Source organism: Vibrio sp. 779(2023) (genome assembly GCF_033344285.1).
GTDB lineage: Bacteria > Pseudomonadota > Gammaproteobacteria > Enterobacterales > Vibrionaceae > Vibrio > Vibrio alginolyticus.
Map to the genome: position 1 here is coordinate 229,842 of NZ_JAWPOM010000003.1, position 115,343 is coordinate 345,184.

General features: G+C 44.3%; 74 protein-coding genes and 1 pseudogene (1 of these 75 only partly in view). 44 read left to right on the forward strand and 31 right to left on the reverse strand.

The window, feature by feature from the left end; all coding sequences use genetic code 11:
* The 4 genes from R8O70_RS06165 to phaC form a co-directional block, all read left to right on the forward strand.
* Positions 1-196, forward strand: the 3' end of a protein-coding gene (locus R8O70_RS06165) for an SDR family oxidoreductase (protein ID WP_005373555.1). It extends 545 nt beyond the left edge of the window; the window shows 196 of its 741 coding nt (coding positions 546-741); the start codon falls outside the window, past its left edge; the stop codon is at positions 194-196.
* A 12-nt stretch (positions 197-208) separates the two neighbouring features.
* Complete coding sequence (locus tag R8O70_RS06170; protein WP_042522695.1) at positions 209-1,417, forward strand: acetyl-CoA C-acetyltransferase; 1,209 nt, start codon at positions 209-211, stop codon at positions 1,415-1,417.
* Positions 1,418-1,461: 44 nt separating this feature from the next.
* Complete coding sequence (locus tag R8O70_RS06175; protein WP_005373550.1) at positions 1,462-1,809, forward strand: phasin family protein; 348 nt, start codon at positions 1,462-1,464, stop codon at positions 1,807-1,809.
* Positions 1,810-1,875: 66 nt separating this feature from the next.
* A complete protein-coding gene (gene phaC / locus R8O70_RS06180) occupies positions 1,876-3,651 on the forward strand; it encodes a class I poly(R)-hydroxyalkanoic acid synthase (protein ID WP_017819891.1) in 1,776 nt (591 codons plus the stop codon).
* Positions 3,652-3,821: 170 nt separating this feature from the next.
* On the opposite strand, the gene R8O70_RS06185 is transcribed toward phaC, so the two are convergent.
* The 6 genes from R8O70_RS06185 to napF form a co-directional block, all read right to left on the reverse strand.
* Entirely contained in the window at positions 3,822-3,956 is a 135-nt protein-coding gene (locus tag R8O70_RS06185) for a TIGR02808 family protein (RefSeq protein ID WP_005373546.1), read from the reverse strand.
* An 11-nt stretch (positions 3,957-3,967) separates the two neighbouring features.
* Complete coding sequence (locus R8O70_RS06190) at positions 3,968-4,546, reverse strand: NapC/NirT family cytochrome c (protein WP_005373542.1); 579 nt, start codon at positions 4,544-4,546, stop codon at positions 3,968-3,970.
* Positions 4,547-4,574: 28 nt separating this feature from the next.
* Positions 4,575-5,030: a nitrate reductase cytochrome c-type subunit gene (locus tag R8O70_RS06195; RefSeq protein WP_005389061.1), complete on the reverse strand. Its 456-nt coding sequence runs from the start codon at positions 5,028-5,030 to the stop codon at positions 4,575-4,577.
* Between the two features lie 78 nt (positions 5,031-5,108).
* Positions 5,109-7,598 carry a periplasmic nitrate reductase subunit alpha gene (napA, locus tag R8O70_RS06200; protein WP_005389060.1) on the reverse strand — a complete coding sequence of 830 codons (2,490 nt, stop codon included), beginning with the start codon at positions 7,596-7,598 and terminating at the stop codon, positions 5,109-5,111.
* Entirely contained in the window at positions 7,595-7,903 is a 309-nt protein-coding gene (locus R8O70_RS06205; RefSeq protein WP_005373535.1) for a chaperone NapD, read from the reverse strand. Before R8O70_RS06205 ends, napA begins: the two co-directional genes overlap by 4 nt.
* Before the next feature lie 47 nt (positions 7,904-7,950).
* Positions 7,951-8,436: a ferredoxin-type protein NapF gene (gene napF / locus R8O70_RS06210; protein WP_005373529.1), complete on the reverse strand. Its 486-nt coding sequence runs from the start codon at positions 8,434-8,436 to the stop codon at positions 7,951-7,953.
* Between the two features lie 247 nt (positions 8,437-8,683).
* Here napF and narQ point away from each other — a divergent pair, with 247 nt between their 5' ends.
* Positions 8,684-10,420 carry a nitrate/nitrite two-component system sensor histidine kinase NarQ gene (narQ, locus tag R8O70_RS06215; protein WP_042522694.1) on the forward strand — a complete coding sequence of 579 codons (1,737 nt, stop codon included), beginning with the start codon at positions 8,684-8,686 and terminating at the stop codon, positions 10,418-10,420.
* A gap of 4 nt (positions 10,421-10,424) precedes the next feature.
* Entirely contained in the window at positions 10,425-11,039 is a 615-nt protein-coding gene (locus R8O70_RS06220; RefSeq protein ID WP_031777156.1) for a response regulator, read from the forward strand.
* Positions 11,040-11,129: 90 nt separating this feature from the next.
* Here the strand turns inward: R8O70_RS06220 and R8O70_RS06225 are convergent, their stop codons facing one another.
* The gene (locus tag R8O70_RS06225; RefSeq protein ID WP_005373524.1) at positions 11,130-11,303 is read right to left on the reverse strand and encodes a hypothetical protein; all 174 of its coding nucleotides are present in this window, start codon (positions 11,301-11,303) and stop codon (positions 11,130-11,132) included.
* 261 nt (positions 11,304-11,564) lie between these two features.
* Between R8O70_RS06225 and R8O70_RS06230 the strand changes: the two genes are divergently transcribed.
* On the forward strand, positions 11,565-12,428 hold the full coding sequence (locus R8O70_RS06230) for a DUF6279 family lipoprotein (RefSeq protein WP_047101217.1): 864 nt from the start codon (positions 11,565-11,567) through the stop codon (positions 12,426-12,428).
* Between the two features lie 170 nt (positions 12,429-12,598).
* The gene (gene pepT, locus R8O70_RS06235; protein ID WP_258625156.1) at positions 12,599-13,828 is read left to right on the forward strand and encodes a peptidase T; all 1,230 of its coding nucleotides are present in this window, start codon (positions 12,599-12,601) and stop codon (positions 13,826-13,828) included.
* Between the two features lie 82 nt (positions 13,829-13,910).
* On the opposite strand, the gene R8O70_RS06240 is transcribed toward pepT, so the two are convergent.
* The gene (locus tag R8O70_RS06240) at positions 13,911-14,375 is read right to left on the reverse strand and encodes a dCMP deaminase family protein (protein WP_005373515.1); all 465 of its coding nucleotides are present in this window, start codon (positions 14,373-14,375) and stop codon (positions 13,911-13,913) included.
* A gap of 419 nt (positions 14,376-14,794) precedes the next feature.
* Between R8O70_RS06240 and vmeY the strand changes: the two genes are divergently transcribed.
* A complete protein-coding gene (vmeY, locus tag R8O70_RS06245; RefSeq protein ID WP_005389044.1) occupies positions 14,795-15,922 on the forward strand; it encodes a multidrug efflux RND transporter periplasmic adaptor subunit VmeY in 1,128 nt (375 codons plus the stop codon).
* A 9-nt stretch (positions 15,923-15,931) separates the two neighbouring features.
* Positions 15,932-19,084, forward strand: coding sequence for a multidrug efflux RND transporter permease subunit VmeZ (gene vmeZ, locus R8O70_RS06250; RefSeq protein WP_258625158.1), 3,153 nt, complete (start codon positions 15,932-15,934; stop codon positions 19,082-19,084).
* 89 nt (positions 19,085-19,173) lie between these two features.
* On the opposite strand, the gene R8O70_RS06255 is transcribed toward vmeZ, so the two are convergent.
* Both R8O70_RS06255 and arfB read right to left on the reverse strand, forming a co-directional pair.
* Entirely contained in the window at positions 19,174-20,943 is a 1,770-nt protein-coding gene (locus R8O70_RS06255; RefSeq protein ID WP_258613968.1) for a methyl-accepting chemotaxis protein, read from the reverse strand.
* A 100-nt stretch (positions 20,944-21,043) separates the two neighbouring features.
* Positions 21,044-21,457 carry an alternative ribosome rescue aminoacyl-tRNA hydrolase ArfB gene (gene arfB / locus R8O70_RS06260; RefSeq protein ID WP_017635196.1) on the reverse strand — a complete coding sequence of 138 codons (414 nt, stop codon included), beginning with the start codon at positions 21,455-21,457 and terminating at the stop codon, positions 21,044-21,046.
* A gap of 76 nt (positions 21,458-21,533) precedes the next feature.
* Between arfB and R8O70_RS06265 the strand changes: the two genes are divergently transcribed.
* A complete protein-coding gene (locus tag R8O70_RS06265) occupies positions 21,534-22,136 on the forward strand; it encodes a beta-phosphoglucomutase family hydrolase (RefSeq protein WP_318184085.1) in 603 nt (200 codons plus the stop codon).
* Positions 22,137-22,224: 88 nt separating this feature from the next.
* Here the strand turns inward: R8O70_RS06265 and R8O70_RS06270 are convergent, their stop codons facing one another.
* Entirely contained in the window at positions 22,225-23,217 is a 993-nt protein-coding gene (locus R8O70_RS06270) for an OmpA family protein (protein ID WP_005373499.1), read from the reverse strand.
* 458 nt (positions 23,218-23,675) lie between these two features.
* On the opposite strand from R8O70_RS06270, the gene aroG reads away from it, so the two are divergent.
* From aroG to R8O70_RS06285, 3 genes are all read left to right on the forward strand, one after another.
* Positions 23,676-24,728: a 3-deoxy-7-phosphoheptulonate synthase AroG gene (aroG, locus tag R8O70_RS06275; protein WP_017635200.1), complete on the forward strand. Its 1,053-nt coding sequence runs from the start codon at positions 23,676-23,678 to the stop codon at positions 24,726-24,728.
* A gap of 159 nt (positions 24,729-24,887) precedes the next feature.
* Positions 24,888-26,060: an MFS transporter gene (locus R8O70_RS06280; protein ID WP_258625159.1), complete on the forward strand. Its 1,173-nt coding sequence runs from the start codon at positions 24,888-24,890 to the stop codon at positions 26,058-26,060.
* A gap of 209 nt (positions 26,061-26,269) precedes the next feature.
* Positions 26,270-27,832, forward strand: coding sequence for a methyl-accepting chemotaxis protein (locus R8O70_RS06285; RefSeq protein WP_213871419.1), 1,563 nt, complete (start codon positions 26,270-26,272; stop codon positions 27,830-27,832).
* 141 nt (positions 27,833-27,973) lie between these two features.
* Here the strand turns inward: R8O70_RS06285 and tkt are convergent, their stop codons facing one another.
* Positions 27,974-29,965 carry a transketolase gene (gene tkt / locus R8O70_RS06290; RefSeq protein WP_136976715.1) on the reverse strand — a complete coding sequence of 664 codons (1,992 nt, stop codon included), beginning with the start codon at positions 29,963-29,965 and terminating at the stop codon, positions 27,974-27,976.
* A 125-nt stretch (positions 29,966-30,090) separates the two neighbouring features.
* Positions 30,091-31,041 carry a transaldolase gene (gene tal, locus R8O70_RS06295; RefSeq protein WP_005373488.1) on the reverse strand — a complete coding sequence of 317 codons (951 nt, stop codon included), beginning with the start codon at positions 31,039-31,041 and terminating at the stop codon, positions 30,091-30,093.
* A 466-nt stretch (positions 31,042-31,507) separates the two neighbouring features.
* Here tal and R8O70_RS06300 point away from each other — a divergent pair, with 466 nt between their 5' ends.
* On the forward strand, positions 31,508-32,509 hold the full coding sequence (locus R8O70_RS06300) for a sugar-binding transcriptional regulator (RefSeq protein ID WP_005387670.1): 1,002 nt from the start codon (positions 31,508-31,510) through the stop codon (positions 32,507-32,509).
* A 165-nt stretch (positions 32,510-32,674) separates the two neighbouring features.
* Here R8O70_RS06300 and R8O70_RS06305 read toward each other — a convergent pair whose 3' ends face one another.
* From R8O70_RS06305 to moeA, 6 genes are all read right to left on the reverse strand, one after another.
* Positions 32,675-33,505 carry a sulfurtransferase gene (locus tag R8O70_RS06305; protein WP_258625164.1) on the reverse strand — a complete coding sequence of 277 codons (831 nt, stop codon included), beginning with the start codon at positions 33,503-33,505 and terminating at the stop codon, positions 32,675-32,677.
* 55 nt (positions 33,506-33,560) lie between these two features.
* A complete protein-coding gene (locus R8O70_RS06310) occupies positions 33,561-33,860 on the reverse strand; it encodes a hypothetical protein (RefSeq protein WP_258625167.1) in 300 nt (99 codons plus the stop codon).
* 139 nt (positions 33,861-33,999) lie between these two features.
* Positions 34,000-34,494, reverse strand: coding sequence for a hypothetical protein (locus tag R8O70_RS06315; RefSeq protein WP_064354847.1), 495 nt, complete (start codon positions 34,492-34,494; stop codon positions 34,000-34,002).
* Positions 34,495-34,506: 12 nt separating this feature from the next.
* A complete protein-coding gene (locus R8O70_RS06320; protein WP_258645451.1) occupies positions 34,507-36,612 on the reverse strand; it encodes an LruC domain-containing protein in 2,106 nt (701 codons plus the stop codon).
* Between the two features lie 175 nt (positions 36,613-36,787).
* On the reverse strand, positions 36,788-37,537 hold the full coding sequence (moeB, locus tag R8O70_RS06325; protein WP_064354845.1) for a molybdopterin-synthase adenylyltransferase MoeB: 750 nt from the start codon (positions 37,535-37,537) through the stop codon (positions 36,788-36,790).
* Between the two features lie 9 nt (positions 37,538-37,546).
* Complete coding sequence (gene moeA, locus R8O70_RS06330) at positions 37,547-38,782, reverse strand: molybdopterin molybdotransferase MoeA (protein WP_064354844.1); 1,236 nt, start codon at positions 38,780-38,782, stop codon at positions 37,547-37,549.
* Between the two features lie 287 nt (positions 38,783-39,069).
* Between moeA and folE the strand changes: the two genes are divergently transcribed.
* Positions 39,070-39,723: a GTP cyclohydrolase I FolE gene (gene folE / locus R8O70_RS06335; RefSeq protein ID WP_318184086.1), complete on the forward strand. Its 654-nt coding sequence runs from the start codon at positions 39,070-39,072 to the stop codon at positions 39,721-39,723.
* A 45-nt stretch (positions 39,724-39,768) separates the two neighbouring features.
* Here folE and R8O70_RS06340 read toward each other — a convergent pair whose 3' ends face one another.
* Complete coding sequence (locus tag R8O70_RS06340) at positions 39,769-40,716, reverse strand: TDT family transporter (protein WP_005373475.1); 948 nt, start codon at positions 40,714-40,716, stop codon at positions 39,769-39,771.
* A 261-nt stretch (positions 40,717-40,977) separates the two neighbouring features.
* Positions 40,978-42,381: a H(+)/Cl(-) exchange transporter ClcA gene (gene clcA / locus R8O70_RS06345; protein ID WP_258645448.1), complete on the reverse strand. Its 1,404-nt coding sequence runs from the start codon at positions 42,379-42,381 to the stop codon at positions 40,978-40,980.
* Positions 42,382-42,852: 471 nt separating this feature from the next.
* Between clcA and R8O70_RS06350 the strand changes: the two genes are divergently transcribed.
* A complete protein-coding gene (locus R8O70_RS06350) occupies positions 42,853-43,467 on the forward strand; it encodes a hypothetical protein (protein WP_258508809.1) in 615 nt (204 codons plus the stop codon).
* On the opposite strand, the gene R8O70_RS06355 is transcribed toward R8O70_RS06350, so the two are convergent.
* On the reverse strand, positions 43,448-43,861 hold the full coding sequence (locus tag R8O70_RS06355) for a helix-turn-helix domain-containing protein (RefSeq protein ID WP_005387686.1): 414 nt from the start codon (positions 43,859-43,861) through the stop codon (positions 43,448-43,450). The two genes, R8O70_RS06350 and R8O70_RS06355, sit on opposite strands and share 20 nt — an antisense overlap.
* A gap of 95 nt (positions 43,862-43,956) precedes the next feature.
* Between R8O70_RS06355 and R8O70_RS06360 the strand changes: the two genes are divergently transcribed.
* The 5 genes from R8O70_RS06360 to R8O70_RS06380 all read left to right on the forward strand — a co-directional run bounded on the left by R8O70_RS06360 (position 43,957) and on the right by R8O70_RS06380 (position 49,781).
* Positions 43,957-44,865, forward strand: coding sequence for an aldo/keto reductase (locus R8O70_RS06360; protein WP_151515713.1), 909 nt, complete (start codon positions 43,957-43,959; stop codon positions 44,863-44,865).
* A 367-nt stretch (positions 44,866-45,232) separates the two neighbouring features.
* Complete coding sequence (locus tag R8O70_RS06365; RefSeq protein ID WP_005373466.1) at positions 45,233-46,237, forward strand: response regulator; 1,005 nt, start codon at positions 45,233-45,235, stop codon at positions 46,235-46,237.
* Entirely contained in the window at positions 46,237-46,674 is a 438-nt protein-coding gene (locus R8O70_RS06370; protein ID WP_005373463.1) for a PAS domain-containing protein, read from the forward strand. Before R8O70_RS06365 ends, R8O70_RS06370 begins: the two co-directional genes overlap by 1 nt.
* Positions 46,675-46,760: 86 nt before the next feature.
* A complete protein-coding gene (locus R8O70_RS06375) occupies positions 46,761-48,302 on the forward strand; it encodes an NAD(P)H-hydrate dehydratase (protein WP_161441179.1) in 1,542 nt (513 codons plus the stop codon).
* 435 nt (positions 48,303-48,737) lie between these two features.
* The gene (locus tag R8O70_RS06380) at positions 48,738-49,781 is read left to right on the forward strand and encodes a GMP reductase (protein ID WP_053304513.1); all 1,044 of its coding nucleotides are present in this window, start codon (positions 48,738-48,740) and stop codon (positions 49,779-49,781) included.
* Positions 49,782-49,927: 146 nt separating this feature from the next.
* On the opposite strand, the gene R8O70_RS06385 is transcribed toward R8O70_RS06380, so the two are convergent.
* From R8O70_RS06385 to R8O70_RS06400, 4 genes are all read right to left on the reverse strand, one after another.
* Positions 49,928-50,341, reverse strand: coding sequence for a hypothetical protein (locus R8O70_RS06385; RefSeq protein ID WP_233059819.1), 414 nt, complete (start codon positions 50,339-50,341; stop codon positions 49,928-49,930).
* The gene (locus R8O70_RS06390) at positions 50,341-51,213 is read right to left on the reverse strand and encodes a linear amide C-N hydrolase (protein ID WP_318184087.1); all 873 of its coding nucleotides are present in this window, start codon (positions 51,211-51,213) and stop codon (positions 50,341-50,343) included. The genes R8O70_RS06385 and R8O70_RS06390 overlap by 1 nt, the downstream gene beginning before the upstream one ends.
* Before the next feature lie 470 nt (positions 51,214-51,683).
* On the reverse strand, positions 51,684-52,010 hold the full coding sequence (locus tag R8O70_RS06395) for a hypothetical protein (protein WP_005373454.1): 327 nt from the start codon (positions 52,008-52,010) through the stop codon (positions 51,684-51,686).
* Positions 52,011-52,097: 87 nt separating this feature from the next.
* Positions 52,098-53,789, reverse strand: a complete 1,692-nt coding sequence (locus R8O70_RS06400) for an FAD-binding oxidoreductase (RefSeq protein WP_005373452.1) — start codon at positions 53,787-53,789, stop codon at positions 52,098-52,100.
* Between the two features lie 283 nt (positions 53,790-54,072).
* Between R8O70_RS06400 and R8O70_RS06405 the strand changes: the two genes are divergently transcribed.
* Positions 54,073-54,546, forward strand: a complete 474-nt coding sequence (locus tag R8O70_RS06405) for a DUF1842 domain-containing protein (RefSeq protein WP_017635215.1) — start codon at positions 54,073-54,075, stop codon at positions 54,544-54,546.
* Positions 54,547-54,680: 134 nt separating this feature from the next.
* Here the strand turns inward: R8O70_RS06405 and R8O70_RS06410 are convergent, their stop codons facing one another.
* Positions 54,681-57,854: an AAA family ATPase gene (locus R8O70_RS06410; RefSeq protein ID WP_054576105.1), complete on the reverse strand. Its 3,174-nt coding sequence runs from the start codon at positions 57,852-57,854 to the stop codon at positions 54,681-54,683.
* An 870-nt stretch (positions 57,855-58,724) separates the two neighbouring features.
* Between R8O70_RS06410 and R8O70_RS06415 the strand changes: the two genes are divergently transcribed.
* The 4 genes from R8O70_RS06415 (at position 58,725) to R8O70_RS06430 (ending at position 71,492) form a co-directional block, all read left to right on the forward strand.
* Positions 58,725-60,023 carry a hypothetical protein gene (locus R8O70_RS06415; RefSeq protein ID WP_054576104.1) on the forward strand — a complete coding sequence of 433 codons (1,299 nt, stop codon included), beginning with the start codon at positions 58,725-58,727 and terminating at the stop codon, positions 60,021-60,023.
* Positions 60,016-60,978 (forward strand): formyltransferase family protein, encoded by a 963-nt coding sequence (locus R8O70_RS06420; protein ID WP_005373444.1) that lies wholly within the window; start codon positions 60,016-60,018, stop codon positions 60,976-60,978. Before R8O70_RS06415 ends, R8O70_RS06420 begins: the two co-directional genes overlap by 8 nt.
* A 146-nt stretch (positions 60,979-61,124) precedes the next feature.
* Complete coding sequence (locus R8O70_RS06425) at positions 61,125-61,739, forward strand: phage tail protein (protein ID WP_054576103.1); 615 nt, start codon at positions 61,125-61,127, stop codon at positions 61,737-61,739.
* Between the two features lie 120 nt (positions 61,740-61,859).
* Positions 61,860-71,492 carry a tandem-95 repeat protein gene (locus R8O70_RS06430; RefSeq protein WP_318184089.1) on the forward strand — a complete coding sequence of 3,211 codons (9,633 nt, stop codon included), beginning with the start codon at positions 61,860-61,862 and terminating at the stop codon, positions 71,490-71,492.
* A gap of 514 nt (positions 71,493-72,006) precedes the next feature.
* Here R8O70_RS06430 and R8O70_RS06435 read toward each other — a convergent pair.
* A complete protein-coding gene (locus R8O70_RS06435; RefSeq protein ID WP_054576101.1) occupies positions 72,007-73,410 on the reverse strand; it encodes a PLP-dependent aminotransferase family protein in 1,404 nt (467 codons plus the stop codon).
* A gap of 359 nt (positions 73,411-73,769) precedes the next feature.
* Between R8O70_RS06435 and ampC the strand changes: the two genes are divergently transcribed.
* Positions 73,770-74,921, forward strand: a complete 1,152-nt coding sequence (gene ampC / locus R8O70_RS06440) for a class C beta-lactamase (protein WP_054576100.1) — start codon at positions 73,770-73,772, stop codon at positions 74,919-74,921.
* A 94-nt stretch (positions 74,922-75,015) separates the two neighbouring features.
* Positions 75,016-75,654 (forward strand): CatB-related O-acetyltransferase, encoded by a 639-nt coding sequence (locus R8O70_RS06445; protein WP_054576099.1) that lies wholly within the window; start codon positions 75,016-75,018, stop codon positions 75,652-75,654.
* Between the two features lie 341 nt (positions 75,655-75,995).
* On the opposite strand, the gene R8O70_RS06450 is transcribed toward R8O70_RS06445, so the two are convergent.
* Positions 75,996-76,970, reverse strand: coding sequence for a peptidoglycan DD-metalloendopeptidase family protein (locus R8O70_RS06450; protein WP_213916864.1), 975 nt, complete (start codon positions 76,968-76,970; stop codon positions 75,996-75,998).
* 253 nt (positions 76,971-77,223) lie between these two features.
* Between R8O70_RS06450 and R8O70_RS06455 the strand changes: the two genes are divergently transcribed.
* The 12 genes and pseudogenes from R8O70_RS06455 (at position 77,224) to R8O70_RS06515 (ending at position 107,217) form a co-directional block, all read left to right on the forward strand.
* A complete protein-coding gene (locus R8O70_RS06455) occupies positions 77,224-87,765 on the forward strand; it encodes a tandem large repeat (protein ID WP_318184090.1) in 10,542 nt (3,513 codons plus the stop codon).
* A 767-nt stretch (positions 87,766-88,532) separates the two neighbouring features.
* The gene (locus R8O70_RS06460; RefSeq protein ID WP_258645440.1) at positions 88,533-90,245 is read left to right on the forward strand and encodes a hypothetical protein; all 1,713 of its coding nucleotides are present in this window, start codon (positions 88,533-88,535) and stop codon (positions 90,243-90,245) included.
* Between the two features lie 3 nt (positions 90,246-90,248).
* The gene (locus R8O70_RS06465; protein WP_225472972.1) at positions 90,249-91,328 is read left to right on the forward strand and encodes a hypothetical protein; all 1,080 of its coding nucleotides are present in this window, start codon (positions 90,249-90,251) and stop codon (positions 91,326-91,328) included.
* A gap of 740 nt (positions 91,329-92,068) precedes the next feature.
* The gene (locus R8O70_RS06470) at positions 92,069-92,497 is read left to right on the forward strand and encodes a hypothetical protein (RefSeq protein ID WP_017635776.1); all 429 of its coding nucleotides are present in this window, start codon (positions 92,069-92,071) and stop codon (positions 92,495-92,497) included.
* Between the two features lie 325 nt (positions 92,498-92,822).
* Positions 92,823-94,067, forward strand: coding sequence for a tetratricopeptide repeat protein (locus R8O70_RS06475; protein ID WP_017635775.1), 1,245 nt, complete (start codon positions 92,823-92,825; stop codon positions 94,065-94,067).
* Positions 94,067-95,491, forward strand: a complete 1,425-nt coding sequence (locus R8O70_RS06480) for a toxin-antitoxin system YwqK family antitoxin (protein ID WP_053304432.1) — start codon at positions 94,067-94,069, stop codon at positions 95,489-95,491. Before R8O70_RS06475 ends, R8O70_RS06480 begins: the two co-directional genes overlap by 1 nt.
* 56 nt (positions 95,492-95,547) lie before the next feature.
* Positions 95,548-96,525 carry a toxin-antitoxin system YwqK family antitoxin gene (locus tag R8O70_RS06485; protein ID WP_225472974.1) on the forward strand — a complete coding sequence of 326 codons (978 nt, stop codon included), beginning with the start codon at positions 95,548-95,550 and terminating at the stop codon, positions 96,523-96,525.
* A 443-nt stretch (positions 96,526-96,968) separates the two neighbouring features.
* Positions 96,969-97,634: pseudogene (locus R8O70_RS06495) on the forward strand (hypothetical protein); the annotation flags it as partial.
* 3 nt (positions 97,635-97,637) lie between these two features.
* The gene (locus R8O70_RS06500; RefSeq protein WP_258508978.1) at positions 97,638-99,074 is read left to right on the forward strand and encodes a hypothetical protein; all 1,437 of its coding nucleotides are present in this window, start codon (positions 97,638-97,640) and stop codon (positions 99,072-99,074) included.
* Positions 99,075-99,471: 397 nt separating this feature from the next.
* Positions 99,472-101,139 carry a hypothetical protein gene (locus R8O70_RS06505; RefSeq protein WP_318184091.1) on the forward strand — a complete coding sequence of 556 codons (1,668 nt, stop codon included), beginning with the start codon at positions 99,472-99,474 and terminating at the stop codon, positions 101,137-101,139.
* A 3-nt stretch (positions 101,140-101,142) separates the two neighbouring features.
* Complete coding sequence (locus R8O70_RS06510; protein ID WP_225472977.1) at positions 101,143-102,579, forward strand: hypothetical protein; 1,437 nt, start codon at positions 101,143-101,145, stop codon at positions 102,577-102,579.
* A 12-nt stretch (positions 102,580-102,591) separates the two neighbouring features.
* Positions 102,592-107,217, forward strand: a complete 4,626-nt coding sequence (locus R8O70_RS06515; RefSeq protein ID WP_258508954.1) for an OmpA family protein — start codon at positions 102,592-102,594, stop codon at positions 107,215-107,217.
* Between the two features lie 133 nt (positions 107,218-107,350).
* Here the strand turns inward: R8O70_RS06515 and R8O70_RS06520 are convergent, their stop codons facing one another.
* Positions 107,351-108,979, reverse strand: coding sequence for a sigma-54-dependent Fis family transcriptional regulator (locus R8O70_RS06520; protein ID WP_258508955.1), 1,629 nt, complete (start codon positions 108,977-108,979; stop codon positions 107,351-107,353).
* Complete coding sequence (gene tssH / locus R8O70_RS06525) at positions 108,966-111,644, reverse strand: type VI secretion system ATPase TssH (RefSeq protein WP_054576207.1); 2,679 nt, start codon at positions 111,642-111,644, stop codon at positions 108,966-108,968. Before tssH ends, R8O70_RS06520 begins: the two co-directional genes overlap by 14 nt.
* 456 nt (positions 111,645-112,100) lie before the next feature.
* Between tssH and R8O70_RS06530 the strand changes: the two genes are divergently transcribed.
* The 3 genes from R8O70_RS06530 to R8O70_RS06540 all read left to right on the forward strand — a co-directional run bounded on the left by R8O70_RS06530 (position 112,101) and on the right by R8O70_RS06540 (position 115,255).
* On the forward strand, positions 112,101-112,619 hold the full coding sequence (locus tag R8O70_RS06530; RefSeq protein ID WP_005373415.1) for an Hcp family type VI secretion system effector: 519 nt from the start codon (positions 112,101-112,103) through the stop codon (positions 112,617-112,619).
* Between the two features lie 72 nt (positions 112,620-112,691).
* Entirely contained in the window at positions 112,692-114,770 is a 2,079-nt protein-coding gene (gene tssI / locus R8O70_RS06535; RefSeq protein ID WP_005373412.1) for a type VI secretion system tip protein VgrG, read from the forward strand.
* A gap of 2 nt (positions 114,771-114,772) precedes the next feature.
* Positions 114,773-115,255, forward strand: coding sequence for a hypothetical protein (locus R8O70_RS06540; protein ID WP_017633762.1), 483 nt, complete (start codon positions 114,773-114,775; stop codon positions 115,253-115,255).
* Positions 115,256-115,343 lie beyond the last annotated feature (88 nt).

Below are 115,343 nucleotides of genomic sequence, written 5' to 3' on the forward strand. Positions count from 1 at the left end.
GCCGGGTTACACGGGTACGCCAATGGTTGAGCAAATGAAGCCAGAAGTGCTGGAATCTATCACGAACCAAATTCCAATGAAACGTCTTGCGACACCAGAAGAAATTGCAGCATCAGTGAGCTTCTTGGTCAGCGATGCGGGCGCCTATATCACCGGAGAGACTTTGTCGGTGAACGGCGGCCTATACATGCACTAAGGAGATAAGATGATGGAAAAAGTATTTATCGTAGCGGCGAAGCGTACCCCAATCGGCGCTTTTGGTGGCAGCCTGAAAAATACTTCTGCTGGCGATCTGGCAGCAGTAGCGATTAAAGGCGCGTTGGAAGCGGCAAAGTTGCTTGGCGACAAGGTTGACGAAGTGATTGTTGGCAACGTTGTTGGTGCAGGTCAAGGAATGGGTGTTGGCCGCCAAGCGGCACTGTTTGCGGGGATTCCTGAATCTGTTCCTGCATATGGCGTAAACATGGTTTGCGGTAGTGGCATGAAAACGGTCATGGATGCCGTGTCCCATATCCGTAGTGGCGATGCTGAGATCGTTGTAGCAGCGGGTGTTGAAGTCATGTCTCAGATTCCGTTTGCTGCACCAAGCAGCATTCGTGATGGCAACAAAATGGGCAATCTGGAGCTAAAAGATCTGCTCGTAGCGGACGGTTTAACCGATGTTTACAACCAATATCACATGGGTGTGACGGCAGAAAACGTAGCAAAACAAATCGGCTTAACTCGCCAGCAGCAAGACGAATACGCGCTGTCTAGCCAACAGAAAGCGGTAGCCGCTATCGAAGCTGGCAAATTTCAAGACGAAATTGTGCCAGTGGAAGTAAAGCAACGCCGTGAAGCCGTGATGTTTGATACGGATGAATACCCAAAAGCGAACGCGACAATGGAAGCCTTAAGCAAGCTACGTCCTGCTTTTGACCGCGAAGGCACTGTGACTGCGGGTAATGCATCAGGCATTAACGATGGAGCGAGTGCGATTATCGTGGCGTCTGAAAGCGCAGTTAAAGCGCATGGATTAACGCCGCTTGCTGAGATCGTAAGCTACGCGCAATCGGGTCTTGATCCGAAGATCATGGGTCTAGGTCCTGTTGAGTCGGTCAATAAAGCACTCGAAAAAGCAGAACTCACAGTAAATGATATCGACGTTTACGAGTTAAACGAAGCATTTGCAGCGCAAGCACTTGGCGTGATTCATCAGTTGGCGGAAACAAACCAAGTTCCAGTTAACGCGATTCAAGATAAAGCGAACTTTAACGGTGGTGCTATCGCGCTAGGACACCCGCTTGGTGCATCTGGAAACCGAATCTTAGTCACGCTGGTTCACGAGCTTCATAAACAAAATGGTCAATATGGCGTTGCTTCACTTTGTGTGGGCGGCGGCATGGGCACGGCTGTGGTTGTAAAGACAGTTAAGTAATTATTTAAACGGACATTTTTAATTCTTTCTCTAGGAGACAAACCATGTACACAGATTTCTTCAAAACATTTAGCGATCAAACTGAAAAAAATCTAGAACCTTACTTGAAGTTCAACAAGCTAGTGACAAAAAACGTAGAAGTGTTGACCGAGCTTCAATTGAACGCCATTCGCACATACAGTGAAGTGGGTCTAAACCAGATGAAAGCAGCGACAGAAATCAAAGACGTAACGTCATTGACTGCTTTCAACAGTCAGCAACTAAGCGTACTTACTAAACTTTCTCAACAAATGATGGATGACAGCAACAAGCTTCAAGCGATTGCAAAAGAGTTCAAAGAAGACGTTGAGAAAATGACTTCGGAAAATCTAAAGACTGTTACTCCAGCGTAATTTGTCCGATTCTCGCCGCCCCTAGATTTGGGCGGCGTTGTTTTTTCCGAATATAGGAGTAAGACTATGTTTCAACACTTCTTTTCGGACTATCTTGTGAAGCTTCAGGAAACCAATCATCAGTGGTGGCATGATTTCGAAGTGAACAAGGCAGTCGTGAACTCTCCTTTAAACAAGGCCATGCAAGAAGTGAACTTTGAGGATACTGCCAAACTGTTCGAACAAGCTGCGAATCAGCCTGCTGCGATTTTAAAGCTGCAAGCACAGTGGTGGGAACAGCAGCTGCAAATTTGGCAGAATGTTGCATTGGCAGGGAACCAAGCACAAATCGTCGAAGCTGAAAAAGGGGATAAGCGTTTCTCAAACGAAGCGTGGCAAAATGAAGCCATGTATAGCTTCATCAAACAATCCTACCTTTTATTTAGTAAGACCTATCTGGACACCATCGAGTCTTTGGAAGGCTTAGATGAAAAGACGAAAGAACGTATTATTTTTTTCTCTCGCCAAGCCATTAACGCCCTTTCTCCTTCCAACTTCATCGCCACTAACCCAGAGCTTTTGAAGCTGACACTTGAGCAAAACGGTCAAAACTTACTGGCAGGCTTAGAGCAGTTGAAAGAAGACGTTGAGTCGAGCGCAGACATTTTAAAAATTCGTATGACGAATAACAATGCATTCCGCGTGGGCGATGACGTTGCGACGACACAGGGCAATGTGGTTTTTCAAAACGAATTGTTTGAGTTGATTCAATATCGACCTCTAACAGAGAAAGTGAATGCGACGCCGCTGCTCATCGTCCCACCTTTCATCAATAAATACTACATCCTTGATTTAACAGCAAAGAACTCAATGGTTCGATGGTTGTTAGAGCAGGGGCATAGTGTATTTATGATGTCTTGGCGCAATCCAGGCAAGGCACAAGCGCACATAGAGTTTGGTGACTACGTGACAGAAGGCGTAGTGAAAGCCGTCGCTGCAATTGAAGATATAACAGGACAAGAGCAAATCAATGCTGCTGGTTATTGTATCGGTGGTACTGTTTTAGCAAGCACGGTTGCCTACTACGCTGCAAAACGTATGAAGAAGCGCATTAAGTCTGCCACTTTCTTCACCACGTTGCTCGACTTCTCTCAACCAGGTGAAGTCGGCGCGTATATCAATGACACCATTGTTAGTGCAATTGAAGCGCAAAATAACGCAAAAGGGTATATGGACGGCCGTTCCTTAAGCGTGACGTTTAGTTTACTGCGTGAAAACAGCTTGTACTGGAACTACTACGTCGACAATTACTTGAAGGGTAACAGTCCGGTTGATTTCGACTTGTTGTACTGGAATAGCGATAGCACCAACGTCAGCGCTGCATCTCACAATTTCTTGCTTCGCGAGCTCTATTTAGAGAACAAGCTGGTGCAAGATAAAGGCGTCAAAATTGGTGGAGTATGGATTGATCTAAATAAGATCAAAATTCCTAGCTATTTTGTGTCAACGAAAGAAGACCACATTGCGTTATGGCAGGGAACTTACCGTGGTGCGCTGAACACGGGTGGTAACAAAACGTTTGTCCTCGGTGAATCTGGTCATATTGCGGGCATCGTGAACCCTCCAGCTAAAAATAAGTATGGTTATTGGTTGAACGATAATTTGGATGACTCTGCTGATGAGTGGTTGAATAACGCGGAACACAAAGAGGGATCGTGGTGGACACACTGGAACGAGTGGTTACTCCAATTCAACCCTAAAGAGCAAGTTGAGCCTTTCCCTATTGGCTCAGAAAACCATCCGGTTATTGATGAGGCGCCAGGACAATACGTCAAACAGGTTCTGCCAGTAAAAGAATCTTAAACGACTCCCTATAGCAGTAAATCTTAGCGGCCTTTATGGTCGCTTTTTTTATGTATGATTGCTTGTTTGTTGTTGGCAAGTACCATTGATTAATAAATAAAAAGCGCCGAGCATTTGCTCGGCGCTCAGTGTCAACAAATAGGCTAGTTGACGAGTAGAGATGCGTTACGTTACACCTCTTTATCCTTACCAAATGACAGCAGCCAGAGAGAGATTGCTGCTACCGCCACAAAGCCGGAAAGAATAATCACTGGCATAGCACTGTAGCCAAGGATATGCCAAATTACAGATTCTAATGTACTCATGGTAAGTCTCCTTAGTGCCAGCCTTCAACGCCGCTCATGTCTGGTAGTTTGTGCGCAATACCTTTGTGACAGTCTACACATGTTTTCTCGCCTGAGGCTAGAGCGGTGGAGTGCTGTTCTGCCGCACGTGATCCTTGCTGAGAGTAATCCATGAAATCAAACTCATGACAGTTACGACATTCAAGAGAGTCATTCTTTTTCATACGTGCCCACTCTCGCTCTGCGAGGTGTCCACGACGCTCTTGGAACTTCTCTGGCGTATCGATCGTCTTCGTTACGAAGTGTGCAAATAGCTCTTTAGATGCCTGTACTTTACGAACGATCTTATCCGTCCATTCATGAGGAACGTGACAGTCTGAACAAATCGCACGAACACCAGAACGGTTGGAGTAGTGAATTGTTTCTTGAATTTCAGCAACGATCGGCGCGTGACAGCCAGAACAGAATTCTTCTGTGTTGGTTGCTTCCATACCTGTGTTGAATGCGCCCCAAAATAGAAGGCCACCAGCGAAGCCTAGAAATAAAACCACACCAGCGGCAGCTTTACTCGGGCTCGACAGTCTCTTCCAAAACGCTTTAAGTATTTTCATAAGTAACCTCTTAGTACTCGCGTTTCAATTACTGAAGCGAATCGACTGCCTTAAACTCGTTTTCCACTAGTGGTTTTGCATCCGTTTGTGGAACGTGACATTGCAAACAGAAGTAACGACGAGGAGACATATCTGCCAGTACCGCATCTTCTCTGTTTACATAGTGCGTTACGCTAATTTTAGTCGCACCTGACTCTTTTGCATTTTTCCAGCTATGGCATGCAAGACACTTGTTAGCATTTAACGAAATTTCGTAGTGACGAATGCTGTGTGGGATCAACGGTGGTTGATAAACATAGCTGTCTTCAACAATTTGATCTTTAGGGAAGTCTTTGAACTCGTCTGCTGGACGCGTATCTTCCAATTGAGACATTCCACGTAAAGATTCTAGACCTCCAATACCACCTGGATTATCCAACTCAGCTTGCGCAATGCCTGTCACTAACGCACCTACAGATAAAACTGCGACAAGTAATTTTTTCATCATTTCATCTCCGCCTTTATGGCTTAAATTCTTTATTAGGCCGCCATAATGACGGCCGTAGCATTCAGTATCTGAAGGTTAAGCAATCTTAGTGATTTTGACTGGGCACTTCTTAAAGTCTGTCTGTTTAGACAGTGGATCAGTCGCATCTAGGATAAGCTTGTTAATCAAAATACGTGCATCAAAGAACGGTACGAATACCAAACCTTTTGGCGGACGGTTACGACCGCGAGTTTCAACACGAACGCGTACTTCACCGCGTTTGTTTGCCATGAGTACTTCTTCACCACGACGAACATTGCGTGCTTTTGCGTCTTCTGGGTGCATGTAACACACTGCGTCTGGTACTGCTTTGTATAATTCAGGTACACGACGAGTCATGGTGCCTGTGTGCCAATGTTCAAGAACACGACCAGTACATAACCACATATCAAATTCATCGTTCGGTACTTCTGGTGGCGCTTCGTATGGCGCGGAAATGATCTTCGCTTTGCCGTCAGCATTGCCGTAGAAGTCCCAACCAGAACCTTCTTTCGCGTATGGGTCTGAACCTTCTTTAAAGCGCCACTGTGTTTCCTTACCATCAACAACAGGCCAACGTAGACCACGTACTTGGTGGTAGCGGTCGTATGGAGCCAAATCATGCCCGTGACCACGGCCAAATGTTGCGTATTCCTCAAACAGACCTTTTTGAACATAGAAACCGAAGTGGTGAGCATCGTCATTCAGTTCACGAGCTTCTTCGATAGGGAATTTGTCGACGTTACCATTGCGGTAAAGTACGTCGTACATTGTTTTACCACGGTATTGAGGCGCTTTCGCTAGAAGCTCTTCAGGCCACACTTCTTCCATTTTGAAGCGTTTCGAGAACTCCATTAGTTGCCAAAGGTCCGATTTTGCTTGACCGACTGTGCCCACTTGTTGGTACCAAGCTTGGGTACGACGCTCTGCGTTACCGTAAGCACCTTCTTTTTCAATCCACATTGCGGTAGGAAGAATAAGGTCTGCTGCTTGTGCTGTTGCTGTCGGGTATGGGTCAGACACAACGATGAAGTTTTCTGGGTTGCGGTAACCTGGAAGACGTTCTGTGTTGATGTTTGGACCGGCTTGCATGTTGTTGTTACATTGAACCCAGTAACAGTTCAGAACGCCGTCATTCAGCATACGGTCTTGCAATACGGCGTGGAAGCCAGGTTTTGGTGGAATCGTACCTTCTGGCAGTTTCCAGATGTCTTCTGCAATCTTACGGTGTTTAGGGTTAGCAACCACCATATCCGCTGGTAGGCGGTGAGCAAACGTACCAACCTCACGAGCGGTACCACATGCTGATGGTTGGCCCGTTAGTGAGAATGGGCTGTTCCCCGGAGTCGAGATCTTACCGGTTAGTAGGTGGATGTTGTAAACCAAGTTATTCATCCATACACCACGAGTATGCTGGTTCATACCCATCGTCCATAGAGACATCACTTTCGTGTTTGGATCCGCGTATTGCTTCGCAAGCTCGATAAGCTTCTCTTTCTCAACACCAGAGATTTCAGATGCTTTCTCTACTGTGTATGGCGCTACTGATTTCTTGTACTCTTCGAATGAGATAGAAGTGAGTTTGCCAGAGTTCGGGTTCTTCGCTGCTTTTTGTAGCGGATCATCGTCACGTAGACCGTAGCCGATGTCAGTGTCTGCTTGAGTGAAGTTCGTGTGTTTGTTCACGAAGTCCCAGTTTACTGCATCGTTTTCGATGATGTAGTTTGCGATGAAGTTAGCAATTGCAAGGTCAGACTGAGGATTGAAAATGTAGCCGTGGTCTGCCAACTCAAATGAACGATGGTAGTAAGTAGAAAGCACGTTCACTTTAACGTGAGGGTGGCTTAGGCGGCGGTCAGTAATGCGAGTCCATAGAACCGGGTGCATCTCTGCCATGTTTGAGCCCCAAAGAACGAAAGCGTCTGCGTTCTCAAAGTCATCGTAACAACCCATTGGCTCATCGATGCCGAATGCGCGCATGAAACCTACAACGGCAGAAGCCATACAGTGGCGAGCGTTTGGATCAATGTTGTTTGATCGGAAGCCTGCTTTCATTAACTTTGATGCAGCGTAGCCTTCCATTACTGTCCATTGGCCTGAGCCAAACATACCTACGCTTGTTGGGCCTTTTTTCTCGAGGGAAGCTTTCCATTTCTCAGCCATGATGTCGAAAGCGTCATCCCAAGAGATAGGTGTAAATTCACCATCTTTGTGGAATTTGCCATCTTTCATTCGTAGCATCGGTTGAGTTAGACGGTCTTGACCGTACATGATCTTAGAAAGGAAGTAACCTTTGATGCAGTTCAGACCTTTGTTTACTGGTGCTTCTGGGTCACCCTGTGTTGCTACCACTTTGCCGTTTTGAGTGCCAACAAGAACAGAACAGCCTGTACCACAGAAACGACAAGGTGCTTTGTCCCATGTGATTTTGGTTTGATCAGAGCTTGCAATCAGGTTGGCTGCAGATGCTGGTAGTGTCACACCTGCGACAGCAGCAGCTGATGCAGCCGCGTTTGCTTTCACAAACGCACGTCTTGTCATTTTCATACTTCACCCTCGATTTGGGAATGTTGTGTTCCAGTGTCTTCTTCATCCGTTTCTTCAAGCCCAGTTTCGATTTGGTGATAAACCAATACCGTGCTTAAGACGTTCGGTAAATTGTTAATGGCATCGATAGTGTCTGTGATGAAACCTTGGTTCTCAGTTTCAAGTACGACGATAATCTTGCCTTCAGGACTGTCACCATAGATTTCCGCATTTTCGTGTGCTTCTATCTTTTGTTTGATTTCGTCCAAATGTTCCGGCAGCACATGTACTACCAAACTTGAAATATGCACTTCATTTAGTGACATATAGCTCTCTCATTTATTTTTATTGCCTTTGGCCGACGACATTCGGCTTAGGCTGTTGTATTGCTCACATTGATGGATGAAGTCGGGCACACTGAAACACAGGCGCCGCAGCCGTTACACTCATCAAGGTCTAAATTGGGTTGTGCTACTTTCCCCAGTTCTAATTTGAACTGAATTGCCATCGGGTCGCACATATCCCCACAACTTCGGCATTCGACATTTTGTTTTGCTAAGCAGTTATCGTTGATACTTGCTTTTGCTTGCCAAGGTTGTTCTGTTTCTGGCAAGAAAAGGGGCTCAGGACAGGCGTTTGCACATTGATAGCAAAATGTGCATTCATCGATGGAAAAATCGACCGAGGGGAATCCGCCATCACTTTTGGTTATAATCTTTGTTTCACAGGCCTCAATGCATTTACCGCAGCGAGTGCAATCGTCCGTAAACTGTTGCGGTTTAGTTAACCAAGGCAAACGTACGGCGTTGTCGGGGTGCGCTTTTCTTGCAAAGAGTCTTCTTCTGGAAAGGTCTACCACTTAGTCACCTCGAAACTTGGAACCCAAACTAAGCATAGTCCACAATTTTCATTAATAAACTGTCATTTAAACTAACGAAATTGTAGTTTTTGACATATTTGTATAAATACCTCTTAGGGGGTAAATGGTATGCAATATTGTTTTGGATCAATAAATTCCGTCGCAGGTGATCACATATTGATAAAGTTGAAAGGTAATGGGTTCATTGCACGTAAAAATAGGATTGTTAATGGGCGAGGAACTCAGATTGTTTAAAAATGTGAAAAAGTCGGTGACGCGCACGATTGCGTCCGCGATGCTTCTTATTTTGCTGCTCTCAGTCGCTACGACTGGTTTTGCGATTTTTACGTTAGCGTCCAGTTTGAACGATGCTGAAGCCGTCAATGTTGCTGGCTCGATGCGAATGCAAAGCTACCGTCTGGCGAATGATATTCAGGTTAAATCTGTTGACTATTCTTCACATATTGACGCATTTGAACATTCGATATATTCACCTTCAATGAAAGCGCTTCAGCATTGGTCTGTGCCAGAAGACATCACTCACGATTACTACCGTCTTATTATCAGATGGCATGAACTCAAGGCGGTGCTTAGAGGAGACAACCCGGCAGAATATCAACTCCTAGTGGCCGGTTTTGTTGAACAAATCGATGAGTTTGTATTTAAGCTACAAAGCTTTTCGGAGCAAAAACTGATTAACTTAGCCTGGATCGGCGGGTTAGGGTTGGGTGGCATTCTTTGTGTCAGTATGTTTGTCGTTCATTTTGTGCGCCTCGAAGTTGTTCGGCCTCTGCGTGCCTTAGTTTTTGCTAGCGAGCAAATTAAAAATCGCTCATTCAATATATCGCTCAATGTATCCAGCGATAATGAAATGGGAATACTGACTCGAACCTTTAACCGGATGGCGACAGACCTTGGTAAGTTGTACCGAGGATTAGAACAAGCGGTTGATGAGAAAACACGTAAATTGCAGCATGCCAACCAGTCTTTAGAAGTGCTGTACGACTCGTCAAAAGAACTCACGGCGTCGCGTATTAATCAAGACAATTTCCAGGCGATTTTGCAGCATATCGTCAGTCTTGAGGGCATTAAAGCGGTCAAACTTGAAATCGAGCAGCTAGGAGAACCGAGCTGGATATTGATGGAAGGAGAAGAATGCTGCCAAGATTGTGATGAAGATTGCCACGGTAAAGCCCTGATGCTAGATGATGAGCACTTGGGCTATTTATATTGGAAAGCAGGGTTACCTTGTCCGAACGAGGCTCTTATTGACAACTTCGTGCAGATTTTATCACGCGCCGTGTATTACAATCGGGCGCAGCGCCAAGCAGAACAAATTCTGCTGATGGAAGAGCGAGCCACTATTGCTCGGGAGTTGCATGATTCATTGGCTCAAGCACTCTCTTACTTAAAAATTCAGGTCGCTTTGTTAAAGAGAAGCGTAAAGAACTTGCCTGACGAAAAGGCGATCGCTCAGGCTAATCAAGTTATTGCTGAGCTAGATACGGGCTTATCTGCCGCGTATACGCAGTTACGCGAGTTACTGACGACGTTTCGTCTTACGATTAAAGAGGGCAGTTTTGGCCAAGCATTGCAAGACATGGTTGAAACGCTCAGTGAACAAACTGCTGCGGACATTACGCTAAAAAATAGACTTTCATCAACTGAACTGGATGCACATCAGCAGGTTCATTTACTACAGTTGATAAGAGAAGCGGCAATTAATGCAATCAAACATGCGCAAGCAGATAATATTCACATTCAATGTCTCGATAATGATGGAAAAGTCACAGTAACCGTTAGCGACGATGGAATAGGCTTTGAACATCAAGACGAAAAATTAAATCATTACGGTATGAGTATCATGCAAGAGCGGGCCGCTAGACTGCATGCCGATCTGCACATCGAAGCATCGATAAACAAAGGTTGTACCGTAAAATTAGAATTCCAACATAGTAAGGAAGTAAACAGTGACAGTGTGTAAAGTAATGCTGGTGGATGATCATCCACTCATGCGAAGAGGTATCCACCAGCTTTTAAGCTTTGAGCCTGAGTTTGAGGTCATTGCAGAAGCAAGTAATGGCGCGGATGCAGTAGCGAAAGCGCATGAGCTAGAACTGGATCTTGTACTTCTTGATCTTAATATGAAAGGCATGTCTGGCCTTGATACTTTGCAAGCACTGCGTGCAGATGGCTGTGAAGCCAGAATTGTCATTCTAACCGTTTCAGATAGCCCAGCAGATATCGAAGCAATAGTTCGAAGTGGTGCCGATGGCTATTTATTGAAAGACACTGAGCCTGATGAGTTGGTTGAGTTGCTAAAACAAGCGCACCAAGGGGACAAGGCATACAGCCAAGAAGTTTCTAAGTATTTGAGTGAACGTTCAGAGCAAGAGGACGTGTTTGATACACTGACCGATCGTGAATCTCAGATCTTAAGAGAGGTGGCAAGAGGTTTCCGCAACAAGCAAATTGCCGATCGTCTTTTTATCTCTGAGTCTACGGTTAAAGTACATATGAAGAGTTTACTTAAAAAGCTTCAAGTTCCTTCTCGTACTGCAGCAACCGTCCTTTATCTTGAGCGCTTTGGCGACATCAAATAACATTGTTGAATTTGAATCTGTAATAATAAATAAAATCAAATATTTATATTGATTCTGACAAGTAAAAAAACCGCCTAACAGGCGGTTTTTTTACTTGTCTGGGCGAATAGAGTACAAGTCACTGTTGTGCTTACCACACTCCAAATAGTACTGATAAGCCACTTTTTTGCTTTCAGCAATGACTCTCATGCAGTGCATTTTCCCCTGTTCAAAATATCGAATCTCATATTCTACACTGGTATCAAGTTGCTCAGCGGCTGCCATACTTCGCCTCCATAAACCATCCAAAAAACATCCATGCAAATTATATGCCGTTATAGGGAGCGTCGTTCGGTACGTTTTTTAGCCGATAATTGCGCTCTAACTCACTTTTTTGCGGATAGCTGTGATCAAAAAGTTAATTTCAAACTCTATATATTATTAAGGTGGCAATCAATATTTGTCACACTGGTGTAAGTTTGCCGCAATACTAAGTGATACAGGTTGAGTATAGAACTTAATCAACAGAAAAGGGAATACGAATAAGTGACTAAATTAAAGGGTGTATCTAATAAGGCGCTTCGTTATGGCCTTCTATTTTGCTTCGTATTTCTGCTTGCCGGTTGTGCGAAAAAGTTTTTATACAGCAATATCGATTGGTTCGTGCTCGATTACTTAGAGGACTATGTCTCGTTGCAAGGGGAACAAGAAGTCCTGGTGGAAGAGCGCTTATTATTGTTGGCAGACTGGCACAAGAAAGAGGAGTTACCATTATATATCGAACATTTAAAAGACCTTGAGAGATTAAAAGCGAGCGATATCACCTTAAATTACTTACAACAAAATCGAGATAGAATGCGAGCGCATTACGATAGAGTGGTAAGCAAAGCAGCACCAGATCTTTTTGCGTTAAGTTTGCAATTAACGAAAGAGCAAGAACGCGAGTTTTTGAGTAATGTACAAGAACATTATCAAGAGCGAAACGCAAAATATGCCGATAAGACAGAAGACGAAGTGCGTGAAATTATTCTGGATAACACTGAAGAGTGGATGGAAGAATGGCTAGGGAATCTATCAGGAAATCAGCGTCAATTAGCTCAAAGATTTTCTCAGCAAGTTATTTTAAACAGCCCTTTATGGAGAGATTATCGAGCCACGGTATATCAAGAGCTCGAATACTTGTTCGACAACAAATCTAATGTTGTGACTTATCAAGATATATTTATGCGACTCTTGTTCGAGCCAGAGAGTTATTATAGTGAGCAGCTTTCTCTGAATATTGATTCTAACTTTGCATTGGTTGATCAACTGACATTAGATGTTTCTCGTTCGATGACCGATAAGCAATGGCGTCATTTTCGTGAAAAGGTTAAAGAGTGGCGAGTACTGGCTGAGGAACTTTTAGATTAAATTCATACTTCAATGAGCGAAAGCAAAGCGCAAAAGCCTTTCTTATCAAAAAATGATTCAAAGCAAATTCTTATTGAGCTAAGAGCGTAACATAGCGTGAGGTTTGATGAGGCAACGTCAGCTTATCAATGCGTGATAATGCCTCATCGTACAAAACAATGAGAATAAATATGAAACATTTAGTTGAAAGATTTCTTCGATACGTCACGTTTGATACCCAATCCAATCCACATGTGACGCTTTGCCCAAGTTCACCTGGCCAGCTTGTGTTTGCTGAGTTACTTAAAAAAGAGATGCTCGAACTTGGCTTAAGTGACGTGACTTTGGATAAAAATGGCTACTTGATGGCTAAACTGCCAGCCAATGTTGATTATGAGGTTCCTCCTATCGGCTTCATTGCCCATATGGATACCGCGCCGGATGCATCTGGCAAAAACGTAAAGCCGCAATTCATCGAAGATTACCAGGGTGGCGATATTGCATTAGGGTTGGGGGATGAAGTGTTATCTCCCGTGCAATACCCAGATTTACATCACCTACATGGCCACAATCTTATTACTACCGATGGCACTACATTACTTGGCGCGGATAACAAAGCCGGTATCGCAGAGATTCTTTCCGCGGTAGATCTGCTACTGGAAAACCCAGACATTCCACACGGCGACATTTGTATCGGTTTTACTCCGGATGAAGAAATCGGTCGTGGTGCAGATTTGTTTAATGTTAAAAAATTTGGCGCGAAATGGGCATACACTATAGATGGTGGCCCGCAAGGTGAGTTGGAATACGAAAACTTTAATGCAGCAAACGCTGATGTAATTTTTCATGGTGTTAGCGTTCATCCAGGTACTGCAAAAGGCAAAATGGTCAATGCGATGAACTTGGCTGCGAAATTTCAAGTTCAAATGCCCCAAGATCAAACTCCGGAAACAACCGAAGGTTACGAAGGGTTCTTCCATCTAAAATCGGCAGAAATGGGCGTTGCACGAAGCGAGCTAGGTTACATTATTAGAGACTTTGACCGTCAAAGACTTGAGGATCGAAAAGCCTTTATGCAGAAACTCGTCGATGAAATGAACACGGGTTTACGCCATGGTTCTGTAGAGCTAAAAATAAAAGACAGCTATTACAATATGAGAGAAATGGTTGAGCCTTACCCTCATATCATTGAGCTGGCAAAGCAAGCGATGGAAGCGTGTGATGTGGAACCGATTATAAAACCTATTCGTGGTGGTACAGATGGTGCTCGTTTATCTTTTATGGGTTTGCCGTGCCCGAATATCTTCACCGGTGGTTTTAACTTCCACGGAATTCACGAGTTTATTTCTGTTGAAATGATGGAAAAATCAGTACTCGTTATTGTCAAAATTGCTGAGCTCACAGCGAAAAAACACAGTTAAAAGACTACGTCGAGACCTCTTGCAGATTTAATAACAAAATAGCCCAGATCTCTCTGGGCTATTTAACTATTAAGATGGGATACTAGCGCACGTCTTTGTCTTCAATTTCAATGTCTTCTAGCGGTAACCAGTCGACTTTCACACCCGCTTGATCGAACATATCTTGACTGACTTGGATTTTATCTCCCCAGCGAGATAAAAAGTCTTCAGACTGCTCAGGGCAGTGTACGTGTGAGATCCCTGTTTGAATGATCTTTGCCGCGCAGTTAGGGCAAGGAAAATGCGTTACCCAAATATCACATCCGTCTAAGTCACGTTTTGAGAACAAAATTGCGTTCTCTTCCGCGTGCAGTGTTTTAAGGTATTTCAACTCGCGCTCATCGGTGTCGACACTGTCAGAAACACCATGCGGATAGCCATTAAATCCAACAGATACAATGCGATTCTGTTTAGTAATAACGGCACCGACTTGTGTTGATGGGTCCTTACTCCAAGACGCCACTAGTTCTGCCATCTGGTAAAAGCGTTTCGCCCATTTAGAAATCATAGTCATCCTCTCTGTCGAAGGCGTTGAATTAATTGAATGATAACCCATTTACATTAAAAAAATAGTCAAAATCGGGGTCTTGAGTATGAAGGCGTCACTTTTTACCTTTTTAGCCACAAAACGTTCTTATCTTGAGCACTGAATCTCACTTTACGCCCGAATACAATACTCCCGTTAGTGTTTCCAAGCACACGCTAAAATTCGCGATCTCCTAAGGCGTATATTAAATAGTTATGATTGAGTTGTATGTATATTGCTCATTGAATACCACTGTTAACTAAATTACTTTATTTTCCTTTTGTTTCTCATGTTTACATTTAGAAACACCTTGGGCGCTTTTCAGTGAAGTTTTCAGTGGCAGCAAGGAGTAAGGTTGATAGGAATTCAACAATATCCTGTTCTATAAAGACGGTAAATACATGCAAAAGAAACCACTTGTCGCACTAATGGCGGCTACAGCAATCCTCGCTGGATGCGGGGAAGCTAATAATGCCCAAACGAAAGGTCAAGCGCCTCTCGTAGTGACTCAGGATGTCACGGTTATCGACTACCAACCGAGCAAGTCTTATATCGGTCGCATTGAAGCAGTAGAAGATACCAATATTACCGCGCAGATTTCTGGCTACTTAAAAGCTCGTCACTTTGAAGAGGGGCAAATGGTAGAAAAAGGGCAGCTCCTTTACTCTATCGAGCCATCTTCTTTTGAAGCCCAAGTCGCGAGTGCTAAAGCCGCACTTGCACAAGCTAAAGCGGCGCTAAAAAAAGCCGAATTAGATCATACTCGAGGTAAAAACTTGTTGCCTCGCGGTAGTATCTCTCAATCTGAGTTTGATGCTTTAACTGCGGCACTTCTTGGTGCGAGAGCAGAGCTAGAAGCGGCAAATGCTCAACTTAAACTTGCTGAAGTTAACCTTTCCTATACTCAAATCCGAGCACCTTTTAGCGGACGTATTAGTGATACCAAAGTGAGTACGGGTGATCTGGTTTCTCCATCATCTGGCGTGCTGACAACTCTGGTGAGTTTAGATCCAGTTCATACCTCATTTAGTGTGAGTGAGCGTGAGCGTTTAGCTATGGGTATGGATCAAGTAAAAGGTGATGGCTCGGCTGAATCAAACCGCGTTGAAGTTCAGCTTGAACTGGAAAATGGACAGTTTTTTGAGCATCTTGGTAAGCTTGATTTCTTAGGTAATCGTATTGACACCAAAACGGGTACGATTGCTATGCGCGCGCTAGTGCCAAACCCAGAGCAGAAGTTACTTCCGGGTCAACACATCAAAGTGAACTTGAGAGATAAGAACACGAAAGACGTTATTGTTATCCCACGACGTGCCGTACAGACTGACTTAGAAGGTGACTTTGTGATGGTGATGGCTGAGGGAAGTGTGGCAGTGCGTCGTAACGTCGAGCTTGGCCCTCAGGTTGAACAAGGCATTATCATTCGAGAAGGGCTCGATCAGGAAGATACGGTTATTACACAAGGCCTACAACGTGTGCGTAATGGTGTAGAAGTGCGCCTTCAAGCACCTGCTGAAGATAAGCAGTAGGGGGGCACTATGTTAAGTCGTTTCTTTATTCAGAGACCTAAATTCGCGCTGGTTATTTCGATCATATTAATGCTAGCCGGCGCGATCTCACTGGCGATTTTGCCAGTGGCTGAGTACCCACAGATAAGCCCGCCATCAGTAAGCGTTTCGGCTTACTACACTGGCGCGAGTGCGGAAGTTGTCGAGCAGGCCATTGCGGACCCCATAGAGACCTCAGTCAACGGCGTTGAGGATATGATATACATGTCTTCAAAGAGCGCGAACGATGGCTCTTACAGCCTAAACGTCACGTTCGATGTTGGCACCGATCCAGATATGGCGCAAGTTAACGTGCAAAACCGCGTGTCACAGATTGAGTCAAAACTGCCTCAAGAAGTTCGCATGGTTGGTGTGACGGTGAAAAAGCGTTCACCTGACTTGCTGATGGTGCTTAACTTCTATTCACCTGATGGCAAATACGATGATCAGTTCTTGATTAACTACATTAACTTGAATGTAAAAGATCAGTTGGCTCGTGCGAAAGGTATCAGTGAAGTTAACGTGATTGGTGGTGGCGAATATGCAATGCGTGTTTGGTTAGATCCTGAAAAAATGGCCAACCTTAAGCTAACCACGTCAGACGTATACGCCGCTTTGGCTGAACAGAACGTTCAAGTTGCGGCAGGGCGTGTAGGTGCAGCACCATACAACAATCCGCAAGAAGTTCAGTTTAACCTTGTGACCAAAGGTCGCTTGGAAAGCGTGAGTGAGTTTGAGAACGTAGTCCTTCGAGCTAATCCCAATGGCTCTACGGTTTATCTGAAAGATGTTGCTCGCGTTGAACTAGGCAAAAAGTTCTACGATGGTAACGGTAAGTTCCGTGGCCAGGACGCGTCAATCGTTGCGTTGTCTCTTCAATCGGATGCGAATGCGTTAGAAAGTGGTCAGGCCGTCATGGAGCTCCTTGAAGGCTTGAGCAAAAACTTCCCAGAGGGAATGGAATACGAGACCAGCTACGATACAACCGTGTTCGTATCTGAATCGATCAAAGGGGTAGTAAAAACACTGATTGAAGCGATTCTATTGGTGATTGCTGTAACTTACTTGTTCTTGGGTAGTGCGCGTGCAACGTTGATTCCTGTTGTCGCGATCCCCGTTTCTCTGATTGGTACGTTTGCCATCATGCAGGCAACGGGCTTCACCATTAATACGGTTACTTTGTTTGGCTTGATCCTTGCGATTGGTATCGTGGTGGACGATGCGATTCTGGTTATCGAAAACGTCGATACTACCATGGCGAAAGACCCAACCATCTCACCGCGTAAAGCGACGTTGCTAGCGATGAAAGAAGTAACGGGCCCAATCATCACGTCGACCTTGGTTCTACTTGCGGTATTCATACCCGTCGCCATGCTGCCAGGTATCACCGGTATCATGTATCGCCAGTTCGCTTTGACCATCTGTATTTCGGTTGTGATTTCATCCATCAATGCATTGACGCTGTCTCCAGCACTTTGTTCTCTGGTATTGAAGCAGGGTGGGGGCAATACCGCTAACTGGTTCCAGGCTTTCAACCGAGGCTTAGAGCGCATCACTACGCGTTATGGCCAGATCGCTGGTTTCTTGGTGAAGAAGTCTTTACTGCTCGTGACGTTCTTTATAGTTGCTATCGCAGCGGTCACTTTCTTTGCGAAAACTACCTCTACAGCGTTTGTTCCTCAAGAAGATAAAGGCATTTTGCTGGTTAACGTACAGCTACCAGATTCAGCCTCTTTATCACGTACTGAAGAAGTCACCAATGATTTAATGAAAATGATCGGTGAAGAACCTGGTGTGGATGGTGTGACGGTTGCGAACGGTTACTCGTTTATGACAGGCGCAGCAGCATCAAACGGTGCTTCTGTATTTATCAAATTGCATGATTGGGATACTCGTAACTCGCTGCAAGGAGAGCACTCTGCTAATGCTATCGCGGCACGTATTAACGGGCGAGCGGCGACAGAGTTACCTCAAGCGGTTGTTTTTGCGATGGGACCACCGGCGGTTCCAGGTATGGGCGCTGCGTCTGGTTTTGAGTTTGTGCTTGAAGACACGCTAGGGCGAAGTCGTACCGACTTGTCGATGGTCATGGGAGAAATGATCCAAGCGGCTAACCAAGCGCCTGAAATTGCCTACACGTTTAGCACGTTCCGCGCGAATGTTCCGCACTACTACGTTGATATCGATCGTGAGAAAGCGCAGCAATTAGGTATTTCGCTGTCGTCTATTTTCCAAACCTTGCAAGGCAACTTAGGTTCGCTTTATGTGAATGACTTCACCATGTTTGGTAAGAACTTCCGCGTAACCATGCAAGCTGATAGCCAGCACCGTAGCAGCATGGAAGATCTAGAGCGTTTCCATGTTCGTTCTTCGAACGGTGATATGGTTCCGTTAAGTACGCTAGTGAGCTACGAGCAAGTGTTTGAGCCTGATGTGGCGTGGCGTTACAACATGTACCGCAGTGCTATCATTCAAGGCCAACCAGCACCGGGTTACTCTAGTGGTGATGCGATTGCCGCAATGGAACGCGTTGCTGCTGAAGTTCTTCCACAAGGGTATACGTATGAATGGACAGGTATGGCTTATCAGGAAGTGCTTGCGGGCAACCAAGCCATTTATGCGTTTGCGCTGGCTTTGATATTCATTTACTTGTTTATGGTGGCTCAGTATGAGAGTTGGAGTATTCCACTGGCTATTATTTTGGTGGTCCCAGTAGCAACGTTAGGTTCCTTCCTTGCGTTGAATCTAACTGGCACGCCGCTTAACTTGTATGCCCAAATTGGTCTTGTCTTGCTCATAGCCTTGGCGGCGAAAAACGCAATTTTGATTGTGGAGTTCGCCAAGCAAGAGCGTGAAGAAAAAGATGCTGATATCGATAGTGCAGCGGTTAAAGGAGGCACGTTACGTTTCCGCGCTGTGAATATGACATCTTGGTCATTTATCCTGGGTATCTTCCCGCTTATCTTTGCCGCTGGCGCGGGGCACGTGAGTCAAAACTCACTCGGCGTGTCGCTGATTGGTGGTCTATTGTGTGTGCTTCTAGCAGGTACATTCTTGATCCCAGGCTTCTACGCTCTGGTGCAAAGACAGCGTGAGAAAGTTCATGGCGGCAACACCAAGCTGGTTCCTCTTGATGATGAATAATCACATCCGAAGTGCGCAGTAAGCACGAAGTGACAATTGAAAAAAAGCCCGAAGCAATGACTGCCTCGGGCTTTCTATTTTGAAAAGGGTTATTTTAGCGCAGTTTTGAATTGTGCAACGGCTTCATCCATATCATGAGCTTGAGCAGAGACAGAGTTCACTTCATGCAAGCATTCCTGAGCGGATTGCATGTTATTCTCAGATATTGCGTTTAGCTCGGTGATTGAACCGCTAACTTGGTTCATCACGATACCTTGTTCTTCAATTGCTGAAGCTATGCGCTCCGAATTACCTTGAATTGAATGCATGTCAGTAATGATCTGTTGCAGGCTAGAATCCAGTTTTTCAGAAGCATTAAGTGTTTGTTGCCCTTGATCGTTACATTGATCAATATCAGCAACAACTGTCGACATTTGAGTTTGAATATCTGCAACGACCCGCGTGATTTCCTCAGTAGATTGATGAGTTCGGCTAGCTAGGGCGCGTACTTCATCGGCAACAACTGCAAACCCGCGGCCTTGTTCGCCTGCTCGCGCGGCTTCAATTGCTGCGTTGAGAGCTAGTAGGTTGGTTTGCTCTGCTATTTCTTGGATGATGTTCACGGCACCACCAATTTTATCTACATGGTGATTCAGCGAGCCAATCGAATGCTGGCTGTTTGATAAAATCGTGGTTAGTTGACCGATGTTGGTTACCGTTGCCTCAACAACTCCTCGGCCTTGTTCGGCATTATTCGCTGCCTGATGTACGCCTTCTACCGCAACTGATGTGCTTTCAGAGATTTCACCTATTGTAGCAACCATTTGCTGAACTGCCGTCGCCATTGATGCAGTGTGGTCAGTTTGAGTGTGGAATTGCTCCATAACGCCTTCTAACTCACGATGCATATTATCGGTACTTTCAGTGAGTTGCGCCGATTTTTCTTGGGTACTACTAATTAGATGCTCAAGCTTATCCAATAGGTCATTGAGGTGATGACTGATATCAAATAGCTCGTCTTGACCTTTCAAATCAGATCGAAGTCCCATGTTGTTCGTTTCGCTGATACTTCGAATGGTGCCAAGTAAGCTATTCACTCGCGTGTTGATTGAACGTGAAATTTGCCAAATCAATGCGAAAATAACGACTAAGATCAGAGCTGTAATGACCTGCTTGATGGTCGACATTTGTTCATCACGTTGTGCGGCAGCAGAGCTAAGGGCTGTGGAAAAGGTTTCAAATTGCTCTTCTACGGCATGGGATAATGCGCGAGTTTCACCGAGTAGGCCTTTGTCATAAGCAACCCCAACAACTTGCTTTTGGGCCGCCAATTGCTTACCTGTTTTGATAAGCTCCGGAGCATATTGCCCCTCAAGCAAGTCACTATTGAATAGTCCTGCTTTTACCGCAGAGTCAAAACGGACTAATGCCAATAACTGCTGGTGGTCTGAACGTTGTTTTGCTTCTAATAGTGCTTGTTCGTAACCAGCGAGAAGCCCACTCTTTGAATCAAGCCCGTATCGTTGGTAAGCGCTGACCAGATTCTGAAAGCCCCTTTGGTATGCGAGCAAGTCTTGCTTAAATTGTTGACTGGAAGGTAATTCATTACTCTTGAGTATGTTCGCAAGCTCTTTTTCTGTGTCTATAAACTTGTCAACATTGGCGTCAAACTTATTTAGATATTTGTCATTACTACGTAGTAGGAAATCTTTTTCATTTCTGCGTAAGTTGAGTAAGCGTATTTCTAGATCACCAACGAGTTTGATGGCGTGATTAAGATCATTGCTCTTATTTTCAAAATGGGATGACGTACCCAAAAGGGCCACGATGCCTAAAATGGCGATAACTCCGAGGAAGTAGAGTTTTTGCCTAATAGTCATATTGTTGTTTCCTGAATAAGTAACTAAAAAGAGAAATCCAATGAGATTTCCAAGGGCTAGCAAACGTTGTTCAACTAACATGTCGAGAAAACGACATGCACTAATACAGCACTTTCTTACGTTGCTGTTTTTTCGCTCCGTGCTTGTTTTTTGTATCAAGTCGTCGGCGTTGAGAAGCGCGGGTTGGTTTCGTTTTAATACGCTTCTTCTCCTGTAAAGCGGCAGCTTTTATCAATGCTTGAAGCCGATTTAGGGCGTCTTCCTTATTTTGTTCTTGTGTCCGAAATTGTTGCGCTTTGATGATGATCACGCCATCTTTACTTATACGACTATCAGAAAGTGCAAGTAATCGCTCTTTGTAAAAGTCAGGTAAGCTTGAATGCCGGATATCAAAGCGCAGGTGTATAGCGGACGCTACCTTGTTAACGTTCTGGCCACCATTTCCTTGAGCTCTAATTGGGGATAATTGAATTTCCCACTCTTGAATTGTGACGGAGTTCGAAATTTTGAGCATGATAAGTAAATGCCGGTAAGGACGATTGAAAGAGCTGATAAATTAACATTACAGATGCACAAATAGAAGAAAAGACATGAGCACGATTGATTTTAGACCCTATGAGGGATTCATATTTGATATGGATGGTACTCTAATCGATACCATGCCAGCCCATTTGGCAGCTTGGCAAGCAACTGCTGAGCGTTTTGATTTTCCGTTTTGCCAGGAATGGTTTCACAGTTTGGGAGGGATGCCGAGCTTTAAAATTGTTGAGGAACTAAATCGTGTGCATGAGCTTTCATTAGATCCTAAAACTGTCGCGACATTTAAAATGGAAACATTCGCTGCTATGGAGCTTCATGGTGACGTTATTCCTTGCACGAACATCGTGTTAGAGGAATATTTAGGCCATAAGAAAATTGCAGTCGGGACTGGCAGCCAACGAGGAAGTGCCATGCGCTTATTAAGCCATGCAGGTTTATTAGACAAGTTGGATGTTGTAGTAACCGCGAGTGATGTAGAGAACCATAAACCCTTTCCAGATACCTTTTTGGTGGCCGCGGAACAACTCGACTTGGAGGCGTCACAGTGTCTTGTGTTCGAGGATACTGAGTTGGGGAAGCGAGCGGCGCATGCAGCTGGTATGGATTGCGTTATGGTGCAAGATAATGAGTTGATCTTTTTCCCAAAACCATAGTGGCAATATCCCTTAATATGAGATCAAAATGGGGTGCAAATGCACCCCATTAATTTTTACCACATCATCGATCATGAATCATAGATGCTTATTCTGGTTGAACTAGCTCTTGGTATTCAAATGAAGGTACCACAACTTCTACGCGACGGTTTTTCTCACGACCTTCGCGAGTGCTGTTGTCAGCAACTGGGTTTTCTTCACCCATACCTTTAACTGTCAAACGATCTGAACCAATGCCAGCTGCGGTTAGGTAATCAGCAACAGATTGAGCACGACGCTCAGACAGTTTTTGGTTGTATGCCGCAGGGCCTGAGCTATCCGTGTAACCAGTAATCTCTACTTGAGCTTGAGGATATTCGTTCAAGAATGAAACAAAGTTGTCCAGACGTTCAGAAACGGACTCTGTTAACTTAGCACTATCGAATTCAAACGTACCTGTACCGTACTCTTCTTTGTGCACCTTGCTCATCATCACTGGTTCTGGATCTGGCTCGATCACTTCTTCCGTTACAACTGCTGCAACAACTGGAGCTGCTGCGAATTTGTAGTTAACACCGATACCAAAGAAGTTAGCATCCATGTCGTCCCACACGTCGTCAGACATATCTTGGTAGCGTTGGTATTCAGCGCGAACACTCCAGTTTCTATCGATCGAGTATTCAGCACCCAAAGAACCTGTTGGGACAAAGTCTGTTTCGTCATCAGACATCATGTAAGCACCACCGATCTTAGCAAATAGATTCCAAGAGTCGTTTAAGTGCCAGTTGAATTTAGGTGCAAGTGTTAAAGCCGTTAGATTGCCGTCAATCGTATTAATCGTATTAGCCCCTGACCTAGAGTTTCCTTCATAGTCGCCTAAGAAGTCTACGCCGTACTCTAGCCCGATGATATCGGTAAAGTCATAACCGATATGTAGTCCTGCACCGAACGCTTCATCATCACAAGGGCTATTTAGATAGCAAGCGTCGTCAAGTGTAGTCATGCCCACTTTGCCCCCGATGTACATTTCAGCTTGAGCAGAGTTTAAAAGCGCGCTACTACCAGCTACCACTGCTGCTACTGCAATTGCTACTTTGTTCATAATGTTTCCTTGTATTGATTGCATATTAACTTCTACTTCGTTTTATCAAAAAATTAGAAAAAACCAGCGTTTATAAGAAATTAGTTTAATATTCTAATCATTTCATATCAAGCAACAATATATTTGAACTTGATCAACATTTACTACCCAAAAATACCTCACAAACTTCTGATATTTCTTACATTGTAGTAAAGATTTTTTGGTGCATAAGAAAATTGATGATTATTTTGAACTTTTTTCGTAAACTTTACTTTACATTGTGCGCGGTGGTTAACAGGTGGTTTTTATTTGCATTTATTTGCAAAAACTGATTGCAAGTCTACGCCTAAGCCGATAAGTTACTTAAACGCTAGACAGAAAATGACCACAGCCCTTGATGCTGCTCGCTTTGTGAACAATGTTGCAATGAGTTCAGTTGGTAAAAATGGGGTCGGAAATAAAACCAGGAAGTAGAAGTAATGTTTCAAACTGATGATGTAAGAATAAATAGAGTAAAAGAGTTATTGCCACCTGTTGCAGTATTAGAGAAGTTCCCAGCGACTGAAACCGCTTCTTCGACCACTTTTGATTGCCGTAACGCCATTCACAATATTCTTGAAGGAAAAGACGATCGATTACTCGTGATCGTTGGCCCGTGTTCTATTCACGATCCGGCTGCCGCGGTTGAGTACGGTAAAAAGCTAAAAGTACTACGTGATGAACTGGGCGAGCAGCTTGAGGTTGTTATGCGAGTTTATTTTGAAAAGCCGCGTACGACCGTTGGTTGGAAAGGCCTTATCAATGACCCTTACTTAAATGACACCTATAAGCTAAATGATGGTCTACGTATCGGACGTAAACTTCTTCTTGATCTAACCGATATGGGCTTGCCAACGGCAAGTGAATTCTTAGATATGATCACACCTCAGTACGTGGCGGATTTGATCAGTTGGGGCGCTATCGGTGCTCGTACGACAGAATCTCAGGTTCACCGCGAGCTAGCTTCTGGTCTTTCTTGTCCTGTAGGTTTCAAAAACGGTACAGACGGGAATATTAAAATAGCGAGCGACGCGATTCGTTCTGCAAGCGCTTCCCATCACTTCCTTTCAGTAACAAAATACGGTCATTCCGCGATCGTAGAAACCGCTGGTAATCCAGACTGCCATATTATTCTACGTGGCGGTAAAGAACCAAACTACAGTGCAGCACATGTAGCTCAAATTAAAGATGAGCTGGACACTGCAGGTCTGCCGAAAAAAGTGATGATTGATTTTAGCCATGCTAACAGCTCGAAGCAGTTCAAGCGTCAAATGCTGGTGTCTGATGATGTATCCGAGCAAATCTCTGCTGGCGAAGAAGCCATTTTTGGAGTGATGATCGAGTCTCATTTAGTTGAAGGTCGCCAAGACTTAGTGGATGGTAAAGCAGCCACTTATGGTCAGTCGATTACTGATGCATGTATTGGTTGGGAAGATACGGAAACGGTACTTCGTCAGCTTTCTGATGCAGTAAAAGCGCGCCGCAACAAGTAAGCTCAACAGAAAAACTTTTTAAAAGCGAAAAGTGAATAGTGAAGAGCCAGAGGTACTATGCCTCTGGCTCTTTTTGTTGAGAATTACTCTCATATCTTTCTATTGTTTCTGCTTTCCTATATGTTATCTGTATACGTTGTAACCAAAAGGAATTTGGAATTGAATCGTAATGTATGGCTTCTATCCCTCTGCCAAGCCTTATTAATGACAGGGAATATTTTACTCATATCTGTTATTGCCCTTATTGGCAAAACACTTGCGCCGTCATCAAGTTTTATCACATTACCAGTTGCACTGCAGTTTTTGGGACTGATGGCCGCGACAATTCCTGCGTCGCTAATTATGGGCAAGTTAGGGCGTCGCCTTGGTTTTAGCCTTGGTAATGTCATTGGCATTTTGGGTGCTAGTCTAGCGACGTATGCATTAAGTCAACAAAACTTCTATCTGTTCTGCATGTCTACGTTTTTGCTTGGTGTTGGTATAGGTTTCGGTACTCTATACAGGTTTGCTGCCATTGAAGTGTGTGAAGAGTCGGCAAGGCATAGGGCGATTTCGATATCTATGGCGGGTGGGGTGTTAGCGGCGATCCTTGGGCCTAATCTGGCCGTGTACTCGCAGCAGTGGTCAGATGATGGCTTATACATTAGTGCATTTGCTGTGCTTGTCGTGCTTTATATAACCGCGTTGGTTGTGCTACAAACCATTCGTTTTCCACCTGCACACACGCAGGCGCTACACGCTAAGGCGGATAAGCTGAGACTGATTATTCGTCGACCTAATTTCATGCTGGCAGTTATCGCGGCAATGGTTGCGTACGCGGTGATGAACATTTTAATGACAGCAACTCCTTTAGCGATGATTGGTTGTGGCTTTGATTTTGATAAAGCGGCGGGAGTGATCGAATGGCACGTGTTGGGTATGTTTGCACCTGCGTTTGTCACGGGCCGTCTGATAGAGCGGTTTGGCGCTAAGAATATGATTTTGGCGGGTGGATTGCTATTTGTTGCTTGTATTGGAATTAATATACATGGAGTGTCTATCTGGCATTTTAGTCTTGCTTTAATCCTGTTAGGAATAGGGTGGAACTTTATGTTTATCGCAGCAACCGGGCTGTTTAGTCAAAGTTATGAAGCGAAAAACAGAAGCAAGGCTCAAGCGTTTAATGAATTCTTCGTGTTCAGTTGTGTCACCATCACCGCATTACTATCTGGTTGGCTTGAGTCTACCGTAGGTTGGCAGAATCTTAATTTGTATGTTCTTCCATTTGTGTTAATCGTTATCGCGATGTTTGCGTTAAAAACGAATAAAAAGCCAGAATCACAAACCGCTTAATTGAGGCTTAATATATAACCCGGCCGATCGTGTCGGGTTTGTTTATTAGCTCAAATCAACAATCTCTTCTTTATCTTTTTATCGATAATGTGAATTCCCACAATAAAAATGTCGATTTGATAAGACTTTTTATCTAACTTTTTGTAATAAAAATAAAAATCCTGTATATATCTTGCCGAAAATCAATAAAAACTAAAGAAGTTTCGTCTATGTCAGCCAATATTTCTCATAAAGCTCAAGAAACTCTCGTGAGGGAGTCTGAGGAACTCGTCTCAACAACAAACTTACAAGGCGTTATTACATATTGTAATGAAGCCTTTTGCCGCGTTGCTGAATACACTCACGAAGAACTTGTCGGTCAGAACCATAATATAGTTCGTCATAATGATATGCCTAAAGCCGCTTTCGGTGACATGTGGGCACGCCTTAAACAAGGTAAAGCCTGGCGTGGAATGGTTAAGAATGCCACTAAGTCTGGCGGTTACTATTGGGTTGATGCTTATGTCACCCCTATCTACGAAGACAACCATGTTGTTGGGTATCAATCAGTGCGCGTGAAACCAAAGCGAGAGTGGGTTGATATTGCGACAAAAGCCTACAAAAGCATGCGTGCTGCAGAGAAGTCTGGTCGAACTTGGTCGTTGAAAATCAATGAAACCATTCGCTATGCGATTCTACTTGGTGCACTAACCGCACCTGCAACCGCATATGCGTTGTCTGTTGAAGGGCCGTTGGCTTGGCTTGCAAGTGCGTTACCTGCAAGTGTTCTGGCTCTGTTATTCCGCCAAGAGTTAATTGATACACCTCAGCAACTTAAAAAGTTACAAAAGCAATATGACAGCGTAAGTCGCTTGATCTATTCCGGTAACACGGCATTTTCGATTGCCGATTTCCATATCAAAATGCTATCCGCAAGAATTCGAACCGTGTTAGGAAGAATGACTGACTCCGCATTGCCTTTGCAGCATTGCGCCGAAGAGCTCAGTCAAACAACAGCAGAAGTCTCGGCTGCATTAAATCAGCAAAATACCGATATTCATCGTGTGCGAGATGCTACCCAAGAGGTGGAGTTGTCGGCAAATTCGGTTTCTTCGAGTACCAATGATGCCCATATGTTGATTGATGATACATTGAAGTCATGCTTGATGGCGAAGGAGACCATCGATCAAACGCACACCAATCTAGCGAAGTTAAGCCTTCAAGCTGAAAAAGCGACGGAAACGACGTATCAACTGAGTGATCAGGCGCAGAAGGTGAACCATTTGATGGAAGAGATTGGTGGGATCGCAGAGCAAACCAATTTACTGGCACTCAACGCGGCGATTGAAGCGGCAAGAGCAGGGGAGCAAGGTCGTGGTTTTGCTGTTGTAGCTGATGAGGTCCGCGCGCTTTCTGGGCGAACATCCAATGCAACTGAACAAATCCAAGCCTCTATCTCCACTATGTTGGCAACGATTCAAAGTTGGCAGAAAGATATTCTGGCAAACAAAGAGCAAACCGATGCCTGTTCTCAAGTAGCAGAACAAAGCGCGTTGCGTTTGTCTGAAGTTGAACAGATGATGCAAACCATGAGTGGGCTGATGGTTGATGTAGCAGAAGCGGCGAATAACCAGTTAAAGCTATCTAGTGATGTAAACCAGCACATTCATTCTATTGCTTCGACCGCAGAACAAAACTTGGCAGCAACACATTCAGTTGAGCAAAATAGCCGACAGTTGAAAGACCAAGTACAAGATTTCTATCAGCTCGCACTTCGATTTGAAGACAAATAGTCGTAACGAAAGTTGTGATGTTTATGTCCTGGCTGCGTTTATGCGAATAGGAGCCAGATAAAAGAAAGCCCCGCCATTGCTGGTGGGGCTTTTCAGTTTTCACATTCGCAATAGAGAAAACTGACTATCTTTTTACTGCAATTACGCGAGTAGCTCTTTTGCTGTGTTCACTACGTTTTCAGTCGTGAAACCAAACATTTTGAATAGTTCGCCGGCTGGTGCAGATTCACCGAATGAAGTCATACCAATGATGCGACCGTCGAAGCCTACGTACTTGTACCAGAAGTCAGCAATACCTGCTTCAATTGCGATACGTGCTGTTACGTCTGATGGCAGTACAGCTTCACGGTAAGTGGCGTCTTGTTTGTCAAATGCATCTGTTGATGGCATTGAAACAACGCGTACTTTCTTACCTTCAGTAGTTAGCTGTGCTGCTGCTTCTACTGCTAGTTCAACTTCAGAACCTGTTGCGATAAGGATTAGCTCTGGCTTGCCTTCGCAATCTTTCAGAATGTAAGCACCTTTCGCGATGTCTGCTACTTGTTCTGCTGTGCGCTCTTGTTGCGCAAGGTTTTGACGAGAGAAGATAAGTGCTGTCGGTGCATCTTTACGTTCAATCGCTAGTTTCCAAGCTACAGCGGACTCAACTTGGTCACATGGACGCCATGTGCTCATGTTTGGTGTTAGGCGTAGCGATGCCATTTGCTCAACTGGTTGGTGAGTTGGACCATCTTCGCCAAGACCGATAGAGTCATGCGTGTACACTTGGATGTTCTGAATTTTCATCAGCGCAGCCATACGCATTGCGTTACGTGCGTACTCCATGAACATTAGGAATGTTGCGCCGTAAGGAACGAAACCACCGTGTAGCGCGATACCGTTCATGATCGCTGTCATACCGAATTCACGTACGCCGTAGTGGATGTAGTTACCAGAGAAGTCGCTTGCTTCTAGAGACTTAGAACCAGACCACATGGTTAGGTTAGAAGGTGCTAGGTCAGCAGAGCCACCCATGAACTCTGGTAGTAGAGCACCAAATGCTTCTAGAGCATTTTGAGACGCTTTACGTGATGCAATGTTTGCTGGGTTAGCTTGAAGATCAGCAATGATTTGGCTTGCTTTTTCTTCCCACTGTGCAGGAAGCTCGCCGTTTACGCGGCGTTTAAATTCAGCTGCCAGCTCAGGGTACGCTGCTTCATAAGCTGCAAATTTCTCGTTCCACGCTGCTTCCTTAGCTGCGCCTGTTTCTTTCGCTGACCATTCTGCGTAGACTTCTTGCGGAATTTCAAAAGGACCGTGCTCCCAACCTAGTTCTTTGCGTGTTGCTGCGATTTCTTCTGCACCTAGTGGCGCACCGTGACAATCGTGTGAACCAGATTTGTTTGGTGAACCAAAACCGATGATAGTCTTAGTACAGATAAGTGTAGGACGTGGATCCGCTTTCGCTGCTTCAATTGCTGCGTTGATTGCGTCAGCATCGTGACCGTCTACTGCAGGGATTACGTGCCAACCGTAAGCTTCGAAACGCTTAGGTGTGTCGTCAGAGAACCAACCTTCAACGTGACCGTCGATAGAGATGCCGTTGTCATCCCAGAACGCGATCAGCTTGCCTAGACCTAGAGTACCTGCAAGAGAACATGCCTCGTGCGAAATACCTTCCATCAGACAGCCGTCGCCCATGAACACGTAAGTGAAGTGGTCAACGATGTCGTGGCCTTCTTTGTTGAACTGTGCTGCTAGCGCTTTTTCAGCTAGAGCCATACCAACCGCGTTAGTGATGCCTTGACCTAGCGGACCCGTTGTGGTCTCGATTCCTGGCGCGTAACCGTACTCTGGGTGACCAGGAGTTTTAGAGTGAAGCTGACGGAAGTTTTTCAGATCGTCGATAGACAACTCGTAACCTGCAAGGTGCAGTAGAGAGTAAATCAGCATTGAGCCGTGGCCGTTAGACAGTACGAAACGGTCGCGGTCTGCCCACTCAGGGTTTGATGGGTTGTGGTTTAGATGAGAGCGCCAAAGAACTTCAGCGATGTCAGCCATACCCATAGGTGCACCTGGGTGACCAGAGTTAGCTTGTTGAACACCATCCATGCTTAGCGCACGGATTGCATTTGCTAGATGTTTACGATCCATAGTGATTACTTCTCGATATTTGATTTAAATAGAGGGAACTCGCCGAAACAAGTTCAAATAGAATTTTTTGAAAATAGTGCTGATGGTAAAAGCGAGTAGACGGGCTACTCGCTTTTGGTAAGCAATTAAAGCTTAGCTTCGATCATCGCTTCTAGTTTGCCTTGGTCAACGGCGAAGTTGCGGATACCTTCAGCCAGCTTCTCAACAGCCATTGGGTCTTGGTTATGTTCCCATAGGAATTCAGCGTGAGTCATTGGTGCTGGACGCTCAGCTGCGCCTTTAGAATCAACTAGTTTCTCAACTACTTCACCTTCAGCTGCTTCTAGTTCTGCAAGTAGAGCAGGAGCGATAGTTAGACGGTCACAACCAGCTAGTTCTAAGATCTCACCGATATTACGGAAGCTTGCGCCCATAACTACAGTTTTGTAGCCGTATTCTTTGTAGTAGTTGTAGATCTTAGTTACAGATAGTACGCCTGGATCTTCTTGAGCTTCGAAGTCACGGCCTTCTTTCGCTTTGTACCAGTCCATGATACGACCAACGAATGGCGAGATTAGGAATACACCCGCTTCTGCACAAGCACGTGCTTGAGCGAACGAGAATAGAAGCGTTAGGTTACAGTTGATGCCTTCTTTTTCTAGGATCTCAGCTGCGCGAATGCCTTCCCAAGTTGAAGCCAGTTTGATAAGGATACGGTCGTTAGTGATGCCAGCATCGTTGTACATTTTCACTAGTTGACGAGCTTTCGCTACGCTGCCTTCCATATCGTAAGATAGACGAGCGTCTACTTCTGTAGAGATACGACCTGGGATAGTTTTTAGGATTTCTTTACCGATGTTTACTGCAAGCATGTCACAAGTATCTTGAACTTGTTGAGCTTTGTCGTTGCTCTGTGCTTTAGCGTATTCGATTGAAGCATCGATTAGAGGTGCGTACTCTGCGATTTGAGCGGCTTTAAGGATAAGAGAAGGGTTAGTTGTTGCGTCTTCTGGCTGATACTTTTTAATTGCATCAATCTCGCCAGTGTCTGCTACTACAGTCGTTAGTTTACGAAGTTGCTCTAACTTGTTGCTCATAATCGATCATCCTATTTAAATGGGCTTAAGCGTGATTTTTGTTATCACAGCTTGTGCATTTGCAAGCGAGTTAGCTAACCGTCTCATCGCATTTAATGAGACATCTGCTCAGCCAACTACGGAAAATTTCGTTACCGAACAAATGCTATGAACATTTGATCGATAGCTGAGTAAATGATGTGTCCATATTTATCCTATCTATGCTGAAAGTCAATCGCTGAAATGGACTTATAGTGAACTTCATCAACGTTTTTTTACTGTGTGTTTAGTGGTTAACCCAAATAAACGTTTGCCCTTATTGTTCAAAGCTTGAGCGTTGTCCAAGAGGGTAAAAAATTGTAGTGAGAAAATGTTATTGCGATGAGCAAATGTAGCGTTTAAATTGATAAAGAACATATGCTAAGTCAATGAGCATATGTTCACTTATTGCATACAATATCGATCCTCTTAAAGGGCGAGAGAAACCATGAGCAGTTCTAATCAAGATATTTCCATTGAAAACACGGATTTGTTGACAGAGATTTCCGTCGCGTATTATCAAGACGGTGCGACTCAGGAAGAGATATCGAGAAAATTTGCCATATCACGCGCAAAGGTTGGGCGAATGCTCAAGCAGGCGCGTGATGAAGGCATTGTTGAAATTACCGTTAAATACCATCCGGTGTTCAGCGCCAAGATCGAACAACGTTTGATCGAGCGATTCGGCGTTAAGCGCGCGCTTGTTGCTCTTGATCAACCGAATGAAGAAGCGCAACGACTACAGGTATCGGGATTGGTGTCCAATTATCTCACTAGCACGCTCAAAAACGGCATGGTGGTGACGGTCGGACAAGGGCGCAACGTGTCGTCTGTCGCTCACCATATTGGTGTTATTACGCCGCGTGATTGTAAATTTGTGTGTGGCATTGGTGGTATTCATCCGCGTGGCGGTATGTATAACGCCGACCATATTTGTCGTCAGTTGGCGAAGAAATATGGGGGGACCTCTGAAACCCTTTATGCGCCGGCTTACGCAGAAAACAGAGAACAGAAGTTGGCCTTTATGCAAAATGCAACCGTGAAACAAACGCTCGACCTAGCACGTAAAGCCGATGTCGCTTTGGTTGGTATTGGTGACATGAGCGAAAACAGTTACATGGTCGACTTAGGTTGGTTTACGCCTGATGAAGTGGTTCAGTCGAGACTTCAACAAGGTGTGGTAGGGGATTTTGCAGGTTATGACTTCTTTGATATTCACGGTAATGTAGCGAACACGGTAATGAGTGACCGAGTAATTGGACTTGGTATTGAAGAGTTTCGGCCGATCTCGGAAGTCATTGCGATCGCAGCAGAGAACAGCAAGCCGCTCGCTCTACTCGGAGCATTAAGAACTGGAGCGATAGACGTGATCGCCACGAGCGTTAGCAACGCATTAACCGTGCTCAACTTAGATGAGCAAATGCACGGCAACGCGACATCTGAACGCTAACGGAAATAGTCGGCTTTTGATGTAGTCAGGCTATGAGGAGGGACAAATCACTCATAGCCAGTTTCTATTTCGAAATGACAAGTTTGGTTTAGAAGCTGCGTTTAGTTTATTGGAACACATCATCTTTAGATAAACGTAAGATACTTTGTTAAACAGACACTTGTCTTAACGCTCGATAGGTAGAGAGTGGTCTGCACCCCATTCGGTCCAAGAACCGTCGTACACCGACAGATTGTCCAGACCAATTTGATACGCCGCGAGTAATAAAATGCATGCGGTCACACCGGAGCCGCAACTAAAAATAATTGAATTGTCACTATCTATCGTTAGTGCGCTAAATATCTGTTGCAACTCTGAATTTGGTTTAATGTGACCGTTGGTTAAGAGTTCTTGAAACGGTAAGCAAACCGAATTTGGAATGTGCCCACTACGTAGACCTTCTCGTGGCTCAGGCACTTCGCCAAGGAAGCGTGCTTTGGCTCTGGCATCGATGATATTTGCACTTTTATTGGTGGAATGAGCAAGAACATCTTGTGCACTCAAAAAGGCATTTTGGTTGAGCTTACCCGCAAAGTTACCTTTTTCGCTTGGTTGCGATAGGGTACTTCCAACAGGGAATCCGGCTTCAACCCAAGCGGGAAGGCCGCCGTTTAAGACTCGAACATTATCATGTCCCATAGCTTTGAACATCCACCAAGCTCTTGGCGCGGCTAAAGTGCCAGAGTTGTCGTAAACCACAATCAAATCTTCGTTGTTCAAACCGAGTTGTTGCGCACTTTGGTTGAAGCCTTCTTCTGTTGGCATCATATGCGGCAGGGAAGAACCGGGTAAGCAAAAGTCATTGTCGTAATCAAAGCGTAAAGTATTTGGAATCCACTTATCTTGGATCTTTTTACCTTCAGAAGGGATTTGAAACGCAATACTAGCGTCGAGGAGCTTGACGTTAGGTTGGCCGAGAAGGCTATTGAGTTCATCAGTACTGATCAGTGCTTGCATTGTTTTTCATTTCCTCAAAGTAGTATGACGTTTTACATGAATTGGAAGAGTAGGCTCATTCGCAATTTAAAAACGTGAGCGGTTGCTCGAAGAGTGAATCCGTAGCTTGGTTGAATGTCACTAAGGCCCCTTCAGGACAATGGACAGAGGTTGGAACTGCAACACGCTTTGTTCCGAGTACCTCTGATTCGACGGTGAGATAGCGTCTTAGCCCATCGAGGGATTGTGTCAGGGTATTTGAAATCACTTTTGCGGTGATGGTTTGTGTTTCATCAGAAGATGTTAGCCACAGAGCCAAACATAATGCGACGATGGCAGCAACAAAGACCAAAATGAAGGTTTTCGGGTTGTCCAACGTGTTTTCCCGCTCGATGATTAATCCTACTGTTTTACAACAAAAAAATCGCATGTTCAAAAGAACGATGCGATTTTTAAGCTTGAGATTGAAGATTTATGATGAAAGGTCGCTTTCGCCATGCCTTCAATCTATCTAGTTACATGGTCCAAGTGTTGTCTCCAGAAGTAATCACTTTCTGAATTGGGTCACTGCCGTCATAGAACCAAATTTCAACAAGTAGGCTACCTTGGCTATCAGAAACATTAAAGTCGACGTTTGCTGTACCGTTGTTGAGTGGAACCGATGCGACTTTGCTTGGATATTTTGCATCGTAGTTACCTGAACTGTTCTCGACAAACTCTTTGTACACGCTTAGGTGTGCACGTTGTGAAGAGAAACCACTGATGTCTACATTGAGCGTACCCTCCGTCACTGGGTTGTAGCTAAAGCCATCCGGTACTACTAGGTCCTGCATGGTTGCATTTTCTACAGTTACGGTAGTCTCTTCTACGGTTGTTTCTTCCTGTTGGGTTGTGTCTTCCTCTGCAACGGTGGTTTGGGTTGGTGAAGGTGGTGTACTGTTACCACCTCCGCCGCCACCGCCACAAGCCGTTAGTGCTAATCCCATGATGATTGTGATAAGTGCTTTCATAATGTTATCTCCCTATGGAATGTAGCATTTGTTAGGTGTTGGAGCGGTGTGCCAATCTGTGCTTCGTTCGCCACCAGACTCAGCCCAAGTTTGGAATTGAGGGTATGCATCGACCATGTCTACACGCTCTAGCGGCCAATCCCAATCTTCTACTATCAACAGTGCCCAAGGTAAGTTGTTTGCTGTTTTGAAGTACACACCTTGCGCAGGGTCACTTGCATCGACGCCGACACCGAAGAGGTTTTGGTCATCAAACTGTTCTGTTGGTGCTTGGTCTGCTAAGTGAACTTCCCATTTACGGCCTGGTTGGAAGGTAATCCCATCGCCATGGTAAGTGCCCGGTGTTGCAAAGATGAACGGGTCGTATGGCATGGCTTGAATGGCTGAACGGTCAGATCCTTCAGTGAAGTACACATTCAAGGTAAAGGTGAGTGAAACGTTATCATCACAGCCAGACTCGGTACGGAAGTAGCTACAGCTGCTCGCCGCGTGTGTGCTTAAGTCTTCACTGATGATGAAAATGGCTTCATCAGAAATACTTTCCAAGCCATTAGATGCTTGTTCTACACCATTGAAGGAGAGCGTTGTTAGTCCGTTTTCAATCGAGCTTCTTAAAACACCCGGTAGTCGGATTGCGAAGCCATTTTTGTAACTTGCGCCGTAAGCCGCTAGGTCACCAGTAATTTGAATATTCTCAACATGACCAGCAAGACTGGTTTCAGTGATGCGGAATTTCACGACCACATCGTTCATATCGTAGTCTGCGGTGTATGGCCAGTTATCTTCGTAAGCGACGGTGGCGTAATCTTCTGCACTCGGGAAATATTCCACTGAGTAACCATTACCAGTGATGGTAATTGGGTAATCTTCCACCTCACCAGATGTCGAACCACCATCGTAGTTTAATCCGGTTTGTTGGCTAAAGCGGAATCGGCTCCAGCTAGACCCTTCCGTTGCAGCGGTTGAAACTACAAACGGTAGGGGATTATTACCCGCAGACAGTAATTGGTCGGTAAAGACTTGCTCACCTTCATCATCAAAGTCACCATCGCGGTTCCAGTCAAACCATGCTGATAGGTAGCCAGAAGTAGAAGCTGTCACATTCACAATTGAGCTTAAGCCTGGGTCAAGTGCGGATACAAAACCAACACCATCTTCATCGGCTGTGCCCACAGAGTTGTCGTTTGCTTGACCGTCGGCATCACCATCAGGAGCGACTGAACCAAGCCAAGTTACACCGTCGACTTCGTGGCGAGGACCGTTTGACGCAAGTGTTGTGTGGTAGCTGTCTGGAGCATCACCGAAATCAATTGGCTCGTCTTCGTTAATCACTGGAGCGTTTGCACAACGTGCGCCATCATTTTGGCTTGAGCTTGGACCGTTGGATACAAACTCAACCGCAGGAACGATACCTGCTGCGATATTGGCTGCGTTACCTTCCGAAAGGTCAACGCGATAGATTTTGCCATCTTGGTTACGTGACACGTAGTAGTTGCCGTTTACATCGAAGTAGCCAGCACCAAATGTGCCTTTCTCACCTGTGTCACCTATCGCAGTTGCGCTACCATTTGATGGGTTGAACTGATATAGCACACCAGAGTTGTTGTCGATGCCGTAAAGGGAGCCATCACCTGGATGAAATGCAAAGTCGGTTAGGTTCACAGTCGCTGTTGAGCTGATTTTCACGATGCTCAATGTCGCATTTGGATCAGAATCGAGCGGAGAAAGGTCAATGGAGAAAAGTCCTTTGCCTTTGCGGTACAAGTAGTAGACGTGGTTGTAAACGTCACCTACGTAAAACGTGTGGTCGGTAGGAAGACCCGAAACATCAAGTGTCTCTGCTTGGAAGTCTTGACCAAGACGAACAATCTTTTTGTTTGTGGTGTCGTAGCCGTAGATATAACGGTCAGTGAAGTTAAAGCCTACACCGTTGATGCCCGAAGCCAAACCTGTGTCGTCCTCTAAAAGAGTCGTAGAGCCTGTAACCAAATTGACGCCATAGATTTGAACCGGGGTTGATTGGAATAGGTATGCTTGGCTTGGGCACGTATCAAATGGCGCCGCTTGTGCGTAAGCGCTCGCTATTAGAGACCCAAGTAGTAGTGATGTCCTTTTCATAATTCGCCCTCTCATTGGTTCGTGATATATGCAATGAAAGGAATGTGCCAACTTTTAACTTGTTGAATTTTATAGAGATAAGATTTGTAAGAAGAAGGGTTGTAAATCTGATTGTCAAAATGAGAAAAAGCCCAACATCGAGTTGGGCTTTTTGGGAATGATTAGAGGTATAGAACTAACTACAAACCGGACAGGTTGGCATTTTCATCAGATTCATTTCTCGCCAAGACATGCTGAGCGCGTCCAAAATCAGAATTTTGCCTTTCTTTGGTTGGCCGTAATCAGCAATCACTTTGATCGTCTCCATCGCTTGTACTGCGCCAACAATACCCACAACAGGAGCCATGACTCCGGCTTCGACACAACTTAACGCACCGCTGCCGAAGAGGGCACTTAAGCACTGGTAACATGGTTGAGTTGGGTCGTCGTAAGTAAACACACTCACTTGGCCTTCCATACGAATAGCCGCGCCTGAAATTAGCGGTGTTTTAGTCGCAAAACATAGGCGGTTAAGTTGATTGCGCGTATCGACGTTATCTGATGCATCAACAACAATTGTGTGCTGTTCGATCAAGCTTTTTAGCTCTGTATCATCAAGACGCTTTGCGATGGTATCTACAATGATGTGCGGGTTAAGTTCGCGTAGCGCATTGGCCGCCGAGTCTACCTTCTTACGACCAATATCCGCATCGTGGTGCAGCACTTGGCGCTGAAGGTTAGACAACTCGACGATATCATCATCAATCAGCGTGATTTTACCGACACCAGCAGTCGCCAAATATTGGCTTGATGCGCAGCCTAAACCGCCAGCACCAAGCATCAATACCGATGCTTGTTTGAGTGCTTCTTGTCCTTCAAAGTCAAACTGACGAAGAATGATTTGGCGGTTGTAACGCAACATTTCCTGATCGGAAAGAATATCCACAACGTCTTCCTAGTAAAGGGTTGAGTTGAATAGTTGAATCTGAACCGTTTCGCCCACTTCAACTCGGCCGCGTTCACGTTCCAATACAACAAAACAGTTCGCTAGGCTCATTGAGCGGAATGCACCAGAGCTTTGGTTACCGGTTGTTTCAACCACAAACTTGCCATCTTCCAATGTATAGATACCACGTTGGTAATCGGTACGACCTGGCGCTTTCTTAAAGGCGGTTTTGGTTGTTGCTGGAATAGATTCGGGTGCTTTCCATTCTGTATGGCCTGCAAGTTTTGCCAGCATTGGTTGAACAAGCACGTACATAGTAAGAACTGCAGAAACAGGGTTACCCGGCAGCCCACAGAACCAAGCTGTACTTAGCTTACCAAATGCGAAAGGTTTACCCGGCTTGATTGCTAACTTCCAGAAACCGATTTCACCAAGCTCTTCAAGAATGTCTTTGGTGTAATCCGCTTCGCCCACACTAACACCGCCTGAGGTCACAACCACATCTGCCAATGTTTGCGCTTGTTCAAAGGTTGCTTTCAGAGTCTCTGGGCAATCTGGAATGATGCCAAGATCAACGGCTTCACAACCGAAGTTTTCAATAAGCGGTTTAATACCGTAACGGTTGCTGTCGTAGATCTGACCTTCGTCTAGCGGTTCGCTCAGTGGTTTAAGTTCATCACCAGTAGAGAAGAAAGCAACTTTTGGCTTACGTACTACTGTCACATGGCTAACACCAAGCGACGCAATCATCGGAATATCGCGAGGTGTCAAACGTGCACCTTTTGCCAGTACGATGTCGCCTTGTTTGATGTCGTCACCTGTTGGGCGGATGTTGTTTTGTGGCTTCACGTCGGTTTGGTTGAACTGAATGCCAGCATCTGTTACTTCAGTATTTTCTTGCATGATAACGGCATCACAACCCTGTGGGATTTTTGCGCCAGTCATGATGCGAACACAGGTACCTTGAGGCCATTCACCTTCAAAAGGTTGTCCTGCAAATGATTTACCTGCCAGAGGCAATACAGAAGATGACTCAAGATCTTGAATGCGAATAGCGTAGCCATCCATTGCTGAGTTGTCGAATGGCGGTACGTGGATAGGAGACAAGATATCTTCTGCCAGTACAAAACCGAGTGCTTCAGCAAGTGGAAGAGAAAGCGTTGTTTGGATAGGTTTGATTCGCGATAACATTTTGTCCATCGCTTCTTCAATTGGCATCAAGCCAGGTGCGTCGCAGCAGCCCATTGAGAAAATCCTGTGTTCTTTTGTTTTGTGGCAACTTTACCATAAAAAGGGGACCGAGTAAGAATGTCCACCTATAAAATATGGGTGTAATTATTCAAAAATCCGAGTATCCTTGTCAGCCATCCGAAAGGGGTAAAAAGCCCGCGGAGCTCAATAAAATCAGCTCAGTACCTATATTTGATGTGACTTGGTGTAAAGACACGAAACTGAGCAACTCAAAGCGAAAAATATGAATGCAATTTTGATTGGGTTTGTATTGAAGCGGAAGTAACAAAAGAGGAAGTGGAATGTCAGGTCTTAGCGAGTCAGCGAAGTTAGTAAAAGAAGCGCTAGAGCAACGCGGTTTGGAAACGCCAATGCGTCCAAACAACGTAAGTCGTGAAGAGAAGAAAGAGAAGATCGAACACCACATGCGTGAGATCTTAGGTCTGCTTCAACTTGACCTTACCGACGATAGCCTAGAAGAAACCCCACACCGCATTGCTAAGATGTACGTTGACGAAATCTTCTCCGGTCTGGATTACTCCAACTTTCCTAAAATCACGGTGATTGAGAACAAGATGAACGTGAGCGAGATGGTTCGCGTGAAGGACATCACAGTGACCAGTACTTGTGAACATCACCTTGTGACCATTGATGGCAAGGCGGCTGTGGCTTACATTCCACGTGGCAAGATCATTGGCCTATCAAAGATCAACCGTATCGTTCGCTTCTTTGCCCAGCGTCCACAAGTTCAAGAGCGTATGACTCAGCAAATTCTTGTTGCACTTCAAATGTTGCTTGAGTCCGATGATGTGGCAGTGACGATTGACGCAACACACTACTGCGTGAAATCTCGCGGTGTGATGGATGCAACCAGCGAAACCACGACAACAGCATTAGGCGGTATCTTCAAAAGCAACCCAGCAACGCGTGCCGAGTTTCTGCACGGTTTACGTTAGGTAACCAAGCACTATTCTAAGAGGATGGCAAACGCCATCCTTTTTTTATGCTTGTTTAGAAAATGACTTCATGATTTCTGGCCAATACATTTTGACGTAACCTGCCGATACCCAAACAACCAATACAGTCGCGATACTGAGCTCTAGAAAACCAAAGTCGTGTAGCCAGTGCCAGTGAGGGTGCGATTCGGCGAAAAAAGAGGTCAAGCGATGCATTGCGATGGCGCTGATCACGGAAGGAAAGGTTACTGCCGCGATAGAAGGTTGAAACTTCAAGCGAAGTAAGCGGAAGTAACATAAGTAGATCAATAAAGTCATAGTGATGGCGATCCCGGCCAATGCGCCTGTCAGTATCGGATCAGGTAAGGGAAAGTTCACCAAGTATGCTGCTAATGACAAGTTTACCGGCGCGGCCATAATCGCGAGGGTCGGTCTTGCTCGCCTTGGTAGAGAGCCGAAAAACACCAAACGATACAACACGAGTGGCAGCATGAAGAAATAAATGCCGATGCACATCATCGCTAACGTTTCGGAGAATAAGTTGTGACCTAGTTGAGAACCGGCTAGTGAACTACTGATCAGCCCCACCGGATAAAGAAACCAACTCGGTACGATATTGGACATTTTGAAGTTCATTAGCTGAAAGCTAAAAAACAGCACCATCATAGTAAAATGCAGCAAAAGCGCCATAAACCAAAGTGGATAAGCGATGATAGGTGCTACAGCGGCAAGATAATCTGCAAGGATCAGTAACGCCATACTCATTGGTGCCATTAAACTACCACTCAGTGGGTGACGAATGTCGACCATGAATAATCGTGGATTCGCGGCATATTTTATGAGTACAGGGGCGAGTAAAAGTGCGCCGAGTGACGCCAAAAATGGGCGTATCGGTTCACCAATCTCAGGAACATAGAGTGCCCAAGCTTGCCCTAAACCTATCATACCTAGTGCCAACGCGGCTTGAGACGGCGGGACACTATAAAACTGCACAAGTCTTCTCCAGTTCAAATCTACTCCATTTGATTTTTGCCTGAATGAAACGAAACATGACGATTTGGGTGAAATGCTCTATTTAAGTAGCGAATACTAACAAGTATGGAGAGGGGTTTCTCATGAAAGGTGGTGAGCAAATATCAGAGAATGATAATTTTGTGAGTTTGGTATCGAATATTTGGGAAAAGATGTAAAAATGCAGAGTTTATCGCTCCAAACCCTTCGATAGTCTGGAGCGAAGTGATAACAAAGAGAATGTTATGTTGATTGATTCTCCGGTAGATCCTGTTGGCGTAACTTTTCGTTTTTGATTGTGCGATGCAGCAGCTGGCTGTAAATAGGTTGTCCACCCAACAATTGAGCAATAATCACAGCGCCCAAACAAGTAATGATCAATGGCAGGATTAAGTAGTAGTTATTCGTCATTTCAATCACTAACAGAATACCTGTAATCGGTGCACGTACCGTTGCTGCAAACAGGGCACCCATGCCCGCAATCGCAAATACACCAGGCTCGATATCAAGCGCAGGGAGCAAGACATCAGCACTTGCTCCGAACGCATAACCAAATAAGGTTCCCAGAGCAAGCATAGGTGCAAAGATGCCTCCCGGCGCACCAGAACCAAAACAGAGCAGGGTTGTAATTACACGACCAAAGAAAAGCAAAACTAAAATGGATACCGAGTAGTTACCGTTAGTAATGTCAGGAATAAGGCCGATACCACCACCAGTTAGTTGGGGTACGTACAAAAGAAGCAAGCCAAACACGCCTCCCAGTAACGAACCCACAATCAAGTAGCGCTTACGATCGTTTTTGTGAATTGCGACAAAACTGTCTTGTGCCACGGTAATCAGTTTGTTGAAGATCACGCCAAACACGCCAAACAATGCGCCAAGCAATAAAAATAGCCATAGGGTTTGAAGCTCTGGCGACTGGTATTGCGGCATAGTGATAACGGCGTCTTGCCCGTTGATGGCGCGAAACACTATGTTCGCCATAATGGCAGAAATGATCACTGCACGAATTGAGATCAAAGAGTAGCGAAACTGAGGTCGCATTTCCTCCACAACGAACATAATGCCTGCGAGTGGGGCATTAAAAGCCGCAGCCAAACCGCCAGCAGCACCAGAAGCGAGCAGGGAGTGGCGGGTATCGTCATCCTTTACCCGGAATATATCGGTCACCATTCGACCTACAGCACCACCCATTTGAACGGTTGGGCCTTCACGACCCAGCACCATACCTGAGCCAAGTGCGCCCATGCCGCCGAAGAATTTTACTGGTAGAACTCGCCACCAGCGCACTGGACGAATATTATCCATTGCCCCTTCGATTTCAGGAATACCAGAACCTGCCGCTTCTGGCGCAAAGCGGTGCACAAGAAAATAGCCAATAAAAGCTAAAAGTGCGCTAATGAGAACCGCTGCCAGCCACAACGGTAGAACATTACCAATTTCGCTTCTTAACCATTCTGTTCGTGTTTCAGAAACGAAATGAACGGCAAGCTCGAAATACGTACCGACAAAACCAGCCAACGTACCCACAATGGCGGCCATCATGAGAACAGAAAATGGTGTTGACCCTCGAGAGACAAACTGGTTAATCGCATCTTTCGGTACGTGCGCCAACACAGATTTCACAATTCTCTCGCGTTTGGTCATTAACAAGCTCTCCTGTTGCTGGGGGGAAGGGACGAAAGAAAGTATACGCTTCGCAGAGTCTAGACCTAATCAATAAAGATGCAATTTAGCTTTTCACTATTGAGTGTTCGAAGTGTCGCGATATTATTCATTCACTCAGATTGTGCTATTGCTCTCATAATTTAGGATAAAAAACTTGTTTTTTGAGAAAAATGAACCATGCTTTAATTGTAAAGCAACATGACTGCTTCAGAAGGAGGGATGTGAGGTTTTACACACAATTTGGATGGATTCAAACCCTACGGTAAGTCCTCGTTTTATGTTCGGGATGCATCAATAGACATCGCCGATTCGCACACTCACGATTGAGTAACGAGGTAGAGGCGCACGCACATGTGCGCCTTCTTAATTTCTGCGTTATAACTTTCATCACCATAACTTTCATCGCCACCTGCCACTATTTTTCTCTTGAACATTTTCTTGCAGTTAGTAATGTCTTGGTTCGATGTCAACCAACTAGAGCAGTGCATGCGCTTTTATCTTCGACTCTTACTTTCTTTATGTTGTTGTTCGGTAACGTTTCCGGCACTTTCAACGCCGAACTGGTGGCAAGACACGTTGTCAGCAATGCCATATTCCAATCTAAAAGAACGTATAGAAAAAAGTGGAAGCTGGTATGGTTGCGAAGTGCAGTTGCGGGACAACTCAACGTTTATCAGCGCATTTTGTTTGGATGATTTTTCGTACTACCAGCAGCACTTGTATGGTGAAGTGATTTTGAGAAGAGAAAGTGCTCAGTTCTCGTTTCTCACTGAATACGAGTGGCAGCGTCTGAATGACTTACTCCTCAACTTAAGAAAGGATGGGTTAGTTTTACGCAGAGTTACTATCGGACAAGAACACTATGATGTCGTTGAAGCTCTGGAAAAGAAATCTTCCGAACTTGTCGATAAAGAAGTTATTTTGTTGATGAACCGCTATCCACAAGAAACGATTCGAAGTTTGCTTTGGGTAAAACCGGACGAGTTTCTTACGCCATCACCGTCCTTAAATGTGCACTTGCGCAGTGATGGCGAAATTATCGAGGTCAAAGTGACTCGTTTTTAGATTCTTTATGGAGAGATAGGAAGGTCGCCATTGCTGATTCATCCAAAAAACCATCCGATTTTTTGTGAGCGCGCAGGTATTGATATCCTGCAATTAGCTTGCGGTGTAGCTCTTCTGCATCGTCTGACAACGGCTGATTCATAACGTGTTGAAAGGCAAGTTTGTACGCATCCATATCCACGACTTCAGCACGGCGATATAAATAACCACATCCCGTTGCTAACCATTCGAGAGAGCAATTGGCGCGCATTGCAATTTGATTTGCTTTGGTTAGGCTAGGTTCACTGCCTTTAAGGTATTTGCGTATTAAAGCTTCAGACACATCGACGCGTCGAGCGAACCCGCTGATGCTTTCTTCTCCGATCAGGGTGGCTAGGCGTTGGGCAAAAGACATATTTCGTACTCCAGTTCGAATTGCGAAAGTTTACCCGTTGAGCCGGTACGAAAACAAGACTACGATGAATGCAGATCAATTGAAGGAGAAAACCCATGGTTGCAAAAGTAGTAACTGCACCAAAAGGCCCAGAGTTCTCAGAGCTGGTTCAAGGATATTGGCGTGCAGTTGAGTGGGGAATGACGGCTCAAGAGCGTTTGTCATTTCTTAAGCAACACATTGAGTTAGGCATTACGACGGTCGATCACGCCGACATCTACGGCAATTACGAGTGTGAGGCGTTGTTTGGTGAAGCGCTAGCTTTAGACAAGAGTGTTCGTGAGCAAATTCAGATCGTGACGAAATGCGACATCAATTTGTGTGGCGATAAAACGCCAGAGCGTAAGATCAATCACTACGACACGAGCTCAGCACATATCTACCAATCGGTGAATAACTCGCTAGAACGTTTGAATGTGGATGAAATCGACGTACTTTTAATTCATCGTCCTGACGTGTTAATGGATGCAGACGAGGTTGCAGAAGCATTTTCTGAGCTTCACAAAGTCGGCAAAGTGAAGCACTTTGGCGTGTCTAACTTCACTCCACGCCAGTTTGAACTGCTGCAATCTCGCTTAGGTAAGCCGTTGGTTACTAACCAAGTGGAAATCAACCCACTTAACTTTGAGGTTGCTCACGATGGAACGCTTGATCAAATGCAAATGTTCCGCACGCGACCAATGGCTTGGTCTTGCCTCGGTGGTGGTTCAATTTTTAGTGGTGACAGTGAGCAAGCTGTTCGTGTCCGTAACGAATTAGAAGCAATTCGTGAAGAAGTGGGCGCAGCGAGTATTGATCAAGTAATTTATGCCTGGGTACGTCGTTTGCCATCTAACCCTATTCCAATCATTGGCTCTGGTAAAATCGAGCGTGTGCAAACTGCAGTTAATGCATTGAACATCGAACTTACTCGAGAGCAATGGTATCGCGTATGGGTGGCTTCTAAAGGTCATGGTGTGCCATAGAATTGATATCTTATCGATGAAATTGTTATTAAAGGCATCCTCTAGCAGGGTGCCTTTTTAGTTTTAGCGCGTTACTGTTTACCCATTATGGAAATGGAAAGAATGAAATTCGAGCAAAAATGGGCTTTGGATGTTAGCTGCAACTTTTTGCTTACTTTGGGTGGAGGAGTTTTACCCATGTTTGTTTTATGTCACTAAACAGCGAATGTGATGCTTGCTTTTTAGTCATTTTGTTCACTCATTCATTCATATTGCGTATGCTTATTGAATAATAAAGAAATAAAAAACTCGTCAGTTTTCTCGTATTACATGCTGTAACAATCTGTTAGACTCCGGCGCAGATTGTGGAATATAAAAAGGTGATTGAATGTCTTTTCCCGTACTCATCTGTGATGATTCAGCGTTAGCACGCAAACAGATGGCGAGATCACTACCAGCCACATTGAATGCCGATATTACGTTTGCTATCCACGGAAAAAACGCGCTAGAAGAACTCGAAAAAAACGAGTTTAAATTGATGTTTCTTGATTTGACCATGCCAGAAATGGATGGCTTTGAAACACTAGAGCACATGCAACGGTTGGGGGATAAAACTCCGGTGGTTGTTGTGTCGGGGGATATCCAACCTAAAGCGAAAGAGCGCGTGTTCGCACTGGGTGCAAAAGCGTTTATTCAAAAACCGATCGCCAAAGATGAACTCAAGAAGGCGCTTAAAGAGTTGGTCGAGCCAGAACCTCGTCCTCAAATTATCACGCCTGTCTCTATTGAGTTACCGATTTTACGTCGTCGCGATATTTACATGGAAGTGGCTAACGTTTCAATTGGTCGAGCAGCCGATGCATTGGCGCGTCACTTTGATGTGTTTGTGCAACTACCTCTGCCGAACGTCAATATCTTTGAAGTGAGCGAACTTCACATGGCCCTACGCGACTTGGCGTCGCATGACAACGTATCGGGTGTTTGTCAGGGATTTTGTGGCGAAGGTATTGCTGGCGAAGCGCTAGTGATTTTGAGTGATTCAAGCGTATCTGATCTCAAAAAGTTGATGAAAGTACCAGCAGACAGCGAAGAGCTAGAAGAGCTTGAGCTGCTAATGGATATTTCTAATATTTTGGTGGGGTCGTTCTTAAATGGTTTAGGCGAGCAGTCTGAAGTCCGATTCTTCCAAAGTCCACCAGTACTCCTTGGTCAGCATATCTCAATTGACTCGATCATTGAATCTACAACTGGAGCATTCAGCCGCACGATGACATTCGAAGTGAGCTACAACATTGAAGGAACGTCGATTCGTTGTGACTTGTTGTTTATGTTTGTGGATGAATCCTTGCCGCTGCTTGATAACAAACTGTCTTATCTAATGGAGGAGTTCTAATGTTGAATATGCCAGCAGAGTTTGAACAATTCCATTGGATGGTGGATATGGTACAAAACGTTGACATGGGCTTAGTGGTCATTGATCGAGATTACAATGTACAGGTCTGGAATGGGTTTATGACTCATCACAGTGGTTTGCAGTCTCATGATGCGATAGGTCGTTCTATATTTGATATCTTCCCTGAAATCCCACAGGAGTGGTTTAAATTAAAAACAAAACCAGTGTATGACCTAGGCTGTCGCAGCTTCATCACATGGCGACAACGACCTTACTTATTCTGCTGTCGCAATGTTCGACCAGTTACGCAGCAAGCGGAGTTTATGTACCAGAATGTTACGTTGAACCCAATGCGCACACCGACTGGAAAAATCAACTCGTTGTTTTTGTCTATACAAGACGCGACGGCTGAAGCTCTGATGTCTCAGAATCAATAGCGATAAAAAACTTTCTCAAAAGCCAAGGTCCGCCTTGGCTTTTTTGTATACTTATAATTGTGTTTCCCAATGCGTAGAACGTGAATATGGACTTTAATCTCGCCCTAAAACTCTACACCGCAGAGCAAGTAAAAAACGGTGAAACGCTGGCTGCGCAAATGGCTGGTGTTTCTATGTATAGCTTAATGCAACGCGCTGGTATGGCCGTGTATGAGCGCTTTTTACATCTGTATCCTAAATCAAAAAATATCTTAGTGATTTGCGGTAAAGGGAATAACGGTGGCGATGGTTACGTATTTGCATCTCTTGCGAAACAAGCTCAACTCAATGTACATGTTTTCCAAATTGGTGATGTATCTGTGCTAAAAGGTGATGCTTTGCGCGCATACCAAGACTGGCAGTCAATCGACGGTGTTAACAATGATTGGGATGAATGGAATACCGCATTGCTAGAAGCAGATGTGATCATCGATGCCATGTTAGGCACTGGTTTAAGCGGTGAGGTTCGTTCGGAGTATCGTCGCTATATTGACCAAATTAATCAAATTCATACCCCTGTGATTGCAGTCGACGTTCCTTCTGGTCTGTGTGCTAATACAGGTGCAGTTTTAGGTGATGCTATTCGTGCCGAGCATACTGTAACCTTCATTGGGGTTAAGCAAGGCTTATGCACTGGACAAGCGAGAGATCGAGTTGGCGAGCTCTACTTTTGTGGTTTAGGCGTCAATACTAAGTTTGATACTATCGAAGTAGAAAGTGCATTAGGTATTGATCATCAGGTTGTTTCAAGATTAATGCCCAAGCCAAATCCAACGGTCCATAAAGGTGACAACGGGAAGTTGCTTTGTGTTGGTGGCAATCAAGGGATGTCTGGGGCGATTCGTTTATGTTCCTCCGCAGCGATTAGAGCCGGAGCGGGTTTAACTGCCGCAATTACTCACACGAGTAGCCTTATTCCACTGCAGGTTGGTTGCCCAGAAGTAATGAGCCAGAGCATCACCACTGACTTGCTCAGGGATACTGAGAACGACTTAACTAAACGCATACGCTGGGCTGACGTATTAGTGTTTGGTCCTGGCTTTGGAGATGATGAGTGGGCTTATCAAGCCTATCAATATCTGGCTCAAGAGCAGAAACCTAAAGTTGTTGATGCTGATGGCCTCAATATTCTAGCGATGCTGAGCCAGCGATGCGATGGCACTCTAGTGTGCGACAACCATCGAGTGATCACGCCGCATCCTGGAGAGGCAGCTCGACTACTAAATGTAACCATTCAACAAATAGAAAGTGACCGATACTCTGCTGCAAGACAACTGCAAGAGCGTTATGGCGGTGTAGTGGTTTTAAAAGGCGCGGGGACGCTTATTTACGATGGAACGAGAATGTACGTCTGTCTAGCGGGTAACGCCGGAATGGCGACGGGGGGAATGGGAGATGTGTTATCTGGAGTCATTGGTGCATTACTAGCCAAAGGTTTACCAATTTCTGTTGCCGCACGTTTAGGTGTGGTACTTCACAGTCATGCTGCTGATATAAACGTGAGTCAGAATGGTCAAATTGGTCTTTTGGCAAGTGATGTCGTTAGCACTCTTCGTACCGCTATCACCCAAGAGCTCTATCGAAATTAATTAGATTTCATGCATTGCTGAGAAAATTGGTCGATTTTTTTAGTACTTTTTTACGAATTAGCAGGGCATCTTAGTATTAGGTGATTGAGTTTTAGGCAGATTTGAGAGGTGATGCGTTTTAATTTTTAAGATATGACGCAAAGGTTTGCGCAATGGGTTAACTTAAGTGCTTTCTCAAGTTGTTGATAGTTATAAATAATAAGAGGTTTTGGTGACTTGGGGAGCGTTTTTGATATGCGATTTTCAAGATGGTATCACAAAAAAAATTCAAATATCAGACTTGTAGGAAATAAATCACAGCCTATAATGCTGAAAACCGGAGCGTCTGCCAACGCTCCGGTTTTTTTGTGTCCGAAGAACAGTGAACTCGTCTGCCAACGAAATCACTACGCACTCTGAAATGACACATATACATATGAATCAAGGAATTACACAATGCGTATCGAACAAGAACTTAAGTTAGGTTTTAAAGATGTACTGTTTCGCCCGAAACGTTCTACCCTTAAGAGCCGTTCTCAAGTAAATTTAACCCGCGATTTTACATTCAAGCATAGTGGTCGTCAATGGTCTGGTGTGCCAGTAATCGCAGCAAACATGGATTCGGTTGGTAGCTTTGCAATGGCTAAAGCGCTGGCTGAGCATGGTGTAATGACCGCTGTTCACAAACATTACACGGTAGAAGATTGGGCTGAGTTTTCTAAATCAGCAGATAAAGTAACCATGAATAACGTTATGGTGTCTACGGGAACATCTGACGCAGACTTCCAAAAAACCAAAGACATCATGGCACTTTCAGATGAATTTATTTTCATTTGTATCGACATTGCAAATGGTTACTCAGAGCATTTGGTCGAGTATGTTGAACGCGTGCGAGCAGAGTTCCCAGACAAGGTCATTTCTGCAGGCAACGTGGTTACTGGTGATATGTGTGAAGAGCTAATCCTAGCTGGTGCAGACATCGTTAAAGTGGGTATCGGCCCAGGCTCAGTTTGTACAACTCGTGTAAAAACGGGTGTTGGTTACCCGCAGCTTTCTGCAATCATCGAGTGTGGCGATGCAGCGCACGGCCTTGGTGGCATGATCGTCGGTGACGGTGGTTGTTCTTGTGCGGGTGACGTAGCGAAAGCATTCGGTGGTGGAGCGGATTTCGTAATGCTAGGCGGGATGCTAGCGGGTCACGAAGAGTCAGGCGGCGAAGTGATCGAGAAAGACGGCGAGAAGTTCATGAAATTCTATGGCATGTCGTCGAAGAGCGCGATGGATAAGCACTCAGGTGGTGTCGCTGGCTACCGTGCGGCCGAAGGTAAAACCGTATTATTGCCATACCGTGGTAGCGTTCACGGTACTATTCAAGACATCCTTGGAGGCGTTCGCTCAACTTGTACATACGTGGGTGCAGCAAAGCTTAAAGAGCTAACCAAGCGTACTACATTCATCCGCGTTCAAGAACAAGAGAACAACGTGTTCGGTAAAGAGTAAGTCGACTGAATGTAACAAGTGTAAAAGCAACCATACGTTATATCTATAGCAGATAAAACTATACTATATGCAGCTATGAGCCAGAGTGAGATTGATTTCTTACTCTGGCTTTTTGCTTCTCATTTGTTTGCGCTTCAAAATTAACTCTAAGCGATTTTAATAGTTGGTCGAGATTCGACTTGTTCAAACGGTAATGATGTTGTAACTGGCATGAGCTGTAAAACGCTTGAAATCTGACAGTCTCTATTTAACCCAATATAGTCTTTGACATTAGCGACTCGCCAAGTCATGTCTCCGTAAGTACGCAGATAGAACGCGGGTGATTGATGACTGTTATGTCTAATAACGCTCCATTGGGTAATATCACTAAAAAAGACTTCAGGGTTATCGGATGTCTCAAACTCATTCGCCATGATGCCCAAAGGTATATCAACGCGATTAAGTAGCTTTTGTCCGAGTGAGAAGGCTTCGTCGAAGTTAGTTGGTTGTTCGCTTAACTGCTTAATTGCATAGGTTTGTACAAATCGAGACGGCGGTGTTGGGTCGGCGGGTAGACCCATCAAGCCAGCGCCATTGATTGAAGTGGGCCAGGCACTTGGACATGACGTTGCATGGTTGCTTCATTGTTCGGTTCTGGGTTGTAGTTGCGCAAATTGGAAAAATAAGAGAGGTGATTGACATGCCAATGGTAATTTGGGCAGTTAGTCATTACTCCAACATAGGAGTGGTCCACAACCACTTTATAATCATCAAAGTCGTATTCGGTACATTGATAGCGTGCTTGCTGATTTTCCTCTTTGCTGAACATATCGCTTTCTTTGAATGCTCGATAGATATGCATATTACCGTTAAGAAACTCAATGACGGCACTGTCATTATTTGCATCGTGAATCACGAAATGCTGGTCCAAAGCCATGTTGTCACTCTCTGTTTCACCAGTTGAAATAGTCGAGTTAAACACGTAAACGGGGTGGGTGGTGAAGTAGGTCACCATCTCGTCCACAGTATTAAACGTAGACAAGATAAAAGTACCAAACAGGCCGCTGCCTAATGCAAAGGCATCATCAGGGATGTGAGAGGTCGATACATTTTGATTGAGAATGGGCAAGTACAGTGACCCAACAGAAAGGCCAGATTCATTAATGCCATCAGCTGTTAAAAGAGGGTTATTATACCGGGTAATGGCATTGCAGTGTATGAAGCTCAACTCTCCCTGCCAATTTGCTCGAAACTCACATTCTTTACTGTGACGTTTTGGCGGCTGACCATTGAAAACACGGTCGGCTTTTCCGTCGGAAGTAAAGGTCGTAATTTGGTAAGTTTGTTGGGCTCTAAACCAAATCTCGGTCTGAAGGTTAACTGCAAACTCCATGGTTCTAGCGGATAAGGTTTGGTTGTTGCAACCATAATTGATATTAACATCTGTACACATAGCCATGCTTTCCGTTGTTTATCTGAATGATGAATATCCAAGAAACCCTCTGAATCAAATGCTTAGAGATTACGTGGATATAGATGAATTGCGCTTTAATAATGGTTTTAGCCATTGAGATAAGCGCATGCTATTAAGTTAAGCATTCAATAAAAAAACGTCAGTAGCAGTTTAGTATCAGTTGATAGAGTTAAAATAAAAAGTGATGTATTAAGTAAAACTCTTTGATCTTAGAAATTAATAATATATTTATTTTTTCAATCTTGGTTACTCTAGATTTAAAGTTTATTTTAAAAGTGATTTGTATTTATTCGATTATCTTGCAGTGGTGATATAAAGTGAGAACATAAAGTTAACAATTTCAGATTGTGATTGAAAATGGGGAGAGTCTTCAATCCAAATACCGAGAAATGAAACTGCCCGAGAAGTTGTGCAACTGTCTCGGGCGAAGTGATGAATCAGGTGAGCAGCTATAAAGTTTTCTCACAAGAACCGCTAAGTGGTGGAGATATTTTTAAATTATCATTAAAGATTTCTACAACGACGGGGCCTTTATTTTCATCTTTTGCATAGTATGCACAGGACTTGTCCCCAGTATAGGTTTTACCTGCCTTTTTGAAACTGTAATACCAGGAGTCATGGGTAGCGGCACCGGATTCAAAACTAGCAGATTCAGATTGTTCGCCAATATTCAAGTCGAAATGAACCTCCATTTCCGGAGAGTCTTTAAATCTCACATATCCGGTGATTTTATCGTTGGAGTTATTTTTAACGTAAAATGAACCCTTAGTTGTCATAATTTTTCCTCTTTTTTAATTTCTATACGTGATAGAACGGCCAAATGACGTTCTGTTAATATATGCTTTTTAAGATGCATATTGATGTTAAATGATGGTCTTATTAGTTCTAAGGTGATTAAACTTATCCTTAGCGTATTTTTCTTTTATACCGATTAAGTCGCGGTAGCTTCGATCAAAATAAACGCTTGTCGGAATTGCCGGATCTTTAAAGCTGATGAAGGCACCATAGGTTCCCGGTATATCAGCTTCTCTGGCTTTATCAATCCAGTCCATGGCTCTGTTTACATCAACAAGTACTGGGTTATTTTGTAGTTCTAGTTTTTGCTTTATCTCTTCATTCCACCAGGTTTGGTATTGGACTGTATATTGACACTGGCGGTAGGGGAAAGATATGTCTTCAAGGTCGTCTGAGTGATGATAAAAACCGCCAGTGATCGCCCCTAAGGTTACGTAACTAAATAGCCCTTGATCGCGGTTTTCTGGCTTTATCAAAGGTGAAGTTAAGCTTTGCAAAAGTGCAGTATAGCCTTCTGGTTTAAGACCTCGCTCTGACACCAATCGCGAAGTGATTTTGTGAGGTGCTGGGGCGTCATAATCGGGAGGGAAAGGAGAACCGTTTTGACACAAAGAATCGCGCCCCCATGTGCTCATCAGGGAGTGATCGTATTTCTTCCCGTCAAAGTCAGTGCCATGTGCTTCATAGACTTGAACTAAATCAGGGAAGCAAGCGCCAAATTGAACGGCTATAAATTGGTGAAGATCTTGTTCTGTTCCTTCCCAGTAGCCATACATGGTGCAGTGATGGCTGATGGTTTCAATATCACAGTGGTTAGATGATTCAGGCAGAGCATCAATTTGCAAGTTGGTGCCAAGAAGTTTAGGCGTATCGAGGCTTTTTATAGCCTGCTCCCAATTTTTTAGCACATCTATGGTAGGGTGCGTTGGTATTGGCTGAAGCATACCGTTGATTTTTGGATAGAGGTTCCACTGAAGCTCGAAGCGGTGGATCTCTTTGGGTAAAGGGAATGTTTTTACGCGTAGCTCGGTAACAATGCCATAGCTCATGCCTCCGCCGCCTCTTAGTGCCCAAAATAGGTGAGGGTTGGACTCTGCTGAGACTTCTGTGATCGTACCATCACCCAATACCACGGTTGCACTCACTAGGTGCTCACAACACATGCCGTATTTTCGCGTCCAAGGGCCCCATCCTCCGCCTTGAATATAGCCAGTCAACCCAACTGTGGCACAGGTTCCATGTGCAATCATTCGATCATGCTCTGCAAGTTTTGGTGTCAGTTGATAGAAGCGATAGCCAGCACCAATGGTGGCAATATTGTCACACAATTGGAAGGTCTTAATTCTGCTCACGTCAATCAAAATGACGTTGTCACCACTGCATTCACCTGCGTGATCATGCCCTCCTGAGCGAACACGAATCGGGAGATTGAATTGAGTTGCTGTTAGATAGGCTTGCTGAACTTCTTGCGTACTTTCGCACATGACAATGACAAAGGGTTGGTGTTGATAGCGAGTATTGAAGATGAGTGACTCGACTTGATATTGGTTCAAACCGGGAACCGGTGAAACCGTGTTTTCAAGAGGTGTCAGTAATCGTTCTTTAGGAAAACCGCACTTATCCATTTTCTGAATAAACAGTTTGGCATTATTGACTGAGATTGAGTACGCGCTAAGTACAGCGAGGCGTTGTATTTGAGGGTTAGGGTGCTGTTCTACCACTTGGTTTTCTTTCGTTCCCTGCATCCATTCATGTTCCATTATTTTTTCCATTTGGCTTATGTATTGAATAGTTGTTCAAATATTAAACCAAATGCATACATTCACCATATCAGTTTGGTATCAGTTGTTCTGTACAAATCGCCAAAAGCATCAGCGAGAGAGCAACAATATCTGGTTGATGAAAAGAACGATCGGCATCTGCGTGACCGTGGATAATTTATGTAGTCAAGTAGATCTGAGCCTAAATTGATACTGAACCAGAATGACGTGTTATCTACATTGAATGGGTCACTAACGACAATAAATTCAGTTGGAGAACACAATGAAAATGGACTCAAAAGAATCACAAGCAATTTTTACTGCTCATTATCAAATTGGTAACGGCTTACCTGGAGGAGTGAGCTTCGATGTTAATCTACTCGTGGCCAGCGAAGACAAATCAATAGTGGGTAAAGGACATATCTTTCAGGCCGTTAACCCACCGTTAAATGTGGTGTCTGATCTCAATGGTAGTTTCAACTATCAATGCACGATGGGTGATTGTCATATCATGGTGACGTTGCAGGGCTACCAGCCTTATCTAGGCATTGCTCCTTTAGGAGCTGATCTTCATAACGTAACGCTCAACCTCCTACTTAATGATGATTGGAAGTCAGGCGTGGCATTCTATCGATATAAAAATAGTTCAGGTAAATGGATTGAAGCAGCAAATCAACGCGTTACTCTACTTTTGCCTGAGCATGTTCCTAGCATCGAGAACTTTAAGGTGGAGCAAAATGATCTTGCGCCAGCATAAATCTCATCAGCGATGACACTGTGCCAAAACACAGATATTCGATGGTTTCGAATATCTGTGTTTGACGAGGTAAATCGAGTAAACACGATGACTTGAAGGTGCAATTAATCGACTTTCTTCGTTTATTGAATATTTCATGGTTGAGTAGATGTGGAGAGCCAATGGTCGAGCTCATCAACACTTATTTGAGCCTGATTCAGTTGATGCTTACGCGCGGCCTGATTGAAGTTTAACAACTCAGAGACGGAGCTGGACTGGTCGAGTAAGGCAAGCATCAGATTCGCTTGTTCAATATAAAAATCACCCCATGGATGCGGATCTTCTTGGGTGAAGTTAGACAGCTTATCGCGATATTTTCGAAGTAGCGTAGGCTGCTTATACTGCCACGCTACTTGGATTCCTTGTTGGTAAAAGCGTAAATAATTATGACCAACACAGGTAGATTCTAGCCAAGCCTCACCAGTGCGCAAAGCGGAGAGGGCCGTTGATTCATCGCCACAAATAAGTGCCTTGGTAGATACGAGCCAAGGACCAATAAAATTGTGTAGCTTATTGATATGAACAAGATCTAGAGCCGTGTCGATGTCCGAAAGGGCTTTCTCCTCTTTTCCCTGATACCAGTGCAATCTTGCACTGGACTCCAAAAGAAAAGCGACAAATCGATGAGCATTAAGCTGTTTTGAAAGTTGTAGAGCGGTCGAGATTTCGTTTTCAGCTTGCACCAAGACATTACGGTCGAGAAAGATCCATGCAGCCGTAAGCCTAGAAACAATTTCTGCTCGGCGGTTTGCCGTGAGATAGGCAAGATTCGAGGCATGCTGAGCCTGTTTTAGTGCTTCGTCAGATTGCAGTTGATAGATCATCACTGTTGCCAGCATGTAGCGATTGGCAGTTTCAATCGAAAGCAACTGATGCTCTTCACACAGTTGCAAACACTCGGTTAAGTACTCGTATGAGCGAGCCATTTTTCCTTGTGCGTAGGCACAATCACCGAGGCCGCCAAGCGATTTTGCTTTCGCGCGAAAACAGTTTGCTCGTTGACTGTAATCTAATGCAAGTAAATGTTCTTTCTCACATTCGTCTAGCTGCCCAGTGGGGAACAGCATATTACCTCTCATCGAGTGAATTTCACACAAAGATTTATTTAACGTCAGCTTTTCGCACAGGGCTTGGGCTTGGTCTAAAATCGACATCGCTTGTACAAAGTTGTCGGTTAAACGGTAGGGGTTAATGAGGTCTAAATAGTATTGAACACGTTCAGAATCATTTTCTGTGTGATGAATCGCTTGCTCAAGAACCTCAATACTCTCTTTGATGCGTCCCATCGAATACAGGCAGTTTCCTTTCATATTTAGTGCATACGCCATCTGTGCTTTAGGTGACTCTTTAATAGCGTATTCAATAAGAGTCAGTGCTTTTTCAAATTGATAATTGCTCAGGTAATGTTTGGCGGTCTGGTCAAGAACAGTAAATACACCTTCGCCCTTGGCATGATTGATATGGACTGCATATAAGAACCGATCTCGGTTCTCATACCATTTTGCGCAGGCCATGTGTATTTTTGAACACTGTGACTTGTCTATTTGACGGAAAACAGCATTACAAATCAAATCATGATGGAAAAGGTATTGATCGCCATTGAGTTTTACTAAGCCAGCGTCGACTAACTTATCTGGTACGTAGCCGGGAATTCGAGTGATTTCACGCAGTTGCTCCAGTTGAAAGTACTGCCCCAACACAGATGCAGTACAGAGTGCTTGGCGATCTTGGGCTGGAAGTTGAGCTAATTGTATCGAAACTAAATGTTCCAATGACTCCGGAACGTCTTTATCAAACTGAGAACAAAGTAGTGTTTGGCGTAAGTATAGAGGATGGCCTTTCGCAAGCTTTATACAGTCATTGATATGTTTATTCTGTTGGCATGTGATTGAGCAAGCTAACTCGTAAGACTCTTCAGATGATAACTCCCTAAGTTCGATTAGATTCACGTTGGCAAACCAAGATTGTTTGGAACTAAGTCGTTTTTGCTGCCTAAACGTCAGAAAGAGTAAAATATTGGTGTTTGTAATATAAGGTAGCAGTGTCTCAAGAAATGCCAACATTACCTCGTCGGCCCAATGGACATCTTCAACAATAATCAAATGCGGTTTGCTGGTCTGCCGTTGTTGAATTAAGAAAGGGATAGATTGCTCTATCGTTTGTTTCAGCGTTTGGAACTCCATTAAGTTCAGCAGCTGTTTTTCTGATTCGTTGAGTGTTACCCCCATTAACCAATAAAGGCAGAGATGGAAAGAAGAGGGAATTGATGACTCGACAGTCTGCTGACGAATAGAATCATCGGTATCTTCACGAGTAAATGAACAAATTGCCCGAGTGAATATATTTTGAGGGGACAAGAGATCAGCACTGCCATGATTCAGGATTTGAATCTCTGTGGTTAAACACGAAGAACGACTCAAAGACGAAATGACCTGGTTGAGTAGGCTGGTCTTTCCTATCCCTGCGGTACCAGTAATACAATACGTTTGGCCTGCTTCTTGTTTTTGCCATCGCTTGATTCCGCTATTCAATGTTTCTAGTTCAAGTTTACGCCCTACGAAACAGTCAGTATGGTTTTGGTGTAAGGATACAAAATGCCAGTTGTTGAAGTCTGGCTCTCCTGTTAGAAAAGGTTTTATTGGTCTGGCACAATTGGACGAGATAAAGCAAGGACAAGCAGCTATTTCTCCCCAAGGGATTTTAACTAGGATTTCATTGATTGGGGTTATCGCATTCGGATGTTCCGATAGCTCAGTGATTCGATGCATGTATTTCACATTGATAAAAGACCGAATCGAAGCCGAAAGAGCAACCTTTAATTGAAGGGCTAGTTGTCGAATTCGCTCAAAAATATATTCGTCCGATTCCTGTAAAGACCAAGTAAGAACAAACGTTCGGTTTTGTATTATGGGTGTAGTGTTTTGGCTGAGAAGTAAGGTTTGCAGAGCCTTTGCGGTCAAATCACACTTTGCTTCGATTGCAAAAATAAAAAAATATGGTGGTGATGAAGATACATTTGTAAATAATGGTTCTGAGGCCCGATCTATTAAAAGGTCCTCTACGGGGACAGAAAAGTATTCCGCGAGATTGGATGCGGTACGATACAGCACATTCGCCCCAGACTCTGCTCGCTTTATAGAAGCAATAGATACGACAAAACCCTGTTGAAAGCACTCTTCCGCCAGTTTTTCTTGGCTCAGTCCTAATTTCTTTCTCAGTTCTTTGAGTCGTAATACGTTGAGTGGAATTCTTCCATCCCTATTTGCCATATTTCACTCCGTTGTAACGTATAGCTTTTCCCAGTAAACCTGAATCGATTGGATATGTTGAGTGAATAAATTTATCTTATTTCACCACATATATAATACTAGTAGTTAAAATGTTATACACGAAAATGAAATGGGCATTTTAATCTTCAGACCACCTTAATTCATTGTTGTATTAGTGGTGTTTTGTTATTAATAATTTTGATATTTATCGTTGTGAGTTCATGTTTTTCTTAATAAGTTTTTTGAAATATCTTTAAACTTATATCTTTTAAAAGATTGCACACTTTCAACTTATATTGGACGGCATTAAGCTTTAAAAATTAAATCCTTTAATTTTAGAGATATAAATTGACAATCTTATTTTTAGTGTTTTTTTTGATCTCTATTCTGGCTAACTAATTTTTTCTAGTCTATAAATCAAATATCGGCAATTTCAAAATAACTGCCGACAAAATTATTTTAATTTCAATATTATAAATAGTTGGCTTTATACAATGGATATTGGCTTTTTCTGCCTGTTAAATGGCTCTCATATTACACCACACTTGAGTGCCGCGCTTACCTCTATTAAGGAGACTGCGTGGCTGCCATATGTCAAACGATCTTGTCATCGAGGGGATTGGCAAGCGCTTGCCTTAGAAGAATCATATCGAAAGGCCTATTACCCTAACTATTTACTACTCTCTGAATTTACAGGATTGGAACTGTTTTTATCTCAATTTTTCTGCCCAATTTTGTCAGTACGGTTTATGAAATTAGATCCGTGAGCTCAGATATTATAACGCCGAGCTTATGGCGTATGTTTTTCTCAAGTACAGGCTTGTTTACATCATTCACTACTGCTAAAGCGGCAATTGAGGTTCATGAATTATGCAAAAGGGCTCACCTATAGAATTCTACCAGCAACGTCCTCAATCTCGTGAGACGATCGGTGTTGAAGAAGTGCAGCAACAAACTCAACAGTTTGGTTTTGCTGAACCCGAAATGGATGAGCTGCTTAAGTACTCATTACGGACTCAACTTGAGGCTATGCTCCAAACCCAACTCAGCACGGCTGAACGCCGACGACAACTGAAAGAGAGTTTCGCTGCGGCAGTTGAGCTCGTATTGAAGGAGACGAAAGTTGAGCACCGAACACTGGTGCAAGCCTTTCAGACCATGTATGGCAACGCTTGCCAATCTCTTTCTCTGGCTAAACTCACTCAAGAGGAACTGACCCGACAGTACATTTCCACGTCTGGGCTGGTGATGTCCCCACTTAACTGTAAACACACCATCAAAGATGTGTACCGAATTAAAGGCTTTGCGTGTGGTATAAACAAAGCTATCCAACATATGCTTGCCAACAAGTCACAGGTTAAAGTGCTTTATCCAGCTTGCGGCCCCTTTGCACCATTGCTGCTGCCTTTACTTGCTCACTACAAACAAAGTGATCGAATTAGCGCAGAGCAGCTTCAGGTGACACTAGTAGATATTCACCCCGGAGCCATTAAAGCACTCAATCAATTGATCGCGGATCTCGATATCGCAGACTACATTGAAGCCTTAGTGGAAGAAGATGCTACCCAATTTTCGCCAACTCAAACGTTTGATCTCCTGATACTTGAAGCGATGCAGCATGGCTTTAGTCGGGAAGGGTTCCTCAGCATCGCGAAACATTTGGTTCAATATTTACATATTCAAGGCGAAATGATCCCCAATCAGGTATCTGTGCGCGCCATGATGGTCATCGGGGAGACGGAATTTAATCAACAATGGGAAAAAGCAGAGTATGCACATTCCAACCATTGCCAGCCGGAAGCGATCGATGATCGAATTGATCTGGGAGAAATTCTTAACGTCAATAAAGCCATGTTGCTCAGAAGCGAGATTTTTGAGCTAGATGGTGGAATAAAAATGCTGCAAGGCAACACCATTGAGCTGCCGAAAGATGTGCCAGATATGGCAAAACGTATCCTCGCCATTTACAGCCATATCGATACTTACGGAGATGCGATGGTCGGACAATACGACTCTGGTATTACCCATCCTAAACCCGACATGACTTTTTATGTGGATGCCAAGCCCAAAGCTGTTGAACACCATTACTTTGAAGCGAAGGGAGGGGATAAGGTCAGTTTCTATTATCAGTTAACCGGATTGCCAGGTTTTGTCGCCACCCATGGATGATTTCGATATGCAGCAAAAATACGTCGTTTTTACAGGAAGTTGTTACGCCTTGCCCATCATTCAGTTGTTGGCACAACAGCATAAATTGGCGGGCGTGGTAGTACCGGAAGGAGAACTAAATCCTGACTTACAGCAGCTACAGAGCTATCTGAGCGCTCAATCGATTCATATTGCTCAGTATACCGCCAATGACAGCAGTGCTTTGATAGCGCAACTCGATGTTTGGCGAGTCACGGATGGCGTTATCTATTTGTTCAGGCACATAGTTCATTCCTCGCTGTGTCAGTTTTTCAACGGAAACTTGTACAACATTCATCCGGGAAAGCTGCCCGAGTATCGAGGCCCGATGCCTCTCTATTGGCAATTAAGAGAGGGTTTAGACACCTTTAGCCTCACCCTGCATCGTCTTGAGGCATCGGCTGATTCCGGCGCTATAGGAATGGAGTTAGAGGTACCATTTCACCCGTTTGAGACCTTAACCAGTGCTCAGCAAAAAGCGTCACAAATGACGGCTAAGCTGATGTATGACTTCCTCATCGCGCAACAAAAGCAAGGGCTGGTTTGGCGTGAACAAGTATCAAACCCCAACGAAGTGGCACGAGCAGTAAACCAACATGATCTGCACCTTCGTTGGAACGTGCAAACGAGTCGCGAAATCGTCAACTTAGTGCGAGCAGGCAATCATGACTTCGGTGGTGCGATGTTGAGCTTGCCAAGTGGTGTCGCCAATGTTTTGCAAGCAAGCGCAATGGAGACTTCTTTAGTCGGTGTTGAGGCGGGGAGAATTCTCGAGATCAGCCCACAACATGGGTTACAAGTGAAAACGTTAGATAGCGCCATATCAATAGATGTTATTGCTACACCGCAAGGCGTGTTTTCGGGTTATCGCTATGCGCAAATGGCTGGGCTAGATGCTGGGATGTCATTGCTCCAGCACGCTTCTGCTTGTGAGTAAATAAATATCTCAATACGGCTCTTTGCGGCAGTGATGAAGCCCGTAACGGTATTTAGTAATGCGAGATTGGAAAGTTTTAACCAACCACACCAATTTCGTTATGGGCTGGTTTTAACTTAAGTGTATACGTTGAAAGGAAGAACAGTATGGCTACAGAACCGTATCTTGGGACACTAACCGCATTTGGTGGCAATTTTGCAATTAGAAATTGGGCAATGTGCTCGGGGCAAATGCAGGCAATTGAAGATAATCCAGCGCTCTTCTCTCTAGTTAGCACTCTATACGGAGGTGACGCCCGAACTACCTTTGGTTTACCTGATTTGCGTGGCCGCAGTCCAGTTGGTGTAGGCACACGACCTGGGGGGATGGATTATCATCAGGGAGAAAGATTGGGTACTGAACTGGTAACTATTGATATAACTCAAATGCCAGCACACTTACATACGGCAATTTTTACCCCTCTTGGCACTTCTGCACCTGTAACAGGCAGGATGAAGGTTGCTACCAATGCTGCAAATACACAGGTACCCGATAGTAATTCGTATATAGCGCAAAACTCTACCCCCGGGTTCTATAAACCGACGTTTCAGCAACCAGATTTGACCGAGATCGAAGGCTTAAGTGTGTCTGGTGGTGGCTCGGGCGGAGGTACTGTAGCTGTGACTGAAACAGGCGGTTCAATGCCACTTAATATTTTGAGCCCGGTATTGCCGATTAATTGGTTAATTGCCACTGCGGGAGTATACCCACCACGCAGCTAATCAACCAAGAAAGAATTGGCTGAAACTATCGCTAATCCTTTCCTATAAAAAAATTAAACATTTAAGTTGATTATGATAACCCGGCTATGTTGATAAGGCCGTCATCTTCAGGAGAGGAAAATGAGATTACGTCGTCAGGTAGCGATCGCAATTACAACAGCATGGGTGTCCTCAGCGTTTTTTTCCGGTGAAGCCTGGGCTGCACAGCAAACGATTAACTACTCTAATGGTTCAGGTTCCAGTTTTAGTGAGGTGGAGACCGGCGTCACTGGGGGTATGCCCTCGGTCACTCTTACCAATGCAGGTGCTGTGTCTATGGTATTAGATGCCGGCAATAGCACTGATAGCACTCCGTTTACTGGCCTAAATGACCTCGGATTTGTAGCTGGTGTTCTTTACTCAAATACCATGATTAATGAGTTCAACAATCGTGGCTTCCGCTTTTTTGAGAAATCAAGTACTAACTTCAGTTTCGACGAAATTACCTTTATGCAGGGGTCGGCGCGAGACTCAGATAAAACGTATCAACTTGTGTTAACTGGCTTCTCTAATGATACTCAAACAGTGACCGAAACTGTCACCTTGCCAAAAGGTGGTGAAGCAAACTCAGGGTTACAGGACTTGTTTACCCTGACCCGTGGTACAGATTTTAATGATTCGGCATGGCAGGACGTTGATACAGTGACTATGGCGTTTACCCGAAGTCCGGGTGCTGACTCTCGTTATCTTATCAGAAGTATCAAGATTGATGACGCTGCGGTTTCAGACTCTACCGCGCCTACTTTTGTCAGTGCGAGCTCAACCCCCACTGATGATGCAACCAATGTTTCTGTTAGCAACAACATCGAGATTGCCTTCGATGAAAATATTGAGCTGAAGAGCGGCAATATTACCATTCGTAATGTTACCGACAGTCGCGACTTTGAAGTATTTAATGTTGCCACCGAAAGCGATGGCAAAACAACATCACCAGGCGCTGGTCGCATCAGTGTTACCAACAATAAAGTTTACTTAAACCCAACCAGTGATCTGGCAGGGAACCGGACCTACGCCATTCATATTGAATCCAGTGCCGTGGCTGACAGCGCAAATAATAGCTTCGCTGGGATCAGCGATGATGCCACATTTAACTTTACGACAGTCGATACTACGCCAAATGCGCCATCTACACCCGATTTAGATGCTAGTTCGGATACCGGGTCATTAAATACTGATAATATTACCAGTGACACTACACCAACGTTTAGTGGGACTTCTGAGAGTGGATCGATCGTTACTTTATACAGTGATCAAGTCGGTGGAGGTGCAACGGTTATTGGCACAGGCACTGCTACTGGAGGAAACTGGCAGATAACAACCAATGAGTTGGCGTCTGGTATTACACATGCAATAAGTGCTAAAGCGTCTGATAGCGATGATAATGTTAGCTCGGCATCCAACGCGTTAAGTGTCACCATTGATACAATAGCACCATCCGTAGTGAGCATTACCACGCCGATTGAGGCTGACAGTATCGTCAACGCTGCAGAAGACAACGATGTGTTGATCGCTGGCTCCGGCGCGGAAGCAGGCAACAGCGTGACCGTGACTATCACAGACAATAACAGCTCTGTCAGTCGTACGGTGACGGCCGACAACTCAGGCAACTGGACGCTGAGCGGCAGCGAGCTGGATGTCAGTGGCCTGAACAATGGCACCCTGACGGTGTCTGCAACCCAAGCAGATATAGCAGGTAATATCTCCACCGCAGCTAGCCAGAGTGTTACCCTAGACAATGCAGCCCCATCAGCAGTGACCATCACCACGCCGATTGAAACCGATGGTATTGTCAATGCGGCAGAAGACAACGACGTACTGATTGCTGGCTCCGGCGCGGAAGTAGGCAACAGCGTGACCGTGACTATCACGGACAATAACAGTTCTGTCAGTCGTACGGTGACGGCCGATAACTCAGGCAACTGGACGTTGAGCGGCAGTGAGCTTGATGTAAGTGCGTTTAACAACGGCACCCTGACTGTGTCTGCAACCCAAGCAGATATAGCAGGTAATACTTCTACCGCAGCCACCCAGAGTATTACTCTGGACAATGCAGACCCATCTGCTGTAATCATCAATACGCCGATTGAAACTGATGGGGTCGTCAATGCGGCAGAAGACAACGACGTACTGATCGCTGGCTTCAGTGCGGAAGCAGGCAATAGCGTGACCGTGACTATCACGGACAATAACAGCTCTGTCAGCCGTACGGTGACGGCCGACAACTCAGGCAGCTGGACGTTGAGCGGCATTGAGCTTGATGTCAGTGGCCTGAACAACGGCACACTCATAGTTGCTGTGACGCAATCGGATACGGCGGGTAATACCTCCAGAGTGACCACCCAGAGCATTACCTTAGATAACGCCGCACCATCAGCTGTGACCATCACTACACCGATTGAAACCGATGGTATTGTTAATGCAGTGGAAGATAACGATGTGTTGATTGCTGGCTCCGGCGCGGAAGCAGGCAACAGCGTGACCGTGACTATCACGGATAACAACAGCTCTGTCAGTCGTACGGTGACGACCGACAACTCAGGCAACTGGACGTTGAGCGGCAGCGAGCTGGATATCAGTGGCTTGAGCAATGGCACCCTGACTGTGTCTGCAACCCAAGCTGATATAGCAGGTAATATCTCCACCGTAGCCACCCAGAGCGTAACCCTAGATAACGCAGCGCCATCCGCTGTTACCATTTCCACGCCGATTGCAATCGACGGTATCGTCAATGCGGCAGAAGACAATGATGTGCTGATTGCTGGCTCCGGCGCGGAGGCTGGCAATAGTGTGACCGTGACCATCACGGACAATAACAACTCAGTCAGTCGTACGGTGACGGCCGACAATACCGGGGCTTGGACGACTATTGGCAGTGAGTTTGATGTAAGTGCGTTTAACAACGGCACCCTGACGGTCGCGGCGAGCCAGAGCGATGCGGCGGGCAACACCTCCAGTATAGATAGCACAACAATTACGTTAGATAACGTGAGGCCAACTGTTTCTTTGAGCAGCTCAGACCTTGATTTGATCTCTGGCGAAACGGCGAGTATCACGTTCACCTTAAGTGAGTCCTCAAGTGACTTTACTGAGTCAGATGTCACCGTCACTGGCGGCAGTTTGTCTAACTTTGCGGGCAGCGGTGACAATTACACGGCCACCTTTACGCCGGATAGAGACAGTACAAGTACAGCGACGATTAACGTGGCGGCAGATTTCTTTACCGATGCTGCCGGGAATAGCAACACTGCTGCGCCTCAACTGTCTATAACCGTTGATAGTTTAGTGCCGAGTGTGACTATCTCCAGTGATAAATTGGCGCTGAAAGCGGACGAAACGGCGACCATTACCTTTACCTTAAGTGAAGCGTCGAGCGATTTTACCGAGGCGGATATCACGGTTAGTGGCGGTACTTTGTCTGGTTTTGCTGGCAGTAGTAGCAGCTACACTGCGACCTTTACACCAACGGAAGAGAGTGCGACGAGCGGTACTATTGAAGTTGCCACAGGCACATTTACCGATGCCTCTGGTAACACCAATAGTGCAGCTACACCACTTTCCATCAGCGTCGATACTGTGCTTCCAACCGTTAGTATCACTAGCTCCAGCGCTGCGTTGAAAGCGGGTGAAACGGCAACACTCACGTTTACCTTGAGTGAAGCCGCAACTGATTTTTCCGAAGCCGATGTGACCGTGGCTGGAGGAACTCTTTCTAACTTTGCGGGCAGTAGCGCCAGTTACACGGCTACCTTTACACCTGCAGAAGAAAGCACTGAGGATGCAACTATTGATGTTGCAGCCGAGAAATTTAGCGACGCAGCTGGCAACCTCAATACAGCAGCGACTCAGTTGTTGATCTCAGTGGATACGGGGATCCCGACTGGACATAGCATCAGCATTGATCAGGAGAGCATTAACAAAACCAACGAACAGGCGATGAGCTTTACCTTCGCAGCAGCTGAAGTGAACGCGATGTTCACTTATAGCGTGACCGACGGTACCACGACCATTGACGGCGCTAGTCAAACAATTTCTTCGGAGACCATGCAAGTAACGGGCATTGACGTCACTATTTTGCAAGAGGGGACGTTGACAGTAAGCGTGGTGGTAACCGATGCCGCAGGCAACGCATCTGATGCAGTGACGGATACTGTGACCAAACGCTACGATGTCGCGCCAACGGTAGTTGATGATAGCTTCTCGACTGAGGAAGATACGGCGAAACAATTTAATCTGTTAGCCAACGATTCCGATGTTAATGATGACATGGTCGCTTCTTCTACAACGATTAAAACGCAACCAATTAAAGGTCAGGTGTCGATCAGCAACGGCGTTGTTACCTATACGCCAAATAATAATGAGACAGGCACAGATAGCTTTACCTATACCGTGAAAGATGCCCTGCTGCAGGAGTCGCAAGAGGCGACAGTGACCGTCACTATCATGGCTATAAATGATGCGCCAGTCGCTAAAGCGCTGACCATCAACACCGACGAAGATACCGCAAGCGCAGCAGTCAGCGCGCGTAGTCAAGCGGAGGATGTTGAAGATGGCATCCCAACGGGTGATTTATCGTTAGTTAGTTTGCCTCAAAAAGGACAAGTAGCCATTGATCAAACTGTAGGCACTTTTGTATATACGCCGAATCCGAATGAAAATGGTAGCGATAGCTTTACTTACACGATCGCAGACAGTGAAGGCGGCGTTTCTCTTGCGGCCACGGTCAGCGTCAATATCGGTTCCGTCAATGACTCACCAGTAGCGGAGGAAGACAGTTTTACTTTTGATGAAGATATCACATCGACACTCGATATTTTAAGTAACGACAGTGATATTGAAGATGGGTCATTCACCCCGAGTAGTATTACCCTGCAAGATCTTGGTCAAGGAGAGGGGGTATACAGTTTTGCCACGGTCAGTGTCAATGTCGATGGGACCTTAAAGATTGTGCCAACAGCGAACGTTAATGGTCAACATAGCTTTACCTACATGCTAACCGATAGTGGTCAAGCAGCCTCAATGCCTGCAACCGTCACGCTCAATATTACGCCAGTGAATGATGCCCCCGTTGCTGTTGATAACAGTGCACAACTACTAGAGGGAGGCTCCTTCGAGGTCAATGTATTAGGCAATGATAGTGATGCCGATGTTGGAGACAGTTTTGAACTCACTAGTGTCACAGTCGTCGATACGCCAGCACATGGCAGTGTGAACGTGACGGCGTCAGGAGCGATTGTTTACAACCCCAATGAGAACTACTTCGGTGAAGATAGCTTCACCTATACGGTGGCAGACTTAGCAGGTGCTGTATCTAACGCCGCAACAGTGACCATGACAGTAACACCAGTCAACGACGCACCAATGGCGCAAGCACAGTCACAAACGCTTGATGAAGACAATAGTTTGGTGATCACGCTGGTTGGTTCAGATATTGATAACGATGATGACACTCTGCAGTATCTTATCACTGAGCAAGTCAGTCATGGCGTGCTAGAGCAGTTGACCAATAATCGTTGGCGCTATACACCAGAAGCGGACTTCAATGGCTCCGACTTCTTCTTGTTCAAGGTCAACGACGGTGATCTCGACTCGACAGAGGTTCGTGTCGATTTGACGGTTAATGCAGTCAACGATACACCAACCGCGACCAGTGTCAGTGCTACGGGAGAGGAAGAAATACCGCTGACCATTACTTTAAATGGTAACGATGCAGAAGGCTCATCTTTGAGCTATCAAATTGTAAAATCGCCAGTCAACGGTAATGTTACCGTCACAGGCAATCACGCGGTTTATACGGGTAACAGTAACTTCTTTGGTCAGGACAGTTTCACTTACAGCGTAAGTGACGGAGAGCTTACCTCTGTAGTGGCGTTAGTGACCATCACAGTGAATAACGTTAATGACTCGCCAGTGATTACGGGTACTCCATCGGCGCAAGTGGATGAAGATAGTGTGTATCAGTTTGTGCCCGCCGCATTGGATAATGACCCAGCGGATACTCTGACCTACTTGATAGCTAACAAGCCACCTTGGGCTACATTTGACAATACAACAGGAGCGCTTTCTGGCACGCCAAGTAACCGTTATGTGGGGACTTATCCAGATATCGTGATTAGCGTATCCGATGGCACTATTTCTTCCTCATTGTCAGCGTTTTCGATTACTGTGAATAACGTTAACGATGCACCCGTTATCTCTGGCTCACCAGCAACACAAGTGAATGAAGACAGCACCTATTTGTTCACGCCACAAGTGTCAGATGTTGACAGCCAAGCCTTCACCTTCAGTATCGTGAACAAGCCATCTTGGGCTAGCTTTGATGCATCAACAGGCACGCTCAGTGGTACTCCAGATAATGGTGATGTTGGCAAATATCAGGGCATTGTTATCTCGGTTTCTGATGGTCTCACGACAACAATGCTCAATAGATTCAGTATTGTGGTTAACAATGTCAATGACGCGCCGATGATCAGTGGCACTCCTGCTCTTACCGTCAACGAAGGCAGTACGTATCGCTTTGCACTGCAGGCATCGGATGTTGATAGTAGTAGCTTGAGCTTTTCAATCCGCAATAAACCATCATGGGCAACCTTTGATAGAGTAACTGGGTTGCTAAGTGGTACGCCGGCAAATGAGCATGTTGGCAGCACCAATAATATTGTTATTAGTGTCTCAGACGGTGAGCTAAGCACATCTCTAGCAGCGTTTAGCATCACGGTAATCAACGTCAATGATGAGCCAGTGGCGGTTAATGATACCTATGTCTTTACCGAGAGTAACGATGGTAGCTACTTATTGGATGTACTCAGCAACGACAGCGATATTGACCTAGATACATTACAACTGGAATGGGTTAAACCTACATCTGGAACGGCAACGATTGTGGGCAGTCAAATCCAATTGGTAACGACCTCAATTGGTACAGTGGCAGTGCAATACAGTGTGAAAGATGGTAATGGTGGAAAGGCCACCGCGAAAGCAATCGTGACAATTAAAAGTGCGCAATTGGACGCACCAACAATAGTCGCACCTTCAGATATCGAAGTGAACGCAACTTCGCTCTTTACTAAAGTTGCATTAGGCTCTGCTGTGGCACGAGATAGTACAGGCAAGCTATTACCTGTTTCATTGGTCGACAGCACGACCTTTTTCCGACCTGGAACTAATACGGTCTATTGGCGCACTCAAGACTCTGATGGAAACGTCGCTGAGGCTAGTCAAACGGTAACAGTGTATCCACTGATAAGTATCTCCAAAGATGCGCAAACCACGGAAGGCACCAATCATAGCGTATCGATACACCTTAACGGTCCTTCGCCGAGCTACCCAGTAATCATACCTTATACGGTTTCAGGAAGCACGGACAGTGATGACCACACGCTCACCTCTGGTGAAGTGGTGATACCTAGTGGTACCGAAGGCAAACTTTCGTTCGAACTACTTAATGATGAACAAAATGAGGGCGTTGAAACCTTAGTGATTGATCTGGACAGCACCCTTAATCTAGGTAGTAAGCGTCGTTACACCTTGACAATCTTTGAAGAGAATGTGGCTCCGAAGGTCACGGTAAGTGTATCTCAGGCGGGGGAGCAGCGGAGCCAAATTGAAAATGGTGTTGAACCGGTCACAATCACGAGCAGTGTTAGTGATGCCAATATGTCCGATATACACAGTTTCAGATGGAGTAGTGATAGCGATGTACTTAACCAAGCGATTGCGGGGCAGATGTACAGCGAAACATTGACTTTCTCTCCGCAATTACTGAGTTCAGCGATTTACAATTTGCAATTGACAGTTACTGACAATGGCACTCCACCATTATCAGTGACACGGAATGTCTATTTAGAAGTGGTACAAACATTGGCGGAGCTCGGGAGTGAAGACAGTGATGGCGACTTAATCCCGGATGATCAAGAAGGTCATAATGATAGTGATGGTGATGGTATTCCTGATTATCTTGATGCAATTTCTGACTGTAACGTAATTCAACAGGTTGTGTCAGAAAAAGATCGCTTCCTCATTGAGGGGCAGCCAGGTGTCTGTTTACGCAAAGGAATAACCATTCTGACTAACGCAACAGGAGGAGCTTTATTGCTGGATGAGGAGCTTCCTAAAGATATCAACATGAAGAGCATAGGGGGAATCTTTGATTTTGTAGTAACTAATTTGCCGCTGCCCGGCCAAAGCTATCAATTAGTTTTGCCTCAGCGTTTACCTGTTCCAGCAAATGCAGTGTACCGAAAGTATAACGCTGAACAGGGGTGGATAGACTTTATTGAGGATGCTCAAAACACGGTTTCTTCTAGTGCTGGCGAGGCTGGTTATTGTCCGCCACCAGGGCACAGTTCATGGTCACAGGGTCTGACTGAAGGTGACTGGTGTGTACAACTTACCATTGAAGACGGTGGTCCGAACGATGATGACGGATTGGCTAATGGCAGTGTCGTTGACCCTGGCGTCGTTGCCGCTCGTGTAAGCAATAATACACTCCCTCAAGCGATTGACGACAATGCGTTTGTTAGTCTCAATGGTACGGTGACGATCGATGTATTGAGCAATGATGCTGATGCTGATGGTGATGGGCTGAAGGTAAGTCGCGCTTCTGTAGATATTGGTAGTGTTAGTGTGGTTGATAACAAACTAAGTTATGTCACTCAACCACAGTACTACGGGGAGGCTTTGATCACTTATAGCGTAACGGATGGTAATGGTGGAACGGGATCGGCGAAGGTGACGGTAAATGTGGTAAACAGTCAGAATCCGAATGCGGTGGACGATAATATTACCACCGATGATCGTACCCCTGTCACGGTTTATGTCCTTGCTAACGATACCGACCCGGATAACGACACATTGAAGTTGGTTTCAGTCCAAGCGCAGTATGGGCAGGCGGTCATGAATGCAGATCAGAGCGTGACCTATACCCCTACCTCAGGGTTTGAAGGCAATGATGTGTTGACATATATCATTCAGGATAGCCAAGGCCTGCAAGACGCGGGGAAAGTTATAGTGACCGTTAAGTTGGTAAGAGATGTAAAGGTTGAAAATACTTCAGCAGGATCATTGGGTGGCATGGTGTTGATGCTTTTGATTTTGTTAGGAGCCATGCAACGTTATGGAAGAAACAGTGCTCTAGCACTAATTGCTGTGTTTAGTTTTAGTAGTCAAGCGGGCTGGTATGTTGATGTTCAAATGGGGTCAAGCCATGCAGATGAGCGTGATGCTGTTAAAGGTGATAACGTAATCTCTACTGACAACACCGGGTTCTATCGCTCTGTCGGGTTGGGATATACTTTTTCTGATCAATGGTCTGGAACTATTCGTTATATTGATATGGGTGAAGGTAGTGCTACATTGCGTAGTGCTACTACTTCACCAGAAGACTATCACGCCAATGTCGCATCTATAGCCCCACTCCTTGTTAAGGGCATGGGCTTCGACATCGGTTATAAGTTCTGGCAATACAATTCATGGTCCGCAAAACTGAGTTTGGGGGGCTTGTTCTGGGATACCGATATTGAAAGTACGTATCAAGGCAGCAAGATAACGACGGAAGTGGATGGTTTTGATGGATATATTGGTGCAGAAGTTGGCTACAACCTCTCAGATAATTGGGAGATCGGTATCCAAGGCGCTCGTTATTTTTTACATGAAAATGATGTTGATATAATTGCGGTACAACTTCGTTATTTTTTTGAGCCGTTAACAGCGTATTAACCTAGGGTTTGGTATTTTTCGATAATTTGTATCCTAAGCGATCATGAAGCGATATGGTAAATTACTGGAGATTAATGTCGTGATTGTGATCTTTATTATATAGGTCAATACTCTATAACAAATCCTTAATTACCTTGAAGTCTTTTCTTCTTTAACATCTAGCGAAAGATAGTGTTTTGATAGAGTGTTAAGCAGAACTTACTGTTCGATATTAGAAAAATAAGGTTCATTGAATGCTCGATGTGAACTTAAAAGAAGATGATTTACGCAATAGGGTTGCTGGTGGCGCTGAAAGTGTCAGCGTGATACGTCGCTTTACTTGAACCTAGTGCGTCTACAGTCGAAGAAATATAGTGTTGGGGCTGAAGCCAAACCAAGCGGGTTAGAGCGACACAATTCGTAGTGAACTCTTATTTGGTTGAAAAGCGTTCCAAGTTCGCAGTTGCCCCTGACTCTGCTGGTGATAACAAGACGATAAATTGATACCGAGCAAAACGATAATTTTATATCTGCTTTAATCCAATACTGATTGAATAATATCAAATGCTGTTTCTATTTTTTGGATAGGGATAATGCCAAACCCAAATAAGAGGGCATTAGAATGATTGTTGATAGAAAAATGCGATGATGGATAAACCGCTACATTTGATGAAGCCAGTTTATTCATCATTTGTGTCGCGCATCCCGATACTTCAGCTGCTATATGCAATCCACCTTGGCTTGGAATACGTTGTAAGCAATCTACGTTGTCAATTAATTGAGTGAGTTTATGGTACCTTTCGCTATAGATTTTATTCATATTGAGTAAATGGTGAGAGAAATGACCGTCACGCATGAATTCGTCAAGTAGGATTTGAGACACTACAGATGTACTTCTTCCCAAGTGCCACAACATATTTGAAATTGGCTCCATTAAAGACTTTGGTGGAATCATATAGCCAATGCGTATGCCGGGAAATAGTATTTTAGAGAAACTGCCTACCATAATGACGCAGTCATTTTTATCTTGTGACTTGAGAGCTTGCTTACTGGTATTGAGGTAGTGATATTCCGCATCATAATCATCTTCGATAATGATTGCGTTATTAACTTCTGCCCATCTCAGCAGTTCTAACTTCCTTTTAACTGAGTAGCTAAAGCCTAAAGGGAACTGATGACTAGGCGTTGTATAAATAATTTTGGTATTAGAAGGGATTGATTCAACGACAACACCTTGGTCGTCCATCGGCACGGAGCCTATTTGCGCGCCAAGTAATCGAGCTTGATTTCGAAAAACAGGATATCCTGGATCTTCCGTCGACACGAGATCCCCGGGAGAGAGTAATGTTAGGAGAGTCGTCATTATTGCCTGCTGGCACCCTTGCGTAATGATGATGTCTTCAGGGTCACAGATTACGCCTCTCGAGTGTCTCACATACTCGCAGATAGACTCTCGTAAACAAACTAACCCTTGCAAATCACCACCATGTGCAAACTCTGGAGTTAATGCATTGAGCCTACTCAGTCTTGAGTGTCGCCAAATATGCTTTGCTATTCTCTGATGATCAGGAACGCCTAAAGTGAAGTCATAGTCTAGATTCTTTGGTGCGATGATCTCTGGCTTCTTCGCTGCGTTAGTGCCAAACACCCCTAGTTGGTAGTGTTTTATTGGTCTCTTATCTTGATTCACCGTTTGTTCTAGAGCATTACTTACGTACGTGCCAGACCCTGCCTTTTTTACTATCCACCCCTCGAACTGAAGTCGCTCATACACCGAAATGACAGTGTTTCTTGCTATGCCTAACTTTTTCGACAGCATGCGGGTTGACGGTAATCTCTCATTTGATCGTAATCTGCCTTCTAATATCCCTTGGTATATCTCGGAATAAAGCTGTTGGCTGGTGACTTTTCCAGTTTCGAAGTGTAGTGAAAATGGCATCGTTTTCTCTGTAGACGTTGAAAAGTGGTTCTAAAGCGTTGTGAGGATGTGGATCTGTATATACCAAGTATATCTACCTAGTATACCGTTATCGTGATATGGAGAAAGCGTAATGAGTACACTATTTCCCCATTTTGGAAACGGATGTTACTTACATTCGTATCTAACCGGCCTACCTATCAACGGTGATCAGGTTTAGACCTGTTTATATCGCACTAAAAATTTGAAGACACAGTGTTATTCATCGAGGGTTAACGATTGGAGTTCTTCAAGTCAGGATTACTTTTATATAAAAAGTTAAAAGCCTTGGAATAAACTAGAAATTAATTATAAGTTAAAATTAAAAAATTGAGGGTTCAATGAAGTTAAACAATGCCTTGCTGGCCATTTTATCGCTCACTTCTTTCGTCACGTTTGCGAAAACGGAGTTAACGGTTAGCAGTCAATTAAAGAGCGTAGTTGATGATTGCGCTAAAGGATTAATAAACGAATACGACATTCCGGGGTTGGCTGTTGCAGTAACGATTGATGGCAAGCGTTATTTTTACAATTACGGTTTTGCTGACGAAAGTAAGGGGAGTTTAGTCACCAACGACACAATTTTTGAACTCGGTTCTATCAGTAAAACTTTTGCCGCTACTTTGACTGGGTATGCCCAAGAAAAAGGTAAGCTAGACATGGATGACAAGGTCAAAGATTATATTCCAGAATTAGAGAATAGTGCTCTGGGTAATACCAAGCTAGTTCATGTCGCCACCTACACTGCGGGTGGTCTACCATTGCAATTTCCTAGCGAAGTAACGAACGACGCTGAAATGATGCAGTACTACAAAACGTGGAAACCGGAGTACGAAGCCGGTACTAAGAGGAAGTACTCAAACCCTAGTATTGGTCTATTTGGCTACATCGGTGCCTTGAGTATGAAGTCAGACTATACGGAAATGATGGAAACCGTCATCCTGCCTGAGCTCGGTATGACCAATACCTTTGTCGATGTACCAAAGGATAAGCTTAATAACTATGCTTTTGGTTATAGTTCTGAGGGAAACCCCGTTAGAGTTAATCCAGGTATTCTTGATGCGCAAGCCTATGGTATTAAATCAACGAGCTCAGATATGCTTCAATATATCGAAGCAAATATGGGGCAAGCGCAACTGAATAATGATATGGAGAATGCGCTAGAGCAAACTCACATTAAGTATTTTAATACCGATACATTTACGCAAGCAGTAGGGTGGGAAGGTTATGATTACCCCGTTTCACTTTCACAATTATTGAAGGGTAACTCCAGCGACGTAATTCTCAACGCTAAACCGGTGCAAGCAAGTGAACCCGGTACTCTCGGTCGTGATGTTTGGTATAACAAAACGGGCTCAACAGGTGGGTTTGGGGCATATGTCGCGTATGTACCTTCTAAAAAAATAGGCATAGTGATTCTAGCGAATAAAAACTACCCTAATGCAGAAAGAGTAGAGGCTGCTCACCATATTATTAGCTCAGTGGTGAAGTAAATTTTAGTAGTAATAGGAACTATGTAATTATTAGAGCTTATTTAGATACATACTATCTGCAGTGTTTTATTCGATAGTATTTATAGGAGTATTCATGAAAACTAAGCATTGGTCTAAAGTGACTTTGCTACATGAAGTTGTTACGAACCCAAATATAACGATTAAAGGTAAACATAGTTATTACAGTGATTGTTGGGACGCCGGTTTTGAGGAGTCCGTTGTAAGATATCTACAAGGTGATGAGTTCAGCCGAGATTGGGAACCAAAATGGAAGATTGATAAGTTACATATAGGTGACTTTGTCTGTATTGCAGCGGAAGTTGTGATTGTTATGGGGGGAAACAGTACACATAGAGCAGATTGGTTCTCCTTGTACCCATTTATGGACTTTATTGAAGAAGCGTACGTCGGGAAAGGAGATACTCATATTGGCGATGGCGCCTGGCTCGGTATGCGATCCATGATAATGCCGGGTGTGACTATCGGAGAAGGAGCAATCGTTGCGGCAAACAGTGTGGTGACGAAAGATGTTGAGCCTTACAGCATGGTTGCGGGTTCACCAGCTAAGCATGTCAAATATCGCTTTTCTCGAGAGACGATAGACGAACTGCTTGCTCTTAGGATATATGATTGGCCTGATAAGAAAATCGACAGCCTGAAGAGATTTTTATGTTCAGACGATTTAGAAGGGCTGAGAAAGGCAAGCGCTGAATATGATAGAAACTACTCATAATCGTGACAATGTCACTGTTTAAAAAGTCAGAAAGAGGTCATGAGTTGGGCCTCTTTGTATTAAATATCTAGCCAATACAATGAGTAATCATTTTATTCTTTTATTGATTTTTTACGTGAACATGATGGGGCGCGTATCATTTGCGTTCAAGAACAAGAGGACAACGTATTTGGTAAAGGGGAAACCGATGGAATATCGGGAAATTATAATTATTAAGAGCCGCATGTAGCGGCTCTTTTTGATCCTGAAATTGGTTAGTGGCGACAGACTACGAAGCGCTCAGAGGGTTACGAGGACTCGCTTCAGATAAATGAAGAAAGAGCGAATCGAAGTGGATGTTGTTACCTATTTGACTGCTCATACCGTTGCCATTCCGCTGTTAACTCTGCTTTTTCTTTTCTCGCTGCAATCAGCATTTCTATATTTACGTCAGTGTTTGGGTGCCTTTGAATGTATTGCTCGTAATCAACAGGAACACCATTGATGTGCAGTTCAAGATGTAAATGCGGCCCTGTTGTTCTTCCTGTGTTACCCGTTTTCCCTATCACTTGTCCTCGGCTGATCTTCTCACCAACATGGACGTTGCGCTGAGATAAGTGTAGGTAGCGTGATACAGAGCCATTTGTGTGGCGGATATTAATATAGTTGCCCGCAAAACGGTTGTAGCGGGACTTTAAAACGATGCCATCAGCAATACTACGAATCGGTGTACCTACAGGTGTGGCATAATCAGTGCCTAAGTGCGGAGTCGTTATATTGGTCACTGGATGTGTTCGCTTTAAGTCATAGTCAGAGCTCACTCTGTAGTTTTTATCAAAGGGTGAAGAAAACATGAACTGATTATTTATCGACACACCATGCTCATCAAATACGTTACCGTGACCATCATTGATAATAAATAAATCAGTTTTACTGCCTAAATAGTAAAAAGAACTAATGTAAGTTTCATTTTTACTATTTAATTTAGTTCTTAAGATAAAGTTATCACCTCTTTTAATAGAGTCAATAATATTAAACTTGCTTTTGATAAGTGCTAATAGCAAGTTGATCTCTTTTTGACTCACTCCTGATTTTAATAATGAAGCGACAAAAGAGTATTCAACAACACCGATAGTGATTTTTTGCCTACGAGTCTTCTTTTTAATTGGTGGCTGCACATTCTCACTTGCGAATTCTAAAGGCTTGATGGTAGGTAGCCTATCCACAGGAGTGAGGAAGTAGTGAGAAAGCGATACGCTAATCAATATGATTAACGCAGTAGTGATAAGGGCTACGGTAGGAGCTTGCACACTCCTTTTTATTATTAAAATAGTCATTAGTTTTGTTGGTTTATCAATACTGACAGTTGTGCGTAGAGTATAATATTTTAAATAAAAACTAGCATTAAAGCATGAGTGATTCCTCTGTTTTAACTAAGTTAATGATTATAGGATGTAAAAATAATTTTAATAATTCAGTCAAAGTGACGGTTGGCTTGGTGTTTATGCCTATTTTGTTGGTGTTAATGTCACGTTGAGAAAATATTTTTCAATAATATAATCTCGGGAAAATATATTTTGCCAAATTACTATGTTCGCTAAAAATACGCTGAAATTAACATTAGGTCTTACGCTTACATCTCTTTTATTGAGTGCATGTGGTGGTGGTGATGGAGGAGACAACACACCTCCAGCTAGAAGCAAAGGAAGCATTTCCGGTATGGTGTTTGACGCCCCAGTCAATGGCGCCAAGATTGAGGTTTTCGAGTTCAAAAATGGAAACTTAGGTCGGAAGTTGGCTAACACGACGTCTGATGCCTTCGGAAACTATCTGCTAGAGTTTGAATCGTCGTCAATGCCTCTTTTTGTTGTTGCAAAAGAGGGGAGTTATACCGATCCGTTTACAAATGAAACGGTATCTGTGAGTAATGCGAAGACACTTAAATTTGAAGGTGTTGTGAACTTTAAAGAGGGGAGTGAGCAAAAGTTAATGCTTACTCCGCTGTCGAACTTGGCAGCAGGCTTGGCAAAGTACAAAATTTCTCAGGGGGCCACAGATGAAAGTGCCTTTTCAACCGCTTTGGATAGTATCAATAGCATGTATGGGTTTGACGTAAATGAGACCAAACCTATTGATATTACCAAAGGTGGGCAAAGCAGCTTTGCTAGTGTAGGGCATCAATACGGTGCTTTATTAACAGCATACTCGTCTTACTCTTACGATCTTATAAAAAAATACGGCAACAGCGATAACGTCTACACTTCGATGCACTTCGCTGACATCCAATATCGGGATGTTATTGCAGATGGTGTTCTTGATGGTCTTGAAGTGAGCAAGACTTCAGGAGCAGTGACTCCCCTTAGCTTTGGACAGAAAAAGATAAACAGCGACGTTTACACACGTGACTTATCTCAGCACGTTTTGATCGTGGTAAACGACCCAAGTATCAATATTTCAGGTACTGATGCTGCCGACTATGTCGACTTTAGTAAGAAGCTTAATGACTTAGGTACATATGGCAGTACAGATGGCGTCATTCCACCGCGAGATGGGACGGAGATTGATACCACAGCGCCTATCGTGACACGCATTGACCGTGATGTACTGGCAGGCACCGATAAAGTTGACCTAAAAATTGTTGATGATATCGGTGTAGAAGACGTATCCGCCTTTATTCAGTATCAGATTAATGGCTCTTGGTCTGGTGAATTTCAATGTAACGACATACAAGATTTTGGAAGCACATTCTGTTCGGTTGAATTTGATGATTTTGAAGTTGGCCTTCGAGAGACCAACGTTAAAGTTAACATTAATACTAAAGAGATCGATAGTGTAGATATGAACCCTGCCACAGGGCTCTCAAACGTAACAGCAGCACGGTTAGTCTTATATACAGCGGATGTACTGGGTAATGAGTTAATTCCAGGCAGCCATTCGGGTCTTCATATCAACTTTGAATGGGATAACGATGCGCCTGTTATCGATATTACATCGGCGAGTGCAATTAATAACCAACTTAAAGAATACGTTCTGAAAGGGGTTGTAAAAGAAAGCTCGCAAGAGATTAGTTCTGTCAGTATTTCATTTAAAGATGGCTTACATGAGGGCGTCACATGTTCTCCTGTCACTGTAGAGTCTGGAAATGCTTGTGAGTTTAGTAAGGCTTACCCAACTGATGAATTCCTATCTACGACGGTCTTTGAGGTTCGAGCGAAGGATAGCAAAGGCAATACGGGCTCTGCGCAGCATGCAGTAAGTCGTGACGATCAAGCGCCAGCACAGACGATAACCTATCCTGAAGGTACGTCAATGACGTACGTAAATGTGGGTTTAGATGGTGAACGAACCACTTACGATGGTATCTACTCTCAAGATACGTACACCCCAGACAATGTTCAAGCAAGCCGCGATTTCCTGAAGATTGACTATGCGTACGCAAGTTTAGGGATTCAGAGCTCATTAAAAGGGATAGATTTTAGTAACTTCAACGCTAATTTATTGAAAGAGAATAAAATCCCTTATGTTCGTGTGAAAGTATCAGACGTAAATACCGATACGGTTTTAGGCTCCAACGCTAATAAGCTAAAGCTCGTCGTCAAGTACTACGTAAGCCAAAACAACGATAACAACTACTCACTTCAGCAAGTTATTGATACAACGGCATCCGATGACGATTACATCGCAAAAATTCCGCACGAAACGCTGTTAGATAGCAATGGGCGAGTTGAGGATGTCATTTATTACATTCCATTTGTAAGAGATATTTTGGGTGACAGCTTTAAATCGGTATCAGAAAACAGTAGTCAAAAGTTAGTCATTCAAACCATCGATGAGTCTGATAACGAAAGCACTCCAAGAGAAGTATATTTTAGAAGTAGCTTTGACCTACCAACCATAAAAGTGGTGACACCATTTATTGGTGCGCGAGCTCAACTTGAAGGGTTGAGCCCAAGTGGTGAATTCACTTCACTTGCAAGTTGTACCACTATCCAGCAACTGGAAAGTGACCAGTCCATGGCTCTTGACGTAGCGAGCTGTGAAACCACAACTGACGTAGTGAATTATGATTTCATGCGTGTTCGTTTAATTGGTATCGAAGGCAGTGAGCCATACTATTACCAATGGAAAAGAGATCCAGGGACCAAGAAAGTTACGGTTGACTTAAACAAGGCCAATATTGGTGTGTATTTTAAGCTCAAAGGTTCTCAAACTTACTATATTACTGAACTATCGACATATCAGACTGGTTTGTTTGATTTCCAGTGGGATCAAGTGACAGCGGGAGAGAAAACTTCAGAACGTGCGATTCAAATTCTTGATGAGGTGCGCTACGCGTTATCAGGTACGAACAACAACTCATTCTTTGGGTTTGACCCAACGGTTGTGCCTTATGCAACCAATGAAATGCTTACGACTAAAGCGATTCCAGACAAGCCATCAAATGACTATCTACACCGATTCCTTGTTGAAGCAATTGATAGTATTGCCGAGAGAATGCCAAGAAATAACTCATTAGATTTTGCATCTGCTATTTACGATGATTTTAGCTACGATGGAAAAGCAAATGGTGTAGGGGCAGGAGGAAGTCAAGTTACGCTCGATTCTTACACGTTTGGCGCTGAAACTTACCGAAAAGACCTGGCGCAATCCTATTATGAAATCATGGCGAGCAAATACGGTATTGAGACCAATATCGCGCAGCTCTATGCTGATGATATTTCGATGGCTAATCCTGACTTAAATGGTAAGAACATTTTTGATACAGAGGGTAGCAGTATCGATACCTTGCCTCCGCAGCCAAAATTAACCATTGAAAGCGGCAGAGAGACGATGGTTGGTAATAGGCTTTATATCGCTGGCGAGGTTGTTTCTAAAATTGTCCTAGACGATCCTTCTGGTATTGTAGGAACCGACGCTCACGGCCCGAAGTTTAGCACGATGTGGTATCAAGCCAATGAGCCAAACATTGAAATACCACTGGACATCAACATCGTAGAAAACTCAGACAGCAGCAATGCTTATCGAAAAGAGTACTTCTTCACCCTTAACTCCCAGTCTAGTGAACTAAAAGATATTATAGAGTTTGCCGTGGAGACCAGTGCTATGGACCCACATGGCAATGCGTATGGTTACAATGGTAAATCTCCGTTTATAGAATCGGTGTTTATTGATAACGACTTCCCTAAGGCCAGTTACCTTCCACCCAATGATGTCGATGGTAAACCTGTAGAAAACGGTATTTATTTAAATGCGAACAATACTCATGAATTAACCTTCAACGTTGAGGATATTGTTGGTGATAAGCTTGCCTCGAGGGGCCTTGTTTTCTACCAGCAAACCGGTGAAAAAGTAACATACACACCAGAAAACTTTGCAAGTAACTCGAAAGACGCGTTTAAAGTCAAACTATGTACGGGCGAGATTTGTTCAAATCAAGGCTCTACGATTTATCCTGGTGATGGAGATTGGTTAGTTGTTGCAGCAGCAGAGGACAACTTAGGTAACTCCGTTTCAGAGTTAACTAGCACCGCTCCGAGATTCAATATTCGTATCGACTCTGAAGCCCCTATTGTAAAAAGTGAGCAGGTTCAAAGCCGTTTAGGTGGTAATAACCAATGGGCACCTGTCATTGATTGGGGGACGTTAAGCTCTGGCAATAACGTAAAAATAGATTTGCGCCGCGGATCTGGTCAGGCTCTGACATTAGAAAGCTGTGACCCTCTAACAGAGGCGTGTGACGTACCATACCTAGTTGGTGAACAGCCTGACGTCAAAGTCCAACTGGTTTCAAAAGCATTTGATTACGATGAATGGAATGAGTTTTACGTCACTGCGACGGACAACGCTTACCCTGCCAATGTCAGTACAACAGGGAAATTCACATTCCAAGTCGATAACAAAGGCCCTGAAATCATCCTAAATACACCTTGGGTTGAAGACACATTGTCCAAAGAGAATTATGTCATAGGGCGTGAGTTCAACGTGCGATTTAAATCCGTAATAGACGATTCAGACCTTGAGCAAGTCTCGCTGTATCAAAGTGGTAAAGATTCGCCAATTAAGACAATTGTGCCAACGGATTCATCTAAAGAGTTTGTCATGTCTCTTATCAAGAGTGACACAGATAAAATAGACATTTCTGAAGATGAAAAAACAACGTCATTGTATGTAAAAGCAACCGATATTTATGGTTTTGAGTCTAGTTCTAACACGCACAAGGTTATTCTTGATCGTGATGGGCCAACATTAGGCTTAAGTGGTTTCAATGCGAATGACTACTACTTAGGTAACTATGTCTTTGACCTAACGGCGCTAGACCTAAATGCAAACGGTGATGTTTCAATTAATGGCGTAAATCGAGAAAGCCTAGAGTATTGGACGTTTAGCGATCTGGAACCATTACCTGGCTCTCCCGGTACAAAAATCAATGAGGATCTCAAAGTGAGCCTTGGTGATTTAGGTACGGGTACACACAAGGTTCGTTTAAAAGGGTCTGATGTTCGTGGCAACACAACCTTAACCAGTGATGAGCAAGATTTTACCGTCAAAGTGTACAACTCAATCCCGCAGGTGACGCTGGCGATGAGTTACACGGATGGAACGCCAATTACAAACAACACCATCTATCAAGATGGAAATATCGTACTGACGCTTGATATTGTTGATGATAGTGGCGTTGATCGAATTGACTCAACTTATAGATTCTCTGGAGAGCAAAACGGGACTAACTTTACGTTCTCAGAAACCGCAGATGGCACTTGGACTGCAACGTTGCTTTCTACACAAATTGCCAAAGATGGTAATTATGAACTTGATATCAAAGTTTATAACAAAGTTCGTTACCTTGATGAAAAAGACCGAAAGGTTGGAAAAGTAAACCAAACCTTTAGCGTACAGCGTGAAGGCGTGGTTCTAACAGTTGAAAGCCCGCTGGACTTCCAAAATTACTTATCTGATGGTGTTCTTGATGTCACCTTTACTACATTGAGTGCGGTCAAAGCCAAAACGTTAGAGTGTTGGGTTCGTGAAGAATACAACTCTCTAGATGCGCCACCAACTAATGAGCAACCAACTTCTGGTGTTATCAACGTATCGCAAGAACCTTACAGTTGTAGTGTCAATGTTGGGCAAAACATGACCAAAGCACCTGTCACTTTGATCACTAAAACCTTGGGTACAAATGGGCGTGAAACGATCAACAAGTTCAATTTCTCGATGGTGGATATTGATGCACCGACAGTCGTGGATGGTAACTCATACAGTTTTAAAGGAAGTGATGTTTGGTTTGATGAAGCTTTGAAGAAGAAGATGCTCACATTTGAGCTCTCTTTTAATGATGCTTTATCAGGCGTGAATACCGAAAGTTCAGATGAATATCCAAAGTTGGTTCGTAATCTTGGCAACAAAGCTTATACACCAACGACTTGTGCCAAAGGTGTTGGAAATATCAAGTGTACGTATTCTGAATCCTATGCCGATATTATTGATGGCCTGAGTACAACTCAAGAATACAAAATCAAGAACTTATCTGATTTAGCAGGAAACTTGACGCCAGAGCACGATCTACTGCTTGAATTACCTAAAGGTTCGGTAGTCGTTGAAATTACTGATCCGGTTGGAAACACAACCATTAATGGTCAGCAGCTTGTCGCCAAGTTCAGAATTAAGCTGTATGAAAACTCTAGACTAGACAATGTGATGGCCAGATTTGGAACGGAATCCTACAACTATAAAGATAATCCGGAGAAGTTTGCACAATTAGAGGTGTGTGCAGATGATCCAACCTACAAGTGTTCAACATTTACAAGTGAACTTCCTAGCGATGCGGATGGAAAAACGATCAGGACAACGATTACTGCAACGGATGTGTGGTCGAGAGTCGGTGAAGCGACCGTTGATATTAAAGTTGACAACACACCTCCAAGTGTTGGCGATGAGATTATCGTAACTGAATCGCCAACAAATCCAGATAATGTTCGTTTTCGTTTCGACATAACGGACACTGGTAGCAGCCTGGCAAAAGTAAACTATTCGGTTTTAAACCCAAGCTATCAAGAAGAAAGAGTAGAGGATGGGAACGGTTCATCTACGTACTTTGAACTACCGAAATCTCAGTTAGAGGGGCGTGGTTCAATCACGGTTGATATCAAAGCGACAGATAGCGTCGGACTGTATTCTGATATCAGAAAAGTCATTGATATTAGTGTTCCTAAAGTCACAGTTGATTTCGATGGAATTACGAGTTTGCAGGGTGGGAAACTGTTTTTAACCAAGGCAAGCCAGCCGTTTACGGTATCTACGGTGGAAGGAGAAAGAGTGAAAGCTTCACAATATTCTGTGGAGCTTATTCCAAGCCTCGGTGATTCCTTGCGTTACTCAGGTGATGTTATCTCATCTAGTGGTAATGGAATGATGAACTTTGCCGTCGATAACCAAGGGGCATATACCCTTAAGGTGACGGTGACGGACTCAGTTGGAAGAGAGAATACAAGCTTTGAATTACTAGGCAAAAGTTATGATGGAAAGGTTATCGAATCTATTGTTGATTATGACGCTCCAAGTATTTCGGGCTTAAGTGCTAATCAAACCTCTAAGGTGCCGACAAACGATAAGTATCAACTAGAAATTAGTGCATACATTACAGATAAAAATTTAAATCTCGTCACGTCAAAAGCGGTGAGTGGTGGCAGCACTGTGGCTCCTCAAGCGATTACTGAGCCGACAACCGAAGCGGGGCCTTATGTCATAAGCTATTTGTTACCGAAAGGCGATCATACGATCACGGTGGCAGCAACAGACAAGGTGGATAACAAGAGTGAAAGTTCTATTGACGCGCATGTGGAAGCGGCAACCGTTCCCGGGCTAAGTATCTCTACCGCCTCAAGCGCCCCTCTTTTTGGAGGCGAAGAGATTACGCTTGCGTTTAACTTTACAGAAGAAGTTACGAACTTTGATATCTCAGATGTCCATCTTGTCGCTAGTGATAGCGGTGCAACAGGAACGTTAAAACAAGATACTTGGTCGACTTCAGACAATATTACGTGGACGGTTAACTATGTCAGCCCAGAAAAACAAGATAAAAATATCACTATTCAGGTAGAAGACAATAGCTATCAAAGTACCAACACAATTCCTGGAAAAGGAAGCAGCTTAAGTATCGCGGTTGAAGGAATCTTACCAAAACTAACCAATGTGACATTTAACCCCGAGCATCAGAGTGTGGGTCAAAGCGTGAATGTATCGCTTGAGTTTGATAAAGAGCTCCAAGAGGCGACCGCTACGCTTGGCGGCAATCGCATTAGTTCTCTGTCAGCAACGGCAGATAAAAAGGTCTGGGTTGGTGATGTACAAGTTCCGAGCACCGCGCTGTTAAGTGTCGACTTGGTTGTTAGTCAATTTAAAGATTTGACTGGCAACATAGGTGAGGATAACACCGCTCACGAATTACCGATCACGCCAACCTTAGCCATCACGCCAGTGGGCAATGTGGATGAAACGCATGCCGCCACGCTACAATTCGAAGGCACGTCGACACGTTTTGACGGTCAGTCCCTGCGTCTTGAAGTAAAAGCCCAAGGCAGCGCGACGGTATTGAAAAGCAGCAGTGCGACGGTACAAGCCGGTGGCAATTGGACCAGTGACGCGATTGATATGAGTCACCAAACCAACGGCACTTATACCGTGATGGTGACAGGGACGAACTCAGCCGGCATTGAAGTGAGTGAAAGCCAGAGCTTTACACTGGCGCAGTCTCTGCCAACGCTGACTAACGTGACGTTTACGCCTGAGCACCAAGCCATCGGCCAAAGCGTGACGGTAACGCTGGAATTCGATAAAGATCTGCAATCCGCCGCAGCGGAGTTAGGTGGCACGACGATCACTTCATTAGTGGCAACCGCGGACCCAAGTGTTTGGACTGGTGATGTGGTGGTACCAAGCACGTCAGAGCTGAATGTGACGTTGCTTGTTCGTGACTACCAAGACTTCTCAGGGAATACCGGTAGCCAGAACACGGCTTACTCCATGCCGATCACACCAACCTTAGCTATTACGCCAGTGGGTAATGTGGATGAAGCGCATGCCGCCACGCTACAATTTGAAGGTACGTCGACACGTTTTGATGGTCAGTCCCTGCGTCTTGAAGTGAAAGCCCAAGGCGGCGCGACGGTATTGAAAAGCAGCAGCGCAACGGTACAAGCCGGTGGCACTTGGACCAGTGACGCGATTGATATGAGTCATCAAACCAATGGCACTTACATCGTGATGGTGACGGGGACGAACTCAGCGGGCATTGAAGTGAGTGAAAGTCAGAGCTTTACACTGGCGCAATCTCTGCCAACGCTGACTAACGTGATGTTTACGCCTGAGCACCAAGCCATCGGCCAAAGCGTGACGGTAACGCTGGAATTCGATAAAGATCTGCAGTCCGCCGCGGCGGAGTTAGGTGGCACGACGATCACCTCGTTAGTGGCAACCGCGGACCCAAGCGTTTGGACTGGTGATGTGGTGGTACCAAGTACGTCGGAGCTCAATGTGGCGTTGCTTGTTCGTGACTACCAAGACTTATCAGGGAATACCGGTAGCCAGAGCACGGCTTACTCCATGCCGATCACGCCGACCTTAGCCATCACGCCGGTGGGCAGTGTGGATGAAACGCTTGCCGCCACGCTACAATTCGAAGGCACGTCGACACGTTTTGACGGCCAGTCCCTGCGTCTTGAAGTGAAAGCCCAAGGCAGCGCGACGGTACTAAAAAGCAGCAGCGCGACAGTACAAGCCGGTGGCACTTGGACCAGTGACGCGATTGATATGAGTCATCAAACCAATGGCACTTACATCGTGATGGTGACGGGGACGAACTCAGCGGGCATTGAAGTGAGTGAAAGTCAGAGCTTTACACTGGCGCAATCTCTGCCAACGCTGACTAACGTGATGTTTACGCCTGAGCACCAAGCCATCGGCCAAAGCGTGACGGTAACGCTGGAATTCGATAAAGATCTGCAGTCCGCCGCGGCGGAGTTAGGTGGCACGACGATCACCTCATTAGTGGCAACCGCGGACCCAAGCGTTTGGACTGGTGATGTGGTGGTACCAAACACGTCAGAGCTGAATGTGGCGTTGCTTGTTCGTGACTATCAAGACTTCTCAGGGAATACCGGTAGCCAGAACACGGCTTACTCCATGCCGATCACACCAACCTTAGCTATTACGCCAGTGGGTAATGTGGATGAAGCGCATGCCGCCACGCTACAATTCGAAGGCACGTCGACACGTTTTGACGGTCAGTCCCTGCGTCTTGAAGTAAAAGCCCAAGGCAGCGCGACGGTATTGAAAAGCAGCAGTGCGACGGTACAAGCCGGTGGCAATTGGACCAGTGACGCGATTGATATGAGTCACCAAACCAACGGCACTTATACCGTGATGGTGACAGGGACGAACTCAGCCGGCATTGAAGTGAGTGAAAGCCAGAGCTTTACACTGGCGCAGTCTCTGCCAACGCTGACTAACGTGACGTTTACGCCTGAGCACCAAGCCATCGGCCAAAGCGTGACGGTAACGCTGGAATTCGATAAAGCATTGCAAGGTGCTGTGGCGGAGTTAGGTGGTACCACGATCACTTCATTAGTGGCAACCGCGGACCCAAGTGTTTGGACTGGTGATGTGGTGGTACCAAGCACGTCGGAGCTCAATGTGGGGTTGGTTGTTCGTGACTACCAAGACTTATCAGGGAATACCGGTAGTCAGAACACGGCTTACTCCATGCCAATTACACCGACAATACACCTAGACGTTATCAACGATGTTACTGGAGTGGAAAGCATGACAGTAAGTGGTAGCAGTGAACGGTTTGAAGATGGTGAGTTCATAGATATTAAAGCAGTCGACGCTGATGGTACAGAAGCCACAGGCATGGCTACCGTGCTTTCAGACTCATGGACAACTGATTTAGATCTTTCAGGACTGAAGGAGGGGGTAGTGACGATTTATGTAAATGGTACCAACAAGCTTTCCGCCTCTGCCGAAGAGGCTCTAGCAACATTTAACTATGATCGTTTCGCAAGTACAGCCTCCTTAGGTGCTGTTTACAACCGATATTTTAGTGATAACAAAACTTTAAAAAATGCGGCATAAATAAAGCGAGCGTTTAGCTCGCTTTATTTCTTTGGGACTTTTTGTGATATTTATCAAAATAATTGCCTTTATTGATAAGTTACTCGAATTAATGAATCGTCTTAATACAAGGCTGAATAACTATAATAACTAGGCCAATGTTGCTTTTAGGTGTGTATGAAGTGATTGTGATGGTTGCTCGGCAGGTGCTATGGTGAATGTGTCGCGTTGAAAATCTTTTTAAATATTATATATTTACGCTCGTTTCTATACTCTGAGTATAGTGTTCTGCATGAGGTCGATGGGTAATACCTCGCCTCTTTAACTCGCGATGAAGCAAATTTAATCCTAGCAAGCTTCAGAGCAGTTACTTTTGTGAGTGCGTAATGCGCTCACCTTTTTATTTAAACTTCCTCAGTAACAGTCAATTTGTTGTTTGTTGCTGAGGAGGGCACCTCATAAACTTCTGAATTTCCTCGTGCTTACCTGAAGCGCACGTTACTACGATTTTTGTTAACTTCAGTCCATAAATTAAATTTTTTTAGATAGTAAGATTTTACCATTTTGACAGAGTGGGTGATGTTACTGGCTTTTGTTGTGGTCAAATCGCATGTTTTGATAGCAAAAGTCACCATTTTTTTGGTGTTTTTGATTTCGGGCGATTTTTCTATCTCGTTGAAAATAAATGGCTAAGTAAGTAGGATACGCAGACCAAATCGTACTTGTAAGCCTTATCAGCTTAATTGTCACCGCAGCCATATTTACGATGTTGGTTGTGGAGAATTCAAATGCATTTAGTTTGCAAATTTATACCTAGCTCGAAGCTATCCTCCAACGAGCTATCTCATGTTCTTACACCGGACGAGTGTATAGGACAGCTTTCGCGTTTGCGAAATTCAGATGACATCCTTAGAAACCTCCCTAAAGAATTGGCGCAAAAGATTTCCATCTCTACCAAAAAAACGACCAGCGCATTGCTAGCTGCTATAAGAATCGAATTGGGAAAAGGCAATTGGGTGTCATTATCTACCGTTGCACGTCGGTCGCCATTGACGGACTCTCAGCTGCAAAGCTTCCCTAGACTTAAATCACTCGTTGACTCTGTATCTGCTTCGAATGAAAGCAAAGCTTTTAAAGCGGGTTATAAGCAGGTTACTGACGATGTTGCTTTAGTTCGTAGTTACACGCATGTCCCCTCTGAGCCAAGCCCAGATCAAAAAATCGTTGTCGAGTTTGCAGGGAAATGGTCTAGCAACGCGGCATGTTTGATGTTGGGAAAAACGGAAACTCAAAAAGAAAAAGTGACTGTAGGCAAGGCTGATACAGAAAACAAACACCGCAGCCTCGCGACATTTAAAGATCTCGAAGCTGAGGGCAAAACGCTCTATATCAAAATCCCTTGCATTGACCCGCCTCAGCCAATCCTGCTTAAACTCGCCGAAGACCTGCAACCCGTTGATAAAGAAACTCAGATGGATGAGTGGGATAACGTGTTAGTGCCTGTGCTACCTATGCTAGAGGGCACAAATGGACATGAGTTGGTTGCAGAAGGTTATTTCTATGTAATCTGGAATAACAAAGTTTGGCGAGAGGTTGAAGTTACAACAAAAGGCTACTTTGCTGATGTCGATTTAGAGTACTACAGAAATAATGATCCTGAATCCTCGATGAAAACACGACATGTCAACATTGATGGGGCAAACCTTGTACCAGACTACTATATTGGCGAAGAACCATTTGAGATTTATCAATCCGGTCAGAAAGTGTATTCGGGACATCTAAGCCTTGATCAAGGTGCTAGGGTATTCCGCCTTGTAGATGAGGAAGTAGATGTTGTTTTTCCAGAATTAGATATTGATCCTATCACTGTTAAAACGGCGCTAAGCCCTTATAAAGCTGGCAAAGATGGTTTGCGTATTGCACAAGGTGTTCCTCTACCGCATATTTGGGTGCCATATAAAGTCGCGGGAGAAGTACAAGAATGTTATATCCATTATTCCGAGTTGGCTTTGACAAACACGGAACTGTCTGAGCTAGAGAGTGATCCTGCTTCAATTGCTAAGTCTCTTTCAGAGTTGCAAATATACTCCTCATCCCAAAGCTTTGATAATGCGGGTGAGAATATTATTCCAGTTTCCGGTACCGCATCGACAGGGACTGGCAGTGGAATCATCAACGAACATAAAGAAAGCAATATCGCGGGGCTTAAGTTGGCTCCAAGAGGCGCTTTGCCTTCTATACGTTACCTTCACGAGCCTTTGACAGATCAACCGGACGATTTCTTTGGGCTTCGTAACATAGAACACGATTGGATTCACAAATCGTACTTTCGTTCAGCGATGAAAGACGACGATGGTTATATGACGCTGCGTTTTGCATTCCCGCCGGCAGAGGTCAAGAACGTCGATATTGTTCGAGGTGTTCATTCGAGCCTCTCCACCGGTAGCCAACGTCTTGTTGTTGTAGAAGAAAATGTACCCATTTCAGAATTGCTAGGTTAAACCATGAAAAAAATACTATTACTGTTACTTACTGCTTTATCGATAGCGGGTTGTAAAGATGACGGCCGCACTTACGTGGGTGAACATAACTACTACACCATGGAGCAGAGCAAGGTCCGTAAATCTGGCTCTGCGACTTATCAACAACGTGACTTTCCTCGTTACTTTATCCATCGTGCCAAAGAATGGCCAAGGGAAGATTTAAACGACGCGAGTTCTTACGATTTGCCACGCGTTCAGTTTACTTGGGCAAACTTATCAGACGATCAAGGATATGGACCAGACCCAATGTACGATGAGTACGAAGGGCGTGTAAAAGTTTGGAGTATGAAGACCGATGGTACGGACCTGCGTTTGGTGACAGATTTACCCTATCTTGGAAAGGCATCCAGCACTCGATACAAAACCAGTCGCTCACCAAATAATCGTTACGTTGCACTGAACTCCGGACCTGACATACATCTTTTTGATTTAAAAGAGCAAAAATTAATTGACTTGCCGCATCGTTTAGCTGGTATTCCGGGTTTCCTGTGGGCGGAAGATAGCAGCTACGTTTATTACCGCACGGGTAAGGTGGGGCGTGTGGTGTATAAGTGGGATATTGCTAAAGGTGAGGCGGAAAAAACGGATTTACAAATATTCGGTACAGGATTTATAAAAGGCGGGTTGATTTATGAGGTGGGAGATGTTGGAGCTGGAATCATTGATGAAAAGACTCATGAGCTTGTAAAATTGGTTCAATGGGGGAAAAAGTTACCTGTTAATAAAGCAAAAGCGCATTATACGGCGATCAGTCCAGAAGGGGACATCGTTTGGGCGGCTAATCGCAACTATCACAATGTGTTTGTTGTTGATCTAGCAAATGGTCAACAGATTGAGCGTGATGGGGCAATGCAATATGCCATCGGTCTAAAAAATCGTTTTTCTTTGACGAATTATAACGCGATGCTGATGTCAGTACAGAACAACCAGACAAAACAAGCGTGGAGTTGGTCTCCGTTGGGTTACAGCCGCACGTTAGACCCCGCCATTGTGTATAACCTCTCTGCAAATCATGGCAACTGGTTTAAGGAGGCTAAATAATGGCCAGAACCTACGATGATGAAATCTACTTATTTGGCGCTTTATTCTACAGCTACAATACGGATGAAGGTCGAATATTTGATTGGCATACAAAAGCTGGGTTTGGCGTAAATTTTTGATTTAAAGGCGAAAACTTCAGTTTCGCTAGCTCTGGTAAGGTTGGGTACTTTAGTGTCTGAAACGAATTGATGGCAATATAGATAGCTGAGCCGTTACGTTAGATTACAATAGCTCTAAAGGATTTACCCTGCAAACCGTTTTACGTTACCGAAGCTTTATGAAAGTCAAAAATAAAAGTGATCGATTCAGTGTATATCACCGTTTGCCCCCGTATAACAGTCGTCGAGCGTGAAAGACGGATAGGGTGGCAATGGTATATTCTACTTACTGGCGAAATAGGCATTGACTTCAATATAAGTTTGTATGTTGGGCTATCGAATGATGGCTTATGATTTAGTGGAGCAACATAGCTTGTCACCAAAGGACCTGTATCTCAAGTTACTATTGTGCTTCCGTAGTTAGCTGTAGAGTGTTGCAAGCACCTACTGAAGGCAGTCTTTTCTGGCTCCAGTGAGGCTTTATTACCTAGGCTCAGACGCAGACGTTTGTCTTCCATATAGAATATTCGAGCAAGATCACGGAAGTCCGGAAAGCGACTTATTCGCTAATATTTTAGTAAAACTGAAAGCTGAATCGTCAACTGATATAACGTAAAGTGTCTCATTTTTATGGGAGTACTAATGAATAGTTACGTTATTTTACATCGGGATAAGATTGCGGTGGCGATTGACCTAATGAGTGCAACATCGTCATCTGATATCAATAGGCTAAAAACGGAAGGCTTTTTCGTTGAAGAAGAAATGATTGATGCAAAGACAGATAGTGAGGCTATCAGAGTGTTTCAGTCTAGTGAAAGATGTCCGTGGAAGACTCTCCCTAGAAATAAAGTTCAATTGTGGTTGTTATACCTCTTTATTGCCCTTGGCGTGGTTATTAACGCCGCTGTTGGTGATTATTCTGAATTAAGAGAGGCTTGGGGCAGTACTGAGGTGTTACTTTACACCCAATTAAGTCTATTGGCTGCTATAGCGATGTGTCTAATTTATATGATTTCTAGATGTCTGAGAATACTGAAGGGACAAAATGATAAGGTCCTTTTAACTGATTAACCTCAAATTTTTGTCAACCATTCTTTGTCTGCGTCCCACAAGTCAGAGCTGGGAAATATACTCATATTTTTTAATCTGTTGGGGGCGTATTTGCCATGGCAACCCAATTAAAGAATGGATTAAGAATGAAAAAGAAAATATTACTCAGCTTGGGTTTGACGATTATAGTTGTCTCCGCTGTCGGCTACACCGCAACAAAATCCAACTTTGATGGAGCAATTTGTCGGACTAACTGGAGAAGCAATAATAGCTAGTTGTAACAAACGAATCGATAGCATTCCTTAAAAGTTACTTCCAGTAAATAAGATTTTAAAACAGAGTTCAAATGAATAATACATCAATCAAGCTTGCATGCCTTGCTTTTGCAGCAAGTTCATATGTCTATGCTCAAAATGAGCCGTTTGTTTATACCGATATTAAAGAGAAACGTGTATCCAGTGACACTGAAGGCATTGTCACCCATGGTTATACACCTGATGCGAGCATTTATTACGCATCTACGGTTGAAGAAGATGATAATGGTAACGTGCAAGTTCAAGGCGCGAGCTATATCGGAGACCCGGAATTCGACTGGGAAGTTGCAGACGGTTTCTATGCTTTTTGTGATGGCCATAAAGTGCAATTTGGTATCAACAAGTCATACATGGATTTCTACCTTAAAAATAGTGATTATTTGTTCACCTTTGGAGATGGAACTCGTCATTACTACCGTGTTGAGCATGGCGAAAATGCAGACCAGTACGCACCAACTATTGCTGCTAACAGACAATTTTTTCAACCTAAAGCGGCGTTCATTGATGCACTCAAAAGCAACAGTGCTGTGCATGTTGAGATCAATACTAAAGGTCAACTCAGCCAGATGACTAACGACTTTGACGATGATTTCCCTGTTAGTGGTCTCGCTGAAATGCTAACCCGCGTAATGAATCATTGCTCTGAAACTGCGCCTGAACTAGATATCACTTCATTGAGTAAGTCAAAGCAGTTGGTTGCCAAAGCTAAAGCGTTGACCAACACACGCTATTACGATGAGGCGAAAGCGTTACTAATTAAGGCATCTGAGATGGGGGACGGTGAAGCAAGTGCACTATTAGGCGATCACTATCAACTTTATGAAGAGGGCGATGCGCGCTGGAAATTGGCGCGTGAAGCAAGACGGTTGGGCGCAAAACAAGGTGACCCAGGCGCAATGTGCGCAGCGGGCGTTGACTATGTTCGCCTTGAACACAAGGATAGTGCCAATGGTGAGAAAGGCTTAGCTTTGTTACGACAAGCCGAGGCTAAGGGGGAAAGCTGTGCGTATTACAACTTAGGTTACATGTATTTAGAAGGCATGGTAGTTGAGAAAGATCGGGAGCGAGGGATTGAGTATCTTAAACTTGTTGCGAAAGAATCCGCATCAGCGCTGAACATGTTAGTTCAAGTGTACCAATACATGCCAAAAGAGCGTGATGCGGAAGTGTATCCTTGGGTCAAACTCATGATCGAAAAATATGATTTTGATATGAATATGAAGCCCATCATCTGTAACCGTAGCCCTGAAGTTTGTAACGAAGAGGATAAACGATAATGCTGTTATTAGGCTCGCCTTATAAAAAAGCCTTGTCATTAAGCATGACAATAGCACTAATGAGTCAGTGCTTACTGTTTTCATTGTCGGTATCGGCGACTCCATTCAATGACCTTGAGTTTGAACGTAATATACGTAATCGAAACGATGTGACGGCGCTACTAAAGGTAGATAAGAGCCCTTATACCGGGGTTGCAGAGTCTTTTTATGATAATGGGACTAAGCGTGCTGAGGCTTATTACTTAAATGGAAAGCAGCATGGACCAAGCTTTAGTTGGTTTGAAGATGGTCGCTTAGAATCAAAAAGCCATTGGCTTAATGGTAAGAAACACGGTACTGAACAAGAGTGGAAAATAGATCGTTCTGTTAAGAATGACCAAGGCCAGCCAAGCTATTACCTCGAAGAGCTCAATACCTATCAGTATGGTATTTATAACGGCAAACAGAAGTTTTGGCGTGAAGGTCGTCTTTATCGCGAGGTGCAGTATGTAAATAACAAATACCAAGGTGATAAAAAGCAATGGGATATTGATAAACAAGGCAATCGATATCTTTCTAGCGACGAACAATACGTTGACGGTACCAGAGCGGGGTTAAGTCGCAGCTACTTTGCTGATCATCGCCTCAAAGGAGAAGAGTATTTCAATCGCGGAAGGGAAGACGGCATGGTGCTCGATTATGATATCGACATGATTGATGGTGTTGCGCGATACAATGAGAGGTCTTTTTATTTTAGAGAAGACGGCAAATACGAAGGGATTAAGTGGGAACATTACAAAGGTAAGATTCGTTCGATATACAGTACCCGTGATGGGCAGAACTATGGTTTTATCCAAAGTTATAATCCTCAGGGTATATTACTGAGTATGAGACCGACGCTGACTGGCAAGTGGCTTCGATATCATCGAAACACGAACTTACTTTCTAGTGAGAAGTATACCTTTGGTGGTCACTTTGATGATTTGCAATATACCTGGTATGACTCAGGCAGTATTGAAACGATAGACCGCCTTGATATAAATAAAAAGGGACCTTATAAATCAGCTTATATTGGTATGGCTGAATGGTATAAAAATGGTAATCAAAAACATGAGATAAAAGCGACTAAGAATCCGGAGAGGTATTCAAAAACATCTTGGTACGGTAACGGGCAGATTAAAACACAAGGTATTATCGTTCGTGATGGCGAAATTGGTACACATAAGGCGTGGTACAAGGATGGCCAACTAAAGAGTGAACTAAGTTACGTTATTGAAAAGAATAGGTGGGGTAATCGGAGTGTATTGAATGGTGAAGCAAAGCAATGGTACAGCAATGGTCAACTGAAAGAGCAAGCTCACTATGTTAAAGGTCAGCTCGTTGGCAAGCAGACAAAATGGTTGGATGACGGAACGTTGCATTCAGAAAAATCATGGAGTCTGTAATCATAATGGATCTAATACAGAGTATTAAAAGCGTTTATATGTTGGAAGAGACAAGTATGTACGATGAAGCACGCCATTTTATTAAACATGGATTGCTGGCCTTGTGTTTAATTCCGCTGGTTGCTAATGCAGCTATTCTTGAATTTAAAGGTGAAAAAGAAATGCTTGCTTATGAGCGAGGTCATACAACACCTTTCACGGGCACTGACTTACAGTACTTTATGGATAAAGATGAGCCTGAGCAATCTTTGAATAAGCTTAGTGAAATCACCTATGTTGACGGTAAAAAGCACGGTGAAGAGAAGTTTTGGACTTATTCTGGTCGCCCTAAAATGTTGAATACTTATGAGCATGGTGTGTTGAATGGGCGCGCTGCTATCTGGTACACACACCTGATTAATCAGATGGCATGGGAAGGTCAGTATCTCAATGGTAAAAAACACGGATTAACCAAATACTGGGACACATATGGCCGTAAGCAATGGTTCATCAATATGAATCAAGGTGAGCGTCATGGGTTAACACAGGGTTGGGACGGTAATGGTACGCTGATATTCAGCGGTGAGTTCGTAAATAACCGACAGCAAGGTACGCAAACTTGGTATTACAGCAATGGCAAGCTGAAACAGCGAACTACGTTTACTGTCGGTGAATATAACGGTAAACATGAACACTGGTTTGAAAATGGCAACATTGCTGTCCAAGCCAAATATGTTAGTGGGAAGCTTGAAGGTCGGGAACGTTATTGGTATCCGAATGGTCAACTGAAAAGTGACGTGACATACAAAGACGGTCTTAAGCAGGGCAAAGAGTCAATTTGGTATAAAAATGGGCAATTAATGCGCACTGCTGAGTATCAAGCTGGTTTGAAACAAGGCAAGCAACAAACTTGGTACAAGAATGGTAAACCGCAGTCAACCAGCCACTTTACCCAAGGTGAGCTTAATGGTGAAGAACTACTTTGGACTGAAAACGGTGTAAAAACTCAGTTCATCTACAAAGATGGAGAAGTCACTGAGTTTACAATGCTATAAACGATTTGAGTTTGTAAGTTTGAATGGGAAGGCTCCTCAGTTTTTACGCTTTTTAGTAGTAGGGACGGGTAAATAAACATCCTGTTTTTACTTCGATTGGATGTGTGATTTATAAACACCCTTTCAACTATACTGGTTGCTTATTGGAGTTTTGTTGCTTAAATCGATGGAATTAAATCAATAAGCTGCGATCTGAACGAATTCCAAGGGTCGTCGTAGATTAATGCTTAAACCTCGAAACAAAACAGTTATATGGGACCAGTGTAATACAGCCCTAATCAACCTTTGCTCTCTGATCTTTTGGATTGATGAGAGCCATAGTCGAATGGAAGAAAAACAAAGAAGGAAAGTACTCTAGGCCCAATTGATTCAATGATTTAGCTATTGTTACGGTATTAATGTTCAATTACATCAAAAACTCAATTTACGACTAGCCTGAGCCGATCAAGGTCATCCTCTCACCAAAGCAAAAGCGCTTTGCTCAAATTGAAGCATTAGAATCGGATGCTGCTTTGCTAGAGAAATCCAGCACACCATTAGATGAATTAAGCAGTTACAGTGACGCACAGTCATTCAGTGCAAAAGAATATACTTCCGATATAGACAGCGCAACCATCCACAAAGTTACCGAAGACGACATGCCATGGCTGAGTGACCAACAAGCCATAGTACGCAGTTACGACCAGAGTAATACGGTCATTGCTTATGTGGATGGAAAAAACAGTGGTTTTCAATTGTCAGTTGAAACTGGGCTGATCGATTTTAATACCCCTGTCGTTCATTATGCGGTGATATCTGATAGTGAAAGTGATTGGGTACTGAGTGAATCGCTTCAATATGACCAAGAAAACCCACATTTTGCGTCGGCGCAGCTCGGTGGTTTTCCCCAAAAAGGAAAATTCACTTTACAGATAACCTCTCCAGGTTATACCCATCACTCGGAACTGGTTTTTCAAGACTTAACTCTTGAGCAAATACAGAATTGGTCGACTCCGACTCAAATGGCGGAAAGGGTAGAGCCCGAGCCAGAACGTAGCGAACAAGAGCTGAATGCAGAAGAGAATCTCAGCCAATATATGTCGCTGTGGAAACAAGAATTAGGAATGTAAGTGATGAATAAAAAAGTCATATTTGGCTTGACCGCATTAGCCATAGCTGGCGTTGGGATAGGCAGTGCTTATAGCCCACAAGTTAGGCAATGGTTAGATGAAAGAGCGATTGCACAAGCGGAGCAAGAAAAATATAACAAAGCGCTAAATACAGTAGTTTCTTATATGGGGCTCTTCGATGGTTGGACATCAGAGAAAACAGATTGGATATTGGAAGTTGCAGATCCACGCACCGCGCCGTTGGCTCAGTGGGACAACCCCGGAGAAAAGCCGCAAATCATTACTCAGATTTATCGTGCAGAAAACCGCAAACAAGCTGGTTTATACACCATGAATTTAGACGGCAGCAACCTGCAAACCTTGTTGACCCCAGAAGAAGTTGGCAGCCTAGCTGGGTTTACCAAAAACTTGCGCCCGCAGCGCTCACCAAATGGCCGCTTCTTGTTTTTTAACATGGGGTTATTCGCATCGTTAAAAGGTTGTGCCGTTGCAGACCTTAAAACCCGCCAAATCGAACGCTTTGGCGGCGGTTGTAACTTTGGTGGCTGGCTGCCTGACAGCAGTAAAGCCTACATGTCGAAACTTGGCAAAGCGTATGAATTTGATACCAACAGCATGGTTATGAGTGAGCTGCCGTTGGCTTTACCCAACCCGGATTCTCCTGAACTGAGAAAGAAATGGCTGGATGGTAATGAGCATGCTTATGATGAGCCTATAAGAGTACAACTTCTGAATCAAGGAAAACAGCTACTAGTAACAGCAAGAACTTCTCATAACAAAATTGTATTAGGTCGGGTCGATGAGGAAACCAATCTCATCTATCAAGTTGGCGATTGGCAACATTACAAGGAGGAGCGTTATTACCCTAAGGAATGTTATCTAGCCGAAGAGCGGAGAAAGTACAATGCCTTTGCTGAGTATATCTACTGGCGGGAAGATGGCGGTGCGTTTACTTGCAACACCAAGGATGGCTATCGTTCATTTAATACTCGAGCAACCGACAAAGCTTTACCTTTGGCTAGTAAAGACAGCCGCTACACGTTGCAACTCGGCGTATTAAGTGGCAAGGATGCGCCTACCCCGAGACTGTATAGAGCGCGTCAGGCAGATGAGAGCTCGCCGATTGATGTACTCGCTTACCAGTATAAACCGCCTGTGGAAGGCGATAGTGTTAATGGCTTTTCCCTTTTTGTTCCAGCGAGTTTGCAGCCTGACTTTTCTGATTATGATTTACGTCAGGAATTCCCAGCCTTACCAGACCACGCTCAATACAAACAAGCTTTCGCCCGTTATCAGGAAGCACAGCAAGAAAAATGTAAAGAAATAGATTATGGAAAATGGACATCACTTGAAATCCGACGTTGTAAGCGCACATGCCAAATTGAAAAACAAGGCGATCATTTTGTGACGGCACACTGTCACTCAAATAAAGCTAAATAAGGAGGAAACTTCATGGCGAAATCAAACCTTAAAGTCAGTGGTGTTTACCTCCTGGGTCAACTTTTTGATGCCAAGGGACCAGTACCCAATAGTCGATATTTCTCCTGCGTAATAATGAAACTGTTAACTTCTGCCCAAAAATAAAAAAATTCCTTTTATTTTAATCCTTCTTTTTGATTTCAATGTCTAGTTGTTTTGTCTTTATCTGTAGTTAAAGTGACTTACTTGCTAGCTAATGTGTCTTTTGGTTGGCTTTCAGCTTATTTGTCGATTTTTCTATGTGATTGAATGTTATAAATTAAATTAGTAGCATTAGCGCACCAAATCGTACTTGTAAGCCTTATCAGCTTAATTGTCACCGCAGCCATATTTACGATGTTGGTTGTGGAGAATTCAAATGCATTTAGTTTGCAAATTTATACCTAGCTCGAAGCTATCCTCCAACGAGCTATCTTATGTTCTTACACCGGACGAGTGTATAGGACAGCTTTCGCGTTTGCGAAATTCAGATGACATCCTCAGAAACCTCCCTAAAGAATTGGCGCAAAAGATTTCCATCTCTGCCAAAAAAACGACCAGCGCATTGCTAGCTGCTATAAGAATCGAATTGGGGAAAGGCAACTGGGTGTCATTATCTACCGTTGCTCGTCGGTCGCCATTGACGGACTCTCAGCTGCAAAGCTTCCCTAGACTTAAATCACTCGTTGACTCTGTATCTGCTTCGAATGAAAGCAAAGCTTTTAAAGCGGGTTATAAGCAGGTTACTGACGATGTTGCTTTAGTTCGTAGTTACACGCATGTCCCCTCTGAGCCAAGCCCAGATCAAAAAATCGTTGTCGAGTTTGCAGGGCAGTGGTCTAGCAACGCGGCATGTTTGATGTTGGGAAAAACGGACGCTCAAAAAGAAAAAGTTACTGTAGGCAAGGCTGATACCGAAAACAAACACCGCAGCCTCGCGACATTTAAAGATCTCGAAGCTGAGGGAAAAACGCTCTATATCAAAATCCCTTGCACTGACCAGCCTCAGCCAATTTTGCTTAAACTCGCCGAAGACCTGCAACCCGTTGATAAAGAAACTCAGATGGATGAGTGGGATAACGTGTTAGTGCCTGTGAGACCATTGGCTTACTTAGATGGTAGCAACGACAAAGCAAAAGCTTCTGATCTGCGTGGTGGTTTTCTTTATGTCTTTTGGAAAGGAAAGCTTTGGCGCGAGATGGCCATAAACGAGAAAGGTTACTACCAAGATGTTGACGTCGAGTATTACCGTACCCTAGATCAAGAAGAAAAGAAAAAAGACACACCACAGGTAATACAAAGAAGCGCAAGCGGTTTTGCTATGGCGCACTTCTGGGCACCTTACAAAATATCGGGTGAGATCCAACAGGGGGAAAATGGACTCAAGATCATTTTCTCACCAAAGCAAAAGCGCTTTGCTCAAATTGAAGCATTAGAATCGGATGCTGCTTTGCTAGAGAAATCCAGCACACCATTAGATGAATTAAGCAGTTACAGTGACGAGCAGTCATTCAGTGCACAAGAATTCACCTCCGATGTAGATAGCGCCGCCATCCACAAAGTTACCGAAGACGACATGCCATGGCTGAGCGACCAACAAGCCATAGTTCGCAGCTATGATCAGAGCAACACCGTGATTGCTTATGTAGATGGAAAAAACAGTGGTTTTCAATTGTCAGTTGAAACCGGGCTAATCGATTTTAATACCCCAGTTATTCATTATGCGGTGATATCTGATAGTGAAAGTGATTGGGTACTGAGTGAAGCGCTTCAATATGACCAAGAAAACCCACATTTTGCGACGGCGCAGCTAGGTGGTTTTCCCCCAAAAGGAAAATTCACTTTACAGATCACCTCTCCAGGTTATACCCATCACTCGGAACTGGTTTTTCAAGACTTAACTCTTGAGCAAATACAGAATTGGTCGACTCCGACTCAAATGGCGGAAAGGGTAGAGCCCGAGCCAGAACGCAGCGAACAAGAGCTGAATGCAGAAGATAATCTCAGCCAATATATGTCGCTGTGGAAACAAGAATTAGGAATGTAAGTGATGAATAAAAAAGTCTTATTTGGCTTGTCCGCATTTGCTATTGCGGGCGTCGGGGTAGGCAGCGCCTTTAGCCCACAAGTTCAGCAATGGTTAGATGAAAGAGCTGCTGCACAAGCGGAGCAAGAAAAATATAACAAGGCGTTAAACACGGTTGTTTCCTCGATGGGGCTCTTTGTTGATAGGACGTCAGAGCGAGCTGATTGGATATTGGAAGTCGCAGACCCACGCACCGCGCCGTTGGCTCAGTGGGACAATCCCGGAGACACGCCGCAAATCATCACGCAGATTTATCGTGCTGAAAACCGCAAACAAGCTGGTTTATACACCATGAATTTAGACGGCAGCAACCTGCAAACCTTGTTGACTCCAGAAGAAGTTGGCAGCCTAGTTGGGTTTACCAAAAACTTGCGCCCGCAGCGCTCACCAAATGGTCGCTTCTTATTTTTTAACATGGGGTTATTCGCATCGTTAAAAGGTTGTGCCGTTGCAGACCTTAAAACCCGCCAAATCGAACGCTTCGGGGGTGATTGTAACTTTGGTGGCTGGTTGCCTGACAGCAGTAAAGCTTACATGTCGAAACTCGGTAAGGCGTATGAATTTGATACCAACAGCATGGTTATGAGTGATCTGCCGTTGGCTTTACCTAATCCAGATTCTCCTGAACTGAGAAAGAAATGGCTGGATGGTAACGAGCATGCTTATGATGAACCTATAAGAGTGCAACTTTTGAATCAAGGAACACAGCTACTAGTAACAGCAAGAACTTCCCATAACAAAATTGTATTAGGTAGGGCCGATGAGGAAACCAATCTTGCCTATCAAGTTGGCGACTGGCAACATTACAAGGAGGAGCGTTATTACCCTAAGGAATGTTATTTAGCCGAAGAGCGGAGAAAGTACAATGCCGTTGCAGATTATATCTACTGGCGGGAGGATGGTGGTGCGTTTACTTGCAACACCAAGGATGGTTATCGTTCATTTAATACTCGAGCAACCGACAAAGCCATACCTTTAGCTAACAAAGACAGTCGCTACACGTTGCAACTCGGCGTATTAAGTGGCGATGATGCGCCTACCCCGAGATTGTATAGAGCGCGTCAGGCAGATGAGAGCTCACCGATTGATGAACTCGCTTACCAGTATAAACTGCCTGAAGACGGCGATAGTGTCAATGGCTTCTCCCTTTATGTTCCAGCGAGTTTGCAGCCTGACTTTTCTGATTATGATTTACGTCAGGAATTCCCTGCCTTACCAGACCACGCTCAATACAAACAAGCTTTCGCCCGTTATCAGGAAGCACAGCAAGAAAAATGTAAAGAAATAGATTATGGAAAATGGACATCACTTGAAATCCGACGTTGTGAGCGCACATGCCAAATTGAAAGACAAGGCGATCATTTTGTGACGGCACACTGTCACTCAAATAAAGCTAAATAAGGAGTAAACTTCATGGCGAAATTAAACCTTAAAGTCAGTGGTGTTTACCTCCTGGGTCAACTTTTTGATGACAAGGGACCAGTACCAAATAGTCGATATTTTCCATTACGTAATGTGTGTTTCGCGCATAAAGACGACCGTGAAACTAGGGCTGTCAGCTATGATGGTGAAGGGCACCAAACTCAAACACCACCGAAAGCGGCGTTACTGTACAGTGATGCACTCGGGAAAATTACCTATTTTAACGCACCTGGACCATTAGATTTGGGGCAAGATTTGCCACTGCAAGGCAATCCTGCATCCGCAACAACGTTTGCCTCTGGTCACTCTCGCTTACTATTTTTTCCGCCTTATTTAGCGCCAATTCATCTTATGAGTGAAGAGGGGAAAGACGGTAAATGGCTGGCGAATTTGTATAATTCACTTATCTCAGGAGCAGAAACTGAGCCTGACGAAAACTATTTCACAAAGGCTAATCAAAGAGATTTTCCCATTACAGCTCTATTACCAAGTAAGGAAGTCAGTGATAAACACTATGCTGCTGCTATCGGTAAGCTTGAGGATTCGATCGAGACAGAGCAACTGAATACGCTAAATGCCATTGTTTTACCGCAGACATTTACGATTGTGGTGCATTTTTCTGATGCCAACTTTGTTGGCGCGACGGTTACGCTGTCGAATTTTCCTTCACAGTTGCGAATTAAAGGGGATGCAGAAGGCAGTAATTTAACTGCGGTGAGCACTGTTAAAGAAGTGAAATTCAAAGATATTGACGGTCAAGAAAAGAACATTTATAGCGCTACGTTTTGGGTAATTTCCGATTCGGTGTTTAAGCTCGAGGAGGCGAACCAGCATTGCCGTTTTGATATTGATCTCTCCACCGTTAGAGAGAGTAGTGCGCGAGACTTTTGGCAAGATACTAAAATCCAGCAATACAGTTTTTGCGAACGGGTATTGCACTTACCGATCTCAACCCCGCTTGGGCGCAGTGCTTTGGTGAACGGTGATCCCATCTCGGTAGAGGAAGCACTGTTCAATCAAGCCCCTCACCTTTATCCCAATTTACTGGAAAAACTGAAACAAAGCCCAACTGATTTGCCTGAAAAACTCGCCAGTGAGTCAAAAAACGCAATTGCTCCCCAGATATGGCACAGTGTACAAAGCAATAAAGCGTACATTGAAAGTGCAGCCCAAACGATGCAACACAAGTTAAGTTGGCAAACCGTAGCCAAGGTTGCTGCGGCTTCTGTTGGTGGCAGTGCTGATAGCGAAATGAGAAATATTGCGGGTGCGACAGAGGCTTGTTTGTCCGTTATAAGTAAAGCTAATGACCTTTCAGCGAACACGGCCGCATTTGGCCAGAGTCAAATCGATATGATTAAGTTGTTCGGTGACAAAGGCAATATCTTATTTGATAAGTTGAAAGATAAGATCAATTTGATTGAAGTGCCTTCGCAGTGGCGTCAGTTATTACAAGATTCTCAAATAGCTGAAAAGATCGGTAAAGGTTACACTTTGGCTGATGTCATCATTAAAGGTGGAAACTTAGTAGAGGCTTACAATAAAGCCGATAAGGCGAGTAAAAGGCTTGATTCGGTTGTGCTTGAGTACCTTGCGACTGTACAGCAGCCTGGAATGAAATCTTTGGCCAGTATTGGTGATAAGGCACTTTTGGACGCAGAGACTAAGGCGCTTGAACAACTCAAAAATCTACTGCCCAAGCTTGGAGACAGCGATGAGCTTTCATTAAATACTGAGGTTAAAAAAGGACGACACATATTCGAATTGAGAAGCACAACGTTTGCTTTTGACCGTAGCGACTCAAATAACCCTAAAGCTAGAGCCAACTTAATAGAATTAGGGGGGATACTATCGCAAATACACCGCCCGATTCCAATTACGATAAAGGGTCACACTTGTTCGCGCGGGTCGATCGAATACAACCAGACTTTGTCAGAAGAGCGAGCGAGTTATATACGAGAATGTATATTAGAAGGTATTACGTCTAACCAGGCCGTTTGGAAAACGTGCATACGTGCCATTGGTCTAGGTGAGCGAGATCCGCTTGTCCCCAATGATTCTGAAGATCAACGCCGACGTAATCGTCGCGTCGACTTACTACTTCATTTTGAAGCAATCTTAGATTATCCAGTTTCTCGCGGTGGACTAACTGTCGTCGAAAAGTCCCGTCAAATGATGATTGCTAATGAGATGCAGCTTGACGCGGCCACTTTAGATGCAATAGAACTTGCCCTTGATACGGCCCTTGATGAGGCTTCAGTAACGCCCTTGGGGGCTACTGCTAACTTTGTTTATACGGTAGGCAAGGCAGGATCTTCGGTGTTCTCAAATCTTTATGATTTGATTACAGAAGAAGCAGACACTTTAAAGCTACGAAATAATCTTGAAAAAATACAATACCAAAATATTGTCTCTCAAGAACAAATACTGTCATTTGGTTCAGAAAGTCTCTCTGACGAGATGAAGTCAAGTTATTACAAACGTGCTCACGCGCTGAACGGCTTGAGTCGATTATTGCTTGAACGAAACTATCAAGAAATGTCAGGTGAACATAGCAACGTTTCGATAAAAAATATTAATGATTACATTAAACTTTTTTTGCTCAACGATCAGTGGCAACTCAATGAGAATGGGTTTGGTATGGTTCACTTAGACGAGTTCTATATGGATTCGGACTATGCACAAGCTGAGTTATCACTCCTAAAAGCCAGCACTTATTCTGCTTACGCACAACTAGGGGCAAGTATTGCGGGCAGACAGTTGAGCGATTGGTACTCTGACGCTAAGGATAGTGAAAGCCCAAGACCATTTATGGAATACAGCCCAATTCACTACATGGCATCCGCTAATATTCAAGCACTTGTCAAAATGTTTGAAGTTCCCTTCAAAACTGAAGATCTGGAAGCGCTGTACAAAGGAGCTAAACAGTCAATATCCGTTAAAACGGCTCGTGACGGAGCACCAAAAGAATGGATAGCAATGGATGAGTACCTAGCAGAGTATGGATCTTTGTCACCATTTGATGAGGTTAGGATTATCGTCGTCTTAGCTAAAGAAGCGGTCGAGTCATTAAAGCCAGAAAAGCGCCGCTTTTTACATCGAGTGGGAATTGAGGTTCAAGCTCGCTGGAATTGGTCGAATTACTCAACTATGACCGATGCGGTGAAGAAAGGGGCCAAAATTGTCAATAAAAGCTCAGAGTACCTGCGAGATATTAAGCCGATAGTCGATAATTTAAATTTGACTTCTAAAGAACAAGCGCTGTTTAACCAGCAATCTGATGATGAAACTTGGGGCGTGATTATCGAACCGTCTTTTGTTTTTGGAGTCAACAAAATTAAAGGAACAAGACCGTGGATTCCGTCCGATTCGCTGAAAAACATATATTTGAAGAGCTTGTTTGAAGAGGAAAATAGAGAATTACGCACCGGTGAGTTACCTCTAGAGTATGAGTATCTGGCGGGCATCAAAGGGGTTAATGATTCATTTGAACCTATTAATTATGACTTTTGGGGAACATGGGGGATTTCTACATTCGATCTTTCATTAAGCCCCTCTCGGCTTTATCAATTTGGTAAAAATAAAGACATTAAACATGCTGATCATTTGTTAGTTTCAGGAAGTTTCCTGTCAGCTCCTAAACCAGATGCAGATCAAGGTAGTTTCCCGAAAGTGTTTGATGATCCGACCGTTGAACTCCATATAATGCAGCAAGGTCTTGAAGGTAAATACTCTGATTTCGCGCGGTACTACAAGGAGGAGGTTGAGGATTTTGATTGGAGTAAGTGGGTCAATTGCCTAGCGGTCGTTAAGACTAAACACTGTCCTGATACACATTTCAGTAACCTAGGATTCGCGCCTGGTAAAGTGATAGGTGTTGAGGCCAAATTGCGAGCGGTTGAGCTTACAAACAATATTGATTTTCTACCTGGTGTGTCAGGTGGAACTCACTTCACTTTGGGTAAAGAGGAGTTATATCGAATAGGCACCATTGTTGAAAAAGATAATGAATGGCAGTTTGACGTAATGACCTCACAAAAGCATGGAGCACCATTAAAAACTGAGCTCTCCACTCAGCTTGAGAGCTTACGTCAATCTTATTCAAGAATGAGTTCGAATGAACTTAAAAGTCACGCTATCACCAACTTAGTTGGATTGCACCAGAAGACGGATATCTATGCACAGATTTTCAAGCCTGAATATGTCAATGTATTAGGTTCAAAAGTAGCTGGGCTTAAACCATTTAAGAGAGTTGAGAAGCTAGTTGATAATTTTCACGAATATATTGACCTTCAACTTGAACTTATTGGGCCTATTGGATCAGGTTTACATGCGCAATCAGAAAAATTAAAGCTTAATATACATGCCGTTGACCGTGAGGACATTCCAGTCACTTGGTATAAATGTAAGGATGAGCTCATCAAAGGGGCCGAAGAAATTCTGAAAATAGAGGATAAAAGAGACTTATTTTCGAAACGAGAAATAGCAGAGCGCTACGGAAAAACCTACTCTGATATTTCACCTATTTTAGAATGGTTGGCAGCAGGCGAAGCTAAGCCAAGTAAGCTAAGTGATCGCCAAATTATATTGATAAACAAATGGATTTTAAGTAAATAAAAAAACCGCCTTCGGGCGGTTTTTCTTTTCTTATCAATGGAAACTGAAGTAAGATTTTCTCGCTTCTCGCTTCTCGCTTCTCGCTTCTCGCTTCTCGCTTCTCGCTTCTCGCTTCTCGCTTCTCGCTTCTCGCTTAACCAGCTGCAGAAATATCGTATTTCTTCATCTTATGGTTGAGGGTACTCATTGGAAGTGCCAATTGCTCAGCGGCTTTCTTCGTGTGCCAATTACAGGCATTTAAGCAATCGATGATCACTGTGCGTTCGTATTGGCTGACAACGTCCTTAAGGCCCATTGAAGCGTCTTCTAAATCCGCTTGTGCTGGCTCATAAACAGATTGTTCCGGGGTTGGTGATGCTGCTTTCAATTCGACACTTGGCGTATCTTCTGGGATTTGTTCACCAAACTCGATGTGAGTAATGGTTTCAAAATCGGACAGTAGCACCGAGCGCTCAATGATGTTCTTAAGCTCACGCACGTTCCCTGGGTATTGGTAGGCAAGCAGCTGTTTACGTACGTTGGCACTTAACCCTGGCGCTTGCGGCAAACCTAGCGTGTTGGTGGTGTGTTGCACGAAATGTTCGGCAAGGGGAATAATGTCCGACTTACGGGCTCTCAGGGGCGGCAATGTAATCGGGAATACATTCAAGCGATAGAACAAGTCGGCACGGAATCCGCCATCTTTGATTTGCTGCATAAGGTTACAGTGTGTTGCCGCGATAACGCGAACGTCCACCTCAATCTCTTTGCTAGTGCCGATTGGGCGAACTTTACGTTCTTGCAGTACACGCAGTAACTTCGCTTGTAGTAGCATTGGCATATCGCCAATTTCATCTAGGAAAAGCGTGCCGCCGTTGGCTGCTTCAAACAAACCGACTTTGTCTTTGTCCGCGCCAGTGAATGAGCCTTTCTTATGGCCAAAGAGTTCTGACTCTAATAACTGCTCTGGGATTGCGGCACAGTTTTGTACGATCAAAGGTTGTTCTGAACGGTTAGAGTTTTCGTGAATGTATTTCGCGATCACTTCTTTACCAGCGCCCGTTTCACCACGCAACAGAACGTCGACAGGAAGAGATAGCACCCTATCAAGACGATTCAATACATTGAGCATTTCTTCGCTCTCTGCAATAGGACCTTGATAGGCTTTCTGGGTACGTTTTTTGAGCTGAGTGTTCTCGCGCACTAGGGCTTGATTGTCGGCATTGAGATTTTTTATTACTTGCCCGTATTGCTCTAACCAAACGGCTTGGCGAATATTACTCGCAGCCATACGACAAAACTCAGTCAAGGCTGCCTCGTTATCGATGACGTTCAAATCGAGTAAGACTAACAGTCCAATGGTTTTGCTTTCGCTATCAATCAAAGGCCAAGCCAGTAAGTTCTCGCTTTTTAATCCCAGTGTCTGTTCTGTTTGATAGATGCTTTCGCAGTCATAGCCGTTGTACTTATACAACTCGTTAATCAACACCACTTCACCATTACGAATGGCAAAGTTGAATGGATCGTTCTCACTGGCTGAGTCTAACTGTAATGCTTCCCAAGGGTGGGAAACGATAGTTTTATCGTTATGGTGAGCGGTACTTGGAATCAACGCCTGCCCAGTCTGGTCCAAAACATAAATGATGCCGTGCTTTGCGAGGGTCATTTGTCTCGCAGCGGTCAACACAGCATCCAAGGTTTGGGTAAGCTGGCTGCGATCAGCCAAAGACTGACTGATCGCAAGTAGGGCGTTACTAAGTTCGCTATGGTTAGCTGAACGCATAGGTTAGTGTTCCTTGCTCATCGACAGACACTTCGATTTGCGTATGTGAATCATCCTTGTCATGCACTAATAGCTGAGTCGATAGTTGCGGCAGCAACTGACGGTTGATGACCGCGTCGATGTTACGCGCGCCCGTTTCAGCAAGGCGACAGTTACCTAGTACGAACTCAACCAAGCTGTCTTCGTAGCTTAGCGACAACTTGTGATGGCTCTGTAGACGCTGAGAAACTTTGTTCAGCTTGTGGTGAATAATTTCTGTCATTGCTTCATCAGACAGCGGAACAAATGGTAGTACTGACATACGTGCCAACAGCGCTGGTTTGAAATGTTGGTTCAATGTAGGGCGAATAGCTTCTGCGATGATGTTTGCATCGATGTCTTTTGATTGATGAACCAAAGATTCAATCTCGTGTGTTGCAAGGTTACTGGTCATGATGATCAGCGTGTTCTTGAAGTCGATGGTTCGGCCTTCGCCGTCGTTCAGCGTGCCTTTGTCGAACACTTGGTAGAACAGGTTCAACACTTCAGGGTCGGCTTTTTCCACTTCATCAAGAAGAACAACAGAATATGGACGTTGACGAACCGCTTCTGTCAGCATGCCGCCTTCGCCGTAACCTACGTAACCCGGAGGTGAACCAATTAGGCGAGATACCGTGTGCTTCTCTTGGAACTCAGACATGTTAATGGTCGTCATAAAGCGCTCACCACCAAACATTTGATCAGCAATTGCACGAGCAGTTTCGGTTTTACCCACGCCACTTGGGCCAACCAGCAGGAATACGCCTGTTGGTGCGTCTGGGTTGCCTAAGCCTGCTTTTGCGGTTTGAATGCCTTCAGACAGTGCATCGATAGCGTATTCTTGGCCTTTGATGCTTTGTGTTAGGCTTTCTTTCAGTTTTAGCGTGGTTTCTGCTTCGTCTTGAAGCATCTTACCCATTGGAATACCAGTCCAGTCCGAGATCACATGGCTGACTTCATCTGGGCCCACTTCAAAGTGAACCAGTGGGTTGCCATTGCGGATTACATCTAGCTGTTCTTGGCAGCCCGAAATTGCAATGCGAACGGCTTCTTCATCCATTTCTGCATATGGAGAAACGTCTTGCTCTTGTTCTGAATCTTCGTCTGCAACAAGCTCTTCTTCGTTTGTTTCGCCAAAGACCAGTTCATGTAAGCGAGAGCGTAGAGCAATCATCTCTTGGATCTGCTCTTTTTCTTTGTGCCATTGCGCTTCTTGTTCTGCTAGCTCTTCTTTCGTTGTTTCCATTGCCAGTTTTAGGTCTGGAATGTTAGCAAGGCTGTGCTTGTCGCCAGTTTGCTGCAGAGCATCACGCTCAAGTGCTTCAAGCTCGCGCTGTTGAGCTGCAAGTTCTTGCTGCAGAGTCTCAACAGAAGCAGGAATGGCATTAAGGCTGATGTTCACTCGTGCACACGCCGTATCTAGTACATCGATCGCTTTGTCTGGCAGTTGACGGCCAGAGATGTAACGAGCAGAAAGTGCTGCCGCAGCAGTGATAGCATCGTCACGCACGTAAACGTTATGTGACTTCTCGTATGCTGGGCGCAGACCACGAATGATCAATGCTGCTTGCTCAGGAGACGGTTCGTCGAGTTTCACCAATTGGAAACGACGCGCAAGAGCAGGATCTTTCTCGAAGTACTTCTTGTATTCCGACCATGTTGTCGCAGCGATGGTTTTCACTTCACCACGCGCTAGGGCTGGTTTTAGCAAGTTTGCCGCGTCGCTGCCGCCCGCTTGGTTACCACCGCCAACAAGGGTGTGTGCTTCATCGATGAAAAGAATGATAGGGGTTGGCGAGTTTTTCACTTCATCCAATACTGCGTTTAGGCGTTTTTCGAATTCGCCTTTTACGCTTGCACCAGCTTGCAGAAGACCCATGTCCAGGCCGTAAAGCTCAACACCTTTGAGGTTGTCTGGTACGTCACCTTGTACAATCTTAAGTGCCAAGCCTTCTACTACTGCGGTTTTACCAACGCCCGGTTCACCAACAGCAATAGGGTTGTTTTTACGGCGACGAGCAAGGATGTCCACGATTTGGCGGATTTCTTGGTCGCGGCAGAAAACAGGGTCGATTTCGCCTTTGCGTGCTTTACCAGTGAAGTCGGTTGTGAACTTGCTCAGTGCTGAACCATCTTCACGAGCTTGTGTTTTTTCTGAAGTAGCAACTTGCGCCTCAATAGAGTGGCTTGTTAGCTCTGCAAAGTTACGCTTAAGGCTGTCAGGGTTTACCGCTTCAAGGATAGAGGCGTAACCATGTTGGCCGTAACGGAGAGGGTTGCTAACAAGAGTAAGGAGCAGGGCACCAGAGCGGATTTGTGTTTCGGATAGATCTAAAGAAGAAACCAGCCAACTTTCTTGCAACCATTCGATTAATAAAGCAGAAAAAACAGGTTTGCTGCCATTTCCTTTGGCGTTGGTGTCGAGTGTGGATCGAACCGATTGTCTTAATAAGTTCTCAGAACAATCAAAATGACTCAATAAGACGTCAAAATCACTATTTGGCCTTTCTAATAGACTCAGTAAATAATGCTCAATTTGAACTTCGTTTGCTTTTTCAGAGACTGCAAGTGCAGCGGCGTCTTCTAATGCTACTTTTGCAATCGGGTGTAGACGCTGAATTAATGAAGAAAGGTTTATATTTATCATAGCCATTTTATTCTTTAGAGGAAAAGAGGTAGCGGCTATTATACTAAAAGTAATTGCGTTCTTTTTTTATCAAGATATTTTGACTATCGTTTGTTGGTTATTTTTAATGATTATTGTGACATTAATGTTTGTGGTTATTTTAATGGCGTTGTTATTCTAAATTAATTGATAGTAAAAGTGTCGGATTTATTAGTTTTAATGACTTTATTTACACGGTTTTATATGGTTATTTTCACTTTTTAAAGTTAGAACAATTTATTATTATCTTAATCCAACTTTTTGGTTTTTTATCCAATAAATTGTACTCAATATATTAGTGAATAATGCCTGGTATTACTTAAGTTGTTGTTTTTGTTTGATTTTTAAAGTTGGCACGGACTTTGATTATACCAACTAGTCGCGGTGATAAGCGATTTGGTGATTTAAACAAAACAGATTTTAGAAAAGGAAATAGCGATGCCAACTCCAGCATATATGTCTATCCAAGGTGAGACTCAAGGCCATATTACTAAAGATACTTACTCTGCAGATTCAGTAGGTAACACATGGCAAGAAGCTCACGTTGATGAGTTCCTAGTACAAGAACTTGATCACGTGCTAACAGTTCCACGTGATCCACAAAGTGGTCAGCCAACTGGTCAACGTGTACACCGTCCACTTGTTGTAACTAAAGTTCAAGATCGCTCATCTCCACTACTATTCAACGCACTAGTATCTGGCGAAAAACTTCCTGAGTGTGTGATCCGCTTCTACCGCACTTCAGTTCAAGGTAAACAAGAGCACTACTACTCAATCAAATTGATTGATGCGCTACTTGTCGATATCCAAACTCGTATGAACCACTGTCAAGACGCAGCAACAGCTGACCGCGTGACAGAAGAAGTGCTTAAGTTCACTTACCGTGCGATCGAAGTAACTCACGAAAACTGTGGTACTGCGGGTAACGACGACTGGCGTGCTCCACGCGAAGCTTAATTGCTCGTCGCGTAAAGATTCAGGGCCAACGATTGTTGGCCCTAATTCGATTATTTGTATCAGGTAAAAGATATGGTGAATGACGTAGAATTTAAATTTGAAGTGCCTGGATGTGGGCATGAATTTCGGGTCGAGAGCTTTCATGTTCATGAAGAGTTATCTAAGCCTTTCCACATCAATCTCTCATTACTTTCACTTGATCCAGATATCTCGTTCGATGAGTTAATACGTAAAGCAGGAACATTGACACTTTACGGACAAGGTGTTGGGGCTGCGCGTGTGTTCAACGGCGTGGTGAATGAAGTTCGTTACTTAGGGACTGGGCGTCGTTTTTCTCGTTATCAATTAGTCTTGGTTCCTCAAGCTTGGTTCTTATCTCAGCGCCAAGATTGTCGTATTTTCCAGCAAAAGTCAGCGCAAGACATCATCACAGAAGTACTCGATGATGGGGCAGTCACCGATTACCGATTTGAAGTGTCGGGTACTTATCCTCCAAAAGAATACGTTCTGCAATACCGTGAGTCTGACTTGCACTTCGTGCAGCGTATGATGGCTGAACACGGTATGTGGTATTACTTTGACCATAGCGATTCAAATCATACGATGGTCATTGTCGACAGTAATGACGCGATTGCACCTTTGATAAGCTCGCCACTAAATGCTTCTTACATTGGGCCGATTGTTTATCATGCCGATGGTGGCGGTGTTGCCGATCGCGAACATATCTCTGATCTCGAGTTAGTTAACCGCGTTAGAACGGGACAGGTTACGTACACAGATTACAACTACGAACACCCTAAAATTCCACAAGAGATGACACAGGCTGGCGAGCTAGACCAAGATCTCAAGCAGTTTGATTATCCTGGACGATACGTCGACCCGCTGATGGGGCAGGTGAGAACCACGGAGTGGATGTCGGAACACATAGTCGATAATCAACAAGTGGAAGCAACGAGTGACGTAATGCGCTTAGCATCTGGTTACAGCTTTAACGTCAGTGACCACCCGCGTTCTGAGATTAACCGCGATTACCTCATGTTGTCTGTAATGCACACAGGTCAAGATCCGCAAGTGCATGAAGATGAAGCGAGTGGTATGCCAACTACTTACTACAACCAGTTCTCATGTATTCCACGTGATGTGGTATTTAAAGCGCCTAAACTAGCAGCACCAGTGGTTGATGGCCCGCAAACGGCGGTTGTTGTAGGACCAGAAGGTGAAGAGATTTACACCGACAAGCTTGGTCGAGTGAAAGTACAGTTCCATTGGGATCGCTACGGTGATAACAACGAGCATTCAAGCTGTTGGATTCGTGTAAGCCAATCCATGGCGGCGCCAACATGGGGCGCAGTTTATTTGCCGCGTATTGGCCACGAAGTCGTAGTAACTTTCCTTGAGGGGGACCCAGATCGTCCGTTAGTTACGGGCGCAGTTTACAACGGTTTGCATTTCCCACCGTACTCTTTGCCAGAAAACAAAACTCGTACCACGTTCCGCACGCAAACGCACAAAGGAACAGGTTACAACGAGTTGAGTTTTGAAGACGAAGCGAACCAAGAAGAAGTCTATATTCACGCTCAAAAAGACATGTCGACCAAGGTGCTCAACAACCGTTACCGTGATATCGGTCAAGATGAATTCTTGAAGGTTGCACGTCACCAAACGAATGAAGTTCATGGTGACCATAAAGAAACCATTCATGGGCATAAAACGACACAGGTAAACAGTACGTTTACCGAGACAGTCGAGCAAGACGTTACCGTTACATACAACGCGAACGAAGCCCAGTATGTGAAAAACAATTCTGACTTAGAAATTGGTGATAACCGTACGACTAAGATCGGTAAAAATGATGACTTAGATATTGGCGAAAACAGTAACCTTACTATCGGTGCGTCTAAGAGTTCAGATATTGGTGCGGATGATAACCAGACGGTTGGTGGCAACTTAACGGTATCAGTGAAAGGGAATACCGCTTATAAAGCTGATGGTGCAACGCAAATTATCAGTGGCGACAAGATTGTATTGAAAACGGGTGGTTCCTCTTTGGTGATGAACAGTGATGGTTCAATAAAGTTATCAGGCTCGGCTATTACGATCGAAGGCAGTGACAAAGTCGTCGTGAAAGGTGGCAACGTAGTGGTTAACTAACAATGGAAAAACAACCTCTTACAACAGAAGTAATATCAAAGCAGCAAGCCGAATCAACGGCTTGCTTTTCGCGTTTTGGAAGAATAGTGGCTATCAATGAGTCTACGGGCAGTGTGCGAGTTGATTTTGATGGTAACCCATTTAAGCAGCCACTCACTGCGAGACTAGGACGTGGCTTTCGTCGTTCTGAGCTGCAAATGGCTATCGATAATCGATTAAGTTGTCGAGTTGAATTTTTGAACGACGACTTAAGCTTGCCTCTTGTGACGGACATTTTCTTCTCCATTCTGGATGACTCTGACGAGTTTGTATTGCGAGCGAAGAAGATGGTTATCGAGACAGAACAAGAGTTGGTAGTCAAAAGTGGTGAGACAGAAACTCGCTATAGCGGGCGCGATGGACGAATTACCACTAAAGCGAAGTACGTCACTTCTCAAGCAGAAAAAGCACAAAAAATTCAAGGCGGAACGATCGCAATTAACTAATTACCTAGCATTAGCTAATTTACGTCGAGTTAGCTAATTACTTTGTATTAACTAATTGCAATCGCGTTATGGCACGCTAATAACGGAT

What these genes read in the sequence shown, in the direction of transcription:
- R8O70_RS06265 (WP_318184085.1), top strand. Translation starts at nt 21,534, where the DNA reads ATGAGCACGATTGATTTTAGACCCTATGAGGGATTCATATTTGATATG.
- R8O70_RS06465 (WP_225472972.1), top strand. Translation starts at nt 90,249, where the DNA reads ATGAAAAAAATACTATTACTGTTACTTACTGCTTTATCGATAGCGGGT.
- R8O70_RS06530 (WP_005373415.1), top strand. Translation starts at nt 112,101, where the DNA reads ATGCCAACTCCAGCATATATGTCTATCCAAGGTGAGACTCAAGGCCAT.
- aroG (WP_017635200.1), top strand. Translation starts at nt 23,676, where the DNA reads ATGTTTCAAACTGATGATGTAAGAATAAATAGAGTAAAAGAGTTATTG.
- napA (WP_005389060.1), bottom strand. Translation starts at nt 7,598, where the DNA reads ATGAAAATGACAAGACGTGCGTTTGTGAAAGCAAACGCGGCTGCATCA.
- R8O70_RS06285 (WP_213871419.1), top strand. Translation starts at nt 26,270, where the DNA reads ATGTCAGCCAATATTTCTCATAAAGCTCAAGAAACTCTCGTGAGGGAG.
- R8O70_RS06375 (WP_161441179.1), top strand. Translation starts at nt 46,761, where the DNA reads ATGGACTTTAATCTCGCCCTAAAACTCTACACCGCAGAGCAAGTAAAA.
- vmeZ (WP_258625158.1), top strand. Translation starts at nt 15,932, where the DNA reads ATGTTAAGTCGTTTCTTTATTCAGAGACCTAAATTCGCGCTGGTTATT.
- R8O70_RS06255 (WP_258613968.1), bottom strand. Translation starts at nt 20,943, where the DNA reads ATGACTATTAGGCAAAAACTCTACTTCCTCGGAGTTATCGCCATTTTA.
- R8O70_RS06270 (WP_005373499.1), bottom strand. Translation starts at nt 23,217, where the DNA reads ATGAACAAAGTAGCAATTGCAGTAGCAGCAGTGGTAGCTGGTAGTAGC.
- R8O70_RS06175 (WP_005373550.1), top strand. Translation starts at nt 1,462, where the DNA reads ATGTACACAGATTTCTTCAAAACATTTAGCGATCAAACTGAAAAAAAT.
- R8O70_RS06300 (WP_005387670.1), top strand. Translation starts at nt 31,508, where the DNA reads ATGAGCAGTTCTAATCAAGATATTTCCATTGAAAACACGGATTTGTTG.
- R8O70_RS06220 (WP_031777156.1), top strand. Translation starts at nt 10,425, where the DNA reads ATGCTGGTGGATGATCATCCACTCATGCGAAGAGGTATCCACCAGCTT.
- R8O70_RS06470 (WP_017635776.1), top strand. Translation starts at nt 92,069, where the DNA reads ATGAATAGTTACGTTATTTTACATCGGGATAAGATTGCGGTGGCGATT.
- folE (WP_318184086.1), top strand. Translation starts at nt 39,070, where the DNA reads ATGTCAGGTCTTAGCGAGTCAGCGAAGTTAGTAAAAGAAGCGCTAGAG.
- R8O70_RS06355 (WP_005387686.1), bottom strand. Translation starts at nt 43,861, where the DNA reads ATGTCTTTTGCCCAACGCCTAGCCACCCTGATCGGAGAAGAAAGCATC.
- R8O70_RS06205 (WP_005373535.1), bottom strand. Translation starts at nt 7,903, where the DNA reads ATGTCACTAAATGAAGTGCATATTTCAAGTTTGGTAGTACATGTGCTG.
- R8O70_RS06420 (WP_005373444.1), top strand. Translation starts at nt 60,016, where the DNA reads ATGGATGATTTCGATATGCAGCAAAAATACGTCGTTTTTACAGGAAGT.
- arfB (WP_017635196.1), bottom strand. Translation starts at nt 21,457, where the DNA reads ATGCTCAAAATTTCGAACTCCGTCACAATTCAAGAGTGGGAAATTCAA.
- R8O70_RS06485 (WP_225472974.1), top strand. Translation starts at nt 95,548, where the DNA reads ATGTACGATGAAGCACGCCATTTTATTAAACATGGATTGCTGGCCTTG.
- R8O70_RS06515 (WP_258508954.1), top strand. Translation starts at nt 102,592, where the DNA reads ATGGCGAAATTAAACCTTAAAGTCAGTGGTGTTTACCTCCTGGGTCAA.
- tal (WP_005373488.1), bottom strand. Translation starts at nt 31,041, where the DNA reads ATGAGCAACAAGTTAGAGCAACTTCGTAAACTAACGACTGTAGTAGCA.
- R8O70_RS06395 (WP_005373454.1), bottom strand. Translation starts at nt 52,010, where the DNA reads ATGACAACTAAGGGTTCATTTTACGTTAAAAATAACTCCAACGATAAA.
- R8O70_RS06405 (WP_017635215.1), top strand. Translation starts at nt 54,073, where the DNA reads ATGAAAATGGACTCAAAAGAATCACAAGCAATTTTTACTGCTCATTAT.
- R8O70_RS06460 (WP_258645440.1), top strand. Translation starts at nt 88,533, where the DNA reads ATGCATTTAGTTTGCAAATTTATACCTAGCTCGAAGCTATCCTCCAAC.
- vmeY (WP_005389044.1), top strand. Translation starts at nt 14,795, where the DNA reads ATGCAAAAGAAACCACTTGTCGCACTAATGGCGGCTACAGCAATCCTC.
- R8O70_RS06305 (WP_258625164.1), bottom strand. Translation starts at nt 33,505, where the DNA reads ATGCAAGCACTGATCAGTACTGATGAACTCAATAGCCTTCTCGGCCAA.
- R8O70_RS06390 (WP_318184087.1), bottom strand. Translation starts at nt 51,213, where the DNA reads ATGTGTACAGATGTTAATATCAATTATGGTTGCAACAACCAAACCTTA.
- R8O70_RS06385 (WP_233059819.1), bottom strand. Translation starts at nt 50,341, where the DNA reads ATGGGTCTACCCGCCGACCCAACACCGCCGTCTCGATTTGTACAAACC.
- R8O70_RS06445 (WP_054576099.1), top strand. Translation starts at nt 75,016, where the DNA reads ATGAAAACTAAGCATTGGTCTAAAGTGACTTTGCTACATGAAGTTGTT.
- clcA (WP_258645448.1), bottom strand. Translation starts at nt 42,381, where the DNA reads ATGACCAAACGCGAGAGAATTGTGAAATCTGTGTTGGCGCACGTACCG.
- R8O70_RS06170 (WP_042522695.1), top strand. Translation starts at nt 209, where the DNA reads ATGGAAAAAGTATTTATCGTAGCGGCGAAGCGTACCCCAATCGGCGCT.
- phaC (WP_017819891.1), top strand. Translation starts at nt 1,876, where the DNA reads ATGTTTCAACACTTCTTTTCGGACTATCTTGTGAAGCTTCAGGAAACC.
- R8O70_RS06195 (WP_005389061.1), bottom strand. Translation starts at nt 5,030, where the DNA reads ATGAAAAAATTACTTGTCGCAGTTTTATCTGTAGGTGCGTTAGTGACA.
- R8O70_RS06370 (WP_005373463.1), top strand. Translation starts at nt 46,237, where the DNA reads ATGTTGAATATGCCAGCAGAGTTTGAACAATTCCATTGGATGGTGGAT.
- tssI (WP_005373412.1), top strand. Translation starts at nt 112,692, where the DNA reads ATGGTGAATGACGTAGAATTTAAATTTGAAGTGCCTGGATGTGGGCAT.
- R8O70_RS06185 (WP_005373546.1), bottom strand. Translation starts at nt 3,956, where the DNA reads ATGAGTACATTAGAATCTGTAATTTGGCATATCCTTGGCTACAGTGCT.
- tkt (WP_136976715.1), bottom strand. Translation starts at nt 29,965, where the DNA reads ATGGATCGTAAACATCTAGCAAATGCAATCCGTGCGCTAAGCATGGAT.
- R8O70_RS06315 (WP_064354847.1), bottom strand. Translation starts at nt 34,494, where the DNA reads ATGAAAGCACTTATCACAATCATCATGGGATTAGCACTAACGGCTTGT.
- R8O70_RS06500 (WP_258508978.1), top strand. Translation starts at nt 97,638, where the DNA reads ATGAATAAAAAAGTCATATTTGGCTTGACCGCATTAGCCATAGCTGGC.
- R8O70_RS06415 (WP_054576104.1), top strand. Translation starts at nt 58,725, where the DNA reads ATGCAAAAGGGCTCACCTATAGAATTCTACCAGCAACGTCCTCAATCT.
- R8O70_RS06505 (WP_318184091.1), top strand. Translation starts at nt 99,472, where the DNA reads ATGCATTTAGTTTGCAAATTTATACCTAGCTCGAAGCTATCCTCCAAC.
- ampC (WP_054576100.1), top strand. Translation starts at nt 73,770, where the DNA reads ATGAAGTTAAACAATGCCTTGCTGGCCATTTTATCGCTCACTTCTTTC.
- R8O70_RS06350 (WP_258508809.1), top strand. Translation starts at nt 42,853, where the DNA reads ATGTCTTGGTTCGATGTCAACCAACTAGAGCAGTGCATGCGCTTTTAT.
- R8O70_RS06320 (WP_258645451.1), bottom strand. Translation starts at nt 36,612, where the DNA reads ATGAAAAGGACATCACTACTACTTGGGTCTCTAATAGCGAGCGCTTAC.
- R8O70_RS06240 (WP_005373515.1), bottom strand. Translation starts at nt 14,375, where the DNA reads ATGATTTCTAAATGGGCGAAACGCTTTTACCAGATGGCAGAACTAGTG.
- R8O70_RS06520 (WP_258508955.1), bottom strand. Translation starts at nt 108,979, where the DNA reads ATGCGTTCAGCTAACCATAGCGAACTTAGTAACGCCCTACTTGCGATC.
- R8O70_RS06365 (WP_005373466.1), top strand. Translation starts at nt 45,233, where the DNA reads ATGTCTTTTCCCGTACTCATCTGTGATGATTCAGCGTTAGCACGCAAA.
- R8O70_RS06425 (WP_054576103.1), top strand. Translation starts at nt 61,125, where the DNA reads ATGGCTACAGAACCGTATCTTGGGACACTAACCGCATTTGGTGGCAAT.
- tssH (WP_054576207.1), bottom strand. Translation starts at nt 111,644, where the DNA reads ATGATAAATATAAACCTTTCTTCATTAATTCAGCGTCTACACCCGATT.
- R8O70_RS06225 (WP_005373524.1), bottom strand. Translation starts at nt 11,303, where the DNA reads ATGGCAGCCGCTGAGCAACTTGATACCAGTGTAGAATATGAGATTCGA.
- R8O70_RS06435 (WP_054576101.1), bottom strand. Translation starts at nt 73,410, where the DNA reads ATGCCATTTTCACTACACTTCGAAACTGGAAAAGTCACCAGCCAACAG.
- R8O70_RS06480 (WP_053304432.1), top strand. Translation starts at nt 94,067, where the DNA reads ATGCTGTTATTAGGCTCGCCTTATAAAAAAGCCTTGTCATTAAGCATG.
- R8O70_RS06430 (WP_318184089.1), top strand. Translation starts at nt 61,860, where the DNA reads ATGAGATTACGTCGTCAGGTAGCGATCGCAATTACAACAGCATGGGTG.
- R8O70_RS06410 (WP_054576105.1), bottom strand. Translation starts at nt 57,854, where the DNA reads ATGGCAAATAGGGATGGAAGAATTCCACTCAACGTATTACGACTCAAA.
- R8O70_RS06400 (WP_005373452.1), bottom strand. Translation starts at nt 53,789, where the DNA reads ATGGAACATGAATGGATGCAGGGAACGAAAGAAAACCAAGTGGTAGAA.
- pepT (WP_258625156.1), top strand. Translation starts at nt 12,599, where the DNA reads ATGAAACATTTAGTTGAAAGATTTCTTCGATACGTCACGTTTGATACC.
- R8O70_RS06455 (WP_318184090.1), top strand. Translation starts at nt 77,224, where the DNA reads ATGTTCGCTAAAAATACGCTGAAATTAACATTAGGTCTTACGCTTACA.
- R8O70_RS06360 (WP_151515713.1), top strand. Translation starts at nt 43,957, where the DNA reads ATGGTTGCAAAAGTAGTAACTGCACCAAAAGGCCCAGAGTTCTCAGAG.
- R8O70_RS06510 (WP_225472977.1), top strand. Translation starts at nt 101,143, where the DNA reads ATGAATAAAAAAGTCTTATTTGGCTTGTCCGCATTTGCTATTGCGGGC.
- R8O70_RS06450 (WP_213916864.1), bottom strand. Translation starts at nt 76,970, where the DNA reads ATGACTATTTTAATAATAAAAAGGAGTGTGCAAGCTCCTACCGTAGCC.
- R8O70_RS06475 (WP_017635775.1), top strand. Translation starts at nt 92,823, where the DNA reads ATGAATAATACATCAATCAAGCTTGCATGCCTTGCTTTTGCAGCAAGT.
- R8O70_RS06380 (WP_053304513.1), top strand. Translation starts at nt 48,738, where the DNA reads ATGCGTATCGAACAAGAACTTAAGTTAGGTTTTAAAGATGTACTGTTT.
- R8O70_RS06190 (WP_005373542.1), bottom strand. Translation starts at nt 4,546, where the DNA reads ATGAAAATACTTAAAGCGTTTTGGAAGAGACTGTCGAGCCCGAGTAAA.
- moeA (WP_064354844.1), bottom strand. Translation starts at nt 38,782, where the DNA reads ATGGGCTGCTGCGACGCACCTGGCTTGATGCCAATTGAAGAAGCGATG.
- R8O70_RS06540 (WP_017633762.1), top strand. Translation starts at nt 114,773, where the DNA reads ATGGAAAAACAACCTCTTACAACAGAAGTAATATCAAAGCAGCAAGCC.